We start from the raw sequence: 115343 nt of genomic DNA on the forward strand, positions 1-115343 counted from the left end.
TGACGTGGACGACCACGTCGTGCACCTCCGACTCGGCCACCCAGGCCCCCTGGATGCGCATCGGCTTGCTGGCGCCCATCGGCAGGAACAGCGCGTCGCCCTGGCCGATGAGCTTCTCCGCACCGGGCTGGTCGAGGACCACCCTGCTGTCGGCCAGCGAGGAGGTCGCGAACGCCATCCGGCTGGGGACGTTGGCCTTGATGAGACCGGTCACCACGTCCACCGACGGCCGCTGGGTGGCCAGCACGAGGTGGATCCCCGCGGCCCGGGCCAGCTGGGTGATCCGGACGACCGACTCCTCCACGTCGCGGGGGGCGACCATCATCAGGTCCGCCAGCTCGTCCACGACCACCAGCAGGTAGGGGTAGGGGTGCAGCTCGCGCTCGGACCCGGGCGGCGGGGTGATCTTGCCGGCCCGGACGGCCTTGTTGAAGTCGTCGACGTGCTTGTAGCCGAAGGCCGACAGGTCGTCGTAGCGGTGGTCCATCTCCTTGACCACCCAGGCCAGCGCCTCGGCGGCCTTCTTGGGGTTGGTGATGATCGGGGTGATCAGGTGCGGGATGCCCTCGTAGGCGGTCAGCTCGACCCGCTTGGGGTCGACGAGGATCATCCGGACCTCGTCCGGGGTGGACCGCATGAGGATCGAGGTGATCATCGAGTTGACGAAGCTCGACTTGCCGGAGCCGGTGGCCCCGGCGACGAGCAGGTGGGGCATCTTGGCCAGGTTGGCGATGACGTAGCCGCCCTCGACGTCCTTGCCCACGCCCATGACCATGGGGTGGGTGTTGTTGCGTGCGGCCTGGCTGCGCAGGACGTCGCCGAGGTTGACGTTCTCGCGGTCGGTGTTGGGGATCTCGACGCCCACGGCCGACCGGCCCGGGATCGGGGAGAGGATGCGCACGTCGGCCGAGGCGACGGCGTAGGCGATGTTCTTGGACAGGGCGGTGATCCGCTCGACCTTGACCCCGGGGCCCAGCTCGACCTCGTACCGGGTGACGGTCGGGCCCCGCATGAAGCCGGTCACCTGGGCGTCGATGTTGAAGTCGTCCAGCACGCCCGTCAGGGCGTCGACGACCCGGTCGTTGGCCTCCGAGCGCTCCTTGTGGGGGGCCCCGGGCTTGAGCACGGAGGGGTCGGGCAGCGTGTAGGTGACGTCACCGGCCAGCTGCAGCTGCTCCACCCGCTGGGGCAGCGGGTTCGTCGGGGGCGCCTCCAGCTGGGGCTTGGACGGGACCTTGTCGGGACGCTTCTGCCCCGGCCGCACCGCCGGGATCTCCTCGGTGCGGTCCCCCTCGGCACGCCCCCGGTTCCCGGCCCGCCCGGGAGCGGACCCCTGCACGGTCCGGGCCGCGGTGGCGCCGGCCTCGGCGGGTGCTCCGGCACGGCGGCCGCGGGCGGGTGACCCGTCGCGCGACCCCGCCCCCGCCGGTGCGTCCGCGCCTGCCTGGGCCGCGTCCGCGCGTGCCCCGGCCCGCAGGGAGCGCCCCTTCGCGGTGCCGTCCACCTGGGCGGCCTGCTCGAACGCCACGTCGCCGTCGCGCTCGTCCAGGTGCGCACGGGAGCGGCGGCGGCGGGGCAGCACCTCGCCGGTGACCGGGTCGACGCGGTCGAACCGGGCCGAGTCGAACAGCTGCTGCTCCAGCTCGCGCAGGCGGTCCGGGATACGGTGCACGGGCGTGCGGGTCAGCACGAGGAAGCCGAACACGGCCAGCAGCCCCAGGACGACGGCCGCACCCGTGGCGGTGATCGCCGCCGAGAGCATCGAGGAGGCGATAAATCCCAGGATGCCGCCCGAGGCCTGCATGACCGCGGGGCCCTCGGCGTAGTCGGGGGCGCCGGTGGCCAGGTGGGTCAGCCCGCTTCCGGCCAGGAGCAGGGCCACCGTGCCGATCGACATCCGGTTGGTCGCCTGCTGCTCGCCCGGGCGACGGAACAGGCGCACGGCGAAGAAGAGCAGCACGACCGGCAGCACGAGCGCCACCCGGCCGAAGGTGCCGGCCGCCACGGCGTGCACCGCGTCGCCGAACATGCCGTCCAGGCCCCACCACTCGCGCAGCGCCACGACGAGCGCGAGCGCCAGCAGGAGGAACCCGGCGCCGTCGCGGCGGTGCTCGGGCTCCAGGTCGCGGGCCGTGTCCGTCATCGCGCGGACGGTGCCGCCCGTGGCCCCGGCGATCCCGCGGAAGGCCTTGCCCGGCAGGGACGGGCCCTCCTGGCCCTGGGCGGCGGATCCGCGGCCGGAGGTGCCGCCCCGGCTCCCCGAGCCCGAGCGGCTGCGAGGTCGGGTCGAGGCACCGCTGGTGCCGCCGGAGCGGGTGCGGGACGTCGAGGTCGCAGTCTTGGCCACGCTCGCACCGTACGCCAGATCACGCCTGCACCACGTGTCACACGCCCTGCACCCGCACATCGGGCGGCCCCACTACCGTGGGCAGGGAGCACTGGAGGGAGCACCATGGACCGACCGCCCCTGCCCGCCCCCGGCGAGGACCCACGCCCCGACCCGGCGCGGCCGGGCGCCCCGTCCCCGGTCGACCCGGCCGACGACCCCCGGCTGCGTGCACAGGCCAAGCGCCAGCTCGAGGCCCGGGCCGGCTTCCGGCAGCACCTGACCGTCTACCTGGCCGTCATGGGCCTGCTCACGGCCATCTGGCTCGTCTCCGGCGGGGGCTACTTCTGGCCCGTGTGGCCGGCCATGGGGTGGGGGCTGGCCGTGGTCCTGCACCTCGCCTCGTTGCGGTGGGACGGAGAACCGTCCGAGACCCAGATCGCCGAGCAGGCCCGACGGCTCGCCGCCCGGGAGCAGGGCGGGCCCCGGCAGGCGCTGGACGGAGGGCGCCGGGGCACCGGTCGGCCCGGGGCTGCCCCCGCCGAGCCGGAGCATCCCTGGGACGAGCCCGGTCCCCGGGACGTGTGAGGGCCGACCGCGTCGGCCCCGTGACGTGAAGAACCGCCCTGCTGCCCGCTCGGGGGGTCCGAGCAGCAGGGCGGTCACGGGTCATATCGCTGCAGGGGCCCCGGATGTTACGCACCGGTCACGTGATCTGCGTCACACCCCAGGGGTAGGGAGGGCACGGCGGCCCGCCCCACCCCCGTGGCCGGGGCCGGGGCGGGTGCCCACCGCCTACTCTTGCGGTATGCAGCAGTACCTGGACCTCCTGCGCCGGATCCTCGACGAGGGCGTGGAGAAGAGCGACCGCACCGGCACCGGGACCCTGTCGGTCTTCGGCCACCAGATGCGGTTCGACCTCACCGAGGGCTTCCCCGCGCTGACGACCAAGAAGCTGCACCTGCGGTCGGTCGTCGGTGAGCTGCTGTGGTTCCTGCGCGGGGACACCAACGTGCGCTGGCTGCAGGAACGCAGGATCACGATCTGGGACGAGTGGGCCGACGAGGACGGCGAGCTGGGCCCGGTCTACGGCCACCAGTGGCGCTCCTGGCCGGCTCCGGACGGGCGCACCATCGACCAGATCGACCGTCTGGTCACCGGGCTGCGCACGGCACCCGACTCCCGGCGCCACATCGTGTCCGCCTGGAACGTCGCCGAGGTGGACGACATGGCCCTGCCGCCCTGCCACACCCTCTTCCAGTTCTACGTCGCCCCCGCAGCCCCCGACGACGAGGACCGGCGCGGGTGGCTCTCCTGCCAGCTCTACCAGCGCAGCGCCGACACCTTCCTGGGCGTGCCGTTCAACATCGCCAGCTACGCCCTCCTGACGCACATGGTCGCCCAGGTCGTCGACCTGCGACCCAAGGACTTCGTGCACACCCTCGGGGACGCGCACCTCTACCTCAACCACCTCGAGCAGGCCCGCGAGCAGCTCGCCCGCACCCCGGGGCCGCTGCCCACCCTCCGGCTGAACCCCTCGGTGCGGGACCTGGACGCCTTCGAGCTCGAGGACGTGGAGGTGCGCGACTACGTGGCCGCCCCCACGATCAAGGCGCCGATCGCGGTATGACGTCGACCGACCGCTTCCAGGTCGTCCCCGCCGCGTACCTGGCGCTGCTCCGCGGCCCGGAGGAGGCCCCGGAGGTCCTCCTCCAGCTGCGCTCCGGGACCGGTTTCATGGACGGCTGGTGGGCCTGCGCGGCCGCGGGGCACGTGGAGGCGGGCGAGACCGCATACCGGGCCGCCGCCCGGGAGGCGGACGAGGAGCTGGGCGTCCAGGTGGACCCCGACGACCTGGACCCGGTGGTCGTGGTGCAACGCACCTGCGCCCTGCCGGACCCCCTGGAGCAACGGGTCGACCTGTTCTTCGGCACCCGCACCTGGACCGGCGAGCCCTCCGTGCAGGAGCCGGAGAAGACCGCCGAGCTGCGGTGGTGGCCGCTGTCCCGGCTCCCCGACCGGACCGTCCCGCACGAGCGTCGGGCCCTGGAGCACCTGGCGACGGGCGCCCCTCCGACGTTGCTGACCCACGGGTTCGCCCAGACGGTCACGCTCGTGGCGGCCGTGGGACGCAACGGCGTCATCGGGGACGGGACCGCGATGCCGTGGCACCTGCCCGAGGACCTGCGGCACTTCAAGGAGACCACCGCCGGCGGGGTGCTCGTCATGGGACGGGCGACCTGGGAGTCCATCGGCCGTCCGTTGCCCGGGCGGCGGACGGTCGTGCTCACCCGGGACCGCGGCTGGTCCGCGCCCGGGGCAGAGGTCGCGCACAGCTGGCCCGAGGCGCTGCTGACGGCCGGCGACCAGGAGGTCTTCGTCGTGGGTGGCGGGCAGGTCTACGCCGACGCCATCGCCTGGGCCGACCGCCTGGTGGTCAGCGAGGTCGACCAGGCGCCGCCCGGGGGCACCGTCTTCCCGCCGGTCGACCCGGCCCGTTGGCGGGAGGTCTCCCGGGACCCGCGCGAGGGCTTCACGATCGTCGTCCGGGAGCGCCGATGAGGTGGCGCTACCTCATCGCCTGCGTGCTCGTGGGCGTCGCCGTGAGTGCCACCGTGGGAGCCGTCACCGGGGTAGTCGCCGCCCTGGCCGGCGGAGCTCCGACGGGGGCCGACGGCGGCGCGGGGGCGGCCGTGGGGGCCGGGCTGGCCGGGCTGATCGTGGGGGCGGCGCTGGGCGCGGTGCTGGGCGCCCTGTCCGGGGTGGTCACCACCCTGGTCGTCCGTGGCCGGCAGGGACGGGGCGAGGTGGCCGTGCGCGCCGGCCTGTCCGCCGGGGCGGTGCACGCCACCGTGCTCGCCGGGCTCGCGGCCCTGTCCTGGGGCCGGCCCGACGGGTCGGCCGCCCTCGAGGTGGCCGGGGTGCTCGTGCCCACCCTGCTGGCCGCCGTCCTGTCCGGCTGGGCGTGCGGGGAGGTCGCCGGGATGTCGCCGGAGGAGCACGACGGCCGGGGGCGGCCGGCGTGACGGCCGCGGAGGGCGCGGTGGACGGAGGCCAGCAGGTCGAGGGACGCGACGCCCGCGACCGCCGCCTGCTGGCCTGGCTCGGGGCGGGGCTGCTGGCCGGGGGCATGCCCGTGCACGAGGTGCAGGAGGACATCCACGAGGCGGCCCGCGGCCTGGGCCACCCGGCCCCACAGGTCGGCTGCCTGCCGACCGCGATCACGGTCACCCTGGCCGCCGGCCGGCCGGCCACCTTCGAGCAGGTGGAGGGCGGCCTGCGGCTGGACCAGCTGGCCGACGTGTGCGCGGTCCGCGCCAGCCTGCGCACGGGGGCCCTGACCCCCGACGAGGCGCTGGCCCGGCTCACCCGTCTGCGGGCGCAGCCCCACCGCTACCGCCGTCTCGGGCTGTTCGCCGGGGCCGTGCTCTCGGGCGTCGGCATCGCCCTGATCCTCGCCCCCACCTGGGGGGCGGTGGTCTTCGGCGGGCTGCTGGCCCCGGTGACCGGCGCCCTCATGCTGCTCACGTCCGCCGGTGGACGCTCCCTGCGCACCATCAGCCCGCTGCTCGCGGCGTTCGTCGTCGCGACCGCGGCCTTCGTGGCCTCCGCCCAGGGCTGGACCCCGGCCCCGTTGTGGACCCTGGTCGGCCCGATCGCGGTCCTGCTGCCCGGGGCGGCGATCGTCACGGGTCTGACCGAGCTGTCCGCCGGGTCGATGGTCGCCGGCACCGCGCGGCTGGCGCACGGGACCATCCAGATGCTGCTGTTCACCCTGGGGGTCGGGGCCGCGGCGGCCCTGCTGCGGGTGCCCCTGGAGGAGGTGGACACGACCCGGCCGGTCGAGCTGGGCTGGTGGGCCTCCCTGGTGGGGGTGGCCCTGGTGACGGTCGCCATCTCCCTCATGGAGTCCATGCCCGGCCGGCTCGTCCCGTGGCTGCTCCTGCTCGTCCTCGCGACCTATCTCGCCCAGCTCACCGGGCACACCCTGCTGGGCAGCCGGTGGGCCGGGGCCTTCCTCGGCGCAGTCGTGGCCAGCCTGGGAGCCACCCTGGTGGAGTTCCTCCGGCCGCAGCTGCCGCGGGTGGTGGCCTTCCTGCCCAGCTTCTGGCTGCTCGTCCCGGGCTCCCTCGGGCTCATCTCGGTCTCCCGCCTCGAGGCCGCACCCGAGGTGGCGGTCGCCGCGTTCCTCGGGGTCACCCTCGTCGTGGTGGCGATCTCCCTGGGCGTGGTCGTCGGGGCGAGCCTGGCCCGGCCGCTCCGCGACGTCGCCCGCCGCGTCGGGCTGCCCTACCTGCTGCGGCGGCTGCCCCGCCGACGCCGCCCGGCGGTGGACCCGACGGGTGGGGCGTTCCCGACGGGCACGTAGTCTGCAGCGGTGCTGCCCAGCGACCTCACCTCCGTCCGCACCCTGTCCGCCCCGTCCGTCCACCCGGACGGCACCCACGTCCTGGTGACGATGAGCCGGCCGGACGTGGCAGGGAACCGTTACCGCACCAGCCTGTGGCGGCTCACCCTCGGGCCCGACGGGACCGCGGCCGGCCCGCTCGAGCGGTTCACGCACGGCACCCGCGACAGCGGCGCGGCATACTCCCCCGACGGCACCCGGGTCGCCTTCCTGCGCGCCGAGGAGGACGGTCCGGCCCAGCTGCACGTGCTCCCCGCCGACGGGGGCGACGCCCGCCGCCTCACCGACCAGAAGCTGGGCGTGGGCTCGTTCGCCTGGTCCCCCGACGGGCGCCGGCTCGGGTATGCCGCGCGCGTCCCCGAGGAGGGGCGCTATGGCACCGACGAGGACGTCAAGCCCGACCAGGAGGCCCCGCGGCTCATCGAGCACTCGCGCTACCAGGCCGACGGGCTGGGCTACCTCCTCGACCGGCCGAGCAAGATCTTCCTGCTCGACCTGGACGACCTCCCGCCGGCCGACGGCGACGACGCCGACGAGCTGCCGCCGGCGCGCCCGCTCACCGACGGGGACGGGGACGACGACTCCCCCGTCTGGCTGGACGACGACCGGGTCGCCTTCGTCGCCTCGCGCGACGAGGACGGAGCGTGGACGCCGGACACCCTGGTCTCGGACGTGTGGTCGGTGGACCTGGAGGGGGCGGGGCTGCGCCGGCACACCGACGGTCGGGGTTCCGTGGGAGGTCTGCACCGGGGCGCCGGCGGCACGGTCGTCGTCGGAACCGGCGACCTGGGGCCCTCGCGGCAGGACTTCGTGGCCCGCAACGCGGTGCTGCGCCGGCTCGGGGAGGACGAGCCCCTCACCGACGCCGAGGCCGACCACCTGGCGTGCGCACCGGCGGTCGCGGGGGACGGCACGGTCGTCGCCGCCCTGGAGCAGCGCGGCGACACCGTCGTGCGCCACCTGCCCTCGGGCCGCGTGCTGCTCGACGGGCACGTCAGCGTCTCCGGGCTCGCCGTCGGCGGCGGGGTCGTCGCCGCCGTGGCGGGCACCCGGGGCTCCTTCTCCGAGCTGTTCGTGGGACGGCTGGGCGACCGGCTCGCCCCGGCCACGGACCTGGCGGGCACCCACCTCACCGGGTCGGCGTCACCGATCCTGCCCGAGGAGCTGACCACGCGGGCCGACGACGGATACCCGGTGCACGGCTGGCTCGTCCGGCCGACGGACGATCCCGGCCCCGACGGTCGTCCCGTGGTGCTGATGATCCACGGCGGGCCCTACACGCAGTACTCGGGGAACCTCTTCGACGAGGCCCAGGTGCTGGCCGGCGCCGGCTACGCCGTCGTCATGGGCAACCCGCGCGGGGGCTCCGGCTACGGCGCGACCCACGGGCGGGCGGTCAAGGAGGCCATCGGCACCGTCGACGTGGCCGACCTGACGGCCCTGCTCGACCACGCGCTGACCCTCCCCGGTCTGGACCCCTCCCGGGTGGGTGTGCAGGGCGGTTCCTACGGCGGGCTGATGACGACCTGGCTGGTGGCCCATTCCGACCGGTTCACCGCGGCGATCAGCGAGCGGGCGGTCAACGCCTGGGACTCGTTCGCGGGCACGAGCGACATCGGGTGGTTCTTCGCCGACGAGTACGCCGGGGACCACCAGCACGAGCAGTCGCCGCTGACGTGGGCGGACCAGATCCGCACCCCCACGCTGGTCATCCACTCCGAGCGCGACCTGCGCTGCCCCCTGGAGCAGGGGCAGCGGCTCTTCGCCCGGCTGCGTCGCAACGGGGTGCCGACGAAGCTGCTCGTGTTCCCCGGGGAGGGCCACGAGCTCTCCCGGGCCGGTCAGCCGCGGCACCGGGTGCAGCGCTTCGAGCACATCCTCGCGTGGTGGGCCGAGCACCTGCGCCGCTGACCGGCGGGCCTGACCTCCTCGGGCCGGCCACCGGCCCCCCAGGTGTCCGTCCGCTCAGGGGTGCCGCACGTCGACGACGATGCGGGCGGGGTCCGACAGGGAGAAGATCCGGTAGTCGGCCTCCTCCCGCAGCCCCAGGACGACCTGCTGCTGGCCCTCGAAGAGGCCGCCGAAGACCACCTCGGTGAGGACCTCGGTGCCGGCTCCGGCGACCGGGTCGCCGTCGTAGCGCTGCGGCGACTCGGTCGTCCAGTCGATCCCCCGGACGCCCAGCTGCAGGAAGGTCTCGCCCTCGACGTCGAGCACGAACCCGGTGGGGTCCTCCACCCCCTCGTCGACGGGCCCGACGAACCATCCCAGGACCGGCTCGTCGCCGGTGAGGTCGAGCACCACGCGGTCGAAGTCCGCGTGCAGGCCGGTCCGGACGTCGGTGATCTCCTGCGGCTCGTCCGAGGCGACCGGCGCCTGCTCCTGCGGGTCGTCGGTCCACGGCGGCAGCGCCTCGTCCGAGGTCTGCGTCGGGTCCGGGTCGTCGTCCGTCGTCCCGTCCGTGCCGGTCCCGGTGGCGTCGTCGCCGGTGCCGGTGGCCTCCGTCGTGCCGGGAGCCTCGGTCCCGTCGTCGTCGGTCGGTCCGGTGCTGGTCGGCGTGGGCGTGGAGGTGCCCGTGGGCGTCGCGGACGGCTCGTCCCCGTCGTCCTGGCACCCGGCCAGGAGGAGGACGGCCACCGCCGTTACCGCCGCAGCGCGTCGCATGCCTGTCACGCTACGCCCCTGGGGACGCCGCACCAGGGGACCGGCGCTCGACCGTCGAGGGGCCTGTCAGCCGTCCCGACGGTAGTAGTCGCTCCAGCTGCGGTCGGCCTGCTCGTAGACCTCTGCCCGGTCGGCGTCCGCCCGCTCGTCGGAGGCGACCCAGTTCGCCGAGCCGGTGTCGTTGCCGTAGTCCCAGATCGCCGAGCTGCGGTCGGCGAACCACTGCCAGATCGCCGACGCGGTGTCGCTGTCGACGAGTCCCTGGCGCTCCAGCTCGCGGGCCACGTCCTTGCCCGCCTGGGACTCCACGTTGCTGGTCGTCTTGATGCGCTCACCGACGTCGGTGGCCCTGACCTTGTTGGACTCGCCGGCCGTCGTGATGCGGCTGGCCTCCTCCTGGCGCCAGCGCGCCCATGCCTGGTCCATCCGGCGACGCTCCTCCTCCCAGTAGGCGTCGAGCTCGGCGCCGGACCCCGCGGCGGTGAACTCGCCGCCCCCGGCGTCGGCGATCGCCGCAAGGGCGGCCTGGTCGGCGTCCCCGGTCTGGAAGCCGACGACGTTGACGACCGGGCGCACGTCGGCACCCGCCAACGACTGCGCCGCCGCGACGGGATCACCGCCGCAGGTCTCCAGCCCGTCGGTGACGACGTAGACGATGCTGTCGGTAGCACCGGCGGGAATGTCCCCCTGCGCGTCCTCGATCGCCGTCGCCAGCGGGGTCCAGCCGACGGGGGCGACCTCTTCCATGGCGTCGGACAACCCGTCGTGGTCCGAGCTGGCCCCCTCGAAGACGACCTCGCTCGCGGCGCACGACTCCGCCTTGCCGGAGTCGTCGTTGCTGCCCTCGTGGCCGTAGACGCGCAGCGAGACCGTGCTGCCCCCCGGAAGCTGCCCGGCGAAGTCCTTGACGGCGGCCTTCGCCTCGTCCATCCGCGTACCGGTGGACGCCGCCGCCGCCATCGAGCCGCTCGCGTCCAGCAGCAGCGCGTAGTGGTTGGTGCCGACGTCCTGGGTCTGCGACGTGCCAGCGGTCGGGGCCGCCGACCTGTCCCCGGTTGCGGTGTCGAAGTAGACGGTGTCGCGCACGTCCTGCACGTAGTCGCCGTGGACCTGGGCCAGGACCGCACCGATCCATTCCTCCTCGGTCCGCGGCCCGAGGGCGGCCGCGGCCGCGGCGGCCTGCTCCCGCTCGGTGTCGCTCAGGAGCGCATCGGCCGGGGTGTCGGCCTGCGTGGCGAACGGGCCCGGCTCATGCAGCAACGTGCGCTCGAGCCCGGTCAGCGTACGGGGCGGGTCCCCGAGCTCCACAGCGGTCAGCCAGCGGGTGAGCGGGTCACCGGCGGCCTCAACCGTCCGGGGCTCCTCGGTCGTCCTGACCGCGGCGTCGGCGGCCGGCGCAGCCGACGACGCGACCGCTCCGTCGGCCGGCTCCTCCCCGCCCCCCGTGCACCCGGTGAGCACCAGCGCGCACGCCACCACGCACGTCATACCTCGAACCATCTGCGGATCCCTCCACGTCGTCGCGACAGCCGCCCACCCTAACCGAGCAGGTGCGGACCCGGGACGTCAGACGGGCGGGATGCTGCGGTGCCTGGTCGAGAAGTGCCGGTCGCGGCGGGCGGCGTAGCGGAACCGCCGCGCGACCTCCTCACGCAGGTCCTCGGGCTCGACGACCGCGTCGATGACGAGGTCGGCGGCCAGGCGTTCGAGGTCGACGTCCTCGAGGTACTCGGCCCGGCGGGCCTCGACGAACGCCGCCTGCTCCTGCGGGTCCTCGATCTGCGCGATCTTGTTGGCGTAGACGGCGTTGACGGCCGCCTCCGGGCCCATGACGGCGATCCGCGCGGTGGGCAGCGCGATCGTGGCCTCCGGGCCGAACCCCGGGCCTCCCATCGCGTAGAGCCCGGCCCCGTAGGCCTTGCGCACGACGACGCACAGCTGCGGAACCGTCGCCTCCGAGACCGCCGAGACCATCTTGGCCCCGTGGCGGATGATGCCGCCCCGCTCGACCTCCGAGCCGATCATGAAGCCCGGCACGTCGGCCAGGTAGAGCAGCGGGATGCCGTAGGCGTCGCACAGCCAGATGAAGCGGGAGGCCTTGTCGGCGGAGTCGGTGAACAGCACCCCGCCCTTGACCGCGCTGTTGTTGGCCACGATGCCGACGGTCCGGCCCTCCATCCGCCCCAGGCCGACCACCAGCTCGGGGGCGAACAGGGGCTTGATCTCGAAGAAGCTGTCGTCGTCGACGAGGCCCTCGATCACCTCGTGCACGTCGAACGGGACCGACTCGGCCTCGGGCACGGCGTCGCGGGTCAGCGGCCGGGCCGGCGGCTCGGTCTCGTAGTGCGGCACCGGGTCGTGCCAGGTGTCGGGCAGGTAGGAGAACAGATGACGGGCCAGCTCGATGGCCTCGGTGTCGTCGGCGGCGAGCAGGTCGCCGACCCCGGAGACGGTGCAGTGCATCCGCGCCCCGCCCATCTCCTCCAGGCTGACCTTCTCCCCCACGACCATCTCGGCCATCCGCGGGCTGCCGAGGTACATCGATGCGTTGCCCTCGACCATGATGATGACGTCGGTGAAGCTGGGGATGTAGGCCCCGCCGGCGGCGCTGGGCCCGAAGAGGCAGCAGATCTGGGGCACCTTGCCCGAGAGGGCCACCTGGTTGTGGAAGATGCGCCCGGCGCCACGCCGGCCGGGGAAGAGGTCGACCTGGTCGGTAATGCGCGCGCCGGCGGAGTCGACGAACCAGAACAGCGGCAGCTCCTCGCGCAGCGCCGCCTCGGTGGCCCGGATGATCTTCTCCACCGTCCGGGCCCCCCACGACCCGGCCTTGACCGTAGGGTCGTTGGCGACGACGATCGCCGGACGCCCGTCGACCTCCCCCCGCCCGGTGACCACGCCGTCGGCGGGCAGGCCCTGCGCGGTGGCGTTGGCGTAGCGCCCGTCCTCGACGAAGGTGCCCTCGTCGAAGAGCAGCGCGATCCGCTCCCGCACGTAGAGCTTGCCCTGGGAGTCGAGCTTGGCGCGGGCCCTCTCCGAGGGCGCCGCCGACTCGGTGTATGCGGTCTCGAGCCGGGTGCGCAGGTCCGCGACCCGGGGGTCCTGGGAGGGGTCGCCCCCGGTGCCGTGCTCCATGCCCGTCATCGTGCCAGCCCCGGTCAGGACGGGAGGCCCAGGCCCCGGGCGATGACCATCCGCTGCACCTCCGAGGTGCCCTCCCCGATCTCCAGGATCTTGGCGTCCCGGAAGAACCGGGCGACGGGGTACTCCTCCATGAAGCCGTTGCCGCCGAAGACCTGGGTGGCGATCCGGGTGGCGGTCACCGCGGCCTCGGTGGAGTAGAGCTTGGCGATCGCCGCGGCCTGCTTGACCTCCGCCAGCGACCGACGGCCCGCCTCCCGCTCGTCGTTGAGCCAGGCGGCCTTGTAGGTGAGCAGCCGGGCGGCCTCGACCATGACGGCCAGGTCGGAGATCTGGAAGGAGACCCCCTGGTTGACCGCGATCGGGCGGCCGAACGCGATCCGCTCCGAGGCGTAGGCGGTGGTCTCCTCCAGCATCCGCTGGGCGCAGCCGACGGCGAGCGCGGAGATCGCGATCCGGCCGTCGTCGAGGGTCTTGAGGAACTGCCGGAAGCCCTCGCCGCGCTCGCCGAGCAGGTGGTCCTCGGGCACGCGGCAGTCCTGGAAGGTCAGGCCGTGCGTGTCGGAGATGTGCCAGCCCAGCTTGCGGTAGGCCGGCTCCACGACGAAGCCCTCGGTGCCCGAGGGCACCATGATCGCGCTGATCTCCGGGCGTCCGTCGACGGTCTCGCCGGTCCGCGCGGTCACGGTGACCACCGAGGTGATGTCGGTGCCCGAGTTCGTGATGAAGGCCTTGGCGCCGTTGATCACCCACGACCCGTCCTCCAGCCGCGCCCGGGTCCTCGTCGCGGCGGCGTCCGAGCCGGCCTCGGGCTCGGTCAGGCCGAACCCGGCCAGCGCGCGACCGGCGAGCAGGTCGGGCAGGAAGCGCTCCTTCTGCTCCTGCGAGCCGAACGACAGGATCGGGTTGATCCCCAGGCCCACGCCGGCGGAGAGGGTGATGCCGACGGACTGGTCGACCCGGCCCAGCTCCTCGATCGCCAGGCACAGGTAGGTGAACCCGCCCTCCTCGAGCCCGGCCCCGCCGAACTCCTCGGGGGCGTTGAGGCCGAACAGCCCGAGCTCGCCCATCTTGGGCACCAGGTCGGTCGGGAAGGAGGCGTCCCGGTCCCACTGCTCGACGTGGGGGGCCACCTCGGCCTCGGCGAACTCGCGGACGAGTCGGCGGAAGTCCTCGTGGTCCTGGGTCAGCTCGAACATCGGTGTCCTCGTCCTTCCGGGCGGCGGCTGCTGGGGTGCGGACCGCCCTCTTCGCAGGTGCGCACGTCGCGGTCGCGAACACATCGTCCTTGACGTTGACGCGAAGGTCAAGCAGGATGCCCGGACCGCCAGTTGACGTAAGGACAACCGTGAACCGAAGCACCGACGACCCCACCTGGACCATCGCGCAGATGGCCGACGACTACGCCGTCACCCACCGCGCCCTGCGCCACTACGAGCACCTGGGTCTGATCGAGCCGGACCGCCAGGGGCAGCGGCGGGTCTACCGGCGACGGGAGCGCACCCGCCTGGCGCTCATCCTCAGGGGCCGCCGGCTGGGCTTCTCCCTCGAGGAGATCGCCACCATCCTGGGGATGTACGACGACCAGCCGGGCGAGGCGGGCCAGCTGCGCTACCTGCTGGACCAGATCGGGGACCGCCGGGCCGACCTGGAGCGTCGCCGACGGGACGTGGAGGAGTCCCTCCGGGAGCTGGACGACCTCGAGCGCCGGTGCTCCGCGGACCTGGCCCGGATGGCCGACGCCACCCCCTGACCGCCGCGGCGGAGGCGCCGTCCGGGACGCCGTGGCACGGCATACCCTGGCGCGTCGGGGCGCCCCCGTGGGTCTAGGGTGATCGCCATGCCGATCAGCAAGGTCCTCATTGCCAACCGCGGCGAGATCGCCGTGCGCATCGCCCGCGCCTGCAAGGACGCGGGCCTGACCTCCGTGGCGGTCTACGCCGACACCGACCGCGACGCCCTCCACGTCAAGGTCGCCGACGAGGCGCACGCCCTGGGCGGGTCGACGCCGGGCGAGTCCTACCTGGTCCAGGAGAAGCTGCTGGAGGTGGCCGCCCGCACCGGCGCCGACGCGGTCCACCCGGGCTACGGCTTCCTCGCCGAGAACGCCTCCTTCGCCCAGGCGGTCATCGACGCCGGCCTCACCTGGATCGGTCCGGGCCCCGAGGCGATCGACGCGCTCGGCGACAAGGCGAAGGCCAAGCACATCGCCGTCAGGGCGGACGCCCCGCTGGCCCCCGGCACCAAGGACCCGGTCGCGGACGCCGACGAGGTGGTCGCGCTCGCCGAGGAGTTCGGCCTCCCCGTGGCCATCAAGGCCGTCTACGGCGGGGGCGGCCGCGGGCTCAAGGTCGCCCGCACCATGGAGGAGATCCCCGAGCTGTTCGACTCCGCGGTCCGCGAAGCCGTCACCGCCTTCGGGCGCGGCGAGTGCCTCGTCGAGAAGTTCCTCGACAGGCCGCGCCACGTCGAGACCCAGTGCCTGGCCGACCAGCACGGCAACGTGGTCGTCGTCTCCACCCGCGACTGCTCCCTGCAGCGCCGCAACCAGAAGCTCGTCGAGGAGGCCCCGGCACCGTTCCTCACCGAGGAGCAGCGCGCCGAGCTCGTCCGGGCCTCCAAGGCCATCCTCAAGGAGGCGGGCTACGTCGGCGCCGGCACCTGCGAGTTCCTCGTGGCGCAGGACGGCACGATCTCCTTCCTCGAGGTCAACACCCGCCTGCAGGTCGAGCACCCCGTGACCGAGGAGGTCACCGGGATCGACCTCGTCCGCGAGCAGTTCCGCATCGCCGACGGCGAGGAGCTGGGGTATGCCGACCCGGCCCCCCACGCGCACTCCTTCGAGTTCCGCATCAACGGCGAGGACGCCGGTCGCGACTTCCTGCCCGCACCCGGCACCGTCTCGCGCATGGTCGTCCCCCACGGCCCGGGGGTCCGCTGGGACGCCGGGATCGTCGAGGGCGACACCGTCGCCGGCGCCTTCGACTCGATGATCGCCAAGCTCGTCGTCACCGGCCGGACCCGCGAGCAGGCCCTCGAGAGGTCGCGCCGCGCGCTGGAGGAGCTCGTGGTCGAGGGCATGCCCACGGTGCTGCCCTTCCACCGGGCCATCGTGTCCGACCCGGCCTTCGCGCCCGAGGGCGAGGAGGCCTTCACGGTGCACACCCGGTGGATCGAGACCGAGTTCGACAACCAGATCGAGCCCTGGTCCGGGCCGGCCGCCGACGCCCCGTCCGAGGACGGCGAGCGCCAGCGGGTCGTCGTCGAGGTCGGCGGCCAGCGGCTCGAGGTCTCCCTGCCCGCCGGGCTCGCGCTGGGGGGCAACGGCGGGGCGGGGGCCGGCCGGCGCAAGGCGCCCAAGCGGTCCCGCGGGGCCGGCGGCGCCGCCGCCGCCTCCGGCGACGCGGTGACGGCACCGATGCAGGGCACGATCGTCAAGATCGCCGTCGAGGAGGGCCAGCAGGTGGCCGAGGGCGACGTGGTCGTCGTCCTGGAGGCGATGAAGATGGAGCAGCCGCTCAAGGCCCACCGGGCGGGCACCGTCACCGGGCTCACCGCCTCCGTCGGCGAGACCGTGTCCAACGGCGCGGTGATCTGCGAGCTGAAGGACTGAACGGCCGGGGCGTCCTGCCGTCGGCGGCCGGTCCGGCAGGTCGACGGCGGCGGGGTCCGCGCGGCCCGGTCGCCTCAGTCGGCGATCTCGTGCAGCTGCCGGGCCGCCTCGGCCAGCGACCCCGACATCGAGGGGTAGACGGTGAACGTCGAGGAGAACTGGTCGACGTTGAGCCGGTTGGCCACGGCCAGCGCGATCGGGAAGATCAGCTCGCTGGCCCGGGGCGCCACCACGACGCCGCCGACGATGGTGTGGCTGCCCTTGCGGGCGAACAGCTTGACGAACCCGTCGGACAGGTTCTGCATCTTGGCCCGCGGGTTCTTGGTCAGCGGCAGCATCACGCCCCGGGCGTCGACCCGGCCCTCGTCGACGTCGGCCTGGCTGGCCCCCACCGTCGCGATCTCCGGGTCGGTGAAGATGTTGGAGCTCACCTTGCCCAGGGACAGCGGCGCCACGGCGTCACCGAGGGCGTGGGCCACGGCGATGCGGCCCTGCATGGCCGCGATGGAGGCCAGGGGGAAGACGCCCGTGCAGTCGCCCGCGGCGTAGACCCCGGGGACGCTGGTGCGGGAGACGCGGTCGACCTCGACGTGCCCCGAGGGGGTGAGCCGGACGCCGGCCTCCTCCAGGCCCAGGTCGGTCGTGTTGGGGATCGACCCGACCGCGAGCAGCGCGTGGGTGCCCTCCACCTCCCGCCCGTCCTCGAGCGTGACCACGACGCCGTCGCCCTCGCGCCGCACGGCCGCGGCCCGGGACCGGTTGAGCACGCTCATCCCGCGGCGGCGAAACACCTCCTCCACGACGTTGGCCGCGTCGGCGTCCTCCCCCGGCAGGACGCGGTCCCGGGAGGAGATGAGCGTGACCTGCGAGCCCAGCCCCTGGTAGGCGTGCGCGAACTCCGCGCCGGTGACGCCGGACCCGATGACGATGAGGTGCTCGGGCAGCTCGGTCAGGTCCCAGATCTGCTGCCAGGTCAGGATGCGCTCGCCGTCGGGGCGGGCGGTGTCCAGCACGCGGGGACGGGCGCCCGTGGCCACGAGGACCAGGTCCGCGGCCATCGTCCGGGTGGCCCGGGCGGGGTCGCGGTCGGCCCCGTGCGGGGCCGGCTCCTCCCCGGAGGGCACGGCGTCCACCCCCTCGACCACATCGACCCGGCCGTCCGGCAGGAGCCGCCCGGCCCCCTGGACGACCTCGACGCCCGCCGACTCCAGCCGCTCGCCGATGTCCCGGCTCTGGGCCGCGGCCAGGCGCATGATGCGGGAGTTGACGTCGGTGATGTGCGCGGTCACCCCCTGGTCGCCGGGCACCTGGGCACCGTCGAAGTGCACCCCGATCCGCTTGGCGGCGGTGAACCGGTCCATGAAGTCGGCCGTGGCGATGAGCGCCTTGCTCGGCACGCAGTCGGTGAGCACGGTCGCGCCGCCCAGGCCGGACCGCTCCACCACGGTCACCTCGGCCCCCAGCTGGGCGGCTCCGAGAGCCGCCTCGTAGCCACCCGGGCCACCACCGATCACCACGACGGACTTGTTGGCTGCACTCACGCCCCCCATCAAACCATCGGTACGCTGCCCCGGTGACCCCTGCCTCATCCTTCCCCGACCTCGACGACCCCGGCACGGACCCCCAGGAGGTCGCCCTCGCGGCCGCCGCCGTGCTGGCCGAGCGCACCGGCGCCGAGCGCCACGACGTGGCCCTCGTGCTCGGCAGCGGCTGGAAGCCGGCGGCCGACCGGCTCGGCACCCCCGACACGGTCGTCGACAACACCGACGTCCCGGGCTTCGGCGCCGCGGCCGTCGAGGGGCACACCGGCACGATCAGCTCGATCCCCCTGCCCGACGGGCGCCGGGTCCTCGTCTACGGCACCCGGACCCACTTCTACGAGGGCCGCGGCGTCCGCGCCGTCGTGCACGCCGTGCGCACCGCGGCCGCCGCCGGCTGCCGCACGGTCGTGCTGACCAACGGCTGCGGCGGGCTGCGGCCGGAGTGGGGGCCGGGCACCGCCGTGCTCATCTCCGACCACATCAACCTCACCGCGGCCTCGCCGCTGGAGGGCGCCACCTTCGTCGACCTCACCGACCTCTACACCCCCCGGCTGCGGGACCTGGCCCGGGAGGTGGACCCGGAGCTGCCCGAGGGTGTCTACGTCCAGTTCCGCGGGCCGCACTACGAGACGCCGGCGGAGGTCCGGATGGCGCGCACGCTGGGCGGCGACCTGGTCGGGATGTCCACCACCCTGGAGGCCATCGCCGCCCGCGAGGCCGGCCTGGAGGTGCTGGGCATCTCCCTGGTCACCAACCCGGCCGCCGGCATCAGCCCGGTCCCGCTGGACCACCAGGACGTCATCGAGGCCGGCCGCGCGGCCGGCGAGCGGTGCGGCGACCTGCTGGCCCGCATCGTCGACCGTCTCTAGCCCGCCGACCCGGCCCACCCGACAGCAGAGCGACCCGGAGGACCCCGATGACCCCGCACGACGACGAGCAGCTCGACCCGGCCCTGCTGGAGCGGGCCGACGCCTGGCTGGCCGACGACCCGGACCCGGTGACCCGGTCCGAGCTGGCCGACCTGCTGGAGCGGGCCCGCGCCGGGGAGCCCGACGCCGGGGCCGACCTGGCCGACCGGTTCGCCGGGTTCCTGGAGTTCGGCACGGCCGGGCTGCGCGGAGCCCTGGGCGCCGGCCCGAACCGGATGAACCGCGCCGTCGTGATCCGCACCGCCGCCGGCCTGACCGCATACCTGACCCGGGTCCTGCGCGAGCGCGGGGACGGCGACGGGCCCACCGTCGTCGTCGGGTTCGACGCCCGGCACAACTCCGACGTCTTCGCCCGGGACACCGCGGCGGTGGTCACCGCCGCGGGCGGGCGGGCCATGGTCCTGCCCCACCCCCTGCCGACCCCGGTCCTGGCGTTCGCGATCCGCCACCTGGGGGCCGAGGCCGGGGTCATGGTCACCGCGAGCCACAACCCGCCCGAGGACAACGGCTACAAGGTCTACCTCGGCGACGGGTCGCAGATCGTCCCGCCCGCCGACCGGGCCATCGCCGAGCAGATCGCCGCCGTGCCCTCGGTCGCGCAGGTCCCCCGGGCCGACGACGGCTGGGTCACCCTGGACGACTCCGTCGTCGAGGCCTACCTCGACGCCGCCGTGGCCGTCCTGGACCCCGACGGCCCGCGCGCGCTGTCCGTCGTGCACACCGCCCTGCACGGCGTGGGCTCGGACGTGGTGCGGGAGGCCTTCCTGCGGGCCGGCTTCCCCGCACCGGCGCCGGTGGCCGAGCAGCAGGAGCCCGACCCCGACTTCCCCAGCGTCGCCTTCCCCAACCCCGAGGAGCCCGGCGCCATCGACGCGGCGCTGGCGCTGGCCGAGCGTGAACGGCCCGACCTCGTGGTGGCCAACGACCCCGACGCCGACCGGTGCGCCCTGGCGGTGCGGGACGGCGGCTCCTGGCGGATGCTGCGGGGCGACGAGGTCGGCGCCCTCCTGGGGCAGCACGTCATCGACCGCGGCCGCGCCAGGGGCGACCGCACGGTGCTGGCCCGCTCGATCGTCTCCTCCCGCCTCCTGGGCGCGATGGCCGACGCGGCCGGGCTGCCCGGGGAGGAGACCCTCACCGGGTTCAAGTGGATCGGCCGGGTCCCCGGGCTGGCCTACGGCTACGAGGAGGCGCTGGGCTACTGCGTCGACCCCGCCACGGTGCCGGACAAGGACGGCGTCACCGCCGCCCTCATGGCTGCCGAGATGGCCGCCGGGCTCAAGGCGCAGGGACGCACGCTCCTGGACGTGCTCGACGACCTCGCCCGGCGCCACGGGGTGCACCAGACCGACGCGTTCTCCGTGCGGGTGTCCGACCTGTCCCTGATCCCCCCGGTCATGCAGCGCCTGCGCGACGAGCCGCCGGCGCGCCTGGGCAGCACCGAGGTCAGCTCGGTGGAGGACCTCGCCGAGGGGGTCGACGGGCTGCCCCCCACGGAGGGCATGCGCTTCCTGCTGGCCGACGGCACCCGGGTGATCGTGCGTCCGAGCGGCACGGAGCCCAAGCTCAAGGTCTACCTCGAGGCCGTCGTCCCCGTAGATGGCGACGACGGGCTCCCGGCGGCCCGCGAGGAGGCGGCCCGTCGCCTGGCCGGGACACGGTCGGCCATGGAGGAGCTCACCCGCGTCTGACCGGGGCCCGGTCTAGGCGAGCAGCGCCAGCACCACGAGGGCCACGGCCACGGCGAGGACGACGACCGCCCCCCACGCGGGCCGCTGCACCGGGGCGACGGGCGGCACGGGGTCCTTCCCTCCGGGGGCCAGGTCGCCTCCCCCGTCCGGCGCGAGCTCCCCGCCGTCCAGCCGCCACCGCTGCAACGCCCGCTGCACCTCGTCGGCCACCCCCTGGGCCGTGGTGCCGGCGTCGCCCCGTCGGCGCACGGTGGTCTCGGCGAAGTCGTCGACGGCCTGGCGACGCACCCGTTCCCGCTTGACGGGCACGGCCCAGGCGGAGTGCCGGCGCCCCTGCCGGTCGACCAGCTCCAGGGCCCACTGGTGGGTCACCTCCTCGACCGCGGCGAACGGGACCGTGGTGTCGGTGACCAGGTTGCCCAGCACGACGCCGTCCTCGTGCAGCCGGACCGAGGGCCGCAGGAACAGCACCCAGCCGAGGGCGCCCAGCCCGACCACGAGCGCGACGGGCGGCAGCAGACCGGCCCGGTGCCCGGCGACGACGTCCACGACCGTGAGCGCCGCCAGCACGCCCGCACCGACCACGAGCACCCAGCCCATCAGCCGGGCCGGCATCGTGCGGTAGACCCGCAGCGGCGGGCCGGTCAGCCGCCCCGACCCCTCAGCCGTCCCGCGCGCGGGGTGCGGGGGCGTGGGGTCGGACGACGCGGAGGTGCTCACGCGGACCGAGTCTAGGCCGGACCGGGTCCTAGACTGTGCCGCCATGGAGCCCGTCGCCCCCCGACCCGCGCGGGTCCTCGTGCTCACCGGTCCCAGCGGCGCCGGCAAGTCCCGGCTGGCGCGCCGGCTGACCGCGCGCTTCGGGTGGCCGATGGTCGCCCTGGACGACTTCTACCGCGAGGGCACCGACCCCGACCTGCCGATGAGCCCGCTGGGTCTGGTCGACTGGGACGACGTGCGCTCCTGGCACCTGGACGCGGCGCTGACCGCGCTCGAGGAGCTCTGCGTCCACGGCTGCACGGACGTGCCCGTCTACGACATCGCCAGCTCGAGCATCACCGGCCACCACGTCCTGGAGCGGGGGCCGCACGACGTCGTCGTCGCCGAGGGCATCTTCGCCGCCCACGCGGTCGAGGGCCTGCGGGAGAGGGGCCTGCTGGCCCAGGCGTGGTGCGTGCGCAACCATCCCTGGCTGACCTTCGTCCGGCGGCTCGTGCGCGACCTGGCCGAACGGCGCAAGCCCCCGCTCACCCTGTGGCGCCGGGGCCACGTCCTGCGCCGGGCCGAGCCGGGTATCGTGGCCGCCCACGAGGCGCTCGGAGCCGTCCCGGTCACCGCCAAGGAGGCCGAACGCCTCGTCCACGACCTGCTCGCCCCGGAGGGTGCGGGCGCCCGCAGCGCAGGAGGACCCGGGGGATGACGCAGCCGCACGTCCCGGACGGTATGCCGCCCCCCGGGTCGCCGCCCTCCGTGCCGGCGCCGGTCCCGCCGGGTACCCCGCCCGCGGCGGACGGGCCTGACCCCTGGCAGCGGCTGACCCCCGAGGAGCTCACCCGCCTGCACCGGCCCGGCGTCGTCCCCCTGCGCCCCCTGGGCCTGGGCGACATCTTCGGTGGGTCCCTGCAGACGATGCGGCGCAACCCGCGCGCCACCGTCGGGATGGCGCTGCTGGTCCTCGCCGCCCTGCTCGTCCCCTCGCTCCTGCTCTCCCTGGGGGTCGCCGGCACCTCCCTCCTCGCCCCCACCGACCGGGAGGCCGTCCTCCTGCTCGTCACGCTGGTCTTCTCCGCGTTGGCCTCCACGACCCTCACGGGGCTGATCGTGCACACCGTCGGCGAGGCCGTCCTGGGGGACCGGGCGGGGCTGGAGGAGGCCTGGGAGGCGGTCCGCGGACGGATCCCCGCCCTGCTCGGCGCCCTCGTGCTCATGACCGTGCTGCTGCTCCTGGCCGGTGTGATGGTCGTGGGGGTCGTCGTGCTCGCGACCTGGGCGGCCACCGCCGCGGGCGACCTGCCCGCCGTCCTCGTGGCGGTCGGCGGAGGCCTCGCCGCCGCCGTGCTGCTCGTGTGGGCCGGGAGCCGGCTCTCCCTGGCGCCGGCACCGGTCGTCCTCGAGCGCGCCGGCCCCTGGCGGGGCGTGCGCCGGGCGTGGGCCCTGACCTCGGGCCGGCAGTCGTGGCGGGTCACGGGGATCACCGTGCTCGCCGGCCTGGTCACCGCGGCGTTCGCGGCCGCCGTGCAGGTGCCGGTCTCCGTGGTCCTGCTGCTGGCCGGCGACGGCTTCCTCGGCACGGCGGGCGGCCCCTCCACCCTGGCCATCGTGCTCGACCACGCGGTGCAGCTGGCGGTCAACGCCGTCGTCGTCCCGTTCACCGCCGGGGTGACCGCGCTGCTCTACCTGGACCAGCGCATCCGGCGTGAGGGTCTGGACCTGGTCCTGCACCGCACCGCCCAGGAGCGGGCCGTGCGGCGGCGCCGTTGACACCGGTGACCGACGAGGGTCCCGACCCCGGCCGGGACGAGGCGCGGCGCTGGCTCGAGGAGGAGCTGGCCTCCGGCGGCTACCGGGTCCGCGAGTCGGTCGTCGAGCGCGTCCTCGACCGGCTCGCCGAGCTGCTGCCCTCCCCCGGCCTGACCGGCACGCTGCCGGGGTGGGCCTCCTGGGTCGTCCTGGCGGCAGTGCTGGTCGCCGTCCTCGCGGTCCTCACCCGGGCCGCCCGCGACCGCCGTCGGCAGGCCGTCCTCGGGCGGCGCACAGCGGACGGCGCCGTGCTGCCCGACCGGCCCCTCACGGCGGCGGCCTACCGGGAGCGGGCCGCCCGGGCGCTGGCCGCGGGCGAGTCCGACACCGCGCTCCTGGACGCCTACCGGGCCGTGGCCGCCGAGGCCGACGGTCGCGGCTGGCTGCCCGACCGGCCCGGCAGGACCGCCCACGAGCTGGCGGCCGAGCTGGGTGCCCGGGCGCCGGCCCTGGCGGGCGACCTGGCGGAGGCGGCCGACCGTTTCGACGCCGTGCGCTACGGCGCCGCGCACGTCGCGGCGGACCAGGCACGGGCCGTGCTGGACCTCGGCCTGCGGCTCGACCGCCCCGACGTCCGTCCGGGCCCGGCACCGGGACCCCGACCGGCGGTGCCCCGGTGACCCTGCTGCGGCGATGGGCCCCGTGGGCGGTGCTCGTCCTGGCCATGGTCGTGGTGGCCGCACTCCTGACCAGGCAGGACACCGGCGAGCCCTTCTCCCCGGACAACCCCGGCCACGAGGGCACGAGGGCCCTGGTCTCGGTCCTGGAGCAGCGGGGCACCACGGTGGAGGTCGTCGACGGGACCCGACGGCTCCTGGACCGGCCCGTGGAGCCGGGCACGGTGGTGGTGCTCGGCTCCACCGCGTACCTGGGACCGGGCTCGGCGGCCGAGGTGCTGCGGCACGTCGAGGACGCCCGACGGCTCCTCGTCCTCGTCCCCGACCCGGCGCTCGACCCGGGCACCGTCCTGGACCTGCCGGTGACCTCCGCCCCGGGCGGCGGGCGGGTCCTCGACCCGGGGTGCACCTCCCCCTGGGTGCGCGAGGGGGACCGGCTGGCCCTGGTGGACACGATGATGGAGCACCGGGGGGCCGACCGGGCCGCGGCCACCGCCTGCTACCCGCCGACCACCACGCACAACGCCGGCGGGGCACGGACCGGGGCGCTGCTCGACCTGCCGGCCGAGGCCGGGCGCCCCGCCCTGACCCTCGTCGGGTTCCCGACCGCGCTGACCAACGAGCACGTCACCGAGGAGGCCCACGCGGCCCTCGGGCTGCGCCTGCTGGGCGGGTCCGACCGGGTCCTGTGGGTGCTGCCCTCCCCCGGTGACGCCGCGCTGGACGAGACCCCCCAGGGCCTGTGGGACGTCCTGCCGCGCAACCTCACCGCCTCCGTCGTGCTGCTCGCCGCCGCCGTGCTCGCCGCCGCGCTCTGGCAGGGCCGTCGGCTGGCGCCCGTGGTCGGCGAGCCGCTCCCCGCCGTGGTGCACGCGGCGGAGACCACCCGCGCCCGGGGCCGTCTCTACCGCCAGGCCCGCGACCGCGAGCACGCCCTCCGCGCGCTGCAGGAGGGCGCCCGGCACCGCCTGGCCCTCCGGCTGGGCCTGCCGGCCACCGTCGGCACCGCCGAGCTCGTCGACGCCGTCTCCACCGCCGTGGGCCGACCACCGACCGTGGTCCACCGGCTGCTCGCCGACCCCACCGCCCCGGACGACGCGACCCTCGTCGACGTCGCCCGGCAGCTGCGCTCCCTCGAGGAAGGAACCCCCGCATGACTCCCCCGCCCACCCCGACCGACCCGCCCGGGGACCCGCACGCCACCGGTGAGGGCCCTGCGCCCGACGACGCCCGGGCGGCGCTGCAGTCGGTCCGGACCGAGGTCGCCCGCGCCGTGGTCGGCCAGGACCAGGCCGTCTCCGGACTCCTCGTGGCCCTGCTCACCGGGGGGCACGTGCTGCTGGAGGGGGTGCCCGGCACCGCCAAGACGTTGCTCGTCCGAGCCCTCGCCCGGGCCCTGTCGGTGCGCACCGCGCGCGTGCAGTTCACGCCGGACCTCATGCCCGGCGACGTCACCGGGTCCATGGTCTACGACAGCGGCCGGGAGGACTTCACCTTCCGGCCGGGCCCGGTGTTCACCAACCTCCTCCTCGCCGACGAGGTCAACCGCACCCCGCCGAAGACCCAGTCGGCCCTCCTGGAGGCCATGGAGGAACGGCAGGTGACCGTCGACGGCACCGCCCACCCCCTGCCGACCCCCTTCCTCGTGGCGGCCACGCAGAACCCGGTCGAGTACGAGGGCACCTACCCCCTCCCCGAGGCGCAGCTGGACCGGTTCCTGCTCAAGCTCACGGTGCCCCTCCCCCCGCGGGAGGACGAGGTCGAGGTGCTGACCCGGCACGCGGCCGGCTTCGACCCCCGCGACCTGGCGGCCGCCGGGGTGCGGCCGGTCGCGGGTGCCGAGGACCTGGCGGCCGCGGCCGCGGCCGTGCGAGGCGTGCAGGTCTCCCCGGAGATCGTCGGGTATGTCGTGGACCTGGCCCGGGCCACGCGCACGGCTCCCTCGCTGCAGCTCGGGGTCAGTCCCCGCGGCGCGACGGCGCTGATGGCCTCGGCACGGGCCTGGGCGTGGCTCTCCGGCCGCGAGTTCGTCACCCCCGACGACGTCAAGGCCCTCGCGCCGCCCACCCTGGCCCACCGGGTCGCCCTGCGGCCCGAGGCCGAGCTCGAGGGCGTGGACGCCGACGCCGTGCTGCGCACCGTCCTGTCCTCCGTCCCCGTCCCCCGCTGAGGACCCTCATGGTCGTGCGTGGTCCTGTGGTCGCCCTGGTCCTGCTGGGGCTGGTCCCGCCCGCCCTGTGGCCCGGGCGGGCCGGGGCCGTGGCCGCCGGCTGGCTGCTCGGCGTCGCCGTCCTCGTCGCGCTCGACCTGCTCCTGACCCCCTCCCCACGGTCGCTCCGGGTCCGCCGGGGCCAGGTGCCGGCGGTGCGCCTCGGCGGCTCGGCGACGGTGGAGCTGACGTTGACCCACGACGGTCCGCGCCGGGCACGCGGGCTGGTCCAGGACGCCTGGATACCCTCGGCGGGGGCCGACGGCACCCGGCACCTCCTCGACGTCCGGCCCGGGCAGGTCCAACGGGTCCGGACCCTGCTCACCCCCACCCGTCGCGGGGACCGCCCGGCCACGGGGGTCACGGTGCGGGTCCACGGTCCGCTGGGGCTGGCGGGCCGGCAGCGGACCGTGGCCCTCGGGGGCGCGGTCCGGGCCCTCCCGCCGTTCCGGTCGAGGCGGCACCTGCCGAGCCGGCTGGCCCGGCTGCGCCAGATCGACGGCCGGTCCGCCGTCCGGACCCGGGGGCAGGGCACCGAGTTCGACTCGCTGCGCGACTACGTCGACGGGGACGACGTGCGCTCCATCGACTGGCGGGCCACGGCCCGCCGGCAGCACACGGTCGTGCGCACCTGGCAGCCGGAGCGCGACCGACGGGTCCTCCTGGTCCTGGACACCTCCCGCACCAGCGCCGCACGGGTCGGGGACGAACCCCGCCTGGACGCGGCCATGGACGCCGCCCTGCTGCTGGCCGCCCTGGCGGCCCGGGCCGGGGACCGCGTGGACCTGCTGGCCGGCGACCGGTCGCTGCGGGCACGGGTCGGGTCCGGCTCCGGCGCCGCCGCCGGGTCGGCCGACCTGCTCCACCGCCTCGTCACCGCGATGGCCCCGCTGGAACCGGTCCTGGTCGAGGCGGACTGGACCCGTCTCGCGGGGGCGGTCAACGGGACCACCCGGCGACGGGCCCTCGTGGTCCTGCTGACGCCCCTCGAGCCGGCCGCGGTGGAGGAGGGCCTGCTCCCGGTCCTGCCGAGCCTGACCGCCCACCACCACGTCGTGGTGGCCTCGGTGGCCGACCCGGCGGTGGCGGCGATGGCGGCCGACCTCGGGTCGGTGCCGGCGGTCTACGACGCCGCGGCCGCCGAGCGCACCACCGCGCTGCGTCGCCGGACCGCCTCCGCCCTGCGCCAGCTCGGCGTCGAGGTGCTCGACCGTCCCCCCCACGACCTGCCCGCCGCCCTGGCCGACCACTACCTGCAGCTGAAGGCGACCGGCCGGCTGTGAGCCGAGGGCGGAGGCACCGCCGGCCCGCCGGTAGCATCGTCGGGTGCCTCCCGCCCCCCGCACCGTCCACGGTCGATGACCAGCAGTCCCGACCCGACACGCAGCACGCGGCACCCGCAGCCGGAGGACCTCACGAGGTTCGCCTGGCTGTCGATCGCGGCAGCCCTGGTCACCATCGGGCTCAAGACGGGCGCCTGGCTGCTGACCGGGTCGGTGGGTCTGCTGTCCGACGCCGCGGAGTCGCTGGTGAACCTGGTCGCCGCGGTCGTGGCCCTGGTCGCCCTCCGGGTCGCCCTCCGGCCGCCGGACAAGAAGCACAACTACGGGCACAGCAAGGCCGAGTACTTCGCGGCCGCCGTCGAGGGCCTGATGATCTTCGTGGCCGCCGCCGTGATCCTCATGGTGTCCGTCCAGCGGTTCCTCGACCCCCAGCCGCTGGAGCGGGTGGGCACGGGCCTGGCGGTCTCGGTCGTCGCGTCCGTGGTCAACGGGTCGGTGGCCTGGGTGCTGCTGCGGGCCGGCCGCAAGCATCGGTCGATCACCCTGACCGCCGACGGCAAGCACCTCCTGACCGACGTGTGGACCTCCGTCGGCGTCGTCGTCGGGGTCGCGCTGGTGTGGCTCACCGGGTGGGACCGGCTGGACCCGGTGGTCGCCTTCCTGGTCGGCGTGAACATCCTCGTCACCGGGTGGGGACTGGTCGCCACGTCCACCGCGGGCCTCATGGACGCCAGCCTGCCCAAGGAGGACAACGAGCGGATCGCCCAGATCCTCGACCGCTGGACCAGCGAGCAGGTCCAGTTCCACGCGGTACGCACCCGGGAGTCCGGGCACAAGCGATTCATGGAGATGCACCTGCTCGTGCCCGGCGGCTGGAGCGTCAAGCGAGGACACGACCTGGCCGAGGACATCACCGACTCGTTGCTCGAGGCGTATCCGGACCTGCGGGTCAGCTGCCACCTCGAGCCCATCGAGGACCCCCGCTCCTACGAGGACATGGGGATCTGAGCCGCGGCGCGACGGGGTCCCGCGCGCGGCCTCAGGACGAGGTGGGGGCCACGTCCGCCTGCTGGTCGTCGCCGACGTCGCCGGTGACCCCACGACGGACGGCGGACCGGCCCAGGGTGAAGACGTAGGCGAGGAACGTCAGCAGGGCCAGCACACCGATGCCCACCCGGGCCCAGGTGGGCAGCGGCGAGGGGGTGACGAAGCCCTCGATGACCCCCGCCACCAGGAGCACGACGACCAGGCCGAGCGCCACCCCGGCCGCCGTCCGTCCCTCCGCCGCCAGGTTGGCCAGGCGGGTCCGGGGACCCGGGGCGACCCAGGCCCAGAAGAGCCGCAGCCCCACGCCTGCGGCCACGAACACCGCCATCAGCTCCAGCAGGCCGTGGGGTGTCAGCAGGCCCCAGAACACGTCGGCCCGGTCGTAGCGGTGCATCAGGGAGCCGATCACCGCCACGTTGGCGATGTTCTGCCACAGGACCCACACGACCGGGAAGCCGAGCACGCCCATCCCGATCGCCCTGGCCGCGACCCAGGCGTTGTTCACCCAGACGAGGGTGGAGAAGCTGCTCGCCGCGTTCTCGGAGTAGTAGGACTCGAACTGCACGTCGACGAGCAGCTGCACCTCCTGCGGCGTCAGCAGGGTGTTCTCCACCACCGGATGGTGGTAGAGCCACCAGCCCAGCACGAGCCCGACGACGACGTTGGTCACGGCGGTCACCCCCCACCACCACCGCAGCCGGTAGAGCGCCGCCGGGAAGTCCTCGGCGAAGAACCGGCCCACCCCGGACCAGGACGCCGTCGGCACGCGTGCGGCGCGGCCCCGGGCCCGGGCGACCAGCGCGGACAGGTAGGCGACCACGCCGGCGTCGGGTGCACCGGAACGGACGAGGGAGAGGTCGGTGGCCGCCCGCTGGTAGCCGTCGACCAGCGCGTCGGCCTCGGCGCCGGAGAGCCGTCGCCGGCGCGCGAGCGACTCCAGCCGGAGCCACTCCTCCCGCCGTCGGGCCACCAGTGCGTCCAGGTCCACGGGCCCACTGTAGGACGCCCGGCCCCGGCGTCCCGTCGTACGCTGGCCGGGTGGCTCGTGCGGGGATCTTCGACGTCGACCGGTTCGTCACCGGCGAGGCGGTGGAGGTCGAGCTCCCGCCCGCGTCCCTGCCGCTGCGCATGCTCTCGGGCGCGATCGACCTGCTCGTCGTGGCGGCCCTGCTCGTCGCGGTCGTCCTGCTCACCCCGGTCGACCTGTTCGCCGCCGACGGGGCCCTGGGTCAGACCTTCGTCATCATCCTCATGGTGCTGGCCATGGCGGGGGTGCCGATCACCCTGGAGACCGTCCTGCACGGCCGCACGGTCGGCAAGCTCGCGCTCGGTCTGCGGACGGTGCGGGACGACACCGGTCCTATCGGCCTGCGGCACGCGACCATCCGCGCGCTGGCCGGCACCGTCGAGCTGTGGCTGACCCTCGGCGGGCTCGCCCTCCTCGTGGCCGCCACCAACGAACGGGCCCGCCGGCTGGGCGACCTGCTGGCAGGGACCTACGTCGTCCGTGACCGGGTGCGGCTGGCCCCGGTCGCCCTGCCCGTCGCCGGTCCCGAGGTCGGCGGCTGGGCCCGGGACGCGGACCTGGCGCCGTTGCCCGACGCGCTGGCCGTGGCGGTCCGCCAGTTCCTCTCCCGGGCCGGCCAGCTGGCCCCCGAGGCCCGCACGCGCACCGCCGCCGAGCTGTGGGCCGCCGTGGCTCCACGGGTGTCGCCGCCCCCGCCGGCGGGAGCGTCGCCGGAGGAGCTGCTGGCCGGGGTGATGGGTGAACGGCGCCGCCGGGACGAGGTCAGGCTGGACCGTGCGGACGCCCTGCGCCGACGGCTGCTGCCGACGGACGGCGCTCAGCCCGGCACCGGCTCCGGGTCCCGGCGGGCACCCTCGACGGTGAAGGCCGGGGCGCACACGGCCAGGTAGTCCGCGCCGGAGGGGCCGACGGCGTAGCGGACCCACTCCCCCGCCCGGGTGAGGATGCACTCCCCCGCGGTGACGCTGGTCGATCCGCCCTCGTGCTCGACGACGACCTCGCCGGCCAGGACGTAGGTGATCTCGTCGAACTCGGGCCGCTGGCCCGGCTCCGACCACCCGGGGGGCGCGGTCATCCGCGCCAGCGACACCGAGCGGTGCCCCGTGCTGGCCGCCCCGGCCAGCTCCTGGATCAGCTTCTCCCCGGTCCCGGGCACCCGGACCGGCCGCAACGTCGTCGGCATACCCCGATCCTATGCGCTCCACCTACAGTGGGACCCATGCCGAACACCTACGCCCCCGGGAGCACCCTGACCGTCCAGGACGTCGCCGACCTCGTCGACCACGCCCTGCTCAAGCCCGAGCTCACCCCGGCCGAGGTGGAGCGGTCCTGCCGCGAGCTGGCCGCCGCCGAGATCTGGTCCGTCTGCGTGCGTCCCAGCGACGTGGCCCTCGCCGCCGGGGCCGTCCAGGGCCACCGGACCCGGGTCTGCACGGTCATCGGCTTCCCCCACGGCACCACCTCCACCGCGGCCAAGGTGGCCGAGTCGCGCCAGGCCCTCGAGGACGGCGCCACCGAGCTGGACATGGTGCTCAACATCGGCCGGCTGCGCGGCGGGGACGTCCAGCAGGTGCAGGCGGACATCGCCGCCGTGGTACAGGTCGGGCACGAGGCCGGGGCCCTGGTGAAGGTGATCCTGGAGACCGCCCTGCTCGACGACGAGCAGAAGGTCGCCGGCTGCCGGGCCGCCGAGGCCGCCGGGGCCGACTTCGTCAAGACCTCGACCGGGTTCGCCGGGGGCGGCGCGACGCTGCCGGACGTCCGGCTCATGCGCGCCAGCACCGGCGAGCACGTCCAGGTGAAGGCCTCCGGGGGCGTCCGGGACGTCGACACGCTCCTGGCCATGTGCGCCGAGGGCGTCACCCGGATCGGGACCTCCTCGACCGAGGCGCTGCTGGCCGGGGCCCGGGAGCGCGCGGACGCCGGCACGCTGGTGGTGCCCGAGCCGGGTCAGGACGTGGCCGGGGCCGACGGCCGGGGCTACTGACCCGGGCCGGTCAGGCGATCCGGTCGATGACCACGTCCGGACGCCCGGGCGCCGTGTCCCCGACGCTCCAGCCCCCCTCGAGGGCGGCGAGCGCACGCTCGAAGCGCTCGGGGGTGTCGGTGTGCAGCGTCATCACCGGTTCGCCGGCCCGCACCCGGTCGCCGGGCTTGGCGTGCAGCTCGACACCGGCGGCCGCCTGCACGGGGTCCTCCTTGCGGGCGCGGCCCGCGCCGAGGCGCCAGGCGGCCACGCCGACCGCCAGGGCGTCGAGCTCGGTCAGCACCCCGTCCCGGTCCGCGACGACCTGGTGGGTCTCGGCGGCGGTCGGCAGCGCGGCGTCCGGGTCGCCGCCCTGGGCGGCGATCATCCGTCGCCAGACGTCCATGGCCCGCCCGTCCCGCAGCGCGTCGGCCGGGTCCACGTCCTCCACCCCTGCCCCCTGGAGCATCTCGCGGGCCAGGGCGAGGGTGAGGTCCACCACGTCCTGGGGGCCGCCGCCGGCGAGCACCTCCACGCTCTCGCGCACCTCGAGGCCGTTGCCGGCGGTCAGCCCCAGGGGCGTGGACATGTCGGTGAGCAGCGCCACGGTGTGCACGCCCGCGTCCTGACCGAGCGCCACCATGGTCTCCGCCAGCTCCCGGGCGTCCGGCTCGGTCTTCATGAACGCGCCGGAGCCGACCTTGACGTCGAGGACCAGCACCCCGGTGCCCTCGGCGATCTTCTTGCTCATGATCGAGGAGGCGATCAGCGGGATCGCCTCGACCGTACCGGTGACGTCGCGCAGCGAGTAGAGGCGCTTGTCCGCCGGGGCCAGCCCCGACCCCGCCGCGCAGATCACCGCGCCGACGTCCTCGAGCTGGTCGAGGATCTCCGCGTTGGACAACGACGCCCGCCACCCGGGGACGGCCTCCAGCTTGTCGAGGGTCCCGCCGGTGTGGCCCAGGCCCCGGCCCGAGAGCTGGGGGACCGCGACCCCGCAGGCGGCCACGAGCGGGGCCAGCGGCAGGGTGATCTTGTCGCCCACCCCTCCGGTCGAGTGCTTGTCCGCGGTCGGGCGGGACAGGGAGGAGAAGTCCATCCGCTCGCCGGAGGCGATCATCGCCGCGGTCCAGTCGCCGATCTCCCGGCGGTTCATCCCGTTGAGCAGGATGGCCATGGCCAGCGCCGACATCTGCTCGTCGGCGACCACCTCGCGGGTGTAGGCGTCCACGACCCAGGCGATCTCCTCGGAGGAGAGCTCACCCCGGTCGCGCTTGGTGCGGATGATGTCGACGGCGTCGAAGGACTCACTCATGGTGCCCAGTCTGGCCCATGCCGCGGCACCGGGCCACGACCCTGTCCAGCGCGGCCCGGTCCACGCCGCCGGGGCTGCCCGACAGCGCCGACAGCGCGGTCCGCACGTCGCCGTGGAGCGCGCCCTCCTCGCCACCGTCCACCCGTCCCGCGGTGAGCAGCCGGTCCATCCCCTCGAGGAGCTGGCGCGCCCGCCCGGCGTCGCCCGCCGCGAGCGCCTGCTCCAGGTCCCGTCCCCCCTGGGCCAGCTGCAGGCGCAGCAGCGAACGGGCGGGGTCGGTGCCGCCGGACCATCCCCTCGACGAGGTCGCCGGGCCGGACGCCGGCGACGACCCGGGGTAGCGGGGCACGTCGATGGTGGGCATCGGCGGGGACCCGCCCGGTCCGCCGGTCCAGCCGGGGGGCGCCGGGCCCGACACGGGCCGGTCCGTCGGCGCGGACCCGCCCGGCGGGGGCGGCGCCCCACCGGGCGGGAGGCCCTGCGTCGGCACGGACCCGCCGGAGAGCTGCCGGCCGAACAGCTTCCACCCGATCACGCCGAGGATGATCAGGGGGACCAGCCCCCCGTCGAGGACGTCGAGGAGCGTCAGGGCCGTGAGGACCAGCAGCACCCACCCCCACCACGGCACCTGGGAGGCCTTCACCGGCCCGCCCCGTCCCGGTGTGACATCCTGTGCGGCGTGCTGATCGCTGACGTCATGGCCCTCGTCGTCCCTCCTGTGACCGATCTGCTGCGGCGCACCCGCGCCCGAGGTGGGACGCACGGCGAGCAGCCGATGTTCCCGACCATCATCGCCGTACGCAACGGTCGGGTGGTGGCCGGGGTGTCCACGCCCCGGCTCCAGGCCACCCTCTCGGCCGCGCGGACGCTGGCCGTCGGCGTGGACGCGGCCGCGCTGGTGCTGGCCGCCCAGGCCGAGGTGGAGGGTCGTCCGGTCCTCGTCCACACCGTGATGACCCGCGACCGTCGTGCCAAGCAGGTGCTCCAGCGGGTCGAGCTGGGCCCCGGGGAGCGGGTCGCGGTCGGTGAGCCCCAGGACGGCGGCACCCCCCAGGACGACACGGTCGTCACGGCGCTCGCCGAGGCGATGGGGCACCGGCCCGTCGACGTCACCCGGGTGGCCCGTCGGGACACCGCGGGGACCTTCGGCGAGGACCTCTACCTGCCGCCTGAGCAGGGCCGCGTCGTCGTCGACGCGGGCACCGTCCGCACCCTGCACGACCGCGTGCGGGGGATCGCCGGGGAGGTCTTCTACGTCCCCCGCAGCCCCGAGGCCGCCCGGCTGGCGCTGGAGGCGGGGCTGCCCCGGCCGGCCCTGCTGGGCCCGGCCGGCCCGGAGGAGCCCGTCGACGGGTGAGGCGCCCCGGGTCAGCGGTCGAGGTGGCCCGGCCCGAAGGCCTGCGGCAGGACCTGCTCCATCGGCAGCACCCCCTCCGGGGTGGCCAGCAGGCACTCCGCGCCGCCGTGCTCCCACAGCAGCTGCCGGCAGCGCCCGCAGGGCATCAGGGCCTGCCCCTCCCGGTCCACGCAGGCCACCGCGACGAGCCGGCCTCCTCCGCCGGCCACCAGCTCGGAGACCATCCCGCACTCGGCGCAGAGGGTGAGTCCGTAGCTGGCGTTCTCCACGTTGCAGCCGGACACGACCCGGCCGTCGTCGACCAGGCCGGCCACGCCGACGGGGTAGCGGGAGTAGGGCACGTAGGCCCGGCCCATCATCTCGACGGCCCGCCGGCGCAGGGCCTCCCAGTCGACCTCGTCCCTCGTGCCTGACCGGTCGGTCATCGCGCTCCTCCTGCTCAGCTCTTGGTGTAGGGGGTGCCGTTGGCGGCCGGCGGGCGGACCCGGCCGACGAAGCCGGCGACGGCGAAGATGGTGATGACGTAGGGCAGCATGAGCAGCAGCTCGGAGGGCACCCCGGAACCGATGGTGGACAGCACGTTGCCCAGGTTCTTGGAGAACCCGAACAGCAGGGCCGCCAGCACCGCCAGCTTGGGGTTCCACTTGCCCAGGATCATCGCCGCGAGGGCGATGTAGCCCTGGCCGGCCGACATCTCCCGCCCGAAGGCCAGGCCGGAGCCGACCGTGAGGAAGGCACCCCCCAGACCGGCGACGGCACCGCCGAGGATGACGTTGAGCACCCGCCGGGTGTTGACCTTGATGCCCACCGTGTCGGCCGCCTTGGGGTGCTCGCCCACGGCCCGGGTGCGCAGGCCCCACCGGCTCCGGAAGAGCATGAACTGCAGCACCGCGACGAGGACGTACACCAGGTACACCAGGATGGTCTGGTCGAACAGGACCGGCCCGACGACGGGAATCTCGGACAGGACCGGAATGGGCAGCCGGGGCAGCGGCATCCGCGTGTTCCACAGCGCCTTGTTGTCCGACATCAGGGTGGAGAAGAGGAAGCCGGTCAGGCCGATGATCAGGGTGTTGAGCACCACGCCCACGATGATCTGGTTGACCCGGTAGGCCACCGCGAACCACGCCAGCAGCGCGCCCACCGCCGCCCCGGCGACCGGCGCCGCGAGCAGGCCGACCCATCCGCTGCCGGCGGCGGAGGCGACCAGGGCCGCGGCGAAGGCACCGAAGAGCAGCTGCCCCTCGATGGCGATGTTGATCACCCCGGAGCGCTCGCAGATGACCCCGGACATGGAGCCGAAGACGAGCGGCACGGACAGCGCCAGCGCCCCCGCCAGGAGCGAGACCATCGGGATGACCGAGGACCGACCCGCCCCGACGTAGGTGAGGAAGGCCGTGATGAAGGCCACCCCCACCAGCACGTGCCACCAGGCGTTCAGCGGCCGCCGGGCCCGGTGCCGCAGGAAGGCCCACACGGCGGCCCCGGCGAGGACGACCGTGAGCAGGACGATGGTCACCAGCGAGGGCACCGGCAGGTTCGGGATCCGGATGAACTCCCCGCCAGAGCCGAACTGGAAGACGGTCTGCACGTCGCTCGGGGTGCCCGGGACGAACACCAGCAGCGACACCAGCGCGGCGAGCGCGTAGACGACGGTCGGCTTCAGGCTCGTCCGGCGTCGGACGGCGGTGCCCCGCCCGGCGGCGGTGGCGCCGGAGGGGGTGGGACGCTCGGTCGTGGTGCTCACGCGGCGGCCTCCTTGACTGCGCGGCGGGACCGTGGTCGGGCCGAGGGTGCGGGTAGACGGAAGATCGTGCGCACCAGCGGCGGGGCCGCGATGAAGAGCACGATGAGCGACTGGACGACCAGCACGATGTCGATCGGGGTCTGCGTCAACGACTGCATGAGGAAGCCGCCGGCCTTGAGCGCGCCGAAGAGCAGCCCGGCGAAGAAGGTGCCCCACGGGCGGGAGCGGCCCAGGAGCGCCACCGTGATCGCGTCGAAGCCGTAGGAGGCGGCCACGCCGGCCGTCAGGGAGCCCTCGGTGCCGAGCACCTGGCCCGTGGCGGCCAGCCCGGCCAGGGCACCGGCCACGACCATGGTGATGATCGTGGTGCGACCCACCGACATGCCCGCCGTCCGGGCCGCCTTGGGGTTCGCGCCGACGGCGCGGATCTCGAAGCCGACGGTCGACCGCTCCAGCAGCCACCAGACGAACACCGTCGCCAGGATGGCCACGACGAAGCCCCAGTGCAGGCGGAAGGTGTTCCCCGGCACCAGCCACTCGGGGATCAGCAGGGGGTAGGTGGCGTCGGCGGACACCGCGGGGCTGCGCTGCCCGGTCCGCCCCGGGTTGAAGGTCGGCTGCCTCAGGATGAAGCTGATGAGGTAGACCGCGATGTAGTTGAGCATGATCGTCACGATCACCTCGTTGGCCCCGAACCGGGCCTTGAGGACGCCGGGGATGCCGCCGTAGACGGCACCGCCGATCGCCCCGCCGAGGATGGCCACGAGCAGGTGGACGACGGGGGGCAGGTCGAAGGCGAAGCCCAGCCAGGCGGCGACGATGGCGCCGACGATGATCTGGCCCTGGGCCCCGATGTTGAACAGGCCGGCACGGAAGCCGACGGCGATGCCCAGGCCCGCGAGGATCAGCGGGACCGAGAAGACCATCGACTCGGTCAACGGCTTGACCATCCCGGCGAAGGTGTCCGACTGCCAGTTGAGGACGGACCCGCGGAACATCGCCACGTAGGCGTCGGTCATGGCGGTCCACCCGGCGGAGAGCATGTCGGCGGGCCGGGAGAAGAAGTAGCCGGACGCGGCCCGGGTCTCCTCGTCGGCGAAGGCGATGAGCAGGCCGCCGATGAGGAGGGCGAGCACGACGGCCAGCACCGACATCAGCGCGTTGCCGGACAGGATCTGCTGCAGCACGCCCGGGCGGTCCTCGTCCCGGTGGGTGGGACCCTCCTGCGAGGGCCCCTCCGGGGAGGCGGACGCGGACTGCACGTCCCCGGTCTCGGCGGGGGGCGCGGCAGCCGCCGCCTGCTCGTTGGGGGCGTCGGTGTCGTCGTGGGGGCTCGGGTGGTCGGTCACGGCCGCTCCTCCGGGCTCGCTGGGTCGGGGGTATGAGGTGTCTCGGCGGCTGCTGCAGGGGCCCGCGGAGTCTCCGCGCGGTCGGCCTCGCCGAGGACCGAGTGGTGCTCGGCGGCCTGACGGCGCGCGTCCTCCATGGGCACGCCGGCCATCATCAGCCCGAGCATGTCGCGGTCGGCGTCCGCCCCGTCGACCACGCCCACGATGCGCCCGCGGTACATCACCGCGATCCGGTCGGCCAGGCCGAGCACCTCGTCCAGCTCGGTGGAGACGATGATGCAGGGGGTGCCCTGGTCGCGCTCGCGCACGACCCGGGTGTGCACGAACTCGATGGAACCCACGTCCAGGCCACGGGTCGGCTGGGAGGCGACGAGCAGCCGGAGCGGACGGGACATCTCCCGGGCCAGGACCACCTTCTGGGCGTTGCCGCCGGAGAGCGTGGAGATCGGGTCCTGCACGTCGGTGTAGCGCACGTCGAACTCGTCGGCGCGACGGACGGCGTTCTCGGCCACCTTGGTCGGGCTCATCGTGACCCCGCGGGCGAAGTCCGGGGTGTCGTAGATGTCGAGGACGAGGTTCTCGGCGATGGTGAAGCTGGAGATGACGCCGTCGGTGGAGCGGTCCTCCGGCACGAACCCGATGCCGGCCCGCAGGCGGTCGCGCACGCCCGTCCCGCCCAGCTCGGTGCCGTCGAGCACCATCCGCCCGGAGTCGACCTCCTCCAGCCCGAGGATCGCCTCGGCCAGCTCGGTCTGCCCGTTGCCCTGCACGCCGGCGATGCACAGGATCTCCCCGGCGCGCACCTCGAAGGAGATGTCGTCGACGAGGACGTTGCCGGCCGGGCTCACGACGGTGAGGTCCTCGACCACGAAGGCCGGCCCGCCCGGGGTGGCCGGATCCTTGTCGACGGTGAGGCTGACCGAGCGTCCGACCATCATCGAGGCCAGCTCGGTCTCGGTGGAGCTGGGGCTGGCCTCGCCGACGACCTTGCCCCGCCGGATGACGGTGATCTTGTCGGCGACGGCGCGCACCTCGCGCAGCTTGTGGGTGATGAAGACGATGGAGGTGCCCGCCTCCTTGAGCTCCCCCATGATGCCGATGAGCTCGTCGGTCTCCTGGGGGGTGAGCACGGCCGTGGGCTCGTCGAGGATGAGCACCTTCGCGTCCCGGGAGAGCGCCTTGATGATCTCGACCCGCTGCTGGACCCCCACCGGGAGGTCCTCGATCAGCGCGTCCGGGTCGACGTGGAAGCCGAACCGCTCGGAGATCTCCGTCACCCGCTGGCGGGCCCGGTCGAGGTCGAGGACCCCGCCGGGTCCGGCCGGCTCGTAGCCCAGGGCGACGGACTCGGCGACCGTGAACACGGGCACGAGCATGAAGTGCTGGTGGACCATGCCGATGCCGGCGGCGACCGCGTCGCCGGGTCCCTTGAACCGGACCTGCTCACCGTCGAGCAGGATCTCCCCGCCGTCGGGGTCGTAGAGACCGTAGAGGACGTTCATCAGGGTGCTCTTGCCGGCCCCGTTCTCGCCGAGGAGGGCGTGGATCTCGCCCGGCTCGACGACGAGGTCGATGTGGTCGTTGGCGACCAGGGGGCCGAACACCTTGGTGATGCCCCGCAGTTCCAGCTTCATCGCGTGGTGCCTTCGCGTCGTTGGCGGTGGGAGTGGCAGGTGGGCGACGCCGCAGCGGCCCGACCCTGGGGGCCGGGCCGCTGCACGTCCGCGGGTGGCTGCGGCGGGACCTGCCCGCCGCAGCTCACCAGGTCACTGCGGAGCGTTCGGCGTCTCGATGGTCAGCTCGCCGGAGATGATCTGCTCCTCGTAGGCGTCGATGACCTCGTTGAGGGGCATCTCCTCGCCGTCGGGGCCGACGGCGGTCTTCTCGGCCACCGCGTCCTCGAAGTCGTGGTACGGCGCCAGGCCGACCCCGTCGTTCTCCAGCGTCCCGACGTAGGGCTCGTTGGTGAAACCGCCCTCGTAGGTCTGGGCGATGGTGTCCTCCACGGCCGGGCCGATCTGCTTCATGACCGAGGTCAGCATGATGTCGGAGTACTCCGAGGCGGTCAGGTAGCCGTCCGAGTCGACCCAGACGATCTTGACGCCGTCCTCGTCCGAGGCGGCCGCGGCCGCGCCGAGACCGACGGGGCCCGCGACCGGCATGATGACGTCGGCGCCCTGGGCGATGAACTGGTCGGTCAGGGTCTGGCCCTGCGCCTGGTTCTCGAAGTCGCCGGAGAAGGAGCCGTCCTGCGCCTCCTTGTCCCAGCCGAGCAGCTGCACCTCGGCGTCGTTGTCCTCGTTGTACTTGTCCACGCCGTCGGCGAACCCGTCCATGAAGATTGCGACGGACGGCAGCTGGATGCCGCCGAAGGTGGCGACGGTGCCGGTCTCGGACATCCCCGCGGCCAGGTAGCCGGCCAGGAAGCTGGCCTCGGCGGTGTTGAACAGGATGGGCTTGGCGTTGTCCAGCTCCACCGGCTCGAAGTTCTCGTCGCTGAAGGCCGAGTCGATGAGCGCGAAGTTGGTGTCGGGGTTCTGCTCCGCCGCCTCCTGGATGGCGTCCTCGAGGAGGAAGCCGACCCCGATGGTCAGGTTGCAGCCCTGGCTGACCAGGTTCTGCACGTTGCTGGCGTAGTCGGCGTCGGACTGGGACTCGACCTCGGTGGTCTCGATGCCCAGGGACTCCGCGGCCGCGTCCAGGCCCTCCTTGCCCGACTGGTTGAACGACTGGTCGTCGAAGCCTCCCGAGTCGGAGACCATGCAGGCCTGGAAGTCCTCCGCGCCGCCGGCGGCCGCGCCGTCGTCCGTCGCAGCGGTGTCGTCGGTGGCACCAGCACCGGAGTCGTTGTTGGTCGTACCGGTGTCGTTGTCCTCCGGTGCCTCGCCGCAGGCGGTGAGGGCCAGGGAGGCGGCGGCACCCAGGGCCGCGAGCTTCAGAACCCGACGCACGGGGTCCTCCTTTGTCAGCTGAATGGGGTTTGTGCAGTCCTGATGGTATCTCCCCCTCGAACCTGCCGGTGTCCCCGGTGCCGGCCGAAGGGTCCACCGTCCGTGGGGGCGGTCGGGCGGGGTCCGTCCGGCCCTGGGCGGAGGCTCAGACCAGCCCGTCGGGCCCCACCGAGGTGAGCACGCTGCCGGCCAGCACCTGCGCCGCCACGACCACCGCACGCTCGTCGACGACGAGGTCGCCCTGGTGCAGCTCGTGGGTCTGCCCGCCGGGCGTGCGGGTCCCGAGCCGGGCCATCGCACCCGGGACCTGGGTGAGGTACCAGCCCAGGTCCTCCCCGCCCATGGACTGCTTGGTGGGCACGACCGCGTGCGGCCCCAGCAGGGTCATCGCCGCCCTGGACAGGGCCACCACGGCGTCGTTGTCGTTGTCCACCGGAGGGACGCCCTTGACGTAGGTGACCTCCGCACCCACCCCGTAGGGCGCCACCACCGAGCGCACGATCTCCTCGATGAGCGGCCCGGTGCTGTGCCAGGCCTCGGCGTCGAGGATGCGCAGCGTGCCGGTGCACTCGGCGCGGGTGGGGATGATGTTGGGCGCCGAGCCCGAGCGGACCATGCCCCACACGAGGGTGGCACCGTCCCGGGGGTCGAGCCGGCGGGAGAGCACGGCCGGCACCTCGGTGACCACCTTGCCCAGGGCGTAGGTCAGGTCCTGGGTCAGGTGCGGGCGGGAGGTGTGCCCGCCGCGGCCGGTGAGCGCGACGTGCACCGAGTCGGAGGCCGCGGTGATCGGCCCCACGCGCAGCCCGACCGTGCCCACGTCGATGGAGGGGTCGCAGTGGACGGCCAGCAGCCGGTCGACCCCGTCGAGGCCGCCGTGCTCCATGACGGCGTGGGCGCCGCCCGGGATGGTCTCCTCGGCGGGCTGGAACAGCAGCCGCACCCCGATCTGGCGGCGCACCAGCTCGTCCTCGACCGCCTTGAGGGCCAGCCCCGCGCCCAGGACCCCGACGGTGTGGACGTCGTGGCCGCACGCGTGGCAGACGCCCTGCGTGCGGGAGGCGAACGGCAGCCCGGTCGCCTCCTCCAGCGGAAGGGCGTCCAGGTCCGCCCGCAGGGCGACCCGCACCCGTGGGTCGGGGTCCCCGAGGTCGGCCACCGCACCGGTCCCCGGGAGCGGGGTCACGCTCACCCCGGCGTCGGTGAGGACGTCCGTGACGAGGGCGGTGGTGCGCAGCTCGTGCCAGCTCAGCTCGGGCTGCTGGTGCACGAGGCGACGCAGCTCCAGCAGCCGGTCGGCCAGGTCCTCCACGTGCCGTCCGACCGTCTCCACGATCCCGGGACCCTCCTGGGGGCTCCAGGGGTCGTCGACGGGACGGGTGCGGCGGGCGGTGGGGGTCGTCACGGAAGGCCTCACCTCGGTCGGCGTCGGGTGGTCGACCACCCAGGGTACAACCCCCTCCGGCTCAGAACGTCTCCCGCGGGACGTGCTGGCCCCACACGTCCCGGAGGGCGTCGGCGACCTCGCCGCCGGTGGCCCTGGCGGCGAGCGCCGCCCGCATGGGGGGCAGGACGTTGTCCGTCCCCTCCGCGGCGGTCCGCAGGTCGGCCAGGGCACGCTCGACCGCGCTCCCGTCACGGTCCGCGCGCAGCCGCTCCAGCCGCTGCGCCTGCGCGGCCTCGATGGCGGGGTCGACCCGGAGCGGTTCGTAGCGCTCGTGCTCCTCGACGGTGAACCGGTTCTGGCCCACCACGACCCGCTCCCCGGAGTCGATCTGGAGGGCGTTGTCGTAGGCGGACCGCTCGATCTCGCTCTTCTGGAAGCCCTGCTCGATGGCGTGCACCGCCCCCCCGCGGTCGTCCACCGCCTGCATGAGGGCCAGCACCGCCTCCTCCAGGTCGTCGGTCAACGACTCGACGACGTAGGACCCGGCGAAGGGGTCGACGGTCCTGGTGACGTCGGTCTCGTGGGCGAGCACCTGCTGGGTGCGCAGCGCCAGGCGGGCGGCCTTGGCGGTCGGCAGGGCGATGGCCTCGTCGAAGGAGTTGGTGTGCAGCGACTGGGTACCGCCGAGGACGGCGCCCAGCCCCTGCAGGGCCACCCGGACGAGGTTGATCTCCGGCTGCTGGGCGGTCAGCTGCACCCCGGCGGTCTGGGTGTGGAAGCGCAGCATCATCGACTTGGGGTTCTGGGCGCCGAACTCCTCCTTCATCATGCGGGCCCAGATGCGGCGCGCCGCACGGAACTTGGCGACCTCCTCCAGCAGCGTGGTGCGGGCGACGAAGAAGAAGGAGAGCCGGGGGGCGAAGTCGTCGACGGCCAGGCCGGCGTCCAGCGCCGCCTGGACGTAGGCCTTGGCGTTGGCCAGGGTGAAGGCGACCTCCTGCACGGGCGTCGCCCCGGCCTCGGCCATGTGGTAGCCGGAGATGGAGATCGTGTTCCAGCGCGGGATCTCCCGGTGGCAGTACGCGAAGATGTTGCTGATCAGCCGGAGCGACTCGGCCGGCGGGTAGATGTAGGTGCCCCGGGCGATGTACTCCTTGAGCACGTCGTTCTGGATCGTCCCGGTCAGCTGCGCGGCGGGGATGCCGTTGCCCTCGGCCACGAGCTGGTACATCAGCAGCAGCGAGGCGGCCGGGGCGTTGATCGTCATCGAGGTGGACACCTCGTCCAGCGGCAGCCCGTCGAAGAGCACCTGCATGTCCTCGACCGAGTCGATCGCCACCCCGACCTTGCCGACCTCGCCGGAGGCCAGGGGATGGTCGGAGTCGTAGCCCATCTGGGTGGGCAGGTCGAAGGCGACCGAGAGCCCGCCGGTGCCGTTGGCCACCAGCTCCTTGTAGCGGGCGTTGGACTCGGCCGCGGTGCCGAAGCCGGCGTACTGCCGCATGGTCCACGGACGCCCGGTGTACATGCTGGGGTAGACCCCGCGGGTGAACGGGTAGGCCCCCGGCTCCCCCAGCTGCACGGCGGGGTCGAAGCCGTCCAGGTCCTCGGGCCCGTAACGGGCCTTGATCGGCAGTCCGGACTCGGTCGTCGCCTCTGACATGCCCCCAGCCTACTGTCGCCGCGTGCTCACCCCGGGAGGGGTTCGGTCAGGCCCCCGCCCCCGCCGGCCCGGTCGCCCGCACCGCCTCGCCGAGCAGTCCCGGCCCGGCGTAGACCAGACCGGTGTAGAGCTGCACCAGGCCCGCCCCCGCGTCGAGCATCGCCCGGGCGTCGTCGGCCGTCATGATCCCCCCGACCCCGACGACCGGCAGATCGGTGCGGGCCACCACGTGGGCGACCACCTCGCGGGCCCGCCGGGTCAGGGGTGCCCCGGAGAGCCCCCCGGCCTCGGCCCGGGCCAGCTGCTGCTCCGCCTGGACGACCCCGTCCCGGGAGAGGGTGGTGTTCGTGGCGATGACGCCCGCCACGCCTGCTCCCGTGGCCACCTCGAGCGCCTCGTCGAGGGCCGGGTCGGCGAGGTCGGGGGCCAGCTTGACCAGGACCGGGGTGCCGCCCGCGGCACGGACCACCTCGGTGAGCAGCTCCCTCAACGGTCCGGCGTCCTGCAGCGAGCGCAGGCCCGGGGTGTTGGGGCTGGAGACGTTGACGGCCAGGTAGTCGGCCAGGCCGTCGAGGGCGGCCACCGAGGTGAGGTAGTCGCCGACGGCCTCCCCGACGGGCGTGACCTTGCTCTTGCCGATGCTCACCCCCACCGGCAGGTCCACCAGGCCGGCCTCGCGCGCGGCCCGCAGCCGCCGGGCCAGCGCGTGCACCCCGTCGTTGTTGAACCCCATCCGGTTGATCACCGCACCCGAGCGGGGCAGCCGGAACAGGCGCGGCCGGGGGTTGCCCGGCTGCGGCAGCGCGGTCACCGTGCCCAGCTCCACGTGGCCGAACCCCAGCGCCCCCCAGGTGGCCACGGCCCGGCCGTCCTTGTCCAGGCCGGCCGCCAGGCCCACCCGGTGGCGCATCCGCAGGCCGAGGAGCTCGACCGGCGCGGCGCCGGGGCCCAGGCCGCCCACGGCATACCCCGCGAGGGTCGTCAGCGCCCGCGTGGGCGCGGTGGCCCCCAGCCCCTGGGCGACGGCGACGGTCGCGTGGTGGGCCCGTTCGGCGTCCAGCCGCCACAGCAGCGGACGCACCACCCGCCGGTATGCCGTGCCCGCGGCGGTGGCGGCGCCACCGGGCACGGCGGTGGACACGGCGCTCGGACCCGGGGACGCTGGCATGCCGTCAACCCTAGACTGGCCCTCATGCCCTCCCCGGACCAGGCAGGTGACCCTGTGCGCGACCTCACCGCCGTCGTCCCCGCCGGGGGGTCGGGGACGCGGCTGTGGCCGCTGTCGCGGTCGTCCTCGCCGAAGTTCCTGCACGACCTCACCGGCTCGGGACGCTCCCTGCTGCAGGGCACGGTGGACCGGCTGGAGCCCCTGGTGGGCGACCGGGTGATGGTGGTGACCGGGACCCGGCACGCCGACGCGGTCCGCGCCCAGCTCCCGGACCTCCGGCCGGAGAACCTGCTCGTGGAGCCCTCGCCCCGGGACTCGATGCCGGCGATCGGCCTGGCCGCCGCCGTCCTGGAGCGCCGGGACCCCGGGGCGGTCCTGGGGTCCTTCGCCGCCGACCACGTCATCGGCGAGCCGGACGTGTTCCGCGAGCGGGTGCGGCAGGCGGTCCACGCCGCCCGGCAGGGGCTGCTCGTCACGCTCGGCATCACCCCCACCTCGCCCGCGACCGGGTTCGGCTACGTGCGGGTCGGTGGCGAGCTCGCGGTCGAGGACGCCCCGGACGTGCGCCACGTCGAGGCGTTCGTGGAGAAGCCGGACGCCGAGCTGGCCGCGGAGTACCTCGCCTCGGGCCGCTACCTGTGGAACGCGGGGATGTTCGTCGTCCGGGCGGGCACCCTGCTGGACCTCCTGGAGCAGCAGCAGCCGCGGATGGTGCAGACCCTGCGGGAGGTGGCCGCCGACCCGTCCTCCATCGCGGAGCGGTGGGACTCGCTGACGAGGATCTCGATCGACCACGCCGTCGCCGAGCCGGCCGCCGCCGCCGGGCACGTCGCCGTCGTGCCGGCACCGTTCACGTGGGACGACGTCGGCGACTTCGCCTCCCTGGCCTCCCTGCTGCCGGAGTCGGCCGGCCGTCCCGGCCTGCACGTGCTGGGCCCCGAGGACCTCGTCCTCGCCGAGGGCTCGACCGGGGTCGTGGCCCCACGCGCCGGGCGCACGGTGGTCACCCTCGGGATGCAGGACGTCGTCGTGGTGGACACCCCCGACGCCCTGCTGGTGACCACCGCCCGCCACTGCCAGGACGTCAAGGGCCTCGTGGAGACGCTGCGCCGCACCGGCAGGGAGGAGCTGACCTGACCGGCACCACCGGACCGTCCTCCCCGGCACCGCCCAGGTGGCGCGGGCGGCTCCGCGACGGCCTGGGTCACCCGCTGCTCACCCGACGCTCACCCGACGCACACCCCACGGTCGCCCCCGGCACACCCGCCTCGCCCACCCTGGAGCATGTGCGGGTGGCCATCGTGACCGAGTCGTTCCTGCCGGCGCTCAACGGGGTGACGACCAGCGTGTGCAAGATCCTGGAGAACCTCCGGGCCGGCGGCCACGAGGCCCTCGTCGTCGCCCCCGGCACCAGCCCGTGGAGCCCCACGGCCACCCCCGAGTGGTACGCCGGGTTCCCGGTGCACCCGGTGACCAGCGTCCCGGTGCGCCAGTTCCGGGTGGGGCTGCCCTCCTACGAGCTGGAGACCGTGCTGCACCGCTTCGCCCCGGACGTCGTGCACGTCTCCTCCCCCTTCGTCCTGGGCGTCCGTGGCCTGACGGCCGCCCGCGCCCTGGGGCTGCCCTCGGTCGCGGTCTACCAGACCGACATGCCCTCCTACATCCGCCAGCACTCCGGCCCGGCCGGCGACCTGACCTCCCGGGCCGCCTGGCGGTGGATCCGCCGGATCCACCAGCAGGCGGACCTCACGCTGGCCCCGTCCACGGCGGCGCTGCACGACCTGGCCGACCACGACGTCCCGCGGGTGGCCCTGTGGGGACGCGGGGTGGACGCGGACCTCTTCCACCCGGCGCGGGCGGCCGACGAGCAGACCCGGGCGCTGCGGGCACGGCTGGCGCCGCACGGGGAGGTGCTGCTGGGCTACGTCGGGCGGCTGGCGCCCGAGAAGGAGCTGCACCGCCTGGCCGAGCTGGACGACCTGCCGGGCACCCGGCTGGTCCTGGTCGGGGAGGGGCCCAGCCGGGAGCAGCTGGCCGAGCTGCTGCCGGGCGCGGCGTTCCTCGGCCGGCAGGAGGGCATCGACCTGGCCCGGGCCTACGCCGCCTTCGACGTGTTCGTGCACACCGGCACGCGGGAGACCTTCGGCCAGACGCTGCAGGAGGCGGCCGCCGCCGGACTCCCGGTGGTCGCCCCGGCCCGGGGCGGCCCGCTGGACCTCGTCGAGGACGGCCGCACCGGCGCCCTCTTCGACCCCGACCTGCCCGGCGCGGTGCGGGCCGCCGTCGAGAGCCTGCTCGTCGGGCCGGACGCCGCCGACCGCCGCGCGCGGACGGGGGCTGCGGGGCGGACGCTGGTGGTGGGACGCTCCTGGCCGGCCCTGGTGGAGGAGCTGCTGGGCCACTACGGCCGGGTGGTGTCGGAGGCCGCGCACGCGGCCGCCTGACCGTCGAGGGGACTCAGTCCGTGAGCAGGAAGTCCTCGACGACCTGCCAGATGCCGTCGCCGCCGTGGAGGTAGAGCCGGAAGCTGGTGGCGGCGAAGGTGCACGAGAACGCGGCCAGGTCGTTGAAGGCGCGGTCGAGCACCTCGGGGGGGCGGTCGTGCGAGATCGTCACGTGCGGGTGGTAGGGGTACTCCAGCCCCCGGGCCACCGGTCCGTCACGCACGTCCCGCTCCAGCCGCTCGCAGCTGGACACGCCCTGCGCCACCTGCACGAAGACGACGTCGGAGACCGGGCGGAAGGTCCCGGTGCCCCGCAGGATCACGGTGAACGGGTCGTGCGCACGGGCCACCTCGGCCAGGTGCCGGCGCAGCGGGGCCACCTGGTCGGGGGTGACCGGCGTCGGGGGCAGGAGGGTGATGTGGGTGGGGATGTTGACCGCCCCCGGCTCCCCGTAGTCCTGCCGCAGCCGCTGCAGGTGCCTGCCCCACGGCTCTGGGACGGGCAGGGCCACCCCCACGACGGGGGATGCGGGCACGTGCATCGTCGGGCCGGCGGCTCCGGGGGCGGACACGCGCCTCACCATACCCGTGGCCGGTGCGCGGGCCCGCCCCGCGCCCGGGGCGGGCTCAGCCCGCCGGGACCTTGAACACCTGGCCGGGGTAGATCAGCTCCGGGTTGTCCAGGTTGTTCAGCCGCGCCATCTCCTCCGCATCCACCCCGTAGCGCTGGGCGATGCCGGCGAGGGTGTCCCCCGGCTGCACCGTGTGGGTCCGCTGCTGCGCCGCCTTCGTCTCCTCGGCCCGCTGCTCGGCGACGTCCGACCGGTGCTCGGCGGCCTGCTGCTCGGCGGCGGCCTGCTGGTCGACCGCCGCGCGCTCGGCGTCGGCCTCCGCCCGGGCGGCCTCCTTCTGGGCCTTCGCCTCCGCCTGGGCGACCTGCTTGCCGGCCTCGGCCTCGGTCTCGGCGGCCTCCTTCTTCGCCTCGTCGGCCAGCCGCTGCTTGGTGGTGGCGTCCTCGGCGGTCATGCTGTCGTCCGGGTCGTCCGCCTGGCGGGCGGCCTCGTCGGCCTCGCGCTGCGCCTCGTCCGCCTTGGCCCGCGCCTCCGCGGTGACCCGGTCGGCCTCCTCCCGCGCCTCCCGGGCGCGCTCGCGGGCGCTCTCGGCCCGAGCCTCGTCCGAGCCGGTCAGCGCGTCCTTGACCTTGTCGAAAAATCCCATGGTCCGCTCCTTCCACCGGTGCGGGGTGGGGTGGTCGCCACCCCCGGGTGTCCCGTCCGGTCCGAGCGCCACGCTAACCGGCGGGACCCACCCTCGCCACCGGTGGACGCGGAGCCCCCGGGACGCCCGCATCCGGCTCCACCGCCCCGGTGCGCCGGTGCTAGCGTCGGACCGACGGGACCGCAGCCGCCCGGGTTCGGGCCTGCGGGTCCCGGCACGACCCCATACCCGAGGAAAGGGCACCCCCCTCATGAACGCTCCCGTCAAGGTCGCCGTCACCGGCGCCGCCGGCCAGATCGGCTACAGCCTCCTGTTCCGCATCGCCTCGGGCGAGCTCCTGGGCAAGGACACCCCTGTCGAGCTGCGGCTGCTGGAGATCACCCCGGCGCTGAAGACCCTGGAGGGGGTCGTCATGGAGCTGGACGACTGCGCCTTCCCCACCCTCGCCGGCATCGAGATCGGCGACGACCCGAACGTCGTCTTCGACGGCGCCAACGTCGCGCTGCTCGTCGGGGCACGTCCGCGGAGCAAGGGGATGGAGCGGGGCGACCTGCTGGAGGCCAACGGCGCGATCTTCACCGCGCAGGGGCGGGCCCTCAACGACCACGCCGCCGACGACATCCGCGTGACCGTCACCGGCAACCCGGCCAACACCAACGCGCTCATCGCCCGCAGCAACGCCCCCGACATCCCGGCCGAGCGGTTCACCGCCCTCACCCGGCTCGACCACAACCGGGCCATCGCCCAGCTGGCGGCCAAGGTCGGTGCCCCGGTCACCGACGTCACGCACATGACGATCTGGGGCAACCACTCGGCCACCCAGTACCCCGACCTGTTCCACGCCAAGGTCGCGGGGCGCAACGCCGCCGAGGCGGTGGGCGACGACGGCCGCGAGTGGCTGGAGAACACCTTCATCCCGACCGTCGCCAAGCGCGGCGCCGCGATCATCGAGGCGCGGGGCTCCTCCTCGGCCGCCTCCGCCGCGTCGGCGACGATCGACCACACCCGTGACTGGCTGCTCGGCTCGGCCGAGGGCGACTGGGTCTCGATGGCGGTCACCTCGGACGGGTCCTACGGCGTGGCCGAGGGCCTCATCAGCTCCTTCCCCGTGACCACGCGGGACGGCGGTTACGAGATCGTCCAGGGGCTGGACATCGACGACTTCTCCAGGGGCCGGATCGACGCCTCCGTGGCCGAGCTCGCCGAGGAGCGCGACGCGGTCACCCAGCTCGGCCTCGTCTGAGCTCCGCCCCCCGACCGCCCGGGCGGTCAGCACGGGCCCCTCCCCGCCGGGGAGGGGCCCGTCGTCGTCGCGGGGCCCGCGCTCAGCGCAGGCGCAGCGTGGCGGCCAGCACCGCGACCGCCAGCCCGAGCGTGGCCAGGGTCGCCGCGTCCAGCCAGCGGGACCGCACGGCCAGCCCTCCGACCGCGGCGTCCGGCAGCAGCGCCCGGGCGAGCGCGAGGACCCCCATGGTGCCGCCGACGGCATACCCGTAGGCCCGCAGGTTCTCGGTGACCAGGAGCACGGCGGCCACGGCCAGCCCGAGCACCCCCGCGCCCCACCACGGCCCCAGCGCCTGGTGGGGCGCGGCCGCCCGGCGCTCGGCCTCGGGGTCGTCCTCGAGCGGACCCCCGCCGGCCGCTCCCGGCGTCACGCCGGGCCGGTGCCGGCGGACCGCTCGGCGGCCTCCACCACGTTGCGCAGCAGCATCGCCCGGGTCATCGGCCCGGCGCCGCCCGGGTTCGGCGAGAGCCAGCCGGCGACCTCGGCGACGTCCGGGTGGACGTCGCCGGCGATCTTCCCGTCCCGGCGGGCCACCCCGACGTCGAGGACCGCGGCCCCCGGACGGACCATGTCCGGGGTGACCAGGTCGGGGACGCCCGCGGCGGCCACGACGACGTCCGCCCGGCGGGTGTGGGCGGCCAGGTCACGGGTCCCGGTGTGGCACAGCGTGACCGTGGCGTTCTCCGAGCGGCGCGACAGGATCAGGCCCAGCGGCCGGCCGACGGTCAGCCCGCGGCCGACGACGACGACCTCCGCACCGTCCAGGGGCACGTCGTAGCGTCGCAGCAGCTCCACCACCCCGACCGGGGTGCAGGGCAGCGGCGCCGGCTCCCCCAGGACGAGGGAGCCCAGGTTGAACGGGTGCAGACCGTCCACGTCCTTGACCGGGTGGACCCGGGAGAGGATCGCGAACTCGTCGAGCCCGGTCGGCTGCTGCACGAGGAAGGCGGTGCAGGCCGGGTCGGCGTTGAGCTCGTCGACCACCCCGAGCACGTCCTCCAGCGACGACCCGGCCGGCAGGTCGCGCCGGATGCTGGCCACCCCGATCTCCGCGCAGTCGCGGTGCTTGGCACCCACGTACCAGGTGCTGGCGGGGTCGTCGCCGACCAGCACCGTGCCCAGCCCGGGGACGACACCTGCCTCGGCCAGGGCCTCGACCCTGGTCCGCAGCTCGTCCTTGATCGTGGCCAGGACGGCCTTGCCGTCCAGGATCGTGGCGCTCATGGGCCCGAGTGTAGGGGCTGGCTCAGTGGGCGAAGTGGCGGGTGCCGGTGAAGTACATGGTCGCCCCCGCGGCCTCCGCCGCGGCGACGACCTCCTCGTCCCGGATCGACCCGCCCGGCGCGACGACGGCGCGCACCCCGGCGTCCAGGAGGACCTGCAGGCCGTCGGCGAAGGGGAAGAAGGCGTCGGAGGCGGCGACCGAGCCGGCGGCGCGCTCCCCCGCCCGGTCCACCGCGAGGTGGCAGGAGTCCACCCGGTTGACCTGGCCCATGCCGATGCCCACGCTGGCGCCGTCGGCGGCCAGCAGGATCGCGTTCGACTTGGTCGCCCGCACCGCGCGCCAGGCGAACTGGAGGTCGGCCAGCGTGGCCTCGTCCGCGGGGCGGCCGCTGACCAGCCGCCAGCGGGAGGCGTCGTCCCCGCCGTCGTCGACGACCGCGTCCACCGTGTCGACGGACTGCATCAGCAGGCCCCCGGAGACCGGCCGGGTCTCCACCCCCCCGCGGGCGGGCGGGGCGACGCGCAGCAGCCGTAGGTTCTTCTTCCTCCCCAGCAGCTCCAGGGCCTCCGGCTCGAAGTCGGGCGCGAGCACGACCTCGGTGAAGACGTCCTCGAGCTGCTCGGCCATCGCCGCGGTGACGGGCCGGTTCGCCGCGACGATGCCGCCGAAGGCCGACACCGGGTCGCACGCGTGCGCCCGGCGGTGGGCCTGGGCCACGTCCTCCCCGACGGCGATGCCGCAGGGGTTGGCGTGCTTGACGATCGCCACCGTCGGCCGGTCGCCGTGGTCGTGGGCGGCCCGCCACGCCGCGTCGGCGTCGACGTAGTTGTTGTACGACATCTCCTTGCCGCCCAGCTGCTCCGCCTGGGCCAGGCCGGGCGTCGTCCGGAAGCCGTCGGCGTAGATCGCCGCCCGCTGGTGGGGGTTCTCGCCGTAGCGCAGCACCGCCCTGCGCTCCCAGGTCCCCCCGACCCAGGCCGGGAACCCGGTGCCGTCGGAGGTGTCGGCGACGACGTCGCCCATCCAGGAGGCGACGTGCACGTCGTAGGTGGCGGTGTGGACGAACGCCTCGGCCGCCAGGCGGCGGCGCTCGTCCAGGGTGAAGCCGCCGCCGGCGACCCCGTCGAGCACCTGCGGGTATGCCGTGGGGCTGGTCACCACGGCCACGCTGCGGTGGTTCTTCGCCGCGGCGCGGACCATCGACGGCCCGCCGATGTCGATCTGCTCGACGCACTCGTCCTGACCGGCGCCGGAGGCCACCGTCTCGGCGAAGGGGTAGAGGTTGCACACGACGAGGTCGAAGGCCTCCACCCCCAGCTCCTCGAGCTGGGCGACGTGGTCGGGGTTGGCGGTGTCCGCCAGGATGCCGGCGTGCACCCGCGGGTGCAGGGTCTTGACCCTCCCGTCGAGGCACTCGGGGAAGCCGGTCAGCTCCTCGACCCGGGTGACCGGCGCCCCGGCGGCCTCGATGCGCGCGGCGGTGGAGCCGGTGGAGACGATGGCCACGCCCGCGGCGTGCAGGCCGCGGGCGAGGTCCTCCAGCCCGGCCTTGTCGTAGACGGAGACGAGCGCGCGGCGGACGGGTCGGCGGTCGGGAACGGTCACGGAGGTTCTCCTCGCGGTCGGACGGATCGGTGCGGGCACCCAGGCGGGCGATGCCCACGAACGTCACTCCCCGGTGGTGGTCCACCTGCGCCAGTCGTGTGGCGGCCAGTCTAGGGGTGCCTGCGGGTCTCGTGGCCAGGGTCCCGCAGCAGCCGCGGGAGCTCCTCCACGAGCATGGCCCGCTCCACCGTCTTGATCCGCTCGTGCAGGGACCCCTCGGTGTCCGACGCGTGCACCTCCACGGCACGCTGGGCGATGACCGGACCGGTGTCGACGCCCGCGTCGACCTCGTGCAGGGTGCAGCCGGTCACCGTGACCCCGGCAGCCAGGGCGTCGCGGACGGCGTGCGCGCCGGGGAAGCTGGGCAGCAGCGCCGGGTGGGTGTTGACCACCGTGAACCGGTCGAGCACCTGCGGACCGAGGATCTTCATGAACCCGGCGGAGACCACCAGGTCGGGCGCGTGCCGCGCGAGGGCCGCCGCCAGCGCCCCGTCCCAGGCGGCCCGGTCGGCATGGTCGGCCAGCCGCACCACGAACGTGGGGACCCCCGCCCGCTCCGCGCGCTCCAGCCCCAGGATGCCGTCCCGGTCCGCACCGACGGCCACGACCTCCACCCCGTAGCCCGGGTCGGCGCAGGCGTCGAGGACGGCCTGCAGGAGGGTGCCGGACCCGGACACCAGCACGACGACCCGGGCCGGCTCCCCCGCCACGGGCCGGACGGGCGACGGGCCGGGCTCGGGCACCGTGCTCACCGCCGGGCCGGGCCCCGGCCGCCGAGCAGGTGCCGCACCGTCACGACGAGCACCGCCCCGGCAGCCACCTGGGCGCCGAGCAGACCCGCGAAGCGCCACGGGAGGACACCCACGGTGCCGAGCAGCCCGGGCGTCAGACCGCCCGTGGAGAGCCAGCCGAGCAGCAGGGCCACCCCGGCCACGAGGAGGGCTCCGACGAGGGCGGTGCGGGCCTTGGTCCACCAGGTGGACAGCCGCGGGGCGGCGCCGACGACCCGGTGCCCGAGCCACCCGCCGGCGACCAGGGGCACGAGCGCCATGGCCCACAGCCCCGGCGGCAGCACCCCCGGCTCGGGCAGGGCACCGAGCACGGGCAGCAGGGGCAGGTCGCCCGGGGTGGACTCGGCCCAGCCGACGTGGACGGTGCCGACGTGCACCCCGGCCCCGGCGAGCCACGCCACGGCCCAGACCATGAGGTTGGGCAGGACGAGCAGCTGGGCCAGGGTCAGTACGGCGGTGCCGACCCAGCCGGCGTCCAGCGCGGCGTAGAGGGCCAGGACCCGGTCGCCCCGCATGAGCAGCAGACCGAGCACCATGAGGAAGGCCACCGCGGTGAACCCGACGACGACCTCCACGGCCGGCGCCACGGCCCGGCGCACACTCGCCGGGGTGCGGCGCGTCGTCCAGCGCAGCCCGGCGTCCACGACCGGGTGGTCGGCCCGACGGTGCTCGGCCCACCACACCCACAGCACCGCCAGGGCGGGCACCAGCAGCGCCCCGGGCACGAGGCTCGGCAACCACACCGGGGCCAGCCCGAAGCTGGCGGTGTGGGCAAGCAGCAGGGCCGCGACGGCATACCCCAGCACGAAGGCGAGCGCCTCGTCGCCGCCGAGCGCGTGCCAGGCGGCCCGCCAGCCACCGATCCGGGGGACGCGTGCGCGCAGGTCGGTGCGGGCGAGCACCACCTGGTGCGCGGCGTAGGCGCAGACGCCCACGAGCAGGAAGGTCAGGGCCAGGGGGGCCAGCACGACGTCGGTGCCGTCGGCGCGCACCTCGGCCCGGTGCGCCAGGGCCCACACGTCGACGGAGGCGCCCAGCGTCTGCCAGAACGAGGCGGTGCTGCGCTCGTCCGCGACCCAGGTCACCACCGTGGGGACGGCGACCGCGATGGCGCCCAGCAGCACGCAGGCCGCCCCGGACAGGACGGACAGCAGCAGCCCGAGAACCCGCCCCGCCGTCAATCCCCGGGGACGGGGGGCGGGGCCGTCGTGGCGGTCGGGGTCGGGGACGGTGTCCGGGCGCTGCAGCACAGTCATGGCGGGTCCATCGTCGCGCGCCGCGACGGGGCACGGTGGCAGGCGCGCCGACGGGCGGCCCCGGGGAGGGACCGCCCGTCGCGCGCCGGTGCCGGAGGCGGGTCAGTCCAGCCCGGCCACGATCTCCCGCATGAGCCGCGCCGTCTCCGAGGGGGTCTTGCCGACCTTGACGCCGGCGGCCTCGAGGGCCTCCTTCTTGGCCTGCGCCGTCCCGGAGGAGCCGGAGACGATGGCGCCGGCGTGCCCCATCGTCTTGCCCTCCGGGGCGGTGAAGCCGGCCACGTAGCCCACGACGGGCTTGGTGACGTTGGCCTTGATGTAGTCCGCGGCACGCTCCTCCGCGTCGCCGCCGATCTCCCCGATCATGACGATCGCGTCCGTCTCCGGGTCGTCCTGGAAGGCCTGGAGGCAGTCGATGTGGGTGGTCCCGATGATCGGGTCGCCCCCGATGCCGACGGCCGTGGAGAAGCCGATGTCACGCAACTCGTACATCATCTGGTAGGTCAGCGTGCCGGACTTGGACACCAGGCCGATCCGGCCGGGGCCGGCGATGTCGGCCGGGATGATGCCGGCGTTGGACATCCCCGGGCTGATCAGCCCCGGGCAGTTGGGGCCCACGATGCGGGTGGTGCCCTTGTCGCGGGCGTAGGCCCAGAACTCGGCCGTGTCGCGGACCGCGATGCCCTCGGTGATGACGACGAGGAGCGGCATGCCGGCGTCGACCGCCTCGACCACCGCGTCCTTCGCGAACTTCGGCGGGACGAAGACGACGGACACGTTCGCGCCGGTCGCCTCCATCGCCTCGGCCACGGAGCCGAAGACGGGCACGGTGGCGCCGCCCTGGAACTCGACCTCGGTGCCGGCCTTGCGGGGGTTGACCCCGCCGACCACCTGGGTGCCGGAGGCCAGCATCCGCTGGGTGTGCTTCATGCCCTCGGAGCCGGTCATGCCCTGGACGATGACCTTGGAGCTGTCGTCGAGGAAGATTGCCATAGGAGTCTCTGATCCTTCGTTCGTGGTCTCGTCGGGGGCTTACTTGGCGGCCAGCTCGGCGGCGCTGCGGGCGGCGCCGTCCATGGTCTCCTCGATGGTCACGAGGGGGTGGTTGGCCTCGGCGAGGATCCGGCGGCCCTCCTCCACGTTGTTGCCGTCGAGGCGCACGACGAGGGGCTTGGTCTCCTCGTCGCCCAGCATCTCCAGGGCCTTGACGATGCCGTTGGCGACCGCGTCGCAGGAGGTGATGCCGCCGAAGACGTTGACGAAGACCGACCTGACCTGGTCGTCGCCGAGGATGACGTGCAGGCCGTTGGCCATGACCTCGGCGGAGGCGCCGCCCCCGATGTCGAGGAAGTTGGCCGGCCTGGCCTTGCCGCCGGTGAACTCCTCGCCGGCGTAGGCCACGACGTCCAGGGTGGACATGACCAGCCCGGCACCGTTGCCGATGATGCCGACGTTGCCGTCCAGCTTGACGTAGTTGAGGTCCAGCTCCTTGGCCTGCGCCTCCAGCGGGTCGGTGGCCCCCTTGTCCTCCAGCTCGGCGTGGTGCGGCTGGCGGAAGTCGGCGTTGGCGTCCAGGGTCACCTTGCCGTCGAGGGCGACGATCTGGCCCTCCTCGGTCTTGACGAGGGGGTTGACCTCCACGAGCGTGGCGTCCTCGTCCCGGTACACGGTCCACAGCTTCTGCAGCACCGGCACGATCTTCTCGCCGGTCTCGGCGTCGAAGCCGGCCTGCTCGACGATCTCGCGGGCCTTGGCCTCGTCGATCCCGCTGTTGGCGTCGACCTCGACCCGGGCCAGCGCCTCGGGGCGCTCGACCGCGAGCTGCTCGATCTCCACGCCGCCCTCCTTGGAGCACATGGCCAGCAGCGAGCGGTTGGCGCGGTCCAGCAGGACGGAGAAGTAGTACTCCTCGGCGATGCGGGCGCCCTGGGCGATCATCACGCGGTGGACGGTGTGCCCCTTGATGTCCATCCCGAGGATCGCCTCGGCGGCCGCGCGGGCCTCCTCGGCGCTCTTGGCGACCTTGACGCCCCCGGCCTTGCCGCGACCGCCGGTCTTGACCTGGGCCTTGACGACGGTGACGCCGCCCGAGTCCTCACCGATCCGCCGGGCGGCCTCGTACGCCTCCTCCGGGGTGTCGGCGGTGGCACCGGCCAGCACGGGGACGCCGTGCTTCTCGAACATGTCGCGTGCTTGGTACTCGAACAGATCCACGAGTCAGCTTCCCATCGTGTGGTGGTGGTTGGTCGGAACAGGTGTGCCACCGGCCCGGAGGGACGTCCGCCGGACGGGCCGGACCTCAGGCGGGCTGGGCGAGGTGCTCGTCCACCCACCGGGTGATCGAGGAGGTGCTGGTGCCGGGGGTGAAGACCTCCGCCACGCCCATCTCCTTGAGCACCGGGATGTCGTCCTCGGGGATGATGCCGCCGCCGAAGACGACGATGTCGCGGGCGTCCTGGTCGGCGAGCAGGTCCAGGACCCGTCGGAAGAGCGTGAGGTGGGCGCCGGAGAGGACCGACAACCCGATCGCGTCGGCGTCCTCGGCGACGGCGGCGGCGACGATCTGCTCCGGGGTCTGGTGCAGCCCGGTGTAGATCACCTCCACACCGGCGTCGCGCAGGGCGCGGGCGACCACCTTGGCTCCCCGGTCGTGGCCGTCCAGACCCGGCTTGGCCACGACCACGCGCAACGGTGATGAGGTCATGGCCGCAGACTATCGCAGGCCGTGGGCCCGGCCGGGGGCACCTGCCCGGCGGCTCACAGCCTCTCGAGGGGCGCCACCCGCAGCAGCAGACGCTTGACGCCGGTGTCCCCGCCGAAGTCGACGTGGGCCATCGCGTGCCGGCCGGTGCCCTCGACCCGGACGACCGTGCCCAGCCCGAAGGAGTCGTGGCTGACCCGGTCGCCCTCGGCGAGCGCGGCCAGCTCGGCCTCCTCCGCCTCGGTCCGTTCGCGCCGGGGGGCGCTGCCGCGGGGGTCCAGCCGCACGGCGGCCGGCCGGCCGGGTCCCCGGTCGGTGCCCCACCCGCCCTGCCAGCCGAAGCCCTCCGCCGCCGACCGCCGGCCGCCCACGCTGGCGCGGTCGGCGTCGGTGCGCTGCCAGGTGACCAGCTCCTCGGGGATCTCGTCCAGGAAGCGGGAGGCGGGGAACCACTGGGGGGCTCCGAAGGCCGCCCGGGTCCCGGCCCGCGAGAGGTGCAGCTGCTCGCGGGCCCGGGTGATCCCGACGTAGGCCAGCCGGCGCTCCTCCTCCAGCTCCGCCGGGTCGTCGAGGCTGCGCTGGTGGGGGAAGGTCCCGTCCTCCAGCCCGGTGAGGAAGACCACCGGGAACTCCAGACCCTTGGCGGTGTGCAGGGTCATCAGGGTCACCACCCCGCCGCCGTCGTGCTCGTCGGGGATCTCGTCGGCGTCGGCGACCAGGGAGACCTGCTCGAGGAAGTCGACCAGGCCGCCGTCGGGGTAGGTCTCGTCGAACTCCCGTCCCACGGCCACGAGCTCGGCGAGGTTCTCCACCCGGGTCTCGTCCTGGGGGTCGGTGCTCGCCCGCAGCTCGGCGAGGTAGCCGGTGCGCTCCAGGATCGCCTCCAGCAGGTCGCCCACCCCGCCGTCGGGGTCCTCCGCGACGCCGCCCAGCTGCTCGAGGAGCCCGGTGAACGCCGTGATGGCCGCGACGGAGCGGGACGCGATGCCGGGGGCGTCGGCGGCCCGGCCCAGGGCCGCGACGAACGGGATGCGCTCGCGCTCGGCGAGCGCCGCCACGGCCCCCACCGCCCGGTCGCCGATGCCGCGCCGCGGGGTGTTGAGGATGCGGCGCAGGTTCACGTCGTCGGCCGGGTTGGCCACCACCCGCAGGTAGGCCAGCGCGTCCTTGATCTCACGGCGTTCGTAGAACCTGGTGCCGCCGACCACCTTGTAGGGCAGGCCGGTGCGCACGAGCACCTCCTCCAGCGCGCGGGACTGGGCGTTGGTGCGGTAGAAGACGGCCACGTCACCGGGGCGGACGCCCCGCTCGTCGGCGAGCTCGTCGATGCGGCGGGCCACGAACGAGGCCTCGTCGTGCTCGCTGTCGGCGACGTAGCCCACGATCGGGTGCCCGTCGCCGGTCTCGGTCCACAACCGCTTGTCCCGCCGCCGGGGGTTGCGGGCGATGACGGCGTTGGCGGCCTGCAGGATCGTGGCCGTGCTGCGGTAGTTCTGCTCGAGCAGGATGGTGCGCGCGTCGGGGTAGTCCTGCTCGAACTCGACGATGTTGCGGATCGTGGCCCCACGGAAGGCGTAGATGGACTGGTCGGCGTCGCCGACGACGCACAGCTCCGCCGGCGCCAGCGCCCGGCCGGTGCCGTCGACGATGTCGCCCTCGGTGCCCACCAGCTCGCGGACGAGGGCGTACTGGGCGTGGTTGGTGTCCTGGTACTCGTCCACCAGCACGTGCCGGAACCGCCGGCGGTAGTGCTCGCGGACGGCGGGGAAGGCACGCAGCAGGTGCACCGTGGTGGCGATGAGGTCGTCGAAGTCCAGGGCGTTGGCCTGCCGCAGCCGACGTTGGTACATCGTGTAGGCCTCGGCGACCTTCTGCTCGTAGGGGTTGGCCCCGACCGTCGCGGCGAAGGTCTCCTCGTCGACCAGCTCGTTCTTGGCCGCGGACACCTTGGCCAGGAAGGCCCGGGGCGGGTAGCGCTTGGGGTCGAGGTCCAGGTCCCGTACAACCATCCCCATGAGCCGCTGGCTGTCGGCCGCGTCGTAGATGGAGAAGGTCGACCGCAGGCCGGCCGTGGCCGCCTCCCGGCGCAGGATGCGCACGCAGGCCGAGTGGAACGTCGAGACCCACATCGCCCGGGCCCGGGGGCCGACGAGGCCCTCCACCCGCTCGCGCATCTCGGCGGCCGCCTTGTTCGTGAAGGTGATGGCCAGCACCTGTCCCGGCTGGACACCGCGCTCGGCGAGGAGGTAGGCGATCCGGTGGGTCAGCACGCGGGTCTTGCCGGAGCCCGCGCCCGCGACGATGAGCAGCGGGCTGCCGGCGTGGACGACGGCCTCCCGCTGCGGGTCGTTGAGCCCGGCGAGCAGCTCGGCCACCGACCGGCCGAGGGCCGAGGGGCTGGGGGCCGGTCCGCCGGCCGAGGTGCCGGCCGTGTCCGCCGGCCCTCCCTCGACCGCCCACGCGGGCACCCCGCGGTCGTCCACGTCGGGCGTCCCCCCGCCGGAGGGGGAGGCCGGCGGGAGGTCGAAGGAGAGGTGGTCGAACAGGCTGCTCATCGTCCGTCCATGGTAGGCGCCGCCGGCGACCCACCCGGCCGACCTCCACACCCTCGGCGGCGCGGGCGCGGCATACCCTGGGACGCGTGCGCACCCCCTCCCTGACCGCCCCGACCGGATCGGGGCCCCTCCCGTGACCGGCGCCCTCCCCCTGCCGGCCGCTGCCGCGCAGGGTTCCGCCAGCTATCTGGACGCCCCCACCCTGGCCGTGCTGGTCGCCGGGCTGCTCGTGGCCCTCGTCTGCCTGGTGGCCGGCCTCAACGGGCGGGCGCCGGGCCCGGTCACGGTCGGTGCGACGGTCCTGCTGCAGGTCGGGGTCCTGGCCTACCTGGGCCTGTACCTGTGGCGGCAGGTGGCCGGCCAGTCCCCCGGCGGGCCGGGCTGGGAGCTGTGGGCCTACCTGGTGACCGTCGCCTTCCTGCCCGCAGTCGCCCTCATCTGGGCGCGCGAGGAACGCACCCGCTGGAGCACCTTCGTGCTCTCCGTCGCGGCCTTCACGGTGGCGGTCATGGCGGCCCGCTCGGCCCAGATCTGGTACGGCGTGGGATTCGGATGAGGGCACCCACCGCCCACGCCGGCGACCGGCGGCACGGGCCCGGACGGGTGATCCTGGCGCTCTACCTCGTCTTCGTCGTGGGGACCGTCTCCCGGTCGGCGGCCCAGATCCTCACCCGGTTCGACGAGGCACCCCTGGCCTACACGCTGTCCGCCGTCGCGGCCGCGGTCTACGTCGTGGCCCTCGTGTCGCTGTCGTTGCCGGGCCGGGCGGCCTGGTGGGTCAGCGTCGTCGCCCTGTCGGTGGAGATGGTCGGCGTGCTCGTGGTGGGCACCTGGAGCCTGCTCGCCCCCGAGATGTTCCCCGACGCCACCGTCTGGTCGGGCTACGGGGCCGGCTACCTGCTCATCCCCCTCGTGCTGCCCGCGGCGGGCCTGTGGTGGCTGCTGTCCGACCGGGGAGCCCGCGCCCGCGACGCGGACGCGGTGGTCGCCCGGTGAGCCGCGAGGCTCCCACGCTCAGGGCGCCGGGCCGGCGCGAGGTCCTGCAGTCGCTGGCCGGCCTGGCCGCCGTCGTGCTGCTCATCGCCTTCGGCCTGCCCCACCTGCTGGACACCTCCTGGGACGCGATCGGCACGCAGCTCGCCCGGCTGCGGGCGGGGCCGGCGGTGGCGATGGGGGTGCTGCTGCTCGCCGGCCTCTACTGCTACACCTTCGTCCTCACCGGGTCCCTGCCCGGCCTGCGGGCCGGGCGAGCGCTGCGGCTCAACGCGGTGACCGCGACCGTGGCCAACCTCGTCCCCCTGGGGGCGGCGGTCGGGGTCGGCGTGGCCTGGTCGATGCTGCGCACCTGGGGGTTCTCCCGACGGGCGATCTCCAGCTCGTTCCTCGTCACCGGGATCTGGAACCTGCTGGCGCGCGTCGCGCTGCCCGTCGTGGGCTCCCTCGTCCTGGTGGCCGGCCCCCTCGACGCGCCGGACGCCGTGGTGACCGGGGCCTGGGTGGCCGGTGCCGTCGGCACCGGCGTGGTCGCCCTCACCACCCTGGTCCTGCTCTCCGACCGGGTCTCGGCCGTGGTGGCCGCCGGGGTGCGGGTCGTGGCCCGGCCGTTCAGCCGTCAGGTGAGGGCCTCCGGGAGCACCGCCGACCGTGTCGTCGTCGACCAGCGCCGCCGGATCCTCGAGACCGTGGGCAGCCGCTGGGCGACGATGACGCTGGGCATGGCAGGTCAGTTCGTCCTCCTGTTCGGGCTCTACTGGGTCGCCGCCCGCTCGGTGGGCATGGACCTGCCGGTCGCCGCGCTGGTGTGCGCCTACACCTTCCGCCAGCTGCTGACGGTCCTGGCGGTGACACCCGGCGGTCTCGGGGTGACGGAGGTGGGCACCGCCGGCGTGCTCGTGCTCCTCGGGGGCGACGCGGGGGCGGCCTCCGCGACGGCGCTGCTGTATGCCGTGTACGCCCACCTGCTCGTCGTGCCGTTCGGGCTGGCCGCACTGGCGCACTGGTGGAGCAGGTCGGGCCGTGCCCTCGTGGGTGGTCAGCCGGGCCCGGCGGAGACCGTCCCGGCCCTCCCGGGGCGACGGGGGACCCAGGACGACAGCCGGCGCAGCCGCCGCGACGGCCCGGGCTGAGCACCCTGCAGCAGCCGCTGCACCTGGTGGCGGTGGGCGCCCAGGGCCAGCGAGTCGTCGACGGGCTCGGGGACGAAGTCCCCGGTCGCGCGCCGCGCGGCCAGCTCCAGCAGGCCGTCGGCCAGGGCGGGGTTCGCGGGCAGGAGGGGCCCGTGCAGGTAGGACCCGATGACGTTGCCGGTGCGGGCGCCCTCGCTCCCGTCGGTGCCGTTGTTGCCGCTGCCGACCCGCACGCGCCCGAAGGGCTCCTGGCCCGGGCCCAGGACCGTGGCGCCGGAGTGGTTCTCGTAGCCGACCACCTCGCCCATCCCGGTCTCCAGGACCACCGGACCGATCATCCGGGTGGCGTTGCCGGTGGTCGTGACCGACAGGATGCCCAGGCCGGGGAGGCGGGTGCCCTCGACGGTGACGAACTCCTGGCCGAAGAGCTGGTACATCCCGCAGATCATCAGCATCGGGACGCCGTCCGCCGCGAGCTGGCGCAGCCGGTCGGCGTGGACCGCCAGGTCGTCCTGGACCCGGGCCTGCCCGCTGTCCTGGCCACCACCGCCGAGGACGAGGTCCACGCGCTGCGGCCACGGACCGCCGGGGTGGTGGTCGTGGACCACCGGGCGGTAGCCGTGCCACCGCAGCCGGGCCGCCAGGCAGCGGGTGTTGCCCAGGTCCCCGTAGATGCTCATCTCCCGGGGGTAGAGGTGGACCAGGTGCACCTCCCCCTTGTCGGCCGGGACCTGCGCCAGCCCGGTGACCTCGTCGGGAAGCCCCTCGTCGAACTCCGGGGGCAGGTCCGTCCCCGGACGGGAGGCCGGCTGGTCCGCGTGGGGGGACTCTCCGATGGGGCCGGTCATGCCGTGGGCTCCTCTCCGAAGCGGGCCAGTCCGTAGCGGTCGGCCAGGCGCCGCCGCAGGTGCATCATCGCCGTGTAGGTGCAGAAGATCCGCGTCGGGCGACCGCGGTGGTCGGCCAGGAACCGGTCCAGGGCCCGGTCGAGGTCGGTCTCGACCTGCCCCACCTCGACGCCGTCGTAGCGCAGCCGTAGGGCCATGTCCCACCCGCGCACCCCGCTCGTGAGCGCGACCCCGCGCTCCCGCAGCGACTCGAAGGAGACGTCGTAAAGCCAGGAGACGTCCCGGCCGTCGGCGTAGTTGTCGTTGATGGCGACCATCGTGTCCACCGGCTCGCCGCCGTAGGTGCCCAGCGCGACGGTGAAGCCGGCCGGGTTCTTCACCAGGACCAGCTCCAGGGGCGCGCCGTCCACGTCGACCACCTCGCCCCGCCCGAACGGCGGGTTCACCGCGGCGAGGGCGCGGGCGGCGGTGCCGGCGGAGAACTGCTCCCCCAGCAGCGCCCGGGCGGTCGTGGTCGCCGCCGTGGCGTTGATCATGGCTGCCAGCCCCCGCTGGCGCAGGACGACGGGGCCCACGTCGTCCCCTCCCGGGAAGCGCACGGTCAGGGCGCGCCCGTCGGGGTCGGGCAGCAGGAGCCCGTCGCCGACGCCCAGCTCGGGCCGGGCCTCGGCGTCCTCGAACCGGACGTCGGCCTCCTGCAGCTCGGGCAGCCGGTCGGCGATGCTCGGGTCCACCCCGAACCAGCGGACCTGCACGCCCGGTCGCAGGCTGCCGCGCACCCGGGAGATGAAGGAGTCGTCGGCGTTGAGCACCACGCCGGTCGTGGTCTGCTCGCCCAGCCGGGTCAGCAGCCGGGCGGTGTGGTCGATCTCGGCGAACCGGTCGAGCTGGTCACGGGCCACGTTGAGCAGCAGCGCATGGGTCGGGGGCACCTGCGCGGCGAAGTGCAGCGCGTGCGCCTCGTCCAGCTCGACGACGGCCACGTCCGCGTCGAGCCGGCCGTCCAGGCGCACCTCCCCGAGCAGCGAGGAGATGACCCCCCGGGTGAAGTTGGACCCGGTGGGGTTGGTGAACACCCGCCATCCGTGGGCGCGCAGCAGGGCCACGAGCATCTTCGTCGTCGTGGTCTTGCCGTTGGTCCCGGAGACGACGACGACGCCTCGGGGCAGGGACCCCAGGGTGTGCCGCAGCACGGCGGGATCGATCTTTTCGGTCACCAGACCGGGCAGCGCCGACCCCCCGCCCCGCAGACGGGAGACGACCCGGGCCGCGCGGCCGGCGACGAGGGCGGCGGAGGTGCGCAGCCGCATACCCCTCACTCCCACTCGATCGTGCCCGGCGGCTTGCTGGTGACGTCGAGCACGACCCGGTTGACCTCGGGCACCTCGTTGGTGATCCGGGAGGAGATCCGGGCCAGCACGTCGTAGGGCACGCGGGTCCAGTCGGCCGTCATGGCGTCCTCGCTGGAGACGGGTCGCAGCACGACGGGGTGGCCGTAGGTGCGTCCGTCACCCTGCACCCCCACCGAGCGGACGTCGGCCAGCAGGACGACGGGGCACTGCCAGATGTCGCGGTCGAGCCCGGCCGCGGTCAGCTCCGCACGGGCGATCGCGTCGGCGCGGCGCAGGACGTCGAGCCGGTCGGCGGTGACCTCGCCGACGATCCGGATGCCCAGGCCGGGGCCGGGGAAGGGCTGGCGCCACACGATCCCCTCGGGCACCCCGAGCTCCAGCCCGACCTGGCGGACCTCGTCCTTGAACAACGCCCTGAGCGGCTCGATCAGCTCGAACTGCAGGTCGTCGGGCAGCCCGCCGACGTTGTGGTGGCTCTTGATGTTGGCGGCGCCGGTGCCCCCGCCGGACTCGACGACGTCCGGGTAGAGGGTGCCCTGGACGAGCCAGCGGACCGGGTGGTCGTCCTCGTGGCTGGCTTCGTGGGCGCGGACGACGTCCCGGGCGGCCTGCTCGAAGACGCGGATGAACTCCCGGCCGATGATCTTGCGCTTCTCCTCGGGGTCGCTGACCCCGGCCAGGGCGGAGAGGAAGCGTTCGCGGGCGTCGACGACGACCAGGTCGACCCCGGTCGCGGCGACGAAGTCCTCCTCGACCTGCTCGGCCTCCCCCTCGCGCAGGAGCCCGTGGTCCACGAAGACGCAGGTGAGCTGGTCGCCCACCGCCCGCTGGACGAGCGCCGCGGCCACCGAGGAGTCGACCCCGCCGGACAGCCCGCACAGCACCCGGTCCTTCCCGACCTTCGCCCGCACGTCCTCGACGAGCTGCTCGGCGACGTTGCCGCTGGTCCAGGTCGGCTCGATGCCGGCCCCGCTGACGAGGAAGTTCGTCAGGATCTCCTGCCCGTGCGCCGAGTGCAGCACCTCCGGGTGCCACTGGACGCCGTAGAGGCGGCGGTCGTCGTCCTCGAAGGCCGCCACCTCGGCCCCGGGCGTGGTCGCGGTGACCCGCGTCCCGGGGGGTGCCGTCGTGACGGCGTCGCCGTGGGACATCCAGACCTGCTGGCTGCCCGGCTGCCCGGCGAAGAGGGTGCTGCCGGTGTCGGTGACCGCGGCGGTGGTGTCGCCGTACTCCCGGGCCCCCGTGCGGGCCACCTGGCCGCCGAGCGCGTGGGCCATCGCCTGGAAGCCGTAGCAGATGCCCAGGACCGGGACGCCGGCGGTGACGACGGCCTCCTCGAGGGCCGGCGCGCCCTCGGCGTACACCGAGGAGGGACCGCCGGAGAGGACGATCGCGGCAGGGTCCCTGGCGAGCATCTCCGCAGCCGGCATCGTGTGGGGCACGATCTCGCTGTAGACGTTCGCCTCGCGCACCCGGCGGGCGATGAGCTGGGCGTACTGCGCTCCGAAGTCGACGACGAGAACCGGGCGCTGGTCGAGGGGCTGGGTCACGCGGCCACCCTATCGGCGCCGGCCCGCTCGCCCGCGATCTGCGCCGAGGCCTCGCGGCTGACCCGGTGCTCGACCCAGAACGACAGGAACGGCACGCACCCGGCGAGCATGACGAGGACCATCCGTCCCAACCCCCAGCGCAGCTCGAAGCCCAGCAGCGCGACCGCGGCGACGTAGACCATGTAGAACCAGCCGTGCGGGGCCGGCCACCACGCCAGGGCCCGGTTGTCGAAGCCGTAGCGCAGCACCATGTGCGCCAAGAGCAGCAGCAGGCCCACCCCGACGAGGAAGGCCATGACGCGGAAGAAGGTCAGCTTGGCACGGGCGGTCATCGGAGGTCTCCTCGGGAGCCGGTGGTGGTCAGGGGTCGGGAGTCGTCCCGGGGTATGCCGTCCGCGTCCGGGTCGGGCGGGCGGCCGCCGCGGGCGGCCTCGCGGAGGAAGCGCAGGTACATGTACACGGCGAAGGCGGCGAAGACGAACCACTGCAGCCCGTAGCCGAAGTTGCGCCAGACGATCCCGCTCTCGCCGAAGACGGGCGGGGGGACGCGCACCACCTCGGCGGAGGTCAGGGCCGGTTCCTCCTCGACGAGGAAGAGGAAGCCGGTGAACAGCGGCTCGTCCCAGTCGTTGACCAGGTCGGCGCTGTCGATGGATCCGCGCTGCCCCTCGGGCCACGGGCCGCCCTCCGCGGGCGACTCGCTGGGAGCCAGGGTGCCGGTGACCTGGACCGGCGTGTCGTCCGGACGGTCGGCGTCGGCCGGGTCGGTGACGAAGCCGCGCACGACGGGCAGCAGGGCCGGTCCGTCCGTGGAGGAGGTGCGCACGGGCGTGACCACCCAGTAGCCCAGCTCGCCCTCCAGCAGCCGGTCCGGCACGAGGAACTGGTGCTGCGCGGCATACCCCCCCTCGGCCGTCACCGAGAGCCCGGCCGCGTCGTCCGGGAAGGTCTGGTGGGGCTCCATCACCTGCGCCAGCGGTTCCGTGGGGCGGGCGGCCTGCTCGGCGGCCCGTTCCCGGGCGGCCTCGTTGCTGCTCACCCCGATCTGCCAGGTGCCCAGCTGGACGAACGCCCAGACGATCGCCAGCAGCAGCACCAGCAGGGCCAGCCAGGCGGGCCGGAGGGCGGTGCGGATCACCGTTCCAGGGTAGGCGATCCGGCCACCCGGACCGACCATCGCCCGCGGGCGGGCGGAGCCCCGTGGCCCGGGCTACAGCGGCGTGCTCTGGTCGTCGAAGACGTAGATGGACCCGTTGTAGCAGGCGACCCACACCGTGTTGGTGACCGGGTCGTAGTCGATCCCGATGGGGTCGGCGTCCACGTTGCGCTTGTCGATGACGGTCATGTCGGAGGTGCGGATCTTGGCGACCGTGGCCTCGTTGTAGTTCACCACGTAGAGCGCCGTCTCGTCCGGCGACATGGTCACGCTGCGGGGTTCCAGGCCCGGCGAGACCTCGTCGACGATCTCGTCGGTGGCGGTGTCGATCTTGTAGATCGTGTTCGCCGAGCTCACGGTCATGTAGAGCGTCGACCCGTCCTCGGTGAGGTTGAGGTGCCGGGGCCGCAGCGTGGTGTTCATGACCAGCTCGCTCGTGCCCGCCTCGATGTCGATCTTGAACAGCGACTGGGCGTACATCGCCACGACGTAGGCGGTGTTGCTGTCCGGCATGATGGCGATGCCGCGCGGCGACTCGTTGACGTCGATGACCTTGGTCTCCTCGGCCTTCTCGACGTCCACGACCGAGATGCTGGCGTCGCACCAGTTGGAGACGAGGATCGTCGACTGGTCGGGGGTGATCTCCAGGTACTTGGGCACCGCCCCCACCTTGATCACCTGGTCCCAGGCCATCTCCTCGGCGTCGAACCGGTAGAGGAAGGAGGGGCCCACGCCGCTGTCCTGGGTGCAGGCGTCGAAGCCCTGGACCCCGAAGTTCTCGCCGTACATCGTGTACTGGGAGACGTAGGCGTAGCGGCCGTCGGCGGTCCAGACGGCCTCCACCGGGGAGCCCTGGGAGACGCCCGGGTGTCCCTCGACGCCGAACTCGGACAGGTCCAGCGCGTCGTCCAGGACGGCGACCTGCTCCCGGGTGACGGAGTCGAACACCGTCGAGGTGTGGGAGTACATCATGTTGTTGGCGATCATCAGGCCGTGGTCGGAGGACATCACCGACTTGGGCGTCATCCCGCCGGTGAGGTAGTCCACCGACTCCATGGCCGTGGTGTCGCTGGGCAGCTCGTTGGGCACCGGCTCCCGCTGCCAGATCGGCGGTGGCCCCTCGCTCGTGGGTGCCTCGTCGTCGGCCTCCGCCTCGTCGGCCTTCGCCCCGGTGTCCCCGGTCGCCGCGTCGCCGTCCGACGTCTCGTCCCCGGGGGCGGGGGCCGGGGCCGCCACCCCAGGGGCATCCTGACCACCGGCGGCGTCCGCCTCGTCGCGCCCGGCCAGCCACACGGCCAACCAGACGACGAGCACGAGGAGCAGGACCCCGACACCGGCGGCGACGGCCCGCCGACGACGCACGTAGACCGGGTCCGTCCGGACCCGCAGTCCCCCGGGTCCGGGACGGTGCCGGCCGTTGACGTCCTCAGTTGCCATAGGGGGCCACCACAACTTCCACGCGCTGGAACTCCTTCAGGTCCGTGTACCCCGTCGTGGCCATGGCCCTACGCAGGGCGCCCATCATGTTGGTCGTGCCGTCGGCCGCGGTCGCGGGCCCGACGAGGATCTCCTCGAGGGTGCCGACCGTGCCCACGTCCACCCGCTCCCCCCGCGGGAGCTGCGGGTGGTGGGCCTCCGGGCCCCAGTGGAAGCCGCCTCCCGGCGCCTCCGAGGCCCGGGCCAGGGCGGCGCCGAGCATGACGGCGTCGGCGCCGCAGGCCACCGCCTTGACGATCTCCCCCGAGTTGCTGGCCCCGCCGTCGGCGATCACGTGCACGTAGCGCCCCCCGGACTCGTCGAGGTAGTCGCGGCGGGCCGCGGCGACGTCGGCGATCGCGGTGGCCGCCGGCGCGTGGATGCCCAGGCTGGTCCGGGTGCGGTGGGCCGACCCACCGCCGAAGCCCACGAGCACGCCGGCGGCACCGGTGCGCATCAGGTGCAGCGCGGCCGTGTAGGTCCCCGCACCGCCGACGACCACGGGGACGTCCAGCTCGTAGATGAACCGTTTGAGGTTCAGCGGCTCGGCGCGGCCGGACACGTGCTCGGCGGACACCGTGGTCCCCCGGATGACGAACAGGTCGACCCCGGCGTCGACGACCGCCTTCCAGAACTGCTGGGTGCGCTGCGGGGAGAGCGAACCGGCCACGGTGACCCCCGCCTCCCGGACCGACCGCAGGCGTTCGGTGATCAGCTCGGGCCGGATCGGCGCGTCGTACAGCTCGCGCATCCTGGCGGTCGTCCGGGCCGGGTCCAGCGAGGCGATCTCGGCGAGCGCCGCGGACGGGTCCTCGTAGCGGGTCCACAGACCTTCGAGGTCGAGCACGCCCAGCCCGCCCAGCCGGCCCATCTGCACCGCCGTCTCCGGGGAGGACACCGAGTCCATCGGGGCGGCCATGACGGGCAGCTCGAAGTGGTAGGCGTCGATCTGCCAGGAGATGGAGACCTCCTCCGGGTCCCGGGTGCGCCGGGAGGGGACGACCGCGATGTCGTCGAAGGTGTAGGCACGACGCCCACGCTTGCCCCGGCCGATCTCGATCTCGCTCACCCGCCCAGGCTACCCAGAGACGAGGCGTGCCCCGGACCGCACACGCTGGATCACCGGGTGTAGTTCGGCGCCTCCGCGGTCAGCTCGATGTCGTGCGGGTGCGACTCCTGCAGGCTGGCCTGGGTGATCCGGACGAACCTGGCCTTCTCCTGCAGCTCGGGCACCGTGCGCGCCCCCACGTAGAACATGGCCTGCTTGAGGCCTCCCACCATCTGGTGCACGACGGCGCTGACCGCGCCCTTGTAGGGGACCTTGCCCTCGACCCCCTCGGGCACGAGGTGCTCGTCGCTGGCGACCTCGGCCTGGAAGTAGCGGTCCTTGGAGAAGGACTGCTGCCCCCGCGAGCTCATGGCGCCGAGGGAACCCATCCCGCGGTAGCTCTTGAACTGCTTGCCGTTGACGAGGATCAGCTCCCCCGGGCCCTCCTCGCAGCCGGCGAGCATGGAACCCATCATCACCGTCTCGGCCCCGGCCGCCAGTGCCTTGGCGATGTCGCCGGAGTACTTCAGCCCGCCGTCGGCGATCACGGGGACGCCGTGCTCCCGGGCGGCGGCCGCCGCCTCGTGGACCGCGGTGAGCTGGGGTGCGCCGACCCCGGTGACGACCCGGGTGGTGCAGATGGCACCGGGGCCCACGCCCACCTTGACGGCATCCGCCCCGGCCTCGACGAAGGCCCGCGCCCCCGCTGCCGTGGCGACGTTGCCCCCGACCACCTGGACGTGCCGGGTCGCGGGATCGGACTTGAGCCGCCGGACCATCTCGGTGAGCAGCCGGACGTGTCCGTGCGCGGTGTCGGCCACGAGGACGTCCACGCCGGCCTCGACCAGGGTGCCGGCGCGTTCCCAGGCGTCGCCGAAGTAGCCGATGGCGGCACCGACGAGCAGGCGCCCCTGGCCGTCCTTGCTTGCGCGCGGGTACTGCTCGGACTTCACGAAGTCCTTGACGGTGATCAGCCCGACGAGCCGTCCGTCGTCGTCGACGAGCGGCAGACGCTCCCGCTTGTGCGCCCGCAGGATCCGGGTGGCCTCCTCCCGCGAGACGTCCCCCGGCGCCGTGACCAGGGGGGTGTGCGTCATCACGTCGCGCACGAGGGTCCGCTCCCACTCGGCCACGGGGGTGAACCGCAGGTCCCGGTTCGTGCAGATGCCCAGCAGCCGGCCGTCCTCGTCGACCACCGGCAGCCCGGACACCCGGTAGGTGCCGCAGACGTGGTCCAGGTCCTCCAGGGTGGCGTCGGGGCCGATGGTGATGGGGTTGGTGATGCGACCCGTCTGCGTGCGCTTGACCATGTCGACCTGGTCGGCCTGGTCGGCGACCGAGAGGTTGCGGTGCAGGATCCCGATGCCTCCCTGGCGTGCCATGGCGATCGCCATCCGCGCCTCGGTGACGGTGTCCATGGCGGCCGAGACGAGGGGGACCCGGAGGGAGATCTCACGGGTCATCCGGCTGGTGGTGTCGATCTCGTCGGGGGTGAGGTCGGTCTCGCCGGGCAGCAGGAGGACGTCGTCGTAGGTGAGCCCCACCTGGGCGAAGGCCGGGGGCACGGGGCTGCTGTCGTCGACCAGACTCATGGACCGAATCCTAGAGCGCCGCCGGCGTCGGTCCGGACCCGCCCGGTCGACCCGGACGGCGCGCCGAGCTCGTCGTCCCCGTCGGACTGCCGGTGGTCGCCCGACCCCGCTGCTGGGCTCGTGTCCGTCGGCCGGAGCGGCTCCTGCGGCGCAGGCTCCTCCGTTACGGGCCCGTCCTCGGTCCCGGCGCCGGGGTCCGCCTCGGCACCGGGGGCCATCTCCGGGTCCGCCTCGGCACCGGTGCCCGGCCCGGTCTCGGGCTCCGCCTCGGCGCCGGTGCCCGGCCCCGTCTCGGGCCCCGCCTCGACCACCGGGCGGCCGGCTCCCCCGGGCTCCACGGGGGTCACCGGTTCGGCACGGCCGGGGGTGGCCGGGGGTTCCGACCCACCTCGCTCGCCCGACGGGTCCTGCACGGCGGGACGCCCCGGGGCGGTCGGGACTGCCGGCCCGCGGTCCCGTGTCGGGTCACGGCCGGGGGGTGGCGCCGGCACAGACTGGGTGGAGAGCAGGGCCGCGTCGGCCGGCTCGGCCGGGTGCGCCGGCTCGGCCGGGACGCCGGGCCCCCCGGGGTCTGCCGGATCTGCCGGCACGGCCGGCCCTGCCGGGCGGCCAGGGCCGTGCGGTCCCGCAGAGGCGTCGACCGGGGGCACCACCTGCGTGGCGGCCGATGGACCTGGATCTGCCGGCGCTGCGTCCTCGGGCACCCCTGGCTCCTGGGGCGGGTACGCCGGCAGCAGGAGTGCCGGGACGGTCGCGGCCGGCGTGGCGTCCGACGGTGGGGCGAGCAGCACACCGTGACGGACCGGCACGGTCCGCCGCACGGCCTCGTCGGGCGCCGCCGCGGGAGCGGCGTCGGCGACAGGTTCCTGGGGGCGCACCGCCGGAGCGGTCCTGTTCTCGAGACCGTCGCCCCGCCCCAGGGCGACGCCGGCCTGCGACGAACCATCCGCCCCGTCCGCGGCCGCCAGGGCCGTCGCCTCGGCGTCATCCGCGTCGGCCGCGCCGGGCGGCAGGAGGGACCACCGCCCGATCACGGGCGCGAGGGCGCCCGTGGACGGGCCGGTCGCCACCGGTGGACGGACGTTCACCGCCGAGGTGTCGTCCGCCGTGCCCCAGCCAGGACGGTCCACCGAGGTGACGGCCGCCGCCAGGGACGAACCGGCGATGAGAGCCGCGGCCAGGCTGGCTCCGCCCAGCCACCGCCGCAGACCCGTCGGTCGGCGGGGCCCGGCGACCGGGACGGCGGGGCGACGGTCCGCCCCGGTCCGGCCCCTCGTCGGGGCGGCTGCCCGACCCTCGGCCGGCCCAGGGTCGACGTCGACAGCCAGCGCGAGGAGCGCCCGGGCCGCGGGGTCGGAACCGCACCCCTCGGCCCGCCGGTCGCCCAGGGCATCCAGGAGGTGGTCGGTGCGGAGGAGGTCGTCCACGCTCGTCATCTCACCCTGCCTCCCACCGGTCGCGCAGCGCCGCGAGGGCCCGGTGCTGCAGGACCCGCACGGCCCCGGGGGTCGACCCGATCACCTCGGCCGTCTCGCGGGCGCTCAGGCCCACGGCGACGCGCAGGATGAGCACCTCCTGGTGCTTCTCCGACAGGCTCGACAGCACGTCCCGCACGCGGGAGGCCTCGTCGGCGGCCAGGACGTCGTCCTCGGCGGACCCGACCAGCTCACGGGGCCATGCCTCGTCGTGCACGTCCGTCGTCACGGGTCCTCTCGCGTGCGCCCGCTGCGCGTCCGCGACCTTGTGCGCGGCGATCCGGTAGACGAACGCCTCGAACGGCGCCCCCCGGTCGTCGTAGGCCGGCAGCGCGGTGAGCACCGCCATGCACACCTCCTGGGCAACGTCGGCCGCCAGCTCGGCCGCGGCCGGGTACGTCCCGAGCCTGGCCCGGGCGTAGCGCAGGGCCAGGCGGTGCACGCCGGCGAGCAGCTCCTCCCGCGCCCGCTCGTCCCCCTCGCGTGCCCTCGTCGTCAGGGACACCGACCCGGCCTGGGGCGTGCGGTCCTCGAGCGTGCCGGGATCCGTCGCCACGGCCATCACCGTCCTGCCCCCTGCCGAGACACCGGCCCGCCGCACCGGGCCACGCCCCGTCTCCGAGGCCCGACCCCAGGGCACGGGGGAGGACGACATCTGTCCCCACCTCCTTGCCTGGCCGACGGGCCGGTCCCACCCCCAGGGGGGAGCCATGGAGCGACTTTACCCTGGGCATACCTTGATCGGGTATAAACCGTGGTGAGGCTATTGTGCACACCAGGGGGGCCACACGCTCCAGCGTGCTCCCGGGAGGAGAGAAACGTGGCGGAGACCGTCCACCAGCCGGGTCCTGTCGCCGACCTGTGGGAGTGGCAGTTCGAGGGGGCCTGCCGCACCGCGAGCCCGGAGGTGTTCTTCCATCCCGAGGGGGAACGCGGGCCTGCCCGCCGCCGACGCGACGAGCGCGCCAAGGAGGTCTGCGCCACCTGCCCCGTGCTGGTGCGCTGCCGGGAGCACGCCCTCGCGGCCCGGGAGCCGTACGGGGTGTGGGGCGGGATGACCGAGGACGAGCGCCAGGCCTACTACGCCCAGGAGGACGCCGCCGGGGCCTGACGGCACCACCGCGGTCACGTCGCAGCCCTGGACCGGCCCGTCCGGGCCGCCCCGTGACGAAGGCCCCCACCCGGTGTCCCGGGCGGGGGCCTTCGTCGTGCGGACGACGGGCGTCAGTGGCTGTGCCCGTGCCCGTGGTCGTCCTCGTCCTCCTCGGGCTTCTCCACGACCAGGGTGTCCGTGGTCAACACCATGGCGGCGATGGAGGCGGCGTTGCGCAGCGCCGACCGGGTCACCTTGACCGGGTCGATCACACCGGCGGCGAACAGGTCGCCGTACTCCCCGGTGGCTGCGTTGAGCCCCTGCCCGGGAGCCATCTCGGCGACCCTGGTCGTAGCCACGTAGCCCTGCAGACCGGCGTTCTCGGCGATCCAGCGCAGCGGCTCCGCGACGGCGCGACGCACCACCTGGGCGCCGACGGCCTCGTCGCCCTCGAGCTGGAGGTCGTCGACGGCCGTGGCCGCGTGGACCAGGGCGGAGCCGCCGCCGGCGACGATACCCTCCTCGATGGCGGCACGCGTGGCCGACACCGCGTCCTCGATCCGGTGCTTCTTCTCCTTGAGCTCGACCTCGGTGTAGGACCCGACCTTGATGACGCAGACGCCACCGGCCAGCTTGGCGATCCGCTCCTGCAGCTTCTCCCGGTCCCAGTCGCTGTCGGAGGCCTCGGCCTCGCGCTGCAGCTGCGACACCCGGTCGGCGACCGCGTCGTTGTCCCCGCCGCCCTCGACGATCGTCGTCGAGTCCTTGGTGGAGACCACGCGCCGGGCGGTGCCCAGCACCTCCAGGCCGACCTGGTCGAGCTTGAGGCCGACCTCCTCGGCGACGACCTGGCCGCCGGTGAGGATCGCCATGTCCTGGAGCATCGCCTTGCGCCGGTCGCCGAACCCGGGAGCCTTCACCGCGACCGCGTTGAAGGTGCCCCGGATCTTGTTGACGACCAGCGTGGAGAGGGCCTCGCCCTCGATGTCCTCGGCGATGATCAGCAGCGGCTTGCCGGCGCCGACGACCTTCTCCAGCAGCGGCAGCAGGTCGGCGACCGCGGAGATCTTGCCCTGGTGGAGCAGGATCAGCGCGTCCTCGAGGACGGCCTCCATGCGGTCGGCGTCGCTGACGAAGTAGGGCGAGAGGTAGCCCTTGTCGAACTGCATCCCCTCGGTGAAGTCCAGCTCCATCGCGGTGGTGGAGGACTCCTCCACCGTGATGACGCCGTCTTTGCCCACCTTGTCGAAGGCGTCGGCGATGAGCTGGCCGATCTCCGGGTCCTGCGCGGATAGGCCGGCGACCTGGGCGATCTCGTCCCGGCCCTCCAGCTCCCGCGCCGTCTCGAGCAGTCGGTCGTTGATCGCGGCCACCGCGTGGTCGATGCCACGCTTGAGCGCGGCCGGCCCGGCACCCGCGGCGACGTTGCGCAGGCCCTGGTGGACCATGGCCTGGGCGAGCACGGTGGCAGTCGTGGTGCCGTCGCCGGCGATGTCGTTGGTCTTGGTGGCGACCTCCTTGGCCAGCTGGGCACCCAGGTTCTCGTAGGGGTCCTCCAGCTCGACCTCGCGGGCGATGGTCACGCCGTCGTTGGTGATGGTCGGCGCGCCCCACTTCTTGTCGAGGACCACGTTGCGGCCCTTGGGGCCCAGCGTGACCTTGACGGCGTTGGCGAGGGCGTCCACGCCTCGCTCCAGCGCCTTGCGGGCGTTGTCGTTGAACTCAAGCTGCTTGGCCATCGGCGCACAGCTCCTTTCGGGGTATGGGGTGGGGACGCACGCGGCCCCGCCCCACCGCGCCGCGGGGGCGGGTCGGGCGGGGCCGGTTCGTGCGCTGGCCGGCGACGCCGGCCGTTCTGGACCCGGGCCGTGCCGAGCCGCGGCGGGCCGGGCGGGTACGGGTCCTCACCGGGTGTGTCAGCCGACGACGGCCAGCACGTCGCGGGCGGAGAGGATCAGGTACTCGTCGCCCCCGTGCTTGATCTCGGTGCCGCCGTACTTGCTGTAGATGACGCGGTCGCCGACCTGGACGTCCATGGGGACCCGCTCGTCGCCGTCCTCGTTCCAGCGGCCCGGGCCCACGGCCAGGACCTCGCCCTCCTGGGGCTTCTCCTTGGCGGTGTCCGGGATGACCAGACCGGAGGCGGTGGTCTGCTCGGCCTCGACGGCCTTGACGACGATGCGGTCCTCGAGCGGCTTGATGGAAACCGACACGGTTACCTTCCTTTGCATGGGGCCGACCGGGGGTCCCCGGCCGGTGCGGTCGTGGTGCGGACATCACTCCCTGCGCGCCCGGTCGCCGTCGCGGGGGTCGGCCGAACGTGCTGGCACTTGCGTACCGAGAGTGCTAAGGACGAATCTAGGCACGTCCTTAGCACTCGGTCAAGCCGAGTGCCAGGACGGGCGTCAGAGCAGCGGCTCGAGCGGCCGCAGGGCTTGTTCCAGGAGGTGGTAGTAACGGGGCCGCTCCTGCCACTCCTCCAGCGTCAGCTCGCGGCACGCCTCCAGGTCCCGGCGGAAGATCTCCTCCATGCGGCCGGCCTGGGCCGGGTCCACGATCTCCATGTTGATCTCGTAGTTGCCGCGCAACGACAGCCGGTCGATGTTGGCCGTGCCGACCGTGGCCCACTCGCCGTCGACGGTCGCCGTCTTGGCGTGCACCATGACGTTGCGGTAGAGGTGCAGGTGCACCCCGCCCTCGAGGAGCGTGGCCCAGTAGGAGCGGGCCACGACGTCGGCCAGCACGTGGTTGGACCACTCGGGCAGGATGACCCGGACGTCCACCCCGCGGCGTGCCGCGGCGAGCAGCCCCTCCAGGATCTCCTTGTCGGGGATGAAGTACCCCTGGGTGATCCAGACCCGGTGCTGGGCGCGGTCCATCGCCTCCAGGTAGAGGGCCCGGACCGGGTAGATGAGTCGGCTCGGCTCGTTGCGGGCGGCCCGCACCGAGGGGTTCCAGTGACCGGACCCGCTGTCCGGCAGATCCGGCAGACCGCGGCGGTGGTGCCGGTTCCAGAAGTCGACGAAGGAGTTCTGCAGCTCCCACACGCCCGGCCCCCGCACCCGCAGGTGGGTGTCGCGCCACTCGGTGGCGTAGAGCGAGCCGATGTTGTACCCGCCGACGAACCCCACCGTCCCGTCGACGACGAGGATCTTGCGGTGGTCGCGTCCGGTGCGGCGGACGTCCACCAGGGGGATGCCCGAGCGGATGACCGGGAACCCCAGGACGTGGACCCCGCGGGGGAACTTCTTGAAGGCCGACGGCACGACCAGGTTGGCGAACCCGTCGTAGACGACGCAGACGAGCACGCCACGTCCGGCGGCCCGGACCACCGCGTCCTTGAACCGCTGCCCGACCTGGTCGCCCTTCCAGATGTAGGAGGCCAGGTAGACGAAGTGCTGGGCCTCGTCGATGGCCGCCAGCATGTCCTCGTAGAGGACCTCCCCGTAGGTGTAGGTGGTGATCTCGTCCTGGCCGACGGTGGTATGCCGGGGGTTGTCGGCAGGGGCCTGGTGCTCGCTCCGGGGGCTGCGCCGCTTCCGCAGCTCGTCGGCCGCGACGACGCCGGCCGCCAGGCCGAACTGGGCCGTGAGGGCCCAGCCGACCGCGCGCACCGCCACCCGTCGGCCCCGCCGCAGCAAGGCCCGGAACTCGGGGTCGAGCACACGGTCCATGCGCGCAATCTACTGGCCCGGACACCTCCACCGGGGGGCCAGGGCCACAATGGGTGCGTGCAGCAGGAGGACGAGGACCCCGGCCGCCGGGCGGCGGCACTGCTCACCGACCTGCACGCCGGGCCCGGTCGCGCGGTGCTGGACGGGCTCCCGCCCTACGACGAGGACGCCGTGCTGGCGCTGACCGCCCGTCTGCGGGACCAGGGGGTGCCCGCCGAGGTGGTCGCCGCGGCCCTCACCCAGGCCCGGCTCCGGGCCCGGGCGCGCCGCCGCCTGGGCGACCTGGCGGAGACGTTGCTGCTGACCGAGGACGGCCTGGAGCAGGCCACCCGGCCGGCGGTGGCGGTCCGGCACGCGGAGCGCTTCGCGGCGTCGGGCGTCGGGCACGTGTGGGACCTCGGCTGCGGGCTGGGCCTGGACGCCATCGCCCTGGCCGGGGCCGGTCTGGAGGTGACGGCGCTGGACCGCGATCCCGCGGTGGTCGCGGCCGCCCGTGCCAACCTCTCCGGCCACCCACGGGCTCGTGTCGTCCTGGCGGACGCGGGATCCGTGACGCCGGAGCCGGACGACGGTGTGTGGTTCGACCCCGCACGTCGCTCCCCCGGGTTGGCGGACGTGCACGGACGCACCCGACGCCGGTCCCGGCTCGCCGAGCTGTCACCGTCCTGGGAGCACGTGCAGCTCGTCTCGCGCCGGGCGGCCGCCGCGGGGACCAAGCTCTCCCCCGGGTTCCCCGTCTCCGAGGTGCCCGACGGGGTGGAGGCGGAGTGGGTCTCCCTCGACGGGGACGTGCTGGAGTGCGCCCTGTGGTGGGGCGGTGCAGCCGGGACCACCGGTCGGTCGGCGGTCGTCGGAACCTCCCCCGGTGCGGGGTCGTCCGGGGACGCCGCGGTCCGGTGGCACGTCGTCCGGCCTCCGGAGCAGGACCCCGGGGTGCTGGTCGACGCCCGGTCGGTCGGGCCGTTCCTCGCCGAGCCCGACCGCGCCGTCGTCGCGGCCCGTCTGACCGGCGCGCTGGCGGCGACCGTGGACGGCGCCGAGCTGGACACCGGCGTCGGCTACGTGACGGCCGGGAGGGTGCACCCCCTTCCCTGGGCACGGTGGTACGCGGTCCAGGATGTCCTTCCCCTCAGGGCCCGCCCGGTGCGGGCCTGGCTGCGGGCGCGGGACGCGGGCCGGGTCACCCTCAAGAAGAGGGGCGTCGGGGTCGACCCCGGGGCGTTCCGCACCGAGCTCCGGCTCAGCGGGGAGGGCCCCGAGGTCGTCCTCGTCCTCACCCGTGTGGCGGGCCGTCCGGCCGTCCTCGCCGTGGAGCCCGTCCCCGTCCCCTGACCGGCGCACGGGGAGCGGGCGGGGCGGTCCTGCCCGTCAGGGGTGGGAGTGACCCGCGCCGACGCCGGACTGGACGAGCTCGACCGGCTGGGACGAGTCCGCCGGCAGGTCGAGGTCCGACGGGGTCCGTCCTCTCTGCACCATCTGGGCGCCCAGGGCCGCGACCATCGCCCCGTTGTCGGTGCACAGGCCCGGTCGGGGCACGCGCAACCGGATGCCGGCCGCGTCGCACCGCTCCTGGGCCAGGGCCCGCAACCGGCTGTTGGCCGCGACCCCCCCGCCGATGAGCAGGTCGTCCACCCCGTGCTCGGTGCAGGCCAGCACCGCCTTGCGCGTCAGGACGTCCACGACCGCCTCCTGGAAGCTGGCGGCCACGTCCGCGACCGGCACCGGCTCCCCAGCCTGCTCGCGCGCCTGGACCCATCGCGCCACGGCCGTCTTGAGGCCGGAGAAGGAGTAGTCGAAGCGGTGCCGCTGCAGGTCCCGCCCGGAGGTCAGCCCCCGGGGGAAGTCGATGGCCACCTGGTCGCCCTCCCGCGCGGCCCGGTCGATGTGCGGTCCACCGGGGAAGGGCAGGCCCAGCAGCCGGGCCACCTTGTCGAAGGCCTCGCCCGCCGCGTCGTCGATCGTCGCGCCCAGCGAGCGGATGTCGTGGGTGACGTCGGGGACCAGGAGCAGGTTGGAGTGCCCTCCGCTGACGAGCAGGCCCATGGTGGGCTCGGGCAGGGGCCCGTGCTCGACGACGTCGACGGCCACGTGCGCGGCCAGGTGGTTGACCCCGTAGATCGGCCGGTCGAGGGCCACCGCGAGGGCCTTGGCCGCCGCCACGCCGACGAGCAGGGCACCGGCCAGGCCCGGACCGGCGGTGACGGCGACCGCATCGACGTCCTGGAGCCGCACTCCCGCCTCCCGGCAGGCCCGCTCGATGGTCGGCACCATCGCCTCGAGGTGGGCACGGCTGGCCACCTCGGGGACGACCCCTCCGAAACGGGCGTGCTCGTCGACACTGCTGGCGATCGCGTCGAAGAGCAGGGTCCCTCCCCGGACGAGGCCCACCCCGGTCTCGTCGCAGCTCGTCTCGATGCCCAGCACGAGTGGTTCGGTCACGGCAGCGACAGCTCCTTCCTCAGGACCAGGGCGTCGACGGCGGACCCGCCGTCGGAGGACCGGTAGTAGCCCCGCCGGACGTTGACCTGCTCGTAGCCCGCCGCCGCGTACAGGTGACGGGCCGCGGGGTTGTCGGCCCGCACCTCCAGCATCATGGCACCGGCACCCGAGTCCCGGGCGTGGTCGTGCAGACGTTCCAGGAGGCGGCTTCCCCAGCCGTGCCCCCGCGTCTCGGGACCCACGGCCAGCGTCATGACGTCCGCGGTCTCCCCGTCCGAGCTCATCCCCGCATACCCGAGGATCTGCTCGTCCTCGGCGGGTCCGTCCGACCCGCCCGCGGCCGGTCCCGTCAGCACCCAGTAGGAACGGGTCGGCCGGCCGGCCAGCTCGGACCAGAAGGTCGCCGCGGACCATGCGTCGGCCGGGAAGCACCGACGCTCCAGCCGCGCCATGGCGGCGAGGTCGCGCCAGCCAGCCGCCCGCAGGGTCGTCGACCCGGTCACGGCCGTCGTCCCCCACCCGCGACGGCGTCCGGTCGGCGCAGGTACAGCGGTTCGGGCGGCAGCAGGGCCGTCCCCGCGTCGGGATGCTCCCCGCCCAGCAGAGCCTGCGCCAGGGTCGCCAGCACCCCGGGGTCCACGTCCCCGGCCGCGTGGACGAGCGGACTGGGCAGGTCTTCGGGGTAGAGCGAGGTCCCTCGCCCCACGGTGGGCAGGTGCCGCACCTCCTCGGGCAGGTCGGCGGCCCGGGAGACACCCGGACCCTGGATCCGCCGGGCGGCCCGGCCGCCCACCTCGTAGACGGCCCAGTAGACCTCCTTGCGCCGCGCGTCGGTCGCCACCAGCAGCGGCCCCTCGTGGCGTCCGACGACCCCGTGGGCGAGGGCGTCGAGCGAGCAGACCCCGTCGGGGGCGGGCAGCCCCAGCGCGTGGGCCATGACGAGCCCGGTCACGACACCGACCCGCAGACCCGTGAACGGGCCCGGGCCGACGCCGACCACGATCCGGGTCAGCCTGGTGCGGTCGACACCGGCGTCCTGCAGGACCCGGCGGACGGCGGGGGCCAGCAGCTCCCCGTGCCTGCGTGCGTCCTCGCTCACGGCGCGGGCGAGCACCGTGCTCCCGTCGTGCAGGGCCGCGCCGACGGTCGTCGTGGAGGTGTCGATCGCCAGGAGCACGGACCCAGGCTAGCCGCTGCGGGCCACCCGGGCCCGCGAGGCCGGTCCACCCGCCCGCCGTTCACCCCACCCGGGTGAGCCGGTCCGCGGCGGAGGAGGTGAGCCGTCCACGCCGGACCAGGTGCCGTACGAGCGCCTCCACCACCTCGGGGTCGTACTCGTGCGGCGTGCTGCGCAGGAGCCGGGAGAGCGCCTCCACCGGCTCGTCGGGCCCCGTCGCCCCCTGGACGAGGTCGTCGTAGGCCGAGACCACCCGGACCACGCGGGCTGCGGGAAGCACGTCGCCCCGCGCCACGGCCCGGTGGTGGGGCAGCCCGACGTCGGCGACGGCGGCGGCGACCCGCGAGAGCTGGGCCGTGCGGGCCAGGATGGCCGCCCCCGTCCCGGCGATCCGGCGCTGGTCCCGCGGGGAGACCTCGACGGTCGCCCCGCCGGGGACGGGTCGGCGCAGACCGACCTGCCCGACGTCGTGCAGCAGCGCGACCGCCTCCACGTCTGCCAGGTCGGGGTCCGGGACCCCCACCTCCCGCGCCACGGGCACGGCGAGGGTGGCGACGCGGTAGGCGTGCCCGCGTGCGGTAAGACCCGCCTGGTCGGTCAGCCGGGCCAGCGCGAACAGGGTCTGCCGCTGGGCCGCCCGGATCGTCCGTTGGCGCGACACGGCGGTCTGCAGCACGCCCAGGGGCACGAGGAACAGCACCAGCGCCACCGGCCCCAGCACGTGCATCGACAGTGCCATGACGGCGGCGGTGGAGGCCGTGGCCAGGGCGAGCAGGCCGTGCCGCCCCAGGTCGTCCGCCAGCGCTGCGAGGACGGACACCCGCTCGGCCCGGGCCCGCAGGACCGAGCGGCCGGCCACCGGCACGGCGACCGTGGCGACCGCGACCGACAGCAGCAGCAGGGCCACCAGCCCGCTGCGGGACCCTGGTCGAGCGGTCCCCTCGAGCAGGGTGCTGCCGTCGGGGCCTGTCACGCGGGCCAGCACACCGGCCACGAGGACGGTGCCGACGGCCCGGGCGAGGTCGGGCCCGAGGCCGGCCGTCGACCTCCGGGCCAGCGCCACGGTCAGGACCGCCCCGGCGGCCAGGGACGCAGGCCCCAGCAGGCCGGTCAGCCCCACGGGAGGGTCCCCGGACGCGGGCCACGCGGTGGACACGGCGGCCGCGATACCGGTCGCCTGGGCCAGGGGGGCGTCGCGCACGGCACCGGGCGCGGCCACCCGCCAGATCTCCCCCAGGATCATGACGGCGAGCACGACGAGCGCTGTCCCCACGGTGAGGGTCACGGCTGGCGCTCCGCACCCTCGGGCTGCCACTCGGCGAAGACGTCGCTGACGCGGGGGTCGTCGTGATCGACCCACCCGTCCGCGGGCAGTGGGTCGAGGACGGGGGACCCGGTCCCGGCAGTGCCGTGGGTCGTCGGGCTGCTCCCACCCGCCGCGGTCCCCACGACGGTACTGGCCAGCACCTCGACGACGGCAGGGTCCAGGTGGCTCCCGGCCCGTCGCCGCAGCTCCGCCACGGCAGCGCCCTGGTCCCCCGTACCCTGCCCCCGGTCCACCGTCAGCGCGTCGAACGCGTCGGCCACGGCGATGACCCGGGCGGCCAGGGGGATCTCGTCCCCCCGCAGCCCGTCGGGATAGCCGCGACCGTCCATCCGCTCGTGGTGGTGGCGCACCGCGGGCAGCGCCCCGGTGAGGAAGTCCAGCCCGCGGAGGACGTCCACCCCCGCCACCGGGTGGCTGCTGAGCAGGCTGAGGCGTCCGGCCGGCTCCGGGTCCGTGTGTTCCCCACCGTGCAGCCCCGGCCGGACGGCGACCATGCCGATGTCGTGCACCAGGGCCGCGTAGTGCAGGTCGTCGGCCGCCTGACCCCGGATCCCCAGAGCGGGAGCCATCCGGTCCACGAGCTCGGCGACCCGGGCGCTGTGCCCCACCGAGGTGGGCTCAGCCTTCTCCAGGGCGGCCACGAAGGTGGTCACCGTCTCCTGGTGCTCCCGACGGGCAGCCACCTCCCGGCCGATCGACCAGTGCGCGACGAGGAGCGGCCCGAGCACGAAGAGGGCACTGAGGGCCCCGAGGCGGGCCGGCCCCCACAGCACCGCGAAGAGGAAGGCGATCACCACGTGGGACAGATAGCCCCACCCCAGGCTGCGCAGCACACGGGCCACCATCCCCGGGACGGCTGTGCCCTTCATGAAGTGCGACATCAAGGCGATGGCCACCGCGTTGAGTCCCGTCATCGCGGCGTAGGCCAGCAGCAGCGGCAGCCCCACCCTCAGCAGCAGGTCGGGAGGGTAGACCGGGTCCGCACCCTGGACCCGGACCCCTCCCAGCGTAAGGTAGACCAGCCCACCGGCGGCGCCGAGGAAGCCCGTCATCGCGACGTTGAAGAACCTCGTCCGCCAGCGGGTTCGGCGTGGGTCCAGCGCGTAGGAGACCCCACCGACGAGGACCGCCCCCGACGGTCCCGCCAGGGGCAGAGCGGCCGCGAGCACGACCATCGCCACGGAGACCCCCAGGTGCGGCCCGAGATCGCGCTCGCGGAGGGCCACCCCGGCGACCCCGAGCACCGCGAGGGCCAGCACGACCACCGGGTCCGGGGGGCCGGCCCCTCCCCCCCGGGTCCATCCCCACCAGCAGACGGCGGTGGCCAGGACGCCGAGCAGGAGGATGTAGAGATCCACCCGCACGGACGCGGGGCCGACGCCCCCACGTCGGCCCCGCGTCGCAGGGGTGTGCTTCGTCAGTCCTCCCAGGAGACCACGTCGATGACGTTGCCGCCGAAGGAGGAGAGGAGAGCGGTGAGGAGCTGGTACATGTCGGGGGTCCTTTCGTCCGTGTCCCGTGGGGACACCCGGGGGTGACGGTCAGGGGGAGACCGTGGGGCCACTGTCCCACACCGCGGGCCGCCCTTCCTGCCGTCAGGCCCGGCGGCGGACGAACTTGAACAAGCCTTTACCCAATGTGTGATCCAGATCACAATCTTCGTGGGTCCTGGTGGTCGTGTGTGAGATGATGACTCGTCGCCACCCCTGCCGTGACCGGCCGGAGGCCGACCGTCCCGTCCCTCATCCCCAGGAGGCACCATGAGCAAGCGAGCCCGCAAGCGTCGTGACCGCAAGAAGAAGGCCGCCAACCACGGCCGCAAGCCCAACGCCTGACCAGTAGGCGCGCAGGAGGGCCGGACCCCGACGGGGACCGGCCCTCCTGCCGCGTCCCGGCCCGTTCCGCGGGGCGGGGTCAGCGGTCCCGACGGTCGCGCACGACGGTGACCGACGTGGTCGTGATCCGGGTGAGGATCTGCGTGCGCAGGGCCGCCGGCGCCGGTTCGCAGGCGCACGCCCGGCGCACCAGCGCCTTGAGCAGCAGGTCGCGCTCGTACTCCGCCAGGCACGAGCCGCACTCGTCCAGGTGCTCCCGGATGCGGGCCTGGTCCACCGGGCCCGCCTCGTTGTCGACGAACTCGAACAGCCTGAGGACCACGTCGGCGCAGTCGGCCGGACCGCGCGCAGGCCGGTTCTCCTCGTGGTGGTTCATCGCCGGGCCTCCTCGGGGGAGGAGATGACGCCACGCTCGACGGCGTAGTCGGTGAGCAGCTCCCGCAGCTGCTTGCGCCCCCGGTGCAGCCGGGACATCACGGTGCCGATGGGCGTGTCCATGATCTCGGCGATCTCCTTGTAGGAGAACCCCTCCACGTCGGCCAGGTAGACCGCGAGCCGGAAGTCCTCCCCGATCGAGGCCAGCGCCTTGGTGACGTCGCTGTCCGGCAGGTGGTCCAGGGCCTCCGTCTCGGCCGACCGGAGCCCCTTGGAGCTGTGCGAGGCGGCCCGGGCCAGCTGGTAGTCCTCGACCTCGGCCGCGTCCGACTCCAACGGCTGCCGCTGCTTCTTGCGGTAGGTGTTGATGTAGGTGTTGGTGAGGATGCGGTACATCCAGGCCTTGAGGTTCGTGCCGGGACGGTACTGGTGGAACGCCGCGAAGGCCTTGGCGTAGGTCTCCTGCACCAGGTCCTCCGCGTCCGTGGGGTTGCGGGTCGTCCGCAGGGCGGCGGAGTACATCTGGTCGAGCAGGGGCATGGCCTCGCGCTCGAAGCGGGCGACGCGCTCCTGGTCGGTCTCGTTCTCGACGTCGACCGTGGCGTCGGCCTCGGCGAGCGCCTGAGCCTCGAGCTCCTCGATCGTGGGCTGGTGGGTGTCCATCGACGTCCAGCCTAGCCCGACGTCGGCCACCAGCGCGCTCGCGCCCGTCCGCTCGCCCGGGGCGTGGGTGGTGATCAGCACCGGCTTCCTCCTGCCTGGGTCGGTTCGTTGTCGGCAACGGCCCGCCCGGCCGGAGCATTCCCGGCGGCTCAGGGACCGGTCAGCGTCCCGTCCACCGTGCGGGCCCACAGCGCGGCCCCGTCCTCGTCAGGGTGGACCGTGTCAACGAGCAGGGCCGCCGGGTCCCCCGTCGCCTCGAACGCGGCTGCGACGTCGATGGTGGGCAGGCCCTCGGCCGCGGCCAGGTCGGCGAGCGCAGCGCGGACCTCGGCGTTGGCGTCGTCGGCCTGCGGCTGCTGCAGCGTGACGACGACCGGCAGCCCGCCGCCGAAGCGCTGCCGGAGGGCCTCGAGCGTGTCCGCGGTGCCCGACCGCACGCTGTCCACGGTGTCGTTGTGGCCGTAGTTGAGGATGACCAGGTCCGGCTCCTCGGGCACCAACGCCTCCAGGCGGCCGGCGGGATAGGCGGCACCGGCACCCGACTGGTGGCCCGCATACAGCGTCACCGTCCCGCCGTCCTGCCCCGAGCCCAGCTCCACCGGGTCGATGTAACCGTCCTCGGTCCACTCGTTCCAGGAGACGACCTCGACCGGCCGGTCCGAGGCCAGGGCCCGACCCCACTCGTAGACCCACTCCCACGTCTCGTTGCCGGTGGAGTCCCCCAGCGCGGCGACGACGACGGGCGCCCCGTCGGCCAGGACGTCCCGCACGGCGTCGAGGTCCGGTGGTCGGCCGGCCCCCGTCGCGGCGGCGTCGTCGGCGGTTCCACCGGTCGTGTCCCCGGGCGCCCCCGAGGTCACCGCCGAGAGGTCCGCCACGAGCCCCACCGGCCCGGTCGGTCCGCCCTCGGACGAGGGGTCGGTCGGCCCACGGTCGGGCGCGGGGCCGGTCACGGACGTGAACGTCAGCGCGGTGAGCACCCCGGCGACCAGCACCAGCAGCAGCAGTCCGACGTCCTGGAGCCTTCTCATCGGGCCACCTCCTCCGGATCCGGCACCGGGTGGTCGGGGCGCCACCGCGTCCAGTGCCCTGGCAGGGTACCCGCTGCGGGGTGCGACGATGGTCCCGTGAACCCCAGCGTCCGCCACCACCCCCTTCGCGAGCTGACCCAGCCGGTCAAGCTGCAGAACGTCCTCTACGAGATCCGCGGCCCGGTCGCCGCCCGCGCGGCGCAGCTGGAGGCCGAGGGCCACCGCATCCTCAAGCTCAACATCGGCAACCCGGCGCCCTTCGGCTTCGAGGCCCCGGACACGATCCTGCAGGACATGATCGCCGCCCTGCCGACCGCCCAGGGCTACTCCGAGTCCAAGGGGATCCTCTCCGCCCGCCGCGCCGTCGTGTCGCGCTACCAGGAGGAGCCGGGGTTCCCGGACCTCGACGTGGACCACGTCTACCTGGGCAACGGCGTCTCGGAGCTGATCATGATGACGCTGCAGGCCCTGCTGGACCCCGGCGACGAGGTGCTGGTCCCGGCCCCCGACTACCCGCTGTGGACCGCTGCCACCTCGCTGGCCGGGGGGACCCCAATGCACTACCTGTGCGACGAGCAGGACGGCTGGAACCCCTCGGTCGAGGACATCCGCAGCCGGATCACCCCGCGGACGAAGGCGATCGTCGTCATCAACCCCAACAACCCCACGGGGGCGGTCTACTCCCGCGAGGTGCTCGAGCAGATCGCCCAGCTCGCCCGCGAGCACTCGCTGCTGCTCATGGCCGACGAGATCTACGACCGCATCCTCTACGACGGCGCCCGGCACACCTCGATCGCGGCGCTGGCGCCCGACCTGCTGTGCCTGACGTTCAACGGCCTGTCGAAGACCTACCGGGTCGCCGGCTACCGGGCGGGCTGGGTGGCCATCACCGGGCCCACGCACCACGCCAGGGGCTTCCTGGAGGGCATCGAGCTGCTGGCCTCCACACGCCTGTGCCCCAACGTCCCCGCCCAGCACGCGATCCAGGTGGCCGTCTCGGGGCACCAGAGCATCGACGAGCTCATCGCCCCCGAGGGTCGGCTGACCCAGCAGCGCGACGTCGCCGTCTCGATGCTGGGCCGGATGGAGGGGGTCTCGGTCGTCGAGCCGCAGGGCGCCCTCTACGTCTTCCCGCGGCTGGACCCGGACGTGCACGAGATCCGGGACGACGTCCAGCTGTGCCTGGACCTGCTGGAGCAGGAGAAGATCCTCGTGGTCCACGGCACCGGGTTCAACTGGCCCACCCCGGACCACCTGCGGATCGTGACCCTCCCGTGGAGCGTGGACCTGCGCGCGGCGCTGGAGCGGATGGGCAACTTCCTGGCCAGCTACCAGCAGTGAGGTGACGGGCAGCCATGTGCGGCAGGTATGCGGCCACCGCCCACCCGGAGGAGCTCGTGGAGGCCTACGAGGTGGCGCTGGACGCCACCGACCAGCCGTCCCGCAGCCTGCTGCGCTCGCCGCAGCAGCCGCCGCCGGGACGTCCCGACCACAACGTCGCCCCGACCAAGCAGGCACCGGTCGTCCTGACCCGGGCCCCGCGAGGTGGGGGTGAGGACGCGCAGCCGGTGAGGCAGCTGCGGCTGCTGACGTGGGGCCTGGTGCCCTCGTGGGCCAAGGACCCCTCGGGCGGCACGCGGATGACCAACGCGCGCGCCGAGACCGTCCTGGACAAGCGGGCCTTCGCCCCGGCCGCCTCCCGGCGACGGTGCCTCGTCCCGGTCACGGGCTGGTACGAGTGGCAGCTGAGCCCGGTGGCCCGGGACGCCCGGGGACGGCCGCGCAAGCAGCCCTTCTTCATCAGCCGTGCCGACGACGTCCCCCTCGCGCTCGCCGGGCTGTACGAGTTCTGGAAGATGCCCGACGCGGCTCCGGACGACCCGTCCTCCTGGGTCGTCTCCTACACCATCGTCACCACGGCCGCCGAGCCCGGGCTCCACCGCATCCACGACCGGCAGCCGGTCGCTCTCGACCGGCAGGCGTGGGAGGCCTGGCTCGACCCCGGCCTGACCTCCCCCGCCGACGTGCGTGCGCTGCTCGACGGGTCGCACGTCCCGGGCAGGTTCCAGGCCTGGCCGGTGAGCACCGCGGTCAACTCCTCCCGCAGCAACGGACCCGGCCTGGTCGAGCCGCTCCCGACCGACCAGCTGGAGGGTGCCGTGGACCCGGTCACCGGAGAGGTGCTCGGGCGGTGACGGCAGGCACGGCCGGACCGGCGGAGCAGCTGGTCCCGACGGACCAGGGCCCCGGGCGGGTCCGGGTCTTCCCGGCCCCCTCCCCCGTCGGGACCCTGCTGCTGGGTCACGGCGCGGGCGGCCGACGGGACACGCCGGACGTGCTCGCCCTCACCTCCCTGGCGGACCACGGCTGGACCGTGGTGCTCGTCGACCAGCCGTGGCGGGTCGCCGGGCGACGCGTGGCCACGGCGCCCCCGCGGCTGGACGCGGCGTGGCTGCAGATCCTGGGCGCCCTGTCCGAGGACCGAGGCCCCGGCCTCGACCCGCTGCCCCGGCCGTGGGTGCTGGGGGGTCGCAGCGCGGGTGCCCGGGTGGCCTGCCGCACCGCGGCCCTCGACGACGGCACGCCGCGGCCCGGGGTCGCCGCGGTCATCTGCGTCGCCTTCCCCCTGCACCCCCCGGGGCGGCCGGACCGCACCCGGGCGCCGGAGCTGGCGGGGCCGGTGCGGGCCGGCCTGCCCACGCTGGTGGTCCAGGGGAGCGCCGACCCGTTCGGGCGGCCCGAGGAGGTCGTCGCCGCCGTCACCGACCCGCGGCTCACGGTCGTCCCGGTCCCTGGCACCCACTCAGCCACCCGGGACCTGCCCGCGCTGACGGGCGCCGTCCGTAGGCTGCTGGCCACCCTGCCCCCCGACCCCGAGGACGCGCCGCGATGACCCACCCCCAGATCTGGGCGGCCCCCGAGGCCGCCGGGCCCGTCCGCGCGGCGGTCGAGGTTCCCGGGAGCAAGTCGCTGACCAACCGGTGGCTGGTGCTGGCCGCCCTCGCCGACGGGCCCTCGGTGCTGCATGGTCCGTTGCGCTCCCAGGACAGCCTGGCCATGGTCGAGGCGCTGCGCACCCTCGGTGTCGACGTCGACGACCGCCGCGACGACCTGTGGCGGGTGGAGCCTCCGGACCGGCTCCGCGGCTCGGTGACCGTCGACTGCCACCAGGCCGGGACCGTCATGCGTTTCCTGGCCCCCGTCTCAGCCCTGGCGGACGGCCCGGTGCGCTTCGACGGCCACCCCTCCGCGCGCGCCCGCCCGGTGGGGCCCGTCCTGCAGGCGCTGCGGGACCTGGGGGTCCAGGTCGACGACGGGGACCGGGGCACCCTGCCCTACACCGTCCACGGCGCCGGCGCCGTGGCGGGAGGCCGGGTCCGGATCGACGCCTCGGCGAGCTCGCAGTTCGTCTCAGCGCTCCTGCTGGCCGCCCCCCGCTTCACGACCGGCCTGGAGCTCGTGCACGTCGGCGCCGCCCTGCCGAGCCTGCCGCACGTGGAGATGACCGAGGCGGTGCTCCGTCTGGCGTCGGTGCGGGTGGACCGCCCCGGCCCGACGAGCTGGCGCGTCGAGCCCGGCCCGGTCCACGGTCTGGACGTCCAGGTCGAGCCGGACCTGTCCTCCGCCGCACCCTTCCTGGCCCTGGCCGCGGCCACGGGCGGGCAGGTGACGGTCCAGGGCTGGCCGTCCGCCACCACCCAGCCCGGGGACCGGCTGCCGGAGCTCCTCGGGCGGATGGGGGCCAGGACGTCGCGGCACTCCGACGGTCTGATGGTGCACGGCCCGCCGGGGGGCCGGCTGGAGGGCGCGGACCTGGACCTGTCGGAGGTCGGGGAGCTCACCCCCGTGGTCACCGCCCTGTGCCTGCTCGCCCGGTCGCCGAGCCGGATCCGTGGGGTCGCGCACCTGCGCGGACACGAGACGGACCGGCTGGCCGCCCTGACCACCGAGATCGGGCGCCTGGGCGGTGACGCCAGGGAGCTGGCCGACGGGCTGGAGGTCCACCCCGTACCGCTCCACGGGGCCGAGCTGCGGACCTACCACGACCACCGGATGGCCATGTTCGCCGCGGTCGTCGGGGCCGTGGTCCCGGACGTGCGGGTGCAGGACGTGGCCTGCGCCGACAAGACCTTCCCCGGTTTCGACCGCGTCTGGGAGACGGCCGTGGCCACCGGCAGGAGGCAGGTCTGATGGGCCGCTACGACCATCTGGACGAGTCGGTCGTGCGCGAACGGCCCTCCCGCCGCAACACCCGACCCCGGTCCAAGGACCGGCCGGCGCACGAGGACGCCGTGACCGGGATGGTCGTGGGGGTGGACCGGGGCCGGTACACCGTCCGGGTCCAGGACCGGACCGTGGTCGCCATGCGGGCGCGGGAGCTGGGCCGCACGCGGATCGTGGTCGGTGACGTCGTGGGCATGGTGGGCGACACCAGCGGCGACCCGGACACCCTGGCCCGCATCGTCCGGGTCGAGGACCGGCGGACCGTGCTGCGCCGCAGCGCCGACGACAGCGACACCGTGGAGCGGGTCATCGTGGCCAACGCCGAGCAGCTCGTCATCGTCACCGCGGTGGCCGACCCGGAGCCGCGCACCCGGATGGTGGACCGGTGCCTCGTGGCCGCCTACGACGCGGGGATGGACCCCCTCCTGCTGCTCACGAAGGCCGACCTGGGGGATCCGGAGGAGTTCCTGTCCCACTACCGCGCTCTGGACGTGCCGCACGTGGTGAGCCGGGGAACCTCGGACGGGGCCCTCGACGCCGCCGGCGTGGCGGAGATCGGTCGGCACCTGGCGGGGCGCACGAGCGTCCTCGTCGGGCACTCCGGCGTCGGCAAGTCGACGGTGGTCAACGCCCTCGTCCCCGGCACCGACCGGGCCACCGGCCCGGTGAACGTGGTGACCGGGCGCGGACGGCATACCTCCTCGTCCGCGGTCGCCCTCGAGCTGGCCGGGGGCGGGTGGGTCGTCGACACGCCGGGGGTCCGGTCGTTCGGCCTGGGCCACGTCGACCCGGCCACGTTCGTCGAGCACTTCGAGGACCTGGCCCCGGGCACCGCGCTGTGTCCCCGCGGGTGCAGCCACGACGAGCCGGCGTGCGGGCTGGACGAGTGGGTGAGGCGGGAGTCGGTGCCCCACGGGGTCGAACGGCTCGGGTCGCTGCGACGGCTGCTGCGCAGCCGCTCCGGCGAGGAACGCGGCTGAGGCCGCAGGAGGCGGTTACGGTGGGCCGGTGCCCGCCTACGACGACGACCTGCGCCTGGCCCACGTCCTTGCGGACGCGGTCGAACGCACGGCGCTCGACCTCTTCGGATCCCCGGACCTGCAGGTGTCGGTGGGCGACGACGGCGCGCTGTCCACCCAGGCCACGGCCCGGCTGGAGGACCTTCTGCGCCACCAGCTGGGGCGGACCCGGCCGCGCGACCGGGTCGTCGGCCGCGCCCACGAGGAGACGGGCCAGGGCGAGCGGTGCTGGGTGCTCGACCCGGTCGACGGCACCGCCAACTACGTCCGGGGGGTGCCCGTCTGGGCGACGCTGATCTCGCTCGTCGTCGCCGGTGAGCCGGTCCTGGGGCTGGTCTCGGCACCGTCCCTGTCCCGCCGCTGGTGGGCGGGCAGGGGCTCGGGGGCCTGGACGGGCCGTGCCCTGACCCGGGCGTCACGGGTGCATGTCAGCGACACCCGGGTCCTGGCGCACGCCTCGGTGTCCGCCGACGAGGTGGCGGCCTGGTCCCACGGTCCGCACGGGGCGGGGTTCGACCGCCTCACGGACCGGGTATGGCGTACGCGCGCGTTCGGGGACTTCTGGAGCCACGCCCTCGTCGCCGACGGCGCGGTCGACGTCGCCCTGTCGGCCTGGATGGACGCGTTCCAGGCCTCGACGCTCAGCGCCCTGGTCGCCGAGGCCGGCGGGCGCACGAGCACCCCGGAGGGGCTGCCGGTCGGCCAGGGCGACCCCCGGCGCGCCTCCGCCGTCGTGGCCACGAACGGTCTGCTGCACGACGAGGTCCTCACGCTCCTGGGCTCAGGCAGCGCCGCCGGACCGGTCGCCGGGCGCGCAGCGGCTTCCGGGCAGGTGCCCGGCCCTGCCGTCCACGCGTCCGAGGGCCGGGGCCGGCCGTCCGGCCCACCCCCCGGTGGGGAGGAGCCGCAGGGCTGACGGACCGCCCGCCACCGCGGGCCGTCTCCCGCGCGGAGGAGACGTCCCGTCAGAGTCGGGAGTCGTCGTCCTCGTCGACGACCTCGAGCGGGCCGACCTCCAGCTGCTCCAGGCCGACCGTCCGGTCGGGGTCCCCCACCAGGACCACCGTCCACGGGGCGGACGCCCGCACCTCGTCCCAGGCCGCCCCGACCGCGTCGCGCTCCAGCCCGCGCACCTGGGACAAGGTCTGCGTGACGGTGTCCAGGGCCAGCCCCTCCCCCGCCAGCGACACCAGCTCGTCCGCCACGGCGTCGGCGGTGGCGTACCGCCCGGGGGCGGTCATGGCCACGAAGTCCGCCGCATCCCGGACCTCCCGGTCGGTGATCCCCGGTCCGGGGACGTCGAGGATCCGGAGGGTCTCGGCCAGCGCCGGGACGGTCGCGTCGGCCCGCACGGATCCGGCGACCACCGTGGTGCCGCCGACGCTGCGCGGCCGGAACCCCAGGCGCACGCCGTAGGTGTAGCCCCGCTCCTCGCGCAGCACGCGGTCGAGGCGGGCGTGCGGGGCACCCCCCAGGAGCATGGCGAGGACCTGGTAGGTGCCCCAGCCCCGGGGCGTGCGCCGGTCGGGGCCGGGCCGGCCGAGGTAGATCTCGGTCTGCGCCAGGCCGGGGCGCGGGACGAGCACGGTCCGGTGGGCCCGGTCCGACCGGCGTGCGGGTCCGGGCGCCCCGGCCACCTCGTCGTCGCCCTTCCAGGCGCCCACCGTGGCCGCCACCGTGCCGACCGCGGACGGGGCGTCGGAGAGGTCGCCGACCAGGACCACGGTCGCGCCCCGGGCGGTCAGCTGCGCGTGCCGGTCGCGGAGGTGGTCGCTGGTCAGCCTCGAGACGGTCGCCGTCGTCCCGCCCACCGGGAGGTGGGGACGGTCCCGGGGGTCGAAGTAGGCGGCGGTGAAGGCCCGGGCGGCACGGACCCCGGGGTCCGCGTGCTCGTGGGCCAGGTCGACGAGCCGGTGCCGCCGCAGGCGGTCCACCTCGGCCTCGGGAAAGCTCGCCGAGGAGAGGCACTCGGTCAGCAGGGCCAGCGCGATGCCGAGGTGACGCCCTGCGACCTCCAGACCAAGGTGCACGCCTCGCTCGCCCGCACCGGCACCCCAGGCGATGCCGTGACGTTCCGTGAGCTCGGCCAGCTGCTCCCCGGTGTGCTGGGACGTCCCCTCGTCGAGGGCGCGGGCCATCAGCAGGGTGGCGCCCTCGGTCCCGCGCTCCTCGTCGGAGACGGGCAGCGGCAGGAAGACCCGGAGGGAGAGCACGTGCTGACCGGGGAGGTCGACGAGCAGGAGCCGCATCCCGTTGGGCAGGGGCACGACGGACGGCTCGGGGAAGGACCACGGGGCAGGGGGACCCACCTGCGGGCGCTCGGTCACGCGGCCGTTCACGGCAGTTCCCCGGCCGGGTGCGCGGCGGCCCCCTGGGCCGTCGCGGTCCGTGGGACCCCTCCGGACCCGGCCCCGGCCCTGCGGTAGCGCAGCGTGCTCATCACCTCGGGGGACAACCAGGTCGCCGCCGCCTGCCGGACCTCGTCGGGACCGACGGCCATGACGTCGTCCAGGTAGGTGTTGACCTGACCCGCGTCCCCCAGGCTCACCGCGGCCCGGGACAGCAGCTCGGCGCGCTCGTCGTGCGAGGACAACGCCTCGAGCCAGGACCGCTCGGTGTCCGCCCGGGAGGCCTCCAGCTCGGTCTCGCCGGGGCCGGCCTCCCCCAGGGAGGCCAGTTCCTCGTGCACCGCAGCCTCGACCTCGCCGGGGTCCGTCCCGTCCGCCACGTCCAGGACCAGCAGCCCCAGGCTGGCACCGTCCACCAGACCGAGGGCCGAGGCATGGACGCCGCTCGCGCTCTCCTCCCGCCGCAGCAGGCGACGGTGCAGCCGCGAGACGTCCAGGGACGCCAGGGCGTCCAGCGCCATGGTGCAGTGCAGGAACTGGGGATCGGTCACCGGGGGCAGCCGGAAGGTCAGGTACAGCCGGTCGGAGGGGACGTCCTCGACGAGGTCGCGGACGACGGGGTCGGACGAGGGTCCCAGCGTGGGGCGGCGAGGAGGACGGTCCTCGGTCCCGTCGACGAGGTGCCCCAGGAAGTGCTGGGCGCGGTCCACCACCTGGGCGGGGTCCACGTCGCCGACGACCGTGAGCGTGGTCGTGCGCGGGCCGTAGTGGGCACGGTAGAAGGCGTGGACGTCGGACAGGTCGGCGGACAGGAGGTCGTCCATCTCCCCGATCGTCGTGTGGTGGTAGGGGTGTCCGGCGGGGAAGACGGCCTGGCAGGCGTGCGCGAGGGCCTGGCCGTACGGGACGGTGTCGTAGCGCTGCCGCTTCTCCTCCACCACCACGTCCCGCTGGTTGTCGAGGGTGGTCTGGGTCAGCGCGGGGAGCAGGTGGCCGTGCCGGTCGGCCTCCAGCCACAGGGCCAGGTTGAGCACACCGGACGGCACGGACTCCACGTACGTCGTGCGGTCGAAGGACGTGGTGGCGTTGGAGCGCCCGCCGTGGGCCATGAGCAGCGACATGTGCTCGCCCTCGCCGACGAGCTCGGACCCCTGGAACATGAGGTGCTCGAACAGGTGGGCCAGGCCCGTCCGTCCCGGGCGTTCGTGGCGCGACCCCACGTCCACCCAGAGGTTGAGGGACAGGGCGGGCACCGACCGGTCCGGACTGACCACGACGCGCAGCCCGTTGTCGAGCGTGGTCGTCGAGACGGGGTAGTCGAGAGGCATGGTGGGGCCACTGTACGTGCGGCCCGGGCACCAGCTGGGCCCGGGACGGACGAAGGCCCGGACCGTGTCGGTCCGGGCCTTCGTCGCGGTGGTAGCGGGGGCAGGATTTGAACCTGCGACCTCCGGGTTATGAGCCCGGCGAGCTACCGAACTGCTCCACCCCGCGTCGTTGCTCCACCTACTCTAGGTCACGGGCCGCGGAGGACCAAATCGGCCACCTGGGGTCCGTGGGCCGTCGTGGTTCTCACGGCTCGGCGGTGACCTCCGCCTCGTCGCCCGGTGCCTGGGTCTGGTCGGCACCGTCCACGGAGACCGAACCACCCTCGGGGCTGGCCTGCACGGCCCGCGCGATGGCTTGCTGCAGCCGTTCCTGGGCCTGTCCGTAGGCCTCCCAGTCCCCGGCCTCGAGCGCCTCCTGGCCCTCGGCGTAAGCCTGCTCGATGTCGGCCACCGCCCGGGCCAGCGCGGTGTCCGGATCCAGCTCGGCCTCCGGCTCCTCGGCCCCGTCCTCGGGGGCGCCGGACGCCCCGGCGTCGCCCGCCGTCGCGCCCGAGTCGCCGCCGAACAGCTCGTCGAGGGCGCCGTCAAGGGTGTCCGACCAGGCCAGGTCGTTGCCGAAGGCCACGACGACCACGCGCTGGAGCGGGTAGGCGGACGCGCTGCGGGCCTGGACGTAGATGGGCTCGACGTAGAGCAGGCCGCCACCGACCGGAAGCGTCAGCAGGTTGCCGTAGTCGACCCGGGAGTCGTCGGAGCTGTTGAGGTTGATGAACTGCGACAACGTCTGGGCGAACGCCTGCGAGTTGGCGTCCGAGGAGTTGATGTCGTTCTGGAACTGCCCCGGACCGCGGACGGTGGTGTCGCGCGGCAGCACGAGCATCCGCAGCTGCCCGAAGTCGTCGCGGCGTTCACCCGCCTGGCTGCCGGCGTCGGCGTCGACCGCCAGGTAGCCGGTGAGGTTCTGCCGTTGCGACCCCGCCGGGATGTAGGTGGTGGTCAGGCTGAACGTCGGCTCGTCCTGCCCGGGCATGGCCACCGACAGGTAGTGCGGCGGCATGTCCGGCTTGGTCTCACCGGGGACGCTGGGGTCCTCCGAGACGGTCCAGAAGTCCTGTCCGGTGAAGAAGGACCCGGCGTCCTGCACGTGGTAGCGCGAGAGCACCGAGCGCTGCACCTTGAACAGGTCCTCGGGGTAGCGCAGGTGGTCCATCAGGTCGCCGTCGATCTGCGACATCGGCAGCACGGTCCCGTCGAAGGCGCTGGACCACGCCTTGAGCAGGGGGTCCTCCTCGTCCCAGGCATAGAGCCGCACGGTGCCGTCGTAGGCGTCCACCGTGGCCTTGACCGAGTTGCGGATGTAGTTGACCTGGCCGGCCCCGATCGTGGTGATGTTCTCGGCCTGGGCGACCCGCGAGTCCGCGGTCACGGCGCCCAGCTCCTCCATCTGGCTGTACGGGTAGCGGTTGCTCACGGTGTAGCCGTCCACGACCCACTGCACCCTGCCGTCCACCACCGCGGGGTAGGGGTTGCCGTCCAGCCGCAGCCAGGGCGCCACCCGCTCCACCCGCTCGCGGGGCTCCCGGTGGTCGAGCATCCGGGAGTTCTCGTTGAGCGAGTCCGAGAGCATGATCTCGATCTGGCGGTACTTGATCGCGTAGGCAGCGCGGCGGACGATCGACCCGATCTCCACCCCTCCGGTGCCGTCGTAGGTGTTGCGCACCTCGCCGGTCTCCTGGCCGCTCGCCGGGTAGTCCAGCTCCCGCGGGCCCTCTCCCTCGGCCGCCCCGACGATCGAGTAGTTCGTCGACGCCTCGCCGAAGTAGATCCGGGGCTCGTAGTCGCCCAGCCCTCCGATGGGCGGGATGTTCCGTTCGAAGAAGAGCGGCTCGCCCTCCGTGGAGCGGCGGTTGCCGTAGGCGGCGACCACGCCGAAGCCGTGGGTGTAGACCGTGTGGTCGTTGACCCAGTTGCGCTGGGCGGCGGAGATGCCGTCCAGGTTGAGCTCACGGACGGCGATGACGGTGTCGACCGTCTCGCCGTCGACCTCGTAGCTGCCCACGTCGAGCGCGTCGGCGAACTGGTAGTAGTTGCGCACGCCCTGCAGCTGACGGAAGGTCGGCGAGACGACCGAGGGGTCGACGATGCGGATCCCGGGGATGGTGTCGGCGTCGGCACGCAGCTGACCGGGCTCGGCCTCGGTCTCGGCGTCGAAGTCGATCTTCTCCAGCCCTTCCAGGTCGTACGCCGCCAGCGTGCTGTCGATGGCCCGCTCGATGTAGGGCACCTCGAGCTGGGCCTCGGACGGACGCACCTGCAACGACTGGACGAGGGAGGGGTAGACCCCGCCCAGCAGCAACGAGACCACAAGGAGCCCGGCCAGGCTGATGAGCGGCAGCCGCCAGGCCTTGGTCCAGATCGTGGACAGGAAGAAGGCTGCGGCCAGCAGGGAGGCCACGGCAAGGATGCTGCGGGTGGGCAGCACGGCGTTGACGTCGGTGTAGGTCATGCCGGTAATGCGCGCGTGCTCGTTCATCGACAGCGTGAAGCGCTCGATCCAGTACCCGCCGGCGCGGACCACCAGCAGCAGGGCCAGGAGGACCGCCAGGTGGATCCGGGCCGCGGTCGTGGTCCGGGGGCGCCCCGGTCCGGCCTGCAGCTGGAGCCCTCCGTAGATGTAGTGGGTCACCAGGGCGCCAACCAGGCTCAGGCCCAGGACCAGCGTGCTGTAGGAGACCACCATCTGCCAGAAGGGCAGGCTGAAGACGAAGAAGCCCACGTCCAGCCCGAACTCGGGGTCCTCGACCCCGAACGGCTCCCGGTGCAGGAAGAGCAGGATGTTCTGCCACTGGGACGCCGCGGCGGTGCCGGTGAAGCCGCCCAGGACGAGGGGGACGGCGACGAAGACCAGCTTGCGGACCGGGTCCAGGGCGCTGCGGTAGCGGTCCAGCGCGGCCTGCTCCGGGGTGCTCGGGGCGTAGACGGGCCGGTGCCGCCAGGCCAGCCACAGCCCCGACCAGACGATGAGGGCGGTGATGGCGCCCGCGCCGAGGAAGAGCGCCACCTGGGTCAGCAGCCGCGTCGTCAGGACGGTGCGGTAGCCGACCGAGTCGTACCAGAGGAACTCCGTCCACAGCGTGGCGGCATACCCCACGACCGACAGCAGACCCAGCAGGATGAGGACCGTGGGCACCCACCGGCTGCGGCCGGGCCGGGCCGGGCCACGTGGTCCGGCGGGACGTCGGGGCCCCCCTCCGCCCGGGCCGGGACGACCGGGTCCGGGGCGACCGCCCCCTGCTCCTCCGGAACCGGGACCCGCAGGTCCACCACCCCCGGCGGACGCGGGACCGGACGGCCCGCCGCGGGGCCCGTCCGCGGGGCCAGGACCACCACCGGATGGCGGGCCCACGGGCTCGTCGGGGTCGTGACTGCTGTCCTGGTCGCTCACGCCGTCCACCCTAGACGGCTTCCCTGGATGTTCCGGAACCGCGGGCGGTGGCACCATGGGCGGGTGACACCCGACCAGTCAGCGTCCACCGTCCCGTCCCCCCTCCTGACCGCAGCGGTCGACACCGAGCGGCACGTGGCCCGGGTCGGCTGGGACCAGCCGCCCCGGTTGTTCGCCCTCGTCCGCACCCGGGTGCTGCGCGACCGCGAGCCGGACCTGGTGGAACGGCTCGGCGACGCGGACGACGACGGCTACACGGCCATCGAGCAGGAGGGCCTGCCCCCCACATCCGACCTGGAGTCCCTCCTGGGCCGGATGGCCTGGCCCGACGAGGTGGACGGCGTCGCGCTCTCCGTCGAACGCATCGTCGTCCCGCCGGAGGCGGAGCGGGACCTGCCCGACGATCCCCGGCTCGCGACCGACCGGCTGGCGGCGCACCCGGCCCGCAAGGACGTCCGGCTGCTCGCCGCGTGCCTGCGGACCGGGGAGCAGGTCTGCCTGCTGCGTCAGCGCGACCACGACGAGGACGACGCCGTCGCCGTCGGCCGGGACCTGGCCCCGGGGCTGACCCACGCGCTCGCAGCGACCCTGCAGGACGACTGACCGCCCGGCCGGGAGCTCGGCTCATCCCGTGGCGGGGGCCCCGTCCTCGTCAACGACATCCTGGCAGCTGGGCAGGTCGAGGGCGCCGACGTCGTCCGACCCCGCCGCCGCCTCCACGTGCTCCCGGGCCTCCGCGAACGTGGCGACCGGCACCACCACCAGCCCGTCGGGCCGACCCTCGACCACCTCGTCGCAGTTGTCCTCCGGCGCCAGGAACAGCTCGACCCCGGCCTCCTCCGCGGCATACATCTTCTGGCGGACCCCGCTGATCGGGCCCACGTTGCCCAGCCCGCTGATCGTGCCCGTCCCGGCCACCGACCGTCCCCCGGTCAGGGCTCCGGGCGTGATCCGGTCGTAGATGGCCAGCGAGAACATCAGGCCGGCGCTGGGCCCGCCGACGTTGCCCGCGCTGATGGTCACGTCGTAGGGCATGTCGTACCGGGGGGCCAGGTAGACGCCGACGATGGTGCGCCCGCTCTCCTCGTCCCGCACCGTGGGCACGTCGAGGGTGACCTCCTCGCCGTCGCGGACCAGCGTCATGGAGGCGCTCTCGCCCGCGGTGACCTCCTGCAGCCGGGACCGGACGGTCTCCGCGTCGGTCATCGGCTCGCCCTCGACCTCGAGGATCTCGTCGTCCACGTGCAGCACGCCGTCGGCCGGCGCGTCGGCGATGACCTGGGCCACGACGATGTCCTCGGGGACCTCGATGCCGGCCTCCCGGAGGGCGACGACGGCGGCGTCCTGCTGGGAGTGCTCCATCAGCTCGGTGTTCTGCTCACGCACCTGCTCGGCGGTCACCTGCTCGGGGAAGATCTCCTCCCGCGGGTGGACGGTCAGGGCGGGGTCGAGCGCCGCCCGGCCCCACTCCAGGAGGGTGACCTTCTCCCCCGGTCCGCCGTCGAGGCGGACGGTGGTGAAGAACAGGTCACCCTCGGTCGGGTGGTCCTCCAGCTCGGGGTCGAGGACCACGACCGGGGTCCCGTCGATGGAGTCCAGGGTGTCGAACACCGGGCCGGGTTCGTACACGACCTTGTCCACCCCGACCCAGCTGGCGGCGGCCGCAGCCACCACGAGCAGGGGGACCAGCAGCAGGGTCGCCCCCGAACGCCGGCCGATGCCGGTGTGCGGGACCCGGTCCGGCTGCTGCCGGGGATAGCCGTGGTGGTAGCCCTCGCTCACGGTGCCCTCCTCGTCACAGGCCCACCCAGCTGTGGTCCCCCTCGGACCACTCCTGGCGCTTCCAGATCGGCACCTCCGCCTTGAGCTCCTCGATCAGCCGACGGGCACCGTCGAACGCCTCCGCCCGGTGCTCGGCGGCGACCGCGCACACCACCGCGAGGTCGCCGACCCGCAGCTGCCCGGTGCGGTGCACGGCATACACCCCCTGGACCTGGTCCAGGGCCGCCACCGCGCCGGCGATCCTGCGCAGGTGCTCAACGGCGCCGGGGTGGGCGCTGTACTCGAGGACGGCGACCCCCTCACGCCCCTCGTCGTGCTCCCGCACGGTGCCGACGAACAGGGCCACTCCCCCCGCCCGGGGATGGTTGACGCCGGCCAGCGCCTCGTCCACGGAGAGGGGGGCCTCGCGCACCTCGGCGACGACGGTCGGCTGCTCAGCACTCACGGCGCCATCATGCCGCACCCGCCCTGGGAACCGGCTGGACGAGCAACAGGACGGCGTGCCCGAGGGGCGTCGGAACGTCGAGCGGTCCCCCGGCGTTGTCGTGGGTGCAGCGCCGGGTCGACCCGGCCCGGACGGCCGCCGCCCGCCCGCCGTGGCAGGCTTGGTCGACCGACCCCGTGCGGAAGGAAGAGAGCCGACGTGTCCCAGAACCCGCCCTCCGAACGCCCCGACGACGAGCCGGACCCCTTCGAGGCCCTGCTCGGCGGACCGGTCCCGCCGCAGATGCGGGAGGCCCTCGAGGCCATGGGGCTGGGCTCCATGGACCCCCAGCAGATCCGGCAGATGCGGTCCCAGATGGAGCTGCTCCTCGGCGGGGGTGGCGGTGACGACGGGCCGGTCAACTCCGAGCTGGCCCGGGACGTCGCGCGCCAGGTGGTCGCCCAGGACGCCGGTGACGTCTCGGTCGGCGGGGCGACGGTGCGCGACGTGGAGCAGGTGGTGCAGGTCGCCTCCCTGTGGCTGGACCAGGTCACCGACCTGCCTCGGCCGGAGGGGCCGACCCGGGCCCTCAGCCGGGCCGAGTGGGTCGAGCTGACCCTGCCCCTCTGGGAGCGGCTGACCGCGCCCGTGGCCGAGGGCCTGCAGACGGCCATGTCCTCGGCGATCCGGGAGCAGATGTCGCAGCTGGGCCAGGAGGGCGGACCGGAGATCCCGGGGCTTCCCCCCGGGATGAACCCGGCCGCGCTGATGGGGCAGATGGAGCCCATGGTGCGCCGCATGAGCGCGAGCATGTTCGGGGCCCAGGTCGGTCAGGCGGTCGGCACGCTGGCCACCGAGATCGTGTCCGGCACGGAGGTGGGCATCCCGGTCACGGGCGACGAGTCCGTCGCGATCCTGCCCGCCAACGTGGCCGCCTTCGCGGAGGGCCTGGAGGTGGACGCCGGTGAGGTGCACCTCTACCTGGCCGTGCGCGAGGCCGCCCGGGTACGGCTGTTCGCCGGCGTGCCGTGGCTCGGCCCGCAGCTGCTGGGCGCCGTGGAGCAGTACGCCCGCGACATCCGCATCAACACGGACGGGATCGAGGAGGCCGTGCGGAAGGCCGACCCCCAGGACCACGAGGCCATGCAGGAGGCGCTGGGGGACAGCCTGTTCGCCACGGAGCCGAGCCCGGCGCAGCAGGCGGCGCTGGCCCGGCTGGAGACCCTCCTCGCCCTCGTCGAGGGATGGGTCGACGTGGTCGCCGCCCAGGCCGCCGACCAGCACCTTCCGCACGCTGGGGCGCTGGCGGAGGCGGTCCGTCGTCGTCGGGCCAGCGGTGGGCCGGCGGAGAAGACCTTCGCCTCGCTCGTGGGGCTGGAGCTACGGCCGCGGAGGCTGCGGGACGCCGCCAACCTGTTCGCGGCCCTGGAGTCGACGCACGGCCAGACGGCACGGGACGAGGCCTGGGGCCACCCTGACGTGGCACCCACCGCCGCGGACCTCGACGACCCGCTGGGGTATGCCGAGCGGCGTGGGGCCGCGCAGGAGGACGTCTCGATCTCCGACGCCGACATCGAACGCCTGCTCTCCTCGGCCGAGGACCCCTCGGGCCCGGGCACGGACGACCAGCAGCAGGACGACCCCGGCGAACCCGGCGGCGACCGCTGACGAGCCGGCGCCCGGCCTGTGGACGGCCGAGGGCGCAGCCCGCTGGGCGGGTGGCAGGGTGGCCGGGTGACTTCCCGCGCCACCCCCCGCACCGGTCGCACGGTCCCGCTGCCCGACCCCGCCACGGCCGCCACCTGGCAGGTCGGGGTCGGCCCGGGAGCCGTCGTCGTGCACCTCTCCCCCGGAGGGGACACCGGGGGCCAGCGGCGGACCACCTCCGAGGCCCCCGCCGGGCCGGCATCGGAGCCCCTCTCCTGCGTCCTTCCGCTGGCGCAGGCCCTCGCGCAGGGAGCCGGGCCCCCCGACGTCGCCGGGCCGGCACCGGCCCGCGCTCCGGAGGTCGACGCCGACCCCGCCGGGGGCCTGGGCACCGCCGTCCGGGTCCGGGGAGCGGGCCCGATCGCCAGGCGCCTCCGTCGAACGCTCGCCCCGGTCCTCCTCGACGGGGAGGACGAGGACGGCCGTGCGCCCGAGGTGGCCGTCCACCAGCACGTGGTCCCGCCCGACGTCGGGCTCGCCGCGGCCCGCTCCGGGCGGACCGTCCTTCCCGTCGTCGTCCAGCCCCGGCGCGTGGTCGTGGGCCCCGTGACCGTCCCGACGGGCCCGTGCCTGCACTGCCTTGACCTGCACCGCCGGGACCGCGACCCGCGGTGGGCGGTCGTGGCCACCCACCTCGGGCATCCGGTCGAGCAGGTCCGCCCCACGCCGGTCCCGGAGGTTCTCCAGGCCGCCGCCGAGGGTCTTGTCCTGCTGCTGCTCGAGGCGGTCCGCGACCGACGGCCCGTGCAGCCCGGGCTGACCCACGAGGTGGGCCTGCAGACGCCCCACGTGGTCACCCGACGCTGGCCGGTCCACCCGGCGTGTCCCTGGCACCCCGGCGACCCGGGCGACCCGGGCTGAGGCCGGGCCGACGTCAGGCCGCGACCTCGTCCTTGCGCGGCCGGCCGCGGGGGCGCTTGCGCGGCACGACCCGGCCCTGCAGGATCAGCTGCCCTCCCCACACGCCCCAGGGCTCCGCGCGTCGCAACGCCTCGGCGAGGCAGCCCGAGCGGATCGGGCAGGCCCCGCACAGGTCCTTGGCCTGCTCGACCTCGTGGGGCAGCTCGGCGAACCACAGGTCGGCGGGGTGCTGACGGCAGGGCAGCTCGGCGAGCGCGTCGGCGCCGGTCGGCCCGGGCGCGGACGGGAGGGCAGGGGCCGCTGAGTCGCCGGCGCCGGTGGGGCGGACGGCGGTGGTGCGCGTGGTCGTGGTTCGGGTCGTGGTGGCGCCGGGCACGGCAGGTCCTTCCTCGGACGGACGGCGGTCGACGGGGGCGGGTGACGAGGTCGTCATGGCGGTGGGTGCTCCTGGGCTGTGCCCCGCGGCTCCGGCACCCCCCGGCGCAGACGCAGGGTGGCACAGAACGGCCGCGGGCCCTCGGACGAGGACCCGCGGCCGTGCGGACGGCAGGCGGTCGGCCTACGTGGTCCGGGCGGTGGTCGGGTCCAGGGTGGGGTCGGTGGTCAGGGTGGAGACGGCGGGACGCAGCACACGTCCTTCGCCGAGGGCTCCGTGGGCGGAGCTCACCCGTGGGCGCGGGACGGACGGGACGCCGGGAGCTCCCAGGGGGCGCGCGGCGACACCGGTGTCGTCGTGACCGAGGACGATCGTCTTCATGCTGGGCTCCCCTCCTTCCGTCTGCGCTCGACCCCACGGGCAGCGTGCCGTGGGCTGGACCTGAGCAACTCTAGGACGTCGCCCGAGAACTGGCAACGGTTTTTCCGCTGCCGGTCAGGCAGGCCCGGGGCCGCCTGGGCCGGTCGTCTCCTCCCGGGCGGCCTCGAGCACCTCCAGCACCCGGTCCCCGTAGAGCTCGAGCTTGCGCTCGCCGACCCCCGAGATGGCCCGCAGGCCGTCCGCGTCCCGGGGGTCCTGCTCGGCGATCGCCGTGAGGGTCGCGTCGGTGAACACGACGAAGGCCGGGACCCCCTGGGCCCTGGCCGTCTCGACACGCCACCGACGCAGCTGCTCGAAGGTCGCCTCGTCGTAGGTGGGAGGGCACTGCGAGCAGCGCCCGACCTTGCGTTCGGCCGCGCCCGAGAGCAGCGCCCCGCAGCTGCGGCAGGTGCGAGGCGTGCGGGCCGTCGCCGCCCGTCGTCCGCGGGACCGCCCGCCGGTCGGTCCGACGGCCGAGCCCCCGAGCACCGTGGCGGCAGGTGCCAGGAACCGGGACACCTTGCGGGTGGATCGTCCGCCCGCCGAGCGGGACCCGGCCCAGCTGAGGTCGAGGTGCCGTCGCGCCCGTGTCACCCCGACGTACAGCAGCCGGCGCTCCTCCTCCACCCGCTCCGGACCGTCCGCCAGGGTGATGGGCAGCAGGCCCTCGCTGCAGCCGATGAGCAGGACCGCATCCCACTCCAGCCCTTTCGCGGCGTGCAGCGAGGCGAGGGTGATCCCCTGCACGGTGGGCGCGTGCTGCTCGGCCGCCCGACGGTCGAGCTCGGCCACCAGGTCGGCGGTCCGAGCACCGGGGGTGCTGCGGACCAGGTCGTCGGCGAGCAGGGCGATCGCCTGCAGGCTCTCCCAACGCTCACGGGTGGCGCCCCCGCCGGCCGGAGGGTCCGGCGACCAGCCCGCGCCGGAGAGGACGCCTCGGACGATCTCGCCCAGGGCGGCGGACCCGTCGTCGGACCGGACGGCCCCCCGCAGGAGGAGGACCGCCGAGCGGACCTCGGCCCGGGAGAAGAATCGTTCGCCCCCGCGGATGAGGTAGGGCACGCCTGCCTGCGCCAGGGCGGACTCGACGGCCTCCGACTGGCTGTTGGTGCGGTAGAGCACGGCGATCTCGCTGGCCGGAACGCCTGCGCCCAGGAGGGACGTGACCTTCTGGGCGACGCCGCGGGCCTCGCTCTCGTCGTCGTCGTAGGCGGTGAGGGTGGGGGCAGGGCCGTCCGCCGCCTGGGCGACGAGCTCGACCGGGGCGGCCCGGCCCGGCACCGTCCGACCCTCCTGGGGGCCGGGCGTGCGGCGGCCCCCCAGGACGAGGTTGGCCAGGTGCACCACCTGCGGGGAGCTGCGGTAGTTGCGGACCAGACGGACCGTCCGCGCGTCGGGGTGCCGACGGGCGAAGGACAGCAGGTGGTCCGCCGACGCGCCCGTGAAGGAGTAGATGGACTGGGCGGGGTCACCGACGACGCACAGGTCGGCCCGCTGCCCGACCCACTGGTCGAGGAGGTGCTGCTGGAGTCGGTTGACGTCCTGGTACTCGTCGACGACGAAGTGGCGGTACTGCTGGTGCACCTGGGCCGCCACCTGCGGGTACTCGTCGAGCAGCCCCACGGTGAGGAGCAGCACGTCCTCGAAGTCGATGACGTGCCGCTCGGCGCAGACCTCTGCGTAGACCTCCAGCACCCGGGCCATCGCGGTGGCGTCGAGACCGGCCGGCTGTCGTCCCTCCGCCCGTGCCGCGGCCGGGTAGGTCTCGGCGGTGAGCATGCTCACCTTGGCCCACTCGATCTCCGCAGCGACGTCGCGCAGCCCGGCCCGGTCCAGCCGGAGCCGCAGCCGCCCCGCCGCCTCGACCACGAGGGGCACCTTCTGGGCGACCACGTCCGGCGGGGCGCCGCCGACCGCCTGCGGCCAGAAGAACTGCAGCTGCCGCAGGGCGGCGGCGTGGAAGGTGCGCGCCTGCACGCCGGGCACGCCCAGCGTGCGCAGCCGGGTGCGCATCTCCCCCGCGGCGCGGGCGGTGAAGGTGACGGCCAGCACCCGCCCCGGGTGGTAGGCGCCGGCGGCCACGCCGTAGGCGATGCGGTGAGTGATCGCCCGGGTCTTGCCCGTCCCCGCACCCGCGAGCACGACCATGGGGCCGCTGGGGTTGGCCGCGACCTCCCGCTGCTCGGGGTCCAGTCCGGCCAGCAGCTCCTCCGGGGCCCGTGCCGGGACGGACGACGTCACCGGACCGCCCTCGGTCCGGTGATCGGGCCGCCGAACCACTCCTCGACGAGGACCCGGGCGATGGAGACCCGTGGCGGGAGGGTGCGGGACCCGTCCTCGACCCCGGCCCTCAGCTCCTCCCGGGTGTACCACGCCGCCGACCTGAGCTCGGTGCGGTCCACGGTGAGGTCGGTGGTCACGGCCCTCGCGCGGAAGCCCAGCATGAGCGAGGCCGGGAAGGGCCAGGGCTGGTTGCCCCGGTACCGCACGTCGGTGACCTGCACCCCCACCTCCTCCATCACCTCGCGGGCGACGGCGGCCTCCAGCGTCTCCCCCGCCTCGACGAAGCCGGCGAGGACCGAGACCCGTCCCTCCGGCCAGGGCTGGCCCGTGCCCAGCAGGAGCCTGTCCTCGTCGTCGACGACGGCCATGATGACGGCCGGGTCCGTCCGGGGGTAGTGCTCGGACCCGTCCCGGGGACAGCGCCGCACCCATCCGGCCTGGACGACGTCGGTGGCGGAGCCGCACCGGGGGCAGTGCCGGTGGGTGCGGTGCCAGCCGTGCAGCGCGGTCGCGGTCGTGAGCAGCCCGGCCTCCACGTCGTCGAGGTCGGCGCCGACCTCGCGCAGGGACACCCAGCCGTCGTGGTCGGGCTCCCCGTCGTGGGACGGCCCGACGTCCACCGCCAGGTATGCGGTGCCTCCGTGCCGCCCCAGGAACCAGGGGGTGCGCCCGGCGTCGTCGGCGTCGGGCGCCCGAAGGGCCAGCCCGGTGGAGGCAGCGTCCCGCAGGCGGGTGCGCCCCTCCCTCAGCTCCAGGACCCGGGTCCCGGGGTCCGCCAGCGCCTGCTCGAGCGTGGCCGCGTCGGCACGCTCGTGCGCCGACCGGGGCACGACGGAGCGGGACAGCGCCAGGTCGAGGTGGGTCTCGTCGGGCGGGCTCACCGGGCCACTGTAGGGGCAGGCGCAGGCCGTCCTGTGACGTACCGCCCCGCCTGCCGGGCTGCGGGGCGGCCACGGCATACGGTGGATCCCGTGATGCGCAGCGACCTGGCCCTGGCCGCCCTCGCCAGCGCCGCCGTCCCCGGGATGAAGCCCGTGGCGGTGGCGGGGATCGGGCCGGCCGACGACGACTCGCCCGAGGAGCACCAGCTGGCCATGGTCGAGGACACCACCGGGCGCCGGTGGCTGGTCCGCGCACCGCTGACCCCGGTCGCGGGAGCCCGGCTGCAGCAGCACGACGAGCTGGTCCGCCAGCTGTCGCGCCACGTGCCGTTCAAGGTCCCGGCCCCCGTGGGGTACGCCGACGTGGGGCGGGACGGCCGGGCCGCGGTCTACCCCTTCGTGGAGGGCTCGCCCGTCGACCTGCGCAGGTTGCCTGCCGGTCCGGGCCTGGCCAGCGCCCTGGCGCGGGCCGTGGCCGCGGTGCACAACATCCCGCGCGTCGCCTTCGAGGAGCAGGACGTCCCCGTCATGGACGCCGCCGGCTGCCGGCAGCGGCTGATCGCCGAGGTGGACAGGGCCGCGGAGACCGGACGTGTGCCGACGGGGCTCCTGGCCCGGTGGGAGGAGGCCTTCGACGCCGCCCCGCTGTGGCAGTTCGCCACCACGCCGGTCCACGGCCGTTTCCGCGGTAGCACCGTGCTGGTGACCTTCGGCGACGACGACGCCGCGAGCGGACGCGTCGTGGCCGTGACCGGGTGGGAGGAGGCCGGTGTCCTCGACCCCGCCGTCGATCTCGCCGAGCTGTGCGCCCAGGCCTCCCCGCAGGCGTGGGAGTCGGTGCTGGAGAGCTACACCCTCGCCCGCGCCCAGCGGCCCGACCCGTACCTGCACGTCCGCGCCCGGCTGCACGCCGAGGTGCGCGCGCTCCGCGGCCTGGCCGCGGCCGTCGCAGAGGAACGGGACGAGGACGTCCGCCGGACCGAGGAGTCCCTGCGCCGGATGGACCGGCTGACCGAGGACGACGACGCCCTCGTCCCGATGACCGCCCGCCGGGCGGCCGCGGACGGGATGCCGCGCGCGGGTACGGCGCCCGCCACGCCAGGGACGGACGGAGCGGCCGGTCTGCTGGACACCCCCGGTCCTGGGACGTCGACCGAGCCGCCGGGGGTCGAGGCTCCGCAGGAGCCCGCGGCACCCGCGACGCCCGAGGAGCCCGTCCTCGACGACGCGCCCGACATCCCGCCTGCCGACGTCGATGACGACGTCACCATGGAGGTCCCCGTTCCCAGGCAGACCCTGGCCGACCTCGGGGAGGGCTCCCCCGAGGTGGGTGAGGAGGCAGCCACGTCGGACGAGCCCGCCGACGACGGACCGGACGCCGACGCGTGGAACGAGCCGCCCGCCGGGCCGGGCCCGGAGGAGGCCGACGACGAGCGCTCCGGCGACGTCCTGGAAGGCCACGGGCACGAGCAGCCCGTCGAGCCCGTGGGGACGCGCCGGCCGCAGTTGAGCGACGCGGAGAGCGGACCCCGGCCCGGGCCGGAGGACGGGCTCGACGACGAGCACCGGCTGGCCGAGCTCTACGGCATGCCCGCCGAGGACGCGGCCGAGGCCGACGGCGAGGGCCAGGCCCACGGCCAGGGTGCAGCCGGCGGCGAGGGCGAGGCCGAGGAACGGAAGTCGGAGCAGCGGCCGGAGGTACGCCCCACGGACGGGTCCACGACGCCCTCACCGGGCCGGGAGTGACGTCAGCCTGACGGTGCCGCACCCTCCTGTCCGGCGGCACGACCCTCCACCAGGTCGTCGAGGAGACGCTCCAGCTCCACCTCGTCGGGAAGGTGCGGGCGCACGGTCGTCCCGGTGGCGGCGTAGAAGAACGCCGCGCGCACCTGCGCGGGCGGCCGGCCGGTGAGGCGCGCGTAGGCCACGCGGTAGATGGCCAGCTGGAGGGCGCGGTGCCGTTGCGCCTCGGCGGTGCCCGGGCTGCCCGTCTTCCAGTCGACGAGTGTCAGGCCGCCGTCGTCGTCGGCGAAGACGGCGTCGAGCCGACCTCTGACCCGTCGGCCGGCCACGGTCGTCTCCACGGCCACCTCTACGGCGACCGGGGACCGGTCGGCCCACTCGCTCGCCAGGAAGTTCTCCTGGAGCTGGGCCAGCTCCTGCGCCGGGTCGCCGTCCGGGGAGTCCTTCTCCAGGTCGTCGAGGTCGACGAGGGCGGCAGCGGCGTAGTGCTGCTCGACCCAGGCGTGGAAGGCCGTCCCGGTCCGCGCGCGTGGGGCAGGCGGCCGGGGCACCGGCCTTCGCAGCGCCGCCCGGAAGGCCTCGGGGTCACGGGAGAGCTCCACGACCGCCGAGGTGGACAGGTGGTCGGGCAGCTCGGCAGGCCCGTCGGCAGCGACGGCACGGGCACGGTCGGCCAGGAGGAGCCGGGCCCGGCGTTCCCACTCCACCTGCTCCGGCGTCGCCGGCCCTCCTGCCGGCCCGGCCGTGCGTGCGGTCACCAGCGCGTGTCCGACGTCCCGGACCGCGTCCCGTCGGGCCTCCGGCGAGGTCGGCCACGGCGCGGTCTCCTCCTCGGCGAGCCGAGGATTCTGGTGCTGGGCCGGGTCGAGCGGGTCCGGGAGCTCGGCCCACCCACGGACGGACACCTCGACCTCCGTGCTGGTCCGGACCTCCTCGAGGAACCGGGAGGTGACCCGGGGCAGCTTGCCCGTGGACCACACCGGCGCGGTCAGCAGCATGCGCCGGCGGGCCCGGGTGAACGCCACGTAGGCCAGGCGCCGCTCCTCCCTGACCGCGTAGGCCCCTCCCTCCAGGGCCATCTCCTCCAGTGCGTCCCGCAGCTCGTGCGTGTCCGCCACGGCCTGCCAGCCCAGGTCCGGACGATCCTGCCGGTCTCCCCTCAGCGGGGTCGGGAGCCGCCCGATCCCGGTGAGCCAGGTGCGGTCCTTGCGGGGACCGAGCACCCAGCCGTCCGCCTGCGCCTTGGGCTGGACCCTGCCGGACGGGAAGGTGCCCTCGACCAGCCCTGGCACGGCCACGACGTCCCACTCGAGGCCCTTGGCCGCGTGGACGGTGAGGACCTGCACGGCCCCGGCGTCCACGTGTACCTCCGCCAGCTCGGGGACCTCGGCCTCCTCCAGACCGCGCTCGTGGGCACGGGCGGCGTCCAGCCAGTCGAGGAAACCGCCCAGCGTGGGGCGCTCGGCGCTGGCTGCGTAGCCGGCGGCCACGTCCGCGAGGGCGTCCAGCTGGGCGCGGCCCCAGGCGGGGTGGAGGTCGGGGTCCGCCGCCACCTCGAGGTCCAGGCCCAGGGAGCGTTCCGCCTCGACCACGAGGTCGGGCAGGGCCAGCCCGGTCAGCGAACGGAGCCGGCGCAGCACCGAGGCCAGTCTGCGGACCCGGTCCCCGCCCTCGGGCGAGAGCTGGCGGCCCCCGGGGCCGAGCCAGCCGACGGGTGGTGGGTGGTCGAGCGCCTCGGCCAGCACCGGTGCGTGCTCCCTCCCGTGGGGCCCGGCACCGTCGCCAGGCCGGCTCAGCTCACGCGCCCAGGCCCAGAGGGCGTCCACGTCCCCGGCCCCCAGCCGGCAGACGGGGCCGGTGAGCAGCCTCATCACCTGATCCCCGCGGGTGGGTTCCTGGGTCGCCCACAGCACGGCGACCAGGTCGAGGATCTCGGGGGTGTCGAGCAGCCCGCCCAGCCCGACCACCTCCACCGGCAGCCCTCGTCGACGCAGCGCGTCGACCACCGCCGGGAACTGGGCCCTGGCCCGGCAGAGCACGGCCGCCGTGCGGCCCGGACCGAAGTGCTCGGCCACCCAGCCGGCGACGTGGTCGGCCTCCTCGATCTGATCGACGAGCCGGGCCACCTCGACCAGCCCGGGGCCCGCGGAGGGCGCGGGCGACAGCGTCCTGACGGGGATCCTGGTGGCCGCCTGCAGGTCCCCGGCGACGGCGTTGGCGGCGGCCAGCACGCTGCGGGCGTTGCGCCATGAGGTGCTCAGGCTCAGCACCGCCGCCGGCCTTCCGGCGGCCGCGAACACCTCGGGGAACCGGCTGAGGGTGCTGGCGCTGGCTCCACGCCACCCGTAGATGGACTGGTGAGGGTCCCCCACGGCGGTGATCGGCAGGTCCAGACCTCCGAAGAGCGAGCTCATGAGGACCATCTGCGCCTCCGAGGTGTCCTGGAACTCGTCGAGCAGGACGGCGCGGTATCGTGCCCGCTCGCCGTCGGCGACGGCGGCCACGTCCCGCGCCAGACGGGCCGCCAGGGCCATCTGGTCCCCGAAGTCGAGCGCCGTGCGGGCCGTCTTGGCCTGGCGGTAGCGATGCACGATCGGGTAGACGAGGGCCTGCTCCCGCAGGGCCGCGGCCAGGTCCCTGCCGGCGGCGAGCGGCCGGCGACCGTCCCGACCCGGCAGCTGGGCGACCCGATCGGCCAGCTGCTCCAGCCACGCCAGCGCATCCTCGGGTTCGACGAGATGCTCCCCCAGCTCCCCCGCCAGGTCCAGGACGGCCCGCACGACCGTCGACTCCGCCTTCTCCGTCGCGGTCATGTCACCGTCGTAGCCGGACACCACGTCGTGCGCGAGCTGCCAGCAGGCCGCCTCCGACAGCAGCTGGGAGTCCGGCTCCACGCCGAGACGCAGACCGTGCTCGGCCACCAGCCGTCCGGCGTAGGCGTGGTACGTGGACACGGTCGGCAGGTCGAAGGCCTCCCCGTCGACGGCCTCTTCCTGCCCGTCGGGGAGCCACAGCCCGGTGCGGCGGAGCTGCTCGAGCTTGACGGCCAGCCGGGCGCTCAGCTCGTGCGCCGCCTTCCGGGTGAACGTCAGTCCCAGGACCTCCTCGGGCCCGGCGTAGTCGTTGGCGATGAGCCAGATGACGCGGGAGGCCATCGTCTCGGTCTTGCCCGACCCGGCCCCGGCCACCACGACCGCCGGCGACAGGTCGAACTCGACGACGGCCCGCTGCTCCTCGGTGGGCAGGTCGGTCCCCAGCGCGGTGGCGAGGTCGTCGGCGCTGAACCGGGGGGGATGGGGCAGCCGGGACGACGGACGCGCTCCCCCGGCGAGCGAGGGCCGGCTCACCGGTGCTGCCCCTCGGGCTGGAGGGGGCAGGAGAAGCGGACGACGCAGGTCCGGCAGAGCTGGTCGTCCCGGCGGGCCGGGAAGGTGCTGCCGGCCATCCCCTTCGCCGCCTCGGTGACCAGGCGACGGGCCCAGCCCGGGTCCTCCGCATCCTGCACCGCCGGCTGGGACTGCGTGCTGAACGACCTGCCCGGTGTGCCCAGATGCACCAGCTGCGCCCCTCCGCTGCGGGCTCCGGGGGCCCGGTCGGCGAAGGCCCCCTCCTCCACGGCCACCTGGTAGGCCCCCAGCTGGGCGTGCCCGTCGATCTCGGACGCCGGCGGCTTGGTGCGCCCGGTCTTGAGGTCGATGATCCACAGCCGGCCGTGCTCGTCCCGCTCCAGCCGGTCGACGGACCCGGCCAGCTCCGCGTCGCGTCCACCCTCCGGCCCTGCCGGGACCCGGGCCCGGAGCGCCACCTCGGTGCCGACCAGGGCCCGGCCCGAGGACTCCCCGGCCGCGACGTAGGCGACGTACTTGGCCAGCATGGCGCGCGCCCTGCGGTGCTCCCGGTCCGCCACCCACCCGGGCCGGAGGCCGACGCCGGCCCAGCGCCGGTCGAGCTCGGCGGTCAGGGTGTCGAGGTCGCCGTGCGGCGTGGTGGCGACGACGTCGTGCACGAGGGTGCCGATCTCGGCCTTGACGGCATCCCCGTCCTCGCCGCCGCGGCCGGTGAGGAACCACCGGAGGGCGCAGTCGTGGAACCCCTGGACGTGGGACGGGGAGACACGGACGGGTCCGTCGGGGACCAGCGGACGGTCCGTCGAGACCTCCCGGACGTCCCACCAGGTCGCCGGGTCGGTGCCGGGGACGGACTCCCGGTCGAGCAGGAGGAGGACGTCGAGGGCGGCGTCCCGGCGCGTCCGGTCACCGGCCCGGTGGGCGCCGACGGCCTCCCTGCGCAGGTGACCCACCAGACCGCGCAGCGTCAGCGGCGGCGGGACCGTCACCAGGTCGTCGCGCGGGTAGCCGGGCCGGACGAGGTCCAGGAGCGAGGACGGCTGGTCCTCGGTGCTGGAGACGGCCGAGACGAGCAACCGTTCCGTGGCGCGGCTGACGGCGACGTGGAACTGGCGGAGCTCTCCCGCACGCACCTGTGCCTGGGCGGCCCGGACCGCCTCCGGCCCGGTGGCCGCCCGCCCCTGCAGCGCGGCGACGAGGGCCTCCGACCCCAGGAGGGTGTCGCGCAGCCGCAGGTCCGGCCACACCCCGTCCTGCACCCCCACCACCGCCACCCGGCGCCACTGCCGGCCGGCGGCGGCCTGAGGGGTGAGCACCTCGACGCTGTGCCGGTCCCGGGCCCCGACGACCAGGGTGTCCGCTGCGACGTCCGCTCCGCGGACGTGGTGCAGGAAGCTGCGGGGGGAGCTGCCCGGAAGACGGTCGACGTAGGCCTCGGCCGCCCCGAACAGGACCATGACCGCGTCGAGGTCCCGGTCGGCGCGGGCCCCGGTGGCTCCGCCGGCACGGACCTGCTCGGTCCAGACGCGCGCCAGTCCGGTGGCGTCCCACAGGGCCCAAAGGACGTCCTCGGCCGAGCCGGCAGGGTCGGCGTCGACGACCTCCCGTCCTGCCGCCAGGACGTGACCCACCCGCACCACCGGGTGGAGGTCGGGGTGCAGGTCGGACAGCGGCGACCGTCCGACGTCGCGGTCGCTCAGCATCGTCGCGAGGATCTCGTCGGCCGACCGCTCACCCCCGGCCGCCAGCTCCTCGCCCCGCAGCCGGCGCCGGAGCCGGCGTAGCTGGACGGGGTCGACCCCGCCGACCGGCGAGGTCAGCAGCAGGACCCCCTCCTCGGGTGCGACCATCCAGGGTGCGTTCCCGTCCCGGGTCACGACGTCGTAGGCGGTGAGCAGCGGGACGACCGCGGGGTCGTGCCCCAGGGGGACGCCCGAGCGGTCGAGCCGCACGGGGACGCCTCCGGAGGCCAGGGCGCGACGGAGCGACTCCTGCTGGGCGCCCGACCGCGCCACGACCGCCATCTCCTCCCACGCAACCCCGTGCAGCAGGTGGGACTCGCGCAGCCAGTGGGCCACGTAGGCCGCCTCCTGGGCGCGGCTGCGGGTGAGCGCCAGCTGCACCGGGTGGTCCTCCGTGCCCGGGGCCGCGGCCGCAGGGGGCCGGGTGCCCGGCCGTCGGTGCGCCGTGCCGTGCCCGGCGCCGATCCGGTCGGCGACGCGCGTGACGACCGCCGAGAGCACCTCGTCACCCCGGTGGCGACGTGGCAGGACGACGGTGGGGAGCGCCTCGGTGGTCGCCGTCCCGGGGACCGTGCGGCGGTCGGCCGTGTGCAGCTGGTGGGCCAGCTCCACGAACAGCTCGGGAACCGCCCCGCGGAAGCCGAGCACCGAGGCGTCGGCGTCGCCGGCGAGGACCACGTCGGTGCCGGTCCCCCCGACCACCGACACCAGGCGCGCCGCGGAGGCCGTGAGCTCCTGGGCGTCGTCCACGAGCACGACCGCGAGCCGGCCCCGGACCCGGGAAGCGAGGTCGGGGTCGTCCTCAAGGACGTCCGCCGCGGCGGTGCAGATCCAGGCGGGATCGAACGCGCCCGGCTCGGACAGTGCGGTCACCTCGTCGTACTCGGCGAGGACGTCGGCCGCCGCACACCACTCGGGCCGGTCGTGCTCTCCACCCAGCCGCCGCAGGTCCTCCGGCTCCAGGCCCCGCTCGACGGCCCGCATCAGCAGGTCGCGCAGCTGCGCCCGGAAACCGGCGGTGCCCAGTGCCGGACCCAGCCCGACCGGCCAGGAGGGGCCCCGCCCGTCGCTGGCATGCCCCGCGAGCAGCTCCCGCAGGATGACGTCCTGCTCCGCCCCCGAGAGCAGCCGTGGGAGGGGACCGCCGGACGAGGCCGCCGCGAGCCTGAGCACGGAGAACGCGAACGAGGAGGCCGTCCGCGCCAACGGCTCGGTGTAGGTCTGCCCGAGCCCCCGGCCGATGGCGGTCCGGAGCCGGGCCGCCGCCTGCCGGGTCGGTGCCAGCACGAGGCAGGCGTCGGGGTCGGCCCCCTCCGCGACCCGCTGCTGCACGTGCCGGACGAGCGCCGACGTCTTGCCCGTCCCGGGCGCCCCGGTGACCAGCAGGACCCCACCCCGGTGCGCGACGACACGTGCCTGGCCGGGGTCGGTGTCCGGTCGGCGCGGTTCGAGGTCGAGCATGGGGTCCATCTCACCATCCGTGGCCGACACACCTGCCACGGCTCTTCACCGGGCGGGGCCCCTCCCGCCCTCTAGGATGGAAAGTCCCAGTCCAGGAGGCCGTCGTGACGACACCCCCCCACCGCAGCGACCAACGGCTCCGGCTCCCGCGTGACGCACGCCGGGTGACGCTGCTGGAGGCTGCGCTGGCCGCCTTCTCGCAGAACGGCTACCACGCGACGTCGATGGACGACATCGCCGAGCGGGCCGGGGTGTCCAAGCCGGTGCTGTACCAGCACTTCGACAGCAAGCTGGACCTCTACCTCGCCCTCGCCGCCCGCGTCGCCGACGACGTCGTCGCCACCATCACCAGCGCCCTCGACTCCACGCCCGACAACGGTGCCCGGATCGCGGCCTGCGTCCGTGCCTACTTCGAGTTCGTCGACCGGCCGGCCTCGGGGTACCGGCTGGTCTTCGCCTCCGACATGGGCGCCGACCCGGCCGTGGCCACCGTGCTGGACGACGCACGCGGCCGCTGCGCCGAGGCCGTCGGCCGGGTCCTGCGGGACCAGACGGCGCTGGGCTGGACCGAGTGCGTACTGCTGGGCACGACCCTGGTGGGGATGGTGCAGTCCGCGGCCCGTCAGTGGTTCGAGGACGGGTCGACCATCCCGTTGGCGGAGGCGGCCGACCTGGTCACCATGCTCCTCTGGCGCGGGATAGCCCAGTACCCGCAGG

Annotated in this window: 102 protein-coding genes, 1 tRNA gene and 1 riboswitch (2 of these 104 only partly in view); of the genes, 40 read left to right on the plus strand and 63 right to left on the minus strand. The window is 74.6% G+C overall.

From position 1 onward, the window contains the following. Positions 1-2347 carry the 5' portion of an FtsK/SpoIIIE family DNA translocase gene (locus FJR00_RS05265; RefSeq protein ID WP_377465665.1) on the minus strand. Its footprint begins 563 nt before the window's first position, so only the first 2347 of its 2910 coding nucleotides appear in the window; its start codon is at positions 2345-2347; its stop codon lies beyond the left edge, outside the window. A gap of 105 nt (positions 2348-2452) precedes the next feature. Here FJR00_RS05265 and FJR00_RS05270 point away from each other — a divergent pair, with 105 nt between their 5' ends. From FJR00_RS05270 to FJR00_RS05295, 6 genes are all read left to right on the plus strand, one after another. Further along, positions 2453-2914, plus strand: coding sequence for a 2TM domain-containing protein (locus FJR00_RS05270; RefSeq protein ID WP_141337779.1), 462 nt, complete (start codon positions 2453-2455; stop codon positions 2912-2914). Positions 2915-3134: 220 nt separating this feature from the next. Then, the gene (locus FJR00_RS05275; protein ID WP_141337780.1) at positions 3135-3956 is read left to right on the plus strand and encodes a thymidylate synthase; all 822 of its coding nucleotides are present in this window, start codon (positions 3135-3137) and stop codon (positions 3954-3956) included. After that, a complete protein-coding gene (locus tag FJR00_RS05280; protein ID WP_075957037.1) occupies positions 3953-4888 on the plus strand; it encodes a dihydrofolate reductase in 936 nt (311 codons plus the stop codon). Before FJR00_RS05275 ends, FJR00_RS05280 begins: the two co-directional genes overlap by 4 nt. Further along, positions 4885-5352: a hypothetical protein gene (locus FJR00_RS05285; RefSeq protein WP_141337781.1), complete on the plus strand. Its 468-nt coding sequence runs from the start codon at positions 4885-4887 to the stop codon at positions 5350-5352. The genes FJR00_RS05280 and FJR00_RS05285 overlap by 4 nt, the downstream gene beginning before the upstream one ends. Next, on the plus strand, positions 5349-6695 hold the full coding sequence (locus FJR00_RS05290; RefSeq protein WP_141337782.1) for a threonine/serine exporter family protein: 1347 nt from the start codon (positions 5349-5351) through the stop codon (positions 6693-6695). The genes FJR00_RS05285 and FJR00_RS05290 overlap by 4 nt, the downstream gene beginning before the upstream one ends. Before the next feature lie 9 nt (positions 6696-6704). Next, complete coding sequence (locus FJR00_RS05295) at positions 6705-8645, plus strand: S9 family peptidase (RefSeq protein WP_202876596.1); 1941 nt, start codon at positions 6705-6707, stop codon at positions 8643-8645. A gap of 54 nt (positions 8646-8699) precedes the next feature. On the opposite strand, the gene FJR00_RS05300 is transcribed toward FJR00_RS05295, so the two are convergent. The 4 genes from FJR00_RS05300 to FJR00_RS05315 all read right to left on the minus strand — a co-directional run bounded on the left by FJR00_RS05300 (position 8700) and on the right by FJR00_RS05315 (position 13738). Continuing rightward, positions 8700-9398 carry an AMIN-like domain-containing (lipo)protein gene (locus tag FJR00_RS05300; protein ID WP_141337783.1) on the minus strand — a complete coding sequence of 233 codons (699 nt, stop codon included), beginning with the start codon at positions 9396-9398 and terminating at the stop codon, positions 8700-8702. Positions 9399-9464: 66 nt separating this feature from the next. Then, on the minus strand, positions 9465-10886 hold the full coding sequence (locus FJR00_RS05305; protein ID WP_181409505.1) for a VWA domain-containing protein: 1422 nt from the start codon (positions 10884-10886) through the stop codon (positions 9465-9467). Positions 10887-10964: 78 nt separating this feature from the next. Further along, on the minus strand, positions 10965-12533 hold the full coding sequence (locus FJR00_RS05310) for an acyl-CoA carboxylase subunit beta (protein WP_238330323.1): 1569 nt from the start codon (positions 12531-12533) through the stop codon (positions 10965-10967). 23 nt (positions 12534-12556) lie between these two features. Continuing rightward, positions 12557-13738, minus strand: a complete 1182-nt coding sequence (locus FJR00_RS05315; protein ID WP_075957035.1) for an acyl-CoA dehydrogenase family protein — start codon at positions 13736-13738, stop codon at positions 12557-12559. Between the two features lie 149 nt (positions 13739-13887). Between FJR00_RS05315 and FJR00_RS05320 the strand changes: the two genes are divergently transcribed. Beyond that, entirely contained in the window at positions 13888-14292 is a 405-nt protein-coding gene (locus FJR00_RS05320; RefSeq protein ID WP_083663936.1) for a MerR family DNA-binding protein, read from the plus strand. A gap of 87 nt (positions 14293-14379) precedes the next feature. Further along, positions 14380-16152 carry an acetyl/propionyl/methylcrotonyl-CoA carboxylase subunit alpha gene (locus tag FJR00_RS05325; RefSeq protein WP_141337786.1) on the plus strand — a complete coding sequence of 591 codons (1773 nt, stop codon included), beginning with the start codon at positions 14380-14382 and terminating at the stop codon, positions 16150-16152. A 74-nt stretch (positions 16153-16226) separates the two neighbouring features. Here FJR00_RS05325 and FJR00_RS05330 read toward each other — a convergent pair whose 3' ends face one another. Further along, the gene (locus FJR00_RS05330; RefSeq protein ID WP_141337787.1) at positions 16227-17702 is read right to left on the minus strand and encodes an NAD(P)H-quinone dehydrogenase; all 1476 of its coding nucleotides are present in this window, start codon (positions 17700-17702) and stop codon (positions 16227-16229) included. 23 nt (positions 17703-17725) lie between these two features. On the opposite strand from FJR00_RS05330, the gene FJR00_RS05335 reads away from it, so the two are divergent. Then, positions 17726-18562, plus strand: coding sequence for a purine-nucleoside phosphorylase (locus FJR00_RS05335; RefSeq protein WP_141337788.1), 837 nt, complete (start codon positions 17726-17728; stop codon positions 18560-18562). A 47-nt stretch (positions 18563-18609) separates the two neighbouring features. Beyond that, on the plus strand, positions 18610-20313 hold the full coding sequence (locus FJR00_RS05340; RefSeq protein WP_141337789.1) for a phospho-sugar mutase: 1704 nt from the start codon (positions 18610-18612) through the stop codon (positions 20311-20313). Positions 20314-20325: 12 nt separating this feature from the next. Here FJR00_RS05340 and FJR00_RS05345 read toward each other — a convergent pair whose 3' ends face one another. Further along, the gene (locus FJR00_RS05345; RefSeq protein ID WP_141337790.1) at positions 20326-21033 is read right to left on the minus strand and encodes a hypothetical protein; all 708 of its coding nucleotides are present in this window, start codon (positions 21031-21033) and stop codon (positions 20326-20328) included. Between the two features lie 43 nt (positions 21034-21076). Between FJR00_RS05345 and FJR00_RS05350 the strand changes: the two genes are divergently transcribed. The 7 genes from FJR00_RS05350 to FJR00_RS05380 all read left to right on the plus strand — a co-directional run bounded on the left by FJR00_RS05350 (position 21077) and on the right by FJR00_RS05380 (position 27950). Beyond that, positions 21077-21733 (plus strand): uridine kinase family protein, encoded by a 657-nt coding sequence (locus FJR00_RS05350; RefSeq protein WP_141337791.1) that lies wholly within the window; start codon positions 21077-21079, stop codon positions 21731-21733. After that, entirely contained in the window at positions 21730-22794 is a 1065-nt protein-coding gene (locus tag FJR00_RS05355) for a DUF7847 domain-containing protein (protein WP_141337792.1), read from the plus strand. The genes FJR00_RS05350 and FJR00_RS05355 overlap by 4 nt, the downstream gene beginning before the upstream one ends. A 5-nt stretch (positions 22795-22799) precedes the next feature. After that, on the plus strand, positions 22800-23453 hold the full coding sequence (locus FJR00_RS05360; RefSeq protein WP_181409506.1) for a DUF4129 domain-containing protein: 654 nt from the start codon (positions 22800-22802) through the stop codon (positions 23451-23453). Continuing rightward, a complete protein-coding gene (locus FJR00_RS05365; RefSeq protein WP_141337794.1) occupies positions 23450-24607 on the plus strand; it encodes a DUF4350 domain-containing protein in 1158 nt (385 codons plus the stop codon). Before FJR00_RS05360 ends, FJR00_RS05365 begins: the two co-directional genes overlap by 4 nt. Continuing rightward, on the plus strand, positions 24604-25620 hold the full coding sequence (locus tag FJR00_RS05370) for an AAA family ATPase (protein WP_141337795.1): 1017 nt from the start codon (positions 24604-24606) through the stop codon (positions 25618-25620). The genes FJR00_RS05365 and FJR00_RS05370 overlap by 4 nt, the downstream gene beginning before the upstream one ends. A gap of 8 nt (positions 25621-25628) precedes the next feature. Further along, positions 25629-26942 carry a DUF58 domain-containing protein gene (locus FJR00_RS05375; RefSeq protein WP_141337796.1) on the plus strand — a complete coding sequence of 438 codons (1314 nt, stop codon included), beginning with the start codon at positions 25629-25631 and terminating at the stop codon, positions 26940-26942. A 75-nt stretch (positions 26943-27017) separates the two neighbouring features. Next, complete coding sequence (locus tag FJR00_RS05380; RefSeq protein WP_141337797.1) at positions 27018-27950, plus strand: cation diffusion facilitator family transporter; 933 nt, start codon at positions 27018-27020, stop codon at positions 27948-27950. Between the two features lie 31 nt (positions 27951-27981). Here the strand turns inward: FJR00_RS05380 and FJR00_RS05385 are convergent, their stop codons facing one another. Then, positions 27982-28977, minus strand: a complete 996-nt coding sequence (locus tag FJR00_RS05385; RefSeq protein ID WP_141337798.1) for a stage II sporulation protein M — start codon at positions 28975-28977, stop codon at positions 27982-27984. Between the two features lie 50 nt (positions 28978-29027). Between FJR00_RS05385 and FJR00_RS05390 the strand changes: the two genes are divergently transcribed. Continuing rightward, positions 29028-29906: an RDD family protein gene (locus FJR00_RS05390; RefSeq protein ID WP_202876597.1), complete on the plus strand. Its 879-nt coding sequence runs from the start codon at positions 29028-29030 to the stop codon at positions 29904-29906. Here the strand turns inward: FJR00_RS05390 and FJR00_RS05395 are convergent. Continuing rightward, positions 29834-30199 (minus strand): cupin domain-containing protein, encoded by a 366-nt coding sequence (locus tag FJR00_RS05395; RefSeq protein ID WP_141337799.1) that lies wholly within the window; start codon positions 30197-30199, stop codon positions 29834-29836. The genes FJR00_RS05390 and FJR00_RS05395 overlap by 73 nt on opposite strands. A gap of 36 nt (positions 30200-30235) precedes the next feature. On the opposite strand from FJR00_RS05395, the gene deoC reads away from it, so the two are divergent. Next, positions 30236-31003, plus strand: a complete 768-nt coding sequence (gene deoC, locus FJR00_RS05400) for a deoxyribose-phosphate aldolase (protein ID WP_141337800.1) — start codon at positions 30236-30238, stop codon at positions 31001-31003. Between the two features lie 10 nt (positions 31004-31013). Here the strand turns inward: deoC and FJR00_RS05405 are convergent, their stop codons facing one another. After that, positions 31014-32297, minus strand: a complete 1284-nt coding sequence (locus FJR00_RS05405) for a thymidine phosphorylase (RefSeq protein WP_141337801.1) — start codon at positions 32295-32297, stop codon at positions 31014-31016. Next, a complete protein-coding gene (locus FJR00_RS05410) occupies positions 32290-32940 on the minus strand; it encodes a hypothetical protein (protein WP_141337802.1) in 651 nt (216 codons plus the stop codon). The genes FJR00_RS05405 and FJR00_RS05410 overlap by 8 nt, the downstream gene beginning before the upstream one ends. A gap of 36 nt (positions 32941-32976) precedes the next feature. On the opposite strand from FJR00_RS05410, the gene FJR00_RS05415 reads away from it, so the two are divergent. Beyond that, positions 32977-33654: a hypothetical protein gene (locus FJR00_RS05415; RefSeq protein ID WP_141337803.1), complete on the plus strand. Its 678-nt coding sequence runs from the start codon at positions 32977-32979 to the stop codon at positions 33652-33654. A gap of 11 nt (positions 33655-33665) precedes the next feature. On the opposite strand, the gene FJR00_RS05420 is transcribed toward FJR00_RS05415, so the two are convergent. The 8 genes from FJR00_RS05420 to FJR00_RS05455 form a co-directional block, all read right to left on the minus strand. Continuing rightward, complete coding sequence (locus FJR00_RS05420) at positions 33666-34079, minus strand: cytidine deaminase (RefSeq protein ID WP_141337804.1); 414 nt, start codon at positions 34077-34079, stop codon at positions 33666-33668. A 14-nt stretch (positions 34080-34093) separates the two neighbouring features. Further along, the gene (locus FJR00_RS05425; protein ID WP_141337805.1) at positions 34094-35401 is read right to left on the minus strand and encodes an ABC transporter permease subunit; all 1308 of its coding nucleotides are present in this window, start codon (positions 35399-35401) and stop codon (positions 34094-34096) included. After that, positions 35398-36750, minus strand: a complete 1353-nt coding sequence (locus FJR00_RS05430) for an ABC transporter permease (RefSeq protein ID WP_141337806.1) — start codon at positions 36748-36750, stop codon at positions 35398-35400. Before FJR00_RS05430 ends, FJR00_RS05425 begins: the two co-directional genes overlap by 4 nt. After that, the gene (locus tag FJR00_RS05435; protein ID WP_141337807.1) at positions 36747-38384 is read right to left on the minus strand and encodes an ABC transporter ATP-binding protein; all 1638 of its coding nucleotides are present in this window, start codon (positions 38382-38384) and stop codon (positions 36747-36749) included. The genes FJR00_RS05430 and FJR00_RS05435 overlap by 4 nt, the downstream gene beginning before the upstream one ends. Positions 38385-38516: 132 nt before the next feature. Further along, the gene (locus tag FJR00_RS05440; RefSeq protein ID WP_141337808.1) at positions 38517-39701 is read right to left on the minus strand and encodes a BMP family lipoprotein; all 1185 of its coding nucleotides are present in this window, start codon (positions 39699-39701) and stop codon (positions 38517-38519) included. Between the two features lie 145 nt (positions 39702-39846). Continuing rightward, entirely contained in the window at positions 39847-41037 is a 1191-nt protein-coding gene (locus FJR00_RS05445) for an amidohydrolase (protein WP_141337902.1), read from the minus strand. Between the two features lie 130 nt (positions 41038-41167). After that, positions 41168-42751 carry an acyl-CoA mutase large subunit family protein gene (locus FJR00_RS05450; protein WP_141337809.1) on the minus strand — a complete coding sequence of 528 codons (1584 nt, stop codon included), beginning with the start codon at positions 42749-42751 and terminating at the stop codon, positions 41168-41170. Between the two features lie 46 nt (positions 42752-42797). Then, a complete protein-coding gene (locus FJR00_RS05455) occupies positions 42798-43919 on the minus strand; it encodes a quinone-dependent dihydroorotate dehydrogenase (protein WP_141337810.1) in 1122 nt (373 codons plus the stop codon). A 24-nt stretch (positions 43920-43943) separates the two neighbouring features. Here FJR00_RS05455 and FJR00_RS05460 point away from each other — a divergent pair, with 24 nt between their 5' ends. Continuing rightward, positions 43944-45056 carry a mannose-1-phosphate guanylyltransferase gene (locus FJR00_RS05460; RefSeq protein ID WP_075959076.1) on the plus strand — a complete coding sequence of 371 codons (1113 nt, stop codon included), beginning with the start codon at positions 43944-43946 and terminating at the stop codon, positions 45054-45056. 149 nt (positions 45057-45205) lie between these two features. Beyond that, positions 45206-46363: a glycosyltransferase family 4 protein gene (locus tag FJR00_RS05465; RefSeq protein ID WP_202876598.1), complete on the plus strand. Its 1158-nt coding sequence runs from the start codon at positions 45206-45208 to the stop codon at positions 46361-46363. A 13-nt stretch (positions 46364-46376) separates the two neighbouring features. Here the strand turns inward: FJR00_RS05465 and FJR00_RS05470 are convergent, their stop codons facing one another. Beyond that, on the minus strand, positions 46377-46934 hold the full coding sequence (locus FJR00_RS05470) for a 2'-5' RNA ligase family protein (RefSeq protein WP_238330324.1): 558 nt from the start codon (positions 46932-46934) through the stop codon (positions 46377-46379). A 55-nt stretch (positions 46935-46989) separates the two neighbouring features. Further along, the gene (locus FJR00_RS05475) at positions 46990-47580 is read right to left on the minus strand and encodes a LysM peptidoglycan-binding domain-containing protein (protein ID WP_141337811.1); all 591 of its coding nucleotides are present in this window, start codon (positions 47578-47580) and stop codon (positions 46990-46992) included. Between the two features lie 250 nt (positions 47581-47830). Between FJR00_RS05475 and FJR00_RS05480 the strand changes: the two genes are divergently transcribed. Beyond that, positions 47831-48823: a malate dehydrogenase gene (locus FJR00_RS05480; RefSeq protein ID WP_075959077.1), complete on the plus strand. Its 993-nt coding sequence runs from the start codon at positions 47831-47833 to the stop codon at positions 48821-48823. Positions 48824-48905: 82 nt separating this feature from the next. On the opposite strand, the gene FJR00_RS05485 is transcribed toward FJR00_RS05480, so the two are convergent. The 9 genes from FJR00_RS05485 to pcrA form a co-directional block, all read right to left on the minus strand. Then, positions 48906-49235, minus strand: a complete 330-nt coding sequence (locus tag FJR00_RS05485; protein WP_181409507.1) for a DUF3017 domain-containing protein — start codon at positions 49233-49235, stop codon at positions 48906-48908. Beyond that, complete coding sequence (locus tag FJR00_RS05490; protein WP_141337813.1) at positions 49232-50089, minus strand: bifunctional methylenetetrahydrofolate dehydrogenase/methenyltetrahydrofolate cyclohydrolase; 858 nt, start codon at positions 50087-50089, stop codon at positions 49232-49234. Before FJR00_RS05490 ends, FJR00_RS05485 begins: the two co-directional genes overlap by 4 nt. Before the next feature lie 22 nt (positions 50090-50111). Beyond that, positions 50112-51695: a bifunctional phosphoribosylaminoimidazolecarboxamide formyltransferase/IMP cyclohydrolase gene (gene purH / locus FJR00_RS05495; protein WP_238330325.1), complete on the minus strand. Its 1584-nt coding sequence runs from the start codon at positions 51693-51695 to the stop codon at positions 50112-50114. A gap of 30 nt (positions 51696-51725) precedes the next feature. Next, a riboswitch (ZMP/ZTP riboswitch) is annotated at positions 51726-51803 on the minus strand. A gap of 2 nt (positions 51804-51805) precedes the next feature. Beyond that, positions 51806-52438 (minus strand): phosphoribosylglycinamide formyltransferase, encoded by a 633-nt coding sequence (gene purN / locus FJR00_RS05500; protein WP_238330343.1) that lies wholly within the window; start codon positions 52436-52438, stop codon positions 51806-51808. A 5-nt stretch (positions 52439-52443) separates the two neighbouring features. Beyond that, positions 52444-53742 carry a cell division protein PerM gene (locus tag FJR00_RS05505; protein WP_141337815.1) on the minus strand — a complete coding sequence of 433 codons (1299 nt, stop codon included), beginning with the start codon at positions 53740-53742 and terminating at the stop codon, positions 52444-52446. Between the two features lie 102 nt (positions 53743-53844). Beyond that, positions 53845-54735, minus strand: a complete 891-nt coding sequence (sucD, locus tag FJR00_RS05510) for a succinate--CoA ligase subunit alpha (RefSeq protein ID WP_141337816.1) — start codon at positions 54733-54735, stop codon at positions 53845-53847. A 39-nt stretch (positions 54736-54774) separates the two neighbouring features. Beyond that, positions 54775-55956, minus strand: coding sequence for an ADP-forming succinate--CoA ligase subunit beta (gene sucC / locus FJR00_RS05515; RefSeq protein WP_141337817.1), 1182 nt, complete (start codon positions 55954-55956; stop codon positions 54775-54777). A gap of 85 nt (positions 55957-56041) precedes the next feature. Further along, positions 56042-56446, minus strand: a complete 405-nt coding sequence (locus FJR00_RS05520) for a coenzyme B12-dependent isobutyryl CoA mutase small subunit (protein WP_075959085.1) — start codon at positions 56444-56446, stop codon at positions 56042-56044. A 53-nt stretch (positions 56447-56499) separates the two neighbouring features. Next, entirely contained in the window at positions 56500-58998 is a 2499-nt protein-coding gene (gene pcrA / locus FJR00_RS05525; RefSeq protein ID WP_141337818.1) for a DNA helicase PcrA, read from the minus strand. A 133-nt stretch (positions 58999-59131) separates the two neighbouring features. Between pcrA and FJR00_RS05530 the strand changes: the two genes are divergently transcribed. Genes FJR00_RS05530 through FJR00_RS05540 form a run of 3 tightly spaced genes read left to right on the plus strand, consistent with a single transcriptional unit; the run spans position 59132 to position 61124 of the window. After that, the gene (locus tag FJR00_RS05530) at positions 59132-59554 is read left to right on the plus strand and encodes a hypothetical protein (protein ID WP_083664293.1); all 423 of its coding nucleotides are present in this window, start codon (positions 59132-59134) and stop codon (positions 59552-59554) included. Next, positions 59551-59994: a hypothetical protein gene (locus tag FJR00_RS05535; protein WP_075959087.1), complete on the plus strand. Its 444-nt coding sequence runs from the start codon at positions 59551-59553 to the stop codon at positions 59992-59994. The genes FJR00_RS05530 and FJR00_RS05535 overlap by 4 nt, the downstream gene beginning before the upstream one ends. Next, complete coding sequence (locus FJR00_RS05540; protein ID WP_181409508.1) at positions 59991-61124, plus strand: lysylphosphatidylglycerol synthase transmembrane domain-containing protein; 1134 nt, start codon at positions 59991-59993, stop codon at positions 61122-61124. Before FJR00_RS05535 ends, FJR00_RS05540 begins: the two co-directional genes overlap by 4 nt. Here the strand turns inward: FJR00_RS05540 and FJR00_RS05545 are convergent. From FJR00_RS05545 to FJR00_RS05590, 10 genes are all read right to left on the minus strand, one after another. Further along, on the minus strand, positions 61031-61972 hold the full coding sequence (locus FJR00_RS05545) for a type 1 glutamine amidotransferase (RefSeq protein ID WP_141337820.1): 942 nt from the start codon (positions 61970-61972) through the stop codon (positions 61031-61033). The two genes, FJR00_RS05540 and FJR00_RS05545, sit on opposite strands and share 94 nt — an antisense overlap. Further along, entirely contained in the window at positions 61969-63282 is a 1314-nt protein-coding gene (locus FJR00_RS05550) for a DUF1727 domain-containing protein (protein WP_141337821.1), read from the minus strand. Before FJR00_RS05550 ends, FJR00_RS05545 begins: the two co-directional genes overlap by 4 nt. A 5-nt stretch (positions 63283-63287) precedes the next feature. Next, a complete protein-coding gene (gene guaA, locus FJR00_RS05555) occupies positions 63288-64874 on the minus strand; it encodes a glutamine-hydrolyzing GMP synthase (RefSeq protein WP_141337822.1) in 1587 nt (528 codons plus the stop codon). Next, on the minus strand, positions 64871-65206 hold the full coding sequence (locus tag FJR00_RS05560) for a DUF3817 domain-containing protein (RefSeq protein WP_141337823.1): 336 nt from the start codon (positions 65204-65206) through the stop codon (positions 64871-64873). The genes guaA and FJR00_RS05560 overlap by 4 nt, the downstream gene beginning before the upstream one ends. Next, positions 65203-66012 carry an SURF1 family protein gene (locus FJR00_RS05565; RefSeq protein ID WP_181409509.1) on the minus strand — a complete coding sequence of 270 codons (810 nt, stop codon included), beginning with the start codon at positions 66010-66012 and terminating at the stop codon, positions 65203-65205. The genes FJR00_RS05560 and FJR00_RS05565 overlap by 4 nt, the downstream gene beginning before the upstream one ends. A 72-nt stretch (positions 66013-66084) precedes the next feature. Next, positions 66085-67467 carry a YncE family protein gene (locus tag FJR00_RS05570; RefSeq protein ID WP_141337825.1) on the minus strand — a complete coding sequence of 461 codons (1383 nt, stop codon included), beginning with the start codon at positions 67465-67467 and terminating at the stop codon, positions 66085-66087. Beyond that, positions 67457-68575 carry a GuaB3 family IMP dehydrogenase-related protein gene (locus FJR00_RS05575; RefSeq protein WP_141337826.1) on the minus strand — a complete coding sequence of 373 codons (1119 nt, stop codon included), beginning with the start codon at positions 68573-68575 and terminating at the stop codon, positions 67457-67459. The genes FJR00_RS05570 and FJR00_RS05575 overlap by 11 nt, the downstream gene beginning before the upstream one ends. Before the next feature lie 50 nt (positions 68576-68625). Further along, positions 68626-70146 (minus strand): IMP dehydrogenase, encoded by a 1521-nt coding sequence (gene guaB, locus FJR00_RS05580; protein WP_141337827.1) that lies wholly within the window; start codon positions 70144-70146, stop codon positions 68626-68628. Continuing rightward, positions 70143-71582, minus strand: coding sequence for a hypothetical protein (locus FJR00_RS05585; RefSeq protein ID WP_238330326.1), 1440 nt, complete (start codon positions 71580-71582; stop codon positions 70143-70145). The genes guaB and FJR00_RS05585 overlap by 4 nt, the downstream gene beginning before the upstream one ends. Before the next feature lies 1 nt (position 71583). Next, positions 71584-72177 (minus strand): sigma-70 family RNA polymerase sigma factor, encoded by a 594-nt coding sequence (locus tag FJR00_RS05590; protein WP_238330327.1) that lies wholly within the window; start codon positions 72175-72177, stop codon positions 71584-71586. 264 nt (positions 72178-72441) lie between these two features. On the opposite strand from FJR00_RS05590, the gene FJR00_RS05595 reads away from it, so the two are divergent. Continuing rightward, on the plus strand, positions 72442-72732 hold the full coding sequence (locus FJR00_RS05595; protein ID WP_075959100.1) for a WhiB family transcriptional regulator: 291 nt from the start codon (positions 72442-72444) through the stop codon (positions 72730-72732). Positions 72733-72845: 113 nt separating this feature from the next. Here the strand turns inward: FJR00_RS05595 and groL are convergent, their stop codons facing one another. From groL to FJR00_RS05610, 3 genes are all read right to left on the minus strand, one after another. Next, the gene (gene groL / locus FJR00_RS05600; RefSeq protein ID WP_141337829.1) at positions 72846-74453 is read right to left on the minus strand and encodes a chaperonin GroEL; all 1608 of its coding nucleotides are present in this window, start codon (positions 74451-74453) and stop codon (positions 72846-72848) included. A gap of 177 nt (positions 74454-74630) precedes the next feature. Next, positions 74631-74927: a co-chaperone GroES gene (gene groES / locus FJR00_RS05605; protein WP_202876599.1), complete on the minus strand. Its 297-nt coding sequence runs from the start codon at positions 74925-74927 to the stop codon at positions 74631-74633. A 192-nt stretch (positions 74928-75119) separates the two neighbouring features. After that, entirely contained in the window at positions 75120-76388 is a 1269-nt protein-coding gene (locus FJR00_RS05610; RefSeq protein ID WP_141337831.1) for a phospholipase D-like domain-containing protein, read from the minus strand. Between the two features lie 57 nt (positions 76389-76445). Between FJR00_RS05610 and FJR00_RS05615 the strand changes: the two genes are divergently transcribed. Further along, a complete protein-coding gene (locus FJR00_RS05615) occupies positions 76446-77720 on the plus strand; it encodes a class I SAM-dependent methyltransferase (protein ID WP_141337832.1) in 1275 nt (424 codons plus the stop codon). Between the two features lie 36 nt (positions 77721-77756). Here FJR00_RS05615 and tsaD read toward each other — a convergent pair whose 3' ends face one another. The 5 genes from tsaD to FJR00_RS05640 all read right to left on the minus strand — a co-directional run bounded on the left by tsaD (position 77757) and on the right by FJR00_RS05640 (position 82689). Then, on the minus strand, positions 77757-78827 hold the full coding sequence (tsaD, locus tag FJR00_RS05620; RefSeq protein ID WP_141337833.1) for a tRNA (adenosine(37)-N6)-threonylcarbamoyltransferase complex transferase subunit TsaD: 1071 nt from the start codon (positions 78825-78827) through the stop codon (positions 77757-77759). Then, entirely contained in the window at positions 78824-79330 is a 507-nt protein-coding gene (gene rimI / locus FJR00_RS05625; protein WP_238330328.1) for a ribosomal protein S18-alanine N-acetyltransferase, read from the minus strand. Before rimI ends, tsaD begins: the two co-directional genes overlap by 4 nt. After that, positions 79327-80004 carry a tRNA (adenosine(37)-N6)-threonylcarbamoyltransferase complex dimerization subunit type 1 TsaB gene (gene tsaB / locus FJR00_RS05630; RefSeq protein ID WP_202876600.1) on the minus strand — a complete coding sequence of 226 codons (678 nt, stop codon included), beginning with the start codon at positions 80002-80004 and terminating at the stop codon, positions 79327-79329. Before tsaB ends, rimI begins: the two co-directional genes overlap by 4 nt. A 61-nt stretch (positions 80005-80065) precedes the next feature. Next, positions 80066-81289, minus strand: coding sequence for an HD-GYP domain-containing protein (locus tag FJR00_RS05635; RefSeq protein ID WP_141337834.1), 1224 nt, complete (start codon positions 81287-81289; stop codon positions 80066-80068). Then, positions 81286-82689 carry an HD-GYP domain-containing protein gene (locus FJR00_RS05640; RefSeq protein ID WP_141337835.1) on the minus strand — a complete coding sequence of 468 codons (1404 nt, stop codon included), beginning with the start codon at positions 82687-82689 and terminating at the stop codon, positions 81286-81288. The genes FJR00_RS05635 and FJR00_RS05640 overlap by 4 nt, the downstream gene beginning before the upstream one ends. 402 nt (positions 82690-83091) lie before the next feature. Between FJR00_RS05640 and FJR00_RS16640 the strand changes: the two genes are divergently transcribed. Then, on the plus strand, positions 83092-83166 hold the full coding sequence (locus tag FJR00_RS16640; RefSeq protein ID WP_373288732.1) for a 50S ribosomal protein bL37: 75 nt from the start codon (positions 83092-83094) through the stop codon (positions 83164-83166). A gap of 79 nt (positions 83167-83245) precedes the next feature. On the opposite strand, the gene rsrA is transcribed toward FJR00_RS16640, so the two are convergent. The 3 genes from rsrA to FJR00_RS05655 form a co-directional block, all read right to left on the minus strand. After that, positions 83246-83542: a mycothiol system anti-sigma-R factor gene (rsrA, locus tag FJR00_RS05645; RefSeq protein WP_075959110.1), complete on the minus strand. Its 297-nt coding sequence runs from the start codon at positions 83540-83542 to the stop codon at positions 83246-83248. Further along, positions 83539-84204 carry a sigma-70 family RNA polymerase sigma factor gene (locus FJR00_RS05650; RefSeq protein ID WP_075959165.1) on the minus strand — a complete coding sequence of 222 codons (666 nt, stop codon included), beginning with the start codon at positions 84202-84204 and terminating at the stop codon, positions 83539-83541. Before FJR00_RS05650 ends, rsrA begins: the two co-directional genes overlap by 4 nt. Positions 84205-84353: 149 nt before the next feature. Then, complete coding sequence (locus tag FJR00_RS05655; protein ID WP_141337836.1) at positions 84354-85235, minus strand: SGNH/GDSL hydrolase family protein; 882 nt, start codon at positions 85233-85235, stop codon at positions 84354-84356. Between the two features lie 96 nt (positions 85236-85331). On the opposite strand from FJR00_RS05655, the gene FJR00_RS05660 reads away from it, so the two are divergent. Genes FJR00_RS05660 through FJR00_RS05685 form a run of 6 tightly spaced genes read left to right on the plus strand, consistent with a single transcriptional unit; the run spans position 85332 to position 91394 of the window. Next, positions 85332-86576 (plus strand): pyridoxal phosphate-dependent aminotransferase, encoded by a 1245-nt coding sequence (locus FJR00_RS05660; protein WP_141337837.1) that lies wholly within the window; start codon positions 85332-85334, stop codon positions 86574-86576. A gap of 14 nt (positions 86577-86590) precedes the next feature. Continuing rightward, positions 86591-87430: an SOS response-associated peptidase gene (locus tag FJR00_RS05665; RefSeq protein WP_141337838.1), complete on the plus strand. Its 840-nt coding sequence runs from the start codon at positions 86591-86593 to the stop codon at positions 87428-87430. Beyond that, positions 87427-88128: an alpha/beta hydrolase family protein gene (locus tag FJR00_RS05670; RefSeq protein ID WP_141337839.1), complete on the plus strand. Its 702-nt coding sequence runs from the start codon at positions 87427-87429 to the stop codon at positions 88126-88128. The genes FJR00_RS05665 and FJR00_RS05670 overlap by 4 nt, the downstream gene beginning before the upstream one ends. Then, positions 88125-89426 carry a 3-phosphoshikimate 1-carboxyvinyltransferase gene (gene aroA / locus FJR00_RS05675; RefSeq protein WP_141337840.1) on the plus strand — a complete coding sequence of 434 codons (1302 nt, stop codon included), beginning with the start codon at positions 88125-88127 and terminating at the stop codon, positions 89424-89426. The genes FJR00_RS05670 and aroA overlap by 4 nt, the downstream gene beginning before the upstream one ends. Continuing rightward, entirely contained in the window at positions 89426-90439 is a 1014-nt protein-coding gene (rsgA, locus tag FJR00_RS05680; protein ID WP_181409510.1) for a ribosome small subunit-dependent GTPase A, read from the plus strand. Before aroA ends, rsgA begins: the two co-directional genes overlap by 1 nt. Before the next feature lie 28 nt (positions 90440-90467). Next, positions 90468-91394: an inositol monophosphatase family protein gene (locus FJR00_RS05685; protein WP_141337842.1), complete on the plus strand. Its 927-nt coding sequence runs from the start codon at positions 90468-90470 to the stop codon at positions 91392-91394. 49 nt (positions 91395-91443) lie between these two features. Here FJR00_RS05685 and FJR00_RS05690 read toward each other — a convergent pair whose 3' ends face one another. The 4 genes from FJR00_RS05690 to FJR00_RS05705 all read right to left on the minus strand — a co-directional run bounded on the left by FJR00_RS05690 (position 91444) and on the right by FJR00_RS05705 (position 97344). Continuing rightward, complete coding sequence (locus tag FJR00_RS05690; protein WP_141337843.1) at positions 91444-92805, minus strand: M16 family metallopeptidase; 1362 nt, start codon at positions 92803-92805, stop codon at positions 91444-91446. A gap of 8 nt (positions 92806-92813) precedes the next feature. Continuing rightward, positions 92814-94154 carry a M16 family metallopeptidase gene (locus FJR00_RS05695; protein WP_141337844.1) on the minus strand — a complete coding sequence of 447 codons (1341 nt, stop codon included), beginning with the start codon at positions 94152-94154 and terminating at the stop codon, positions 92814-92816. A gap of 89 nt (positions 94155-94243) precedes the next feature. Beyond that, positions 94244-94320 (minus strand) — tRNA-Met (locus FJR00_RS05700). Positions 94321-94398: 78 nt separating this feature from the next. Then, positions 94399-97344, minus strand: a complete 2946-nt coding sequence (locus tag FJR00_RS05705) for a UPF0182 family membrane protein (protein WP_181409511.1) — start codon at positions 97342-97344, stop codon at positions 94399-94401. Between the two features lie 318 nt (positions 97345-97662). Between FJR00_RS05705 and FJR00_RS05710 the strand changes: the two genes are divergently transcribed. Then, a complete protein-coding gene (locus FJR00_RS05710; protein WP_141337846.1) occupies positions 97663-98202 on the plus strand; it encodes a PPA1309 family protein in 540 nt (179 codons plus the stop codon). A 21-nt stretch (positions 98203-98223) separates the two neighbouring features. Here FJR00_RS05710 and FJR00_RS05715 read toward each other — a convergent pair whose 3' ends face one another. Then, entirely contained in the window at positions 98224-99381 is a 1158-nt protein-coding gene (locus FJR00_RS05715) for a YlbL family protein (RefSeq protein ID WP_141337847.1), read from the minus strand. A gap of 13 nt (positions 99382-99394) precedes the next feature. Next, a complete protein-coding gene (locus FJR00_RS05720) occupies positions 99395-99826 on the minus strand; it encodes a molybdenum cofactor biosynthesis protein MoaE (RefSeq protein ID WP_238330329.1) in 432 nt (143 codons plus the stop codon). A gap of 198 nt (positions 99827-100024) precedes the next feature. On the opposite strand from FJR00_RS05720, the gene FJR00_RS05725 reads away from it, so the two are divergent. Together FJR00_RS05725 and FJR00_RS05730 are read left to right on the plus strand one after the other, a co-directional pair. Beyond that, positions 100025-101473 carry a zinc-dependent metalloprotease gene (locus FJR00_RS05725; protein WP_238330330.1) on the plus strand — a complete coding sequence of 483 codons (1449 nt, stop codon included), beginning with the start codon at positions 100025-100027 and terminating at the stop codon, positions 101471-101473. 66 nt (positions 101474-101539) lie between these two features. After that, positions 101540-102373 (plus strand): hypothetical protein, encoded by an 834-nt coding sequence (locus FJR00_RS05730; RefSeq protein ID WP_141337849.1) that lies wholly within the window; start codon positions 101540-101542, stop codon positions 102371-102373. 13 nt (positions 102374-102386) lie between these two features. Here FJR00_RS05730 and FJR00_RS16645 read toward each other — a convergent pair whose 3' ends face one another. The 4 genes from FJR00_RS16645 to nudC all read right to left on the minus strand — a co-directional run bounded on the left by FJR00_RS16645 (position 102387) and on the right by nudC (position 106333). After that, the gene (locus tag FJR00_RS16645) at positions 102387-102806 is read right to left on the minus strand and encodes a WhiB family transcriptional regulator (protein WP_083664305.1); all 420 of its coding nucleotides are present in this window, start codon (positions 102804-102806) and stop codon (positions 102387-102389) included. Positions 102807-102932: 126 nt separating this feature from the next. Continuing rightward, the gene (locus FJR00_RS05740; protein ID WP_141337850.1) at positions 102933-103130 is read right to left on the minus strand and encodes a hypothetical protein; all 198 of its coding nucleotides are present in this window, start codon (positions 103128-103130) and stop codon (positions 102933-102935) included. Between the two features lie 114 nt (positions 103131-103244). Beyond that, entirely contained in the window at positions 103245-105410 is a 2166-nt protein-coding gene (locus tag FJR00_RS05745) for an ATP-dependent DNA helicase UvrD2 (RefSeq protein WP_272949569.1), read from the minus strand. Continuing rightward, positions 105407-106333 (minus strand): NAD(+) diphosphatase, encoded by a 927-nt coding sequence (nudC, locus tag FJR00_RS05750; protein WP_238330331.1) that lies wholly within the window; start codon positions 106331-106333, stop codon positions 105407-105409. The genes FJR00_RS05745 and nudC overlap by 4 nt, the downstream gene beginning before the upstream one ends. Before the next feature lie 93 nt (positions 106334-106426). Here nudC and FJR00_RS05755 point away from each other — a divergent pair, with 93 nt between their 5' ends. Then, entirely contained in the window at positions 106427-108079 is a 1653-nt protein-coding gene (locus FJR00_RS05755) for a phosphotransferase (RefSeq protein WP_337678385.1), read from the plus strand. A gap of 2 nt (positions 108080-108081) precedes the next feature. Here the strand turns inward: FJR00_RS05755 and FJR00_RS05760 are convergent, their stop codons facing one another. Both FJR00_RS05760 and FJR00_RS05765 read right to left on the minus strand, forming a co-directional pair. Continuing rightward, a complete protein-coding gene (locus tag FJR00_RS05760) occupies positions 108082-111423 on the minus strand; it encodes an ATP-dependent helicase (protein WP_238330332.1) in 3342 nt (1113 codons plus the stop codon). Beyond that, complete coding sequence (locus FJR00_RS05765) at positions 111420-114635, minus strand: ATP-dependent helicase (RefSeq protein WP_238330333.1); 3216 nt, start codon at positions 114633-114635, stop codon at positions 111420-111422. Before FJR00_RS05765 ends, FJR00_RS05760 begins: the two co-directional genes overlap by 4 nt. A 95-nt stretch (positions 114636-114730) precedes the next feature. Here FJR00_RS05765 and FJR00_RS05770 point away from each other — a divergent pair, with 95 nt between their 5' ends. Then, positions 114731-115343 carry the 5' portion of a TetR/AcrR family transcriptional regulator gene (locus FJR00_RS05770; RefSeq protein WP_141337854.1) on the plus strand. It continues 23 nt past the right edge of the window, so only the first 613 of its 636 coding nucleotides appear in the window; it begins with the start codon at positions 114731-114733; its stop codon lies off the right edge, out of view.

Source organism: Ornithinimicrobium kibberense (assembly GCF_006519705.1).
GTDB lineage: Bacteria > Actinomycetota > Actinomycetes > Actinomycetales > Dermatophilaceae > Ornithinicoccus > Ornithinicoccus kibberensis.

Excerpts from the sequence above, each read along its gene's own strand:
- rsrA (WP_075959110.1), bottom strand. The coding sequence starts at position 83,542 with ATGAACCACCACGAGGAGAACCGGCCTGCGCGCGGTCCGGCCGACTGC.
- FJR00_RS05375 (WP_141337796.1), top strand. The coding sequence starts at position 25,629 with ATGGTCGTGCGTGGTCCTGTGGTCGCCCTGGTCCTGCTGGGGCTGGTC.
- FJR00_RS05570 (WP_141337825.1), bottom strand. The coding sequence starts at position 67,467 with ATGGCAACTGAGGACGTCAACGGCCGGCACCGTCCCGGACCCGGGGGA.
- FJR00_RS05395 (WP_141337799.1), bottom strand. The coding sequence starts at position 30,199 with ATGCCGACGACGTTGCGGCCGGTCCGGGTGCCCGGGACCGGGGAGAAG.
- FJR00_RS05370 (WP_141337795.1), top strand. The coding sequence starts at position 24,604 with ATGACTCCCCCGCCCACCCCGACCGACCCGCCCGGGGACCCGCACGCC.
- FJR00_RS05460 (WP_075959076.1), top strand. The coding sequence starts at position 43,944 with ATGCCCTCCCCGGACCAGGCAGGTGACCCTGTGCGCGACCTCACCGCC.
- guaB (WP_141337827.1), bottom strand. The coding sequence starts at position 70,146 with ATGAGTCTGGTCGACGACAGCAGCCCCGTGCCCCCGGCCTTCGCCCAG.
- FJR00_RS05740 (WP_141337850.1), bottom strand. The coding sequence starts at position 103,130 with ATGAAGACGATCGTCCTCGGTCACGACGACACCGGTGTCGCCGCGCGC.
- FJR00_RS05765 (WP_238330333.1), bottom strand. The coding sequence starts at position 114,635 with ATGGACCCCATGCTCGACCTCGAACCGCGCCGACCGGACACCGACCCC.
- FJR00_RS05475 (WP_141337811.1), bottom strand. The coding sequence starts at position 47,580 with ATGGGATTTTTCGACAAGGTCAAGGACGCGCTGACCGGCTCGGACGAG.
- FJR00_RS05650 (WP_075959165.1), bottom strand. The coding sequence starts at position 84,204 with ATGGACACCCACCAGCCCACGATCGAGGAGCTCGAGGCTCAGGCGCTC.
- FJR00_RS05535 (WP_075959087.1), top strand. The coding sequence starts at position 59,551 with ATGAGGGCACCCACCGCCCACGCCGGCGACCGGCGGCACGGGCCCGGA.
- FJR00_RS05280 (WP_075957037.1), top strand. The coding sequence starts at position 3,953 with ATGACGTCGACCGACCGCTTCCAGGTCGTCCCCGCCGCGTACCTGGCG.
- FJR00_RS05585 (WP_238330326.1), bottom strand. The coding sequence starts at position 71,582 with ATGACGAGCGTGGACGACCTCCTCCGCACCGACCACCTCCTGGATGCC.
- FJR00_RS05350 (WP_141337791.1), top strand. The coding sequence starts at position 21,077 with ATGGAGCCCGTCGCCCCCCGACCCGCGCGGGTCCTCGTGCTCACCGGT.
- FJR00_RS05550 (WP_141337821.1), bottom strand. The coding sequence starts at position 63,282 with ATGCGGCTGCGCACCTCCGCCGCCCTCGTCGCCGGCCGCGCGGCCCGG.
- FJR00_RS05455 (WP_141337810.1), bottom strand. The coding sequence starts at position 43,919 with ATGCCAGCGTCCCCGGGTCCGAGCGCCGTGTCCACCGCCGTGCCCGGT.
- FJR00_RS05665 (WP_141337838.1), top strand. The coding sequence starts at position 86,591 with ATGTGCGGCAGGTATGCGGCCACCGCCCACCCGGAGGAGCTCGTGGAG.
- FJR00_RS05420 (WP_141337804.1), bottom strand. The coding sequence starts at position 34,079 with ATGACCGACCGGTCAGGCACGAGGGACGAGGTCGACTGGGAGGCCCTG.
- FJR00_RS05490 (WP_141337813.1), bottom strand. The coding sequence starts at position 50,089 with ATGAGCGCCACGATCCTGGACGGCAAGGCCGTCCTGGCCACGATCAAG.
- FJR00_RS05405 (WP_141337801.1), bottom strand. The coding sequence starts at position 32,297 with ATGAGTGAGTCCTTCGACGCCGTCGACATCATCCGCACCAAGCGCGAC.
- FJR00_RS05610 (WP_141337831.1), bottom strand. The coding sequence starts at position 76,388 with ATGGACCGTGTGCTCGACCCCGAGTTCCGGGCCTTGCTGCGGCGGGGC.
- FJR00_RS05755 (WP_337678385.1), top strand. The coding sequence starts at position 106,427 with ATGCGCAGCGACCTGGCCCTGGCCGCCCTCGCCAGCGCCGCCGTCCCC.
- FJR00_RS05655 (WP_141337836.1), bottom strand. The coding sequence starts at position 85,235 with ATGAGAAGGCTCCAGGACGTCGGACTGCTGCTGCTGGTGCTGGTCGCC.
- FJR00_RS05480 (WP_075959077.1), top strand. The coding sequence starts at position 47,831 with ATGAACGCTCCCGTCAAGGTCGCCGTCACCGGCGCCGCCGGCCAGATC.
- FJR00_RS05270 (WP_141337779.1), top strand. The coding sequence starts at position 2,453 with ATGGACCGACCGCCCCTGCCCGCCCCCGGCGAGGACCCACGCCCCGAC.
- rsgA (WP_181409510.1), top strand. The coding sequence starts at position 89,426 with ATGGGCCGCTACGACCATCTGGACGAGTCGGTCGTGCGCGAACGGCCC.
- FJR00_RS05380 (WP_141337797.1), top strand. The coding sequence starts at position 27,018 with ATGACCAGCAGTCCCGACCCGACACGCAGCACGCGGCACCCGCAGCCG.
- FJR00_RS05695 (WP_141337844.1), bottom strand. The coding sequence starts at position 94,154 with ATGCCTCTCGACTACCCCGTCTCGACGACCACGCTCGACAACGGGCTG.
- FJR00_RS05520 (WP_075959085.1), bottom strand. The coding sequence starts at position 56,446 with ATGACCTCATCACCGTTGCGCGTGGTCGTGGCCAAGCCGGGTCTGGAC.
- FJR00_RS05450 (WP_141337809.1), bottom strand. The coding sequence starts at position 42,751 with ATGTCAGAGGCGACGACCGAGTCCGGACTGCCGATCAAGGCCCGTTAC.
- FJR00_RS05545 (WP_141337820.1), bottom strand. The coding sequence starts at position 61,972 with ATGACCGGCCCCATCGGAGAGTCCCCCCACGCGGACCAGCCGGCCTCC.
- FJR00_RS05325 (WP_141337786.1), top strand. The coding sequence starts at position 14,380 with ATGCCGATCAGCAAGGTCCTCATTGCCAACCGCGGCGAGATCGCCGTG.
- FJR00_RS05275 (WP_141337780.1), top strand. The coding sequence starts at position 3,135 with ATGCAGCAGTACCTGGACCTCCTGCGCCGGATCCTCGACGAGGGCGTG.
- FJR00_RS05355 (WP_141337792.1), top strand. The coding sequence starts at position 21,730 with ATGACGCAGCCGCACGTCCCGGACGGTATGCCGCCCCCCGGGTCGCCG.
- FJR00_RS05560 (WP_141337823.1), bottom strand. The coding sequence starts at position 65,206 with ATGACCGCCCGTGCCAAGCTGACCTTCTTCCGCGTCATGGCCTTCCTC.
- aroA (WP_141337840.1), top strand. The coding sequence starts at position 88,125 with ATGACCCACCCCCAGATCTGGGCGGCCCCCGAGGCCGCCGGGCCCGTC.
- FJR00_RS05300 (WP_141337783.1), bottom strand. The coding sequence starts at position 9,398 with ATGCGACGCGCTGCGGCGGTAACGGCGGTGGCCGTCCTCCTCCTGGCC.
- FJR00_RS05330 (WP_141337787.1), bottom strand. The coding sequence starts at position 17,702 with ATGGGGGGCGTGAGTGCAGCCAACAAGTCCGTCGTGGTGATCGGTGGT.
- deoC (WP_141337800.1), top strand. The coding sequence starts at position 30,236 with ATGCCGAACACCTACGCCCCCGGGAGCACCCTGACCGTCCAGGACGTC.
- sucD (WP_141337816.1), bottom strand. The coding sequence starts at position 54,735 with ATGGCAATCTTCCTCGACGACAGCTCCAAGGTCATCGTCCAGGGCATG.
- FJR00_RS05340 (WP_141337789.1), top strand. The coding sequence starts at position 18,610 with ATGACCCCGCACGACGACGAGCAGCTCGACCCGGCCCTGCTGGAGCGG.
- groL (WP_141337829.1), bottom strand. The coding sequence starts at position 74,453 with ATGGCCAAGCAGCTTGAGTTCAACGACAACGCCCGCAAGGCGCTGGAG.
- FJR00_RS05305 (WP_181409505.1), bottom strand. The coding sequence starts at position 10,886 with ATGACGTGCGTGGTGGCGTGCGCGCTGGTGCTCACCGGGTGCACGGGG.
- FJR00_RS05285 (WP_141337781.1), top strand. The coding sequence starts at position 4,885 with ATGAGGTGGCGCTACCTCATCGCCTGCGTGCTCGTGGGCGTCGCCGTG.
- pcrA (WP_141337818.1), bottom strand. The coding sequence starts at position 58,998 with ATGAGCAGCCTGTTCGACCACCTCTCCTTCGACCTCCCGCCGGCCTCC.
- FJR00_RS16645 (WP_083664305.1), bottom strand. The coding sequence starts at position 102,806 with ATGACGACCTCGTCACCCGCCCCCGTCGACCGCCGTCCGTCCGAGGAA.
- FJR00_RS05505 (WP_141337815.1), bottom strand. The coding sequence starts at position 53,742 with ATGACTGTGCTGCAGCGCCCGGACACCGTCCCCGACCCCGACCGCCAC.
- FJR00_RS05435 (WP_141337807.1), bottom strand. The coding sequence starts at position 38,384 with ATGAAGCTGGAACTGCGGGGCATCACCAAGGTGTTCGGCCCCCTGGTC.
- FJR00_RS05310 (WP_238330323.1), bottom strand. The coding sequence starts at position 12,533 with ATGGAGCACGGCACCGGGGGCGACCCCTCCCAGGACCCCCGGGTCGCG.
- FJR00_RS05315 (WP_075957035.1), bottom strand. The coding sequence starts at position 13,738 with ATGTTCGAGCTGACCCAGGACCACGAGGACTTCCGCCGACTCGTCCGC.